Consider the following 115,343-nt stretch of genomic DNA (forward strand, 5'->3'; position numbering starts at 1 on the left):
GTTCATGAGAGATCCTCCGCCGAAAACGAGAAAAGCCCTGCAAGCGTAAACCTGCAGGGCTTCTCGGTCAGGCTGACCATCTCATTAAACCCGCTGAATCCGTCAGCGGGTTTTTCATTTCAACGGCCAGGGGGATCAGAAATCCTCCAGCCGCCACACTTCATACGCCGGTGTCTCGTAGGGGTGGCTCTGTTTCAGCGCCTCCACCACCGCGCGGATCAGCTCATCGGCCACGACAAGCTCCACCTTCCATTCCTCGACCTGCTCGACCTGTCCCGCCTCGCCGATGAACGGCTGGCTGCCGGCCAACGGACGGAACTGGCCAAGGCCCAGCACTTGCCAGGCGCAGTGGTCGTAATCGCCGATTCGCCCACCACCCGCGGCGAATACGGCGCTCTTGACCACATCTACATGGCTGGCCGGGACGAAGAAGCAGAGCTTGTACACGGCCTCAGTTCACCCAAACGCGGGCGTTGCGGAACATGCGCATCCACGGTGCGTCTTCGCTCCAGTCGTCCGAACGCCACGAGTTCTGCACGGCGCGGAACATACGCTCCGGGTGCGGCATCATGATCGTGACGCGGCCGTCGCGGCTGGTCAGGCCAGTGATCCCGCGTGGCGAACCGTTCGGGTTGGCCGGGTAGGTCTCGGTGACCTTGCCATGGTTGTCGACGAACCGCAGCGACACGCAACCGGACAGGTCGGCTTCGAGCAGCGCTTCCTCGCTTTCGAATTCCGCATGGCCTTCGCCGTGGGCGATGGCGATCGGCATGCGCGAACCGGCCATGCCCTGCAGGAAGATCGAGTTCGACTCCTGCACCTGGACCATGGCCACGCGGGCTTCGAACTGCTCGGAACGGTTGCGCACGAAGTGCGGCCAGAATTCACTGCCCGGGATCAGCTCGTGCAGGTTGGAAATCATCTGGCAACCGTTGCACACACCGAGGGTGAAGCTGTCGTTACGCTCGAAGAAGCCCTGGAAGGCATCGCGGGCGCGGCTGTTGAACAGCGCCGACTTGGCCCAGCCTTCACCGGCACCCAGCACGTCGCCGTAGGAGAAACCGCCACAGGCGACCAGGCCCTTGAAGTCGTTCAGGTCGACACGACCGGCCAGGATGTCGCTCATGTGCACGTCGATCGCGTTGAAGCCGGCGCGATCGAATGCCGCCGCCATTTCCACCTGGCCGTTGACGCCCTGCTCGCGCAGCACCGCCACTTGCGGGCGAATGCCTTTCTTGATGTAAGGCGCGGCCACGTCTTCGTTGACGTCGTAGCTGAGCTTGGCGCTCAGGCCAGGGTTGTCTTCTTCCAGCAGCACGTCGAATTCCTGGTCGGCGCACTCGGCGTTGTCCCGCAGACGCTGGATCTGGTAGCTGGTCTCTGCCCACTGACGCTGCAACAGGCGGCGCTGGCCTTCGAAGACCGTATCGCCGTTGAAGGTGATGTTGATGTGGGCGTTGTTGATCGGCTGGCCGATCACCGAGACGCACTCGGCCAGGCCCGCTGCGCTGAACTGGGCGAGGATGTCCGGAGTGGCGTCCTGGCGCACCTGGATCACCGCGCCCAGTTCTTCGTTGAAGAGGATGGCCGGGATCTCGGCGGCGGTTTCGGCGACGCTGTCGAGGGTCAGGCTCAGGCCGCAATGGCCGGCGAAGGCCATTTCCACCACGGTGGTCAGCAGACCGCCGTCGGAACGGTCGTGATAGGCCAGCAGGTGGCCGTCGGCATTGAGGCCCTGGATCACGGCGAAGAACGCCTTCAGGTCTTCGGCGTCATCGACGTCCGGTGCCTGCTTGCCGAGCTTGCCATGCACCTGGGCGAGAATCGAGGCGCCCATGCGGTTCTGGCCACGGCCCAGGTCGATGAGGATCAGGTCGGTGGTGCCCTTGTCCATGCGCAACTGAGGGGTCAGGGTCTTGCGGATGTCGGTCACCGGGGCGAAGCCGGTCACGATCAGCGACAGCGGCGACGTCACGCTCTTATCCACGCCGTCTTCGTTCCAGCGCGTGGCCATGGACATGGAGTCCTTGCCCACCGGGATGGTGATACCCAGTTCGGGGCACAGCTCCATGCCGACGGCCTTGACGGTGTCGTACAAGCGGGCATCTTCACCCGGATGGCCGGCCGCGGACATCCAGTTGGCCGACAGCTTGATGTCGGAGATCTTGCCGATGCGCGACGCCGCCAGGTTGGTCAGGGTCTCGCCGATCGCCATGCGGCCCGACGCCGGGGCATCCAGCAGCGCCAGCGGCGTACGCTCGCCCATGGCCATCGCTTCACCGGTGTAGACGTCGAAGCTGGTGGCGGTCACGGCAACGTCGGCCACCGGCACCTGCCATGGACCGACCATCTGGTCACGGGCCACGAGGCCGGTGATGGTGCGGTCGCCGATGGTGATCAGGAAGCTCTTGCTCGCCACGGCCGGGTGATGCAGGACACGCTCGATGGAATCGGCGATGTCCAGGGTCGAAGGGTCGAAATCGTCGCCCAGCTCGTTTTCGCGCACGGCCGAACGGTGCATGCGCGGCGCCTTGCCCAGCAGGACTTCCAGTGGCATGTCCACCGGGCTGTTGCCGAAGTGGCTGTCGGTGACGGTCAGCTGCGGCTCGGCGGTGGCTTCGCCGACCACGGCGAACGGGCAACGCTCGCGTTCGCAGATGGCCTTGAAGCGCTCGAAGTCGGCCGGGCCCACCGCCAGGACGTAGCGTTCCTGGGACTCGTTGCTCCAGATTTCGTGCGGGGCCATGCCCGGCTCGTCATTCGGGATATTGCGCAGTTCGAAGCGACCGCCGCGGCCGCCGTCGTTGACCAGCTCCGGGAAGGCGTTGGACAGGCCACCGGCGCCGACGTCGTGGATGAAGCTGATGGGGTTGTGCTCGCCCAACTGCCAGCAACGGTCGATGACCTCCTGGCAACGGCGTTCCATTTCCGGGTTTTCCCGCTGGACCGAAGCGAAGTCCAGGTCGGCCGAGCTGGTGCCGGTGGCCATGGAGGACGCAGCGCCGCCGCCCAGGCCGATCAGCATGGCCGGGCCGCCGAGGACGATCAGCTTGGAGCCGACCACGATCTCGCCTTTCTGCACGTGTTCGGCGCGGATGTTGCCCATGCCGCCGGCGAGCATGATCGGCTTGTGGTAGCCGCGCACCTCTTCGCCACGCGGGGTGGTGATGGACTGCTCGAACGTGCGGAAGTAGCCGGTCAGGGCCGGACGGCCGAATTCGTTGTTGAACGCGGCGCCGCCCAGCGGGCCTTCGATCATGATGTCCAGGGCGTTGACGATGCGTTCAGGCTTGCCGTACGGCTTTTCCCAAGGCTGTTCGAAGCCGGGGATCTGCAGGTTCGACACGGTGAAGCCGGTCAGGCCGGCCTTGGGCTTGGCGCCACGGCCGGTGGCGCCTTCGTCGCGGATCTCGCCGCCGGAACCGGTGGACGCGCCCGGGAACGGGGCAATCGCGGTCGGGTGGTTGTGAGTCTCGACTTTCATCAGGATGTGCACCGGCTCCTGGACCGCACCGTACTGGCGGGTCTCGGGATTCGGGAAGAACCGGCCGGCGACATTGCCGACGATCACGGCGGCGTTGTCCTTATAGGCCGACAGTACGCCTTCGTTGTGCATCTGATAGGTGTTCTTGATCATGCCGAACAGGCTTTTGTCCTGGCTCTGGCCGTCGATGTCCCAACTGGCGTTGAAGATCTTGTGGCGGCAGTGCTCGGAGTTGGCCTGGGCGAACATCATCAGTTCGATGTCGTGGGGATTGCGCTTCAAGCCCTGGAAAGCGTTGACCAGGTAGTCGATCTCGTCCTCGGCCAGGGCCAGGCCCAGTTCGGCGTTGGCTTTTTCCAGTGCGGCACGCCCCCCGCCCAGCACGTCGATGGCGGTCAGGGGCTTGGGTTCGGCGTGGCTGAACAGGCCGGCAGCCTGCTCCAGGTCGCCCAGCACCACCTGGGTCATGCGATCGTGCAGGCCGTCGGCGATCAGTTGGGCCTCGGCCTCGCTGAACTCACCGGCGACATAGAAGGCAATGCCACGTTCCAGGCGCTGGATTTTCGACAGGCCGCAGTTGCGGGCGATGTCGCTGGCCTTGCTCGACCAGGGCGAAATGGTGCCGAAACGCGGCAGGACCAGGAACAGACGACCGGTCGGCTCCTGGACGGGAACGCTGGGACCGTACTTCAGAAGGCGCGCGAGCACCTGCTGTTCGTCGCCGGTCAAACCGCCGGTGACTTCGGCGAAGTGAGCGAATTCAGCATACAAGCCACTGACAGCCGGAACCTTCTGGCTCAGTTGCTCAAGGAGTTTGCTGTGGCGAAAGGCAGAAAGGGCAGGAGCGCCGCGCAGGATCAACATCTTCGGGACAGCCTCGGGAAGGGGTGTGCTTTGAGGCCGTGCATTCTAGCCTAAACCGCCGCTGACGGCACCCGAAACGGCATGTCCGATACAGCCCGAATATCGGTCTTTGCCTTTACGGTGCCATCAGCCACGGGTTCCCGGGGTCCCACGGGATATATTTTTCAACGTTCCGATCCCCGGCGCACGCCGGCCGGCCGGTGTTGCGGACATGTTTTGCAATCGCTAGCAGACTGGCCTGTCACTGTCGAGATATGGCGGTAAGGGCCGTTTGCGTATACTGCGCAGATGTTTTCCCCAACGGCTTTGCGTCCGCGATATGCCAGATGGCTGATCGCAACCGGACTCTTCCTGGTGCTCAGTGGCTGTGTTGAGAAACCCAACACACTTGAGCGCGTAAAGGAGGATGGCGTGCTGCGGGTGGTTACCCGAAACAGCCCTGCCACCTACTTCCAGGATCGCAACGGTGAAACCGGCTTCGAATACGAGCTGGTGAAGCGCTTCGCCGACGATTTGGGGGTGGAGCTGAAGATCGAGACCGCCGACAACCTCGATGACCTGTTCAGCCAGATCGGCAAGCCCAATGGCCCGGTCCTGGCCGCCGCCGGCCTGGTCAGCAGCGACCAGCGCAAGAAACAGGTGCGGTTTTCCCATTCCTACCTGGAAGTCACCCCCCAGGTCATCTATCGCAACGGCCAGTCACGCCCCACCGACGCGGCGGCCCTGGCGGGCAAGAAGATCATGGTGCTCAAGGGCAGCACCCACGCCGAACAGCTGGCACAGCTGAAACAGCAGTACCCGGGCATCGAATACGAAGAGTCCGACGCGGTCGAGGTGGTCGACCTGCTGCGCATGGTCGACGAAGGCCAGATCGACCTGACCCTGGTGGACTCCAACGAAGTGGCCATGAACCAGGTGTACTTCCCCAACGTCCGCGTGGCCTTCGACCTGGGCGACGCCCGCAGCCAGAGCTGGGCGGTGGCCCCCGGCGAAGACAACAGCCTGCTCAACGAGATCAACGGCTACCTCGACAAGGTGCAGAAGAACGGCACCCTGCAGCGCCTGAAGGATCGCTATTACGGCCACGTCGATGTCCTGGGCTACATGGGCGCCACCACGTTCGCCCAGCACCTGCAGCAGCGGTTGCCCAAATACGAACAGCACTTCAAGACCTACGCCAAGAAGGAAAAGATCGACTGGCGCCTGCTGGCCGCGATCGGCTACCAGGAATCGCTCTGGCAACCGGCGGTCACCTCCAAGACCGGCGTGCGCGGCCTGATGATGCTGACCCAGAACACCGCCCAGGCCATGGGCGTGTCCAACCGCCTGGATCCGAAGCAGAGCATCATGGGGGGCGCCAAGTACCTGGCCTACATGAAGGAACAGCTGGACGAGAGCATCCAGGAACCGGACCGCACCTGGTTCGCCCTCGCCGCCTATAACGTGGGCAGCGGTCACCTGGACGATGCCCGCAAGCTGGCGGCCAAGGAAGGTTTGAACCCGAACAAATGGCTGGACGTGAAGAAGATCCTCCCACGCCTGTCCCAGAAACAGTGGTACAGCAAGACCCGCTACGGCTACGCCCGGGGCGGCGAGCCAGTGCATTTCGTAGCGAACATCCGTCGCTACTACGACATCCTGACCTGGGTCACGCAGCCGCAGCTGGAAGGCAACCAGGTGGCCGAGGGCAACCTGCACGTACCGGGCGTCGACAAGAGCAAGCCGAACCAGGAAAGCCCGCAGCTTTAGTGAAGTCGCCACAATCTCTGTGGGAGCGAGCTTGCTCGCTCCCACAGAGATTGTGGCTGGCTCAGGACTTGGCGGCAGCCAGGATCAGCGCTTTCATTTCCGATACAGCCGATTTGAACCCGACAAACAACGCATGGGCCACCAGCGCATGGCCGATGTTCAGTTCGTTGATGCCCTTGATGGCCGCCACGGCCTCGACGTTATGGTAGTGCAGGCCATGGCCGGCGTTGACGATCAGGCCCTGGGCCAGGCCGAAGGTGACGCCATCGGCCACCCGCTGCAGTTCATCGGCCACATCGCCGGGGGTTTCGGCATCGGCATAACGACCGGTATGCAATTCGATGGCAGGCGCGCCGACCCGCCTGGACGCTTCGATCTGGCGCTCGTCGGCGTCGATGAACAGCGACACCTCGGCCCCGGTCTTCGACAGCCGCTCCACGGCGGCCTTGATCCGCGCTTGCTGTCCCGCCACATCCAGGCCACCCTCGGTGGTCAACTCCTGGCGCGTCTCCGGAACCAGGCAGATGTGCGCCGGACGGATGCGCTCGGCGAACGCCATCATTTCCTCGGTCACGCCCATTTCGAAGTTCATGCGGGTCTGCAGCACATCCTTGAGCAGCAGCACATCACGTTCCTGGATATGGCGCCGGTCCTCGCGCAAATGCACGGTGATGCCGTCAGCCCCCGCCTCCTCGGCGTCCAGCGCGGCCTTGACCGGATCCGGGTAACGGGTACCGCGGGCCTGGCGCAGGGTAGCAACATGGTCGATGTTCACGCCGAGAAGAATGCGATTGCTGGTGCTCACGAAAAGCGCTCCTGAATGGACAGATATTCGGCCCACAGCATACGGGTTGATCAGGGCTTGCGAAACAGCTCGCGACTGACCAGGGGCCGACCGCCCAGATGAACAGCCAGGGCCTGGCGCATCAGGCGCTTGGCTGCAGCCAAGGCACCCGGCGCGCTCCAGTCAGCCTCCGCCATGGCCAGGAGCTCGGCCCCGTTGAACAACCCGGGCTGCAACAGATGGACCTGCTCCAGGCCTGCGTCCACCTGCAGGCGATACAGGCCGTCGGCAATGATGGGCGCACCATGCAGATCGGTATCCAGGGCGAAACCGTAGCCCAGGTCATCCAGCAGGCGCCACTCGAACGAACGCAGCAAAGGCTCCAGTGGACGACCTTCGGCCAGGGCCAGCAGGGTTGCGGTGTAGTGATCGAACACCGCCGGATGGGGGTCTTCGGGAGGCAGCAGGCGAATCAGCAGCTCATTGAGGTACAGGCCGCTGAACAGCGCTTCGCCATTGAGCCAGGCCGCGACCCCGTTGCTTTCCATGCGGCCGACATTCTTCAGCTCGCCCCGACCGCGAAATTCGACTTCCAGCGGCACGAAAGGCCGCGCCAGCGTCCCGGCCTTGCCCCGCGCCCCACGCAACACCGCCCGCAGCCGCCCTTGCGGCGTGAGGAAGTCCACCAGGGCACTGCTTTCGCGATAGGCGCGGCTGTGGAGGACGTAGGCGGATTGAGCGATGGGTTGGGTTGGGGACATGGAAATCAGAGTTCTCGATAGACAAACAGCGTTTTTCTACAACCCCAAACCAATGTGGGAGCGGGCTTGCTCGCGATAGCGCTCTGTCAGTCAACATCCATGTTGAAGATCAGGCCCTCATCGCGAGCAAGCTCGCTCCCACAATGGCTCTTGGTACATCCAGTCAGCTGATCAGAGGTCGCCGTAACCCAAAGAACGCAGCGCCCGCTCATCGTCGGACCAGCCGCCTTTCACCTTGACCCACAGGTTGAGCATGATCTTGGAGTCGAACAGCAGTTCCATGTCCTTGCGCGCCTCGGTGCCGATGCGCTTGATGCGCTCACCCTTGTCGCCAATGATGATTTTCTTCTGGCCGTCACGTTCGACGAGAATCAGCGCATGGATGTGCAGGGTCTTGCCCTGTTGCTTGAACTCTTCGATTTCCACGGTGATCTGGTAGGGCAGCTCAGCGCCCATCTGGCGCATGATCTTCTCGCGCACCAGCTCCGCGGCGAGGAAACGGCTGCTGCGGTCGGTGATCTGGTCTTCAGGGAAGAAATGATCGTTTTCCGGCAGGTGCTCGGCAATCACCCGCTCCAGCGCATCGAGGTTGTGCCCGTGCTGGGCGGAGATCGGAATGATCTGTGCGTTGGGCAGCTGTTCCTGCAACCAGAACAGGTGCGGCATCAGCTCGGCCTTGTCTTCGATGCGGTCGGTCTTGTTCAGCGCCACGATCAGGGGGCCGGTCACGTACTGGACACGCTCGAGCACCATCTGGTCTTCTTCGGTCCACTTGGTGCGGTCGACCACGAAGATCACCACGTCGACATCTTTCAGCGCCGCCGAGGCGGTCTTGTTCATGTAGCGGTTCAGGGCCTTTTCGCCGCCCTTGTGCATGCCGGGGGTGTCGACGTAGATCGCCTGCACGTCGCCTTCGGTCTTGATGCCCAGCATGTTGTGACGGGTGGTCTGGGGCTTGCGCGAGGTGATCGCCAGCTTCTGGCCCAGGATGTGGTTCAGCAATGTGGACTTGCCCACGTTCGGCCGGCCGACGATGGCGACATAGCCGCAACGGGTAACGGTTGTATCAGTCATTGCCATTCTCCACGCCCAGGGCGATCAGTGCTGCGGCGGCCGCTACCTGCTCGGCAATACGGCGGCTCACGCCCTGGCCCCGGCTTTTTTCATTCAGTAGGACGACTTCGCACTCGACGAAGAAGGTCCGGCAATGCGGCTCGCCCTGGATATCCACGACTTCGTAGCGTGGCAGTTCACAACTGCGCGATTGCAGGAACTCCTGCAAGCGGGTCTTGGGATCCTTGTTGGTGTCCACCAGCGTCAGGCTGTCGATTTCCGAGGTCAGCCAGGCCAGCACACGCTCCCGGGCCTTTTCCATGCCCGAATCCAGGTAGATCGCACCGATCAGGGCTTCCAGGGCGTCGGCCAGGATCGACTCGCGCCGGAAACCACCGCTTTTCAGTTCACCGGAACCCAGACGCAGGTATTCGCCCAGGTCGAAACCGCGGGCCAGTACGGCCAGGGTCTCACCTTTTACCAACCGTGCGCGCAAACGCGATAACTGGCCTTCGCGGGCCAGGGGAAAACGCTCGAACAGCGCCTCGCCGGCCACGAAGTTGAGAATGGCATCGCCGAGGAATTCCAGGCGTTCGTTATTGCGCCCGGCAAAACTGCGGTGAGTGAGCGCCAGGAGCATCAGCTCCTGGTCCTTGAAGGTGTAGCCGAGCTGGCGCTCGAGGCGGCTTAGAGAAACGCTCACGGTTTACCCACGCTGAGTTCGTGGCTGGATTCCACCGCCACGACGGCAAGGCACCGCGGGCTTGGGACAAATAACGCTGTGTTCAAAAATGACGTCCTGACTATCGTTGGCGCCTTGTGCAGGCTCCAGAAATGCATTCGGCGCTGTGTTCAACAGCGCCGTGTGTGTTTACTTGATCAGCCCGACCCGCGAGAAATTCGGCAGGTGACTGAGTTTGGGTTCCGGCCAGCTCATCCAGACCGCGAAGGCCTTGCCGACGATATTCCGGTCGGGAACCATGCCCAGCATGTCCCGGGGAATGTTCGGGTCATCCCAGTAGCGACTGTCGTTGGAGTTGTCGCGGTTGTCGCCCATCATGAAATAGTGCCCGGCCGGCACGGTCCACGAATGGTCCGGCGTGGCACGGTAGCGGCTCATTTCCTTGCGGATCAGGTGTTCGGCCTCGCCGAGCTTTTCCTGATACAGCTCGGCGCTGCCCAGCGTGCCAGGCTCGGAGCCGATCAACTGCTCGGCCACCAGTTCGCCATTGACGTAGAGTCGCTTGTCGGCCGTGTAGCGGATCCTGTCGCCCGGCAGGCCAACCACCCGCTTGATGTAGTTGACGTTCGGGTCGCTCGGAAAGCGAAACACCATGACGTCGCCGCGTTGCGGGTCACCCACCTCGATGACCTTCCTGTCGATCACCGGCAGGCGGATTCCGTAGGAGAACTTGTTCACCAGGATGAAGTCGCCCACGTCCAGGGTCGGCTTCATCGAACCCGATGGGATCTGGAAAGGCTCCACCAGGAACGAGCGCAGCACCAGCACGATGAACAGCACCGGGAAGAACGACTTGCCGTATTCCACCAGCAGGGGTTCCTTGCCGAGCTTTTCGACCATCACACCATCAGGCTGGCTGACGCTGCCCTGATAGGAGGCGATGGCGGCCCGGCGCCGGGGCGCCAGGAACAACAGATCGAGCAACGCCAACAGGCCGCAGACGAATACGGCGATAACCAGCAACAGCGGGAAATTTAGCGACATAGGACCTAACTATCCAACCTGAGCACCGCAAGGAAGGCTTCCTGTGGAATCTCCACATTACCGACCTGCTTCATGCGTTTTTTACCGGCCTTCTGCTTTTCCAACAGCTTGCGCTTACGGCTCACGTCGCCGCCGTAGCATTTGGCCAATACGTTCTTTCTGAGCGCCTTGACGGTTGTACGCGCCACAATCTGCCCGCCAATGGCGGCCTGGATTGCCACGTCGAACATCTGCCGCGGAATCAGATCCTTCATCTTCTCGGTCAACGCACGACCTTTGTAGTGCGCGTTGTCACGGTGCACGATCAATGCCAGGGCATCCACCTTGTCGCCGTTGATCAGCACATCCAGCTTCACCAGATTAGCCGATTGGTAACGATCGAAATGATAGTCCAGAGAAGCATAGCCGCGACTGGTGGATTTCAGGCGATCGAAGAAATCCAGCACCACTTCGTTCATGGGCAGATCGTAGGTCACTTGCACCTGGGTACCGAGGAACAGCATGTCGTGCTGCACGCCACGCTTCTCGATGCACAGGGTAATGACGTTGCCCAGGTGCTCCTGGGGCACAAGGATGTTGGCGCGCACGATCGGTTCGCGCATGTCCTCGATCGACGACAGGTCCGGCAGCTTGGAAGGGTTGTCGACGTAGATGGTTTCGCCGGTCTTGAGCAGCAGCTCGAAGATTACCGTTGGCGCCGTGGTGATCAGGTCCAGGTCGTATTCGCGCTCCAGGCGCTCCTGGATGATTTCCATGTGCAGCATGCCCAGGAACCCGCAGCGGAAGCCGAAGCCCAGGGCGTCGGAGCTTTCCGGGGTGTACTGTAGCGACGAATCGTTGAGGGTCAGCTTCTGCAGGGCTTCGCGGAAGTCCTCGAAGTCATCGGAACTGACCGGGAACAGGCCCGCATAGACCTGGGGCTGGATCCGCTTGAAGCCTGGCAGCACATCGACGTCGGGGGTGGAACTCAAGGTCAGGGTATCGCCTACCGGCGCCCCGTGGATGTCCTTGATGCCGGCGATGATGAAGCCCACTTCACCGGCCTTGAGGTCGGTGGTGGCGGTGTGTTTCGGATTGAAGACGCCGACACTGTCCACCAGGTGGACCTTGCCGGTGGACTTGACCAGGATCTTGTCGCCCTTTTTCACGCGGCCATGGCGCACGCGAACCAGGGAGACCACGCCCAGGTAGTTGTCGAACCAGGAGTCGATGATCAACGCTTGCAGCGGATCCTCGATATTGCCGGTGGGCGCGGGAATGGTGCTCACCAGGCGCTCGAGCACCTCGTCCACCCCCAGGCCGGTCTTGGCGCTGCAGGTGACCGCGTCGGTGGCGTCGATCCCGATGATCTTCTCGATCTCTTCCTTGACGCGCTCCGGTTCGGCCTGGGGCAGGTCGATCTTGTTCAGGACCGGCATGACCTCCAGGCCCTGCTCGATGGCGGTGTAGCAGTTGGCGACCGACTGGGCCTCGACGCCCTGGCCGGCATCGACCACCAGCAACGCACCTTCACAGGCCGCCAGCGAGCGGCTGACTTCGTAGGTGAAGTCGACATGGCCCGGGGTGTCGATGAAGTTCAGCTGGTAGGTAATGCCGTCTTTGGCCTTGTAATAGAGGGTGACGCTGTGGGCCTTGATGGTAATCCCGCGCTCACGCTCCAGGTCCATGGAGTCCAGGACCTGGGCTTCCATTTCGCGTTCGGTCAGGCCGCCGCACATCTGGATGAAACGATCAGCCAGCGTCGACTTGCCATGGTCAATGTGGGCGATGATGGAGAAATTGCGGATATGACTCAAATCACTCACGGATCAACACTCAAAAAGGCTGCAGGCAAGGCCCGCCGAAAAATAGCCGGGAATTGTACCTGATACGGACGCCATTGTGGCGAGGGGATTTATCCCCTCGCCACAAGCCTGCTCGTCACAGGAATCGGGGTCAACCGGCCCGGCGCAGCAGCCAGAGCCCGGCCAGGGCACAGACACCGGCCGGCACCAGCACCGCGAGCAGCGGCGGGAAGCCGAACACCAGGCTCGATGGCCCCAGCAGGTCCTGGGCGATACGGAAGGTGAAGCCCACCAGCACACCGGTAAACACCCGCTGGCCGAGGGTCACCGAACGCAGCGGGCCGAAGATGAACGAGATCGCCATCAGGACCAGGGCAGCGGTGACCAGCGGTTGCAGCACCTTGACCCAAAATGCCAGCCAGTAACGGCCGTTGTTCAGGCCCTGGTCGGCCAGGTAGTGGATATACCCCCACAGGCCGGTGATCGACAGGGAGTCCGGGGCCATGACCACGGTGCTCAGCAATTGCGGGCTCAATGCCACATCCCAGCGTTCCTGAGGAGCCGCGACCACTTCGGTGCGCTTGTCATGGAACACGGTGGTGGTGACGTCGCTCAGCTGCCAGTGATCCTCGACGAAGGTGGCGCGCTTGGCGAAGCTCGACGACAGCATGTGCCGCTGGTCGTCGAAGCGATAACGGGTCACACCGTACAGGACGCCGTTTGGCTGGACCGAGTTGATGTGGATGAACTCGTCGCCCTGGCGATGCCAGAGGCCGTGCTTGGCGCTTTGCGCATCACCGCCGCCCTGGGCCAGGGAGCGATTGGCCTGGGCGGTGTTCTCGGTGGCCGGGGCGATGTATTCGCCGATCAGCACCCCCACCAGCATCAATACCAGCATGGGCTTCATGACCGCCCAGACGATCCGACCGATGGACACGCCAGCGGCACGCATGATCGTCAGCTCGCTGTTGCTGGCCAGGCTGCCCAGGCCGATCAGGCAGCCGATCAGCGCGGCCATCGGCAGCATGTCGTACAGGCGTCGTGGCGCGGTGAGCAGCACGTAGCTGGCCACGTCCATCAAGGTGTAGGTGTCGCTGACGTCGCCCATCTCGTCGACGAACGCGAACAGGGTCGCCAGGCCGAGGATGATCCCCAGCACCGCGAGGATCGCCATGAACACGCTGCTACCGATGTAGCGGTCGAGCTTAACCATGGGCCACCTCCCGCGCGCTGCGGCGACTGGCCAGTTTCAGGCGCAGCGGCTCCCAGTAGAGCAGCCCCAGGCCGATGGCCAGGAAGATCCCATGCACCCACCACAACCCCAGCAGCGGCGGGATCTTGCCTTTTTCCAGGGCGCCGCGGGCGGAAATCAGGATGGTCAGGTAAGCCATATACAAAAGAATCGCCGGCAGCAGCTTGAGGAAACGGCCCTGGCGCGGATTGACCCGAGCCAGCGGGACCGCCATGAGGGTCACGATAAACACCAGCAACGGCAGCGACAGGCGCCATTGCAGCTCGGTGCGGGCGCGGATGTCATTGTTGCCCAGCAGGCTGGAGGTCGGCATCGCGTCACGGTCAGTGACCTCTTCGCTGACCTCCGGCTTGGGTAGCAGCACGCCATAGGTGTCGTACTTGATGGCCCGGTAATCGGCCTGTCCAGGCTTGCCGTCATAGCGGTAGCCGTTCTCCAGGATCAGGTAGCGGTTGCCGTCGGGGTTGATCTGCTGGCGCCCCTTCTCGGCCACCAGCACGGAGATGCCGCGGTCCTTCTTGCTGTCCGAGGACAGGTTCTTTTGCGTGATGAACACCCCGCCCAGGTCCACCCGGTCATCCGAAAGCTGCTCGGTGTAGGTGACACGGGTACCGTCGCGCAAGGCCTGGAAGCGTCCCGGCACCAGGGTATCGAACTCGGTCAGGGCATCCTGCTGGTTGATCAGCAGCTGGAACTGATTGGCCCCCTGGGGCGCCAGGCTCAGGCTCAGCCAGGCCACCAGCAGCGCCACCAGCGCAGCCGGAAACAGGGTGATACGAAACAGTCGCTGCTGGCTCATGCCGGTGGCCGACAACACGGTCATCTCGCTGTCCAGGTACAGGCGACCGTAGGCCAGCAGAATGCCGAGGAAAAGCCCCAACGGCAGGATCAGCTGCAGGAAGCCGGGCAGGCGGAACCCCATGATCAAAAACAGCGAGCCCGGATCCAGGGCACCGGAGGCCGCCTGGGCCAGATATTTGATGAAGCGCCCGCTCATGATGATGACCAGCAGCACGGCGCTGACAGCGCTCAGGGTCAGCAGGACTTCGCGGGACAGGTAACGAAAGACGATCAAACCAGACACTCCAGGGTTGTCAGGCTAGGTTTTGCAGGAAAACGCCTGCGTGGCGATTTTCGTACAAACCCTAAGGCGGCCAAACAAGCAAACGTATCGAGCCGACCCGCCAAGACGAGCCGCCGAAAAAAGAGCCGCATTATCCTGTGATTGAGGGCGCCTGTCACTTCGCACGCTTTAAGCCGGCGACTAAAGCCACAAGTTAGCGCTACGGATGGCTTGTCAGCCTCGGGCGCCGAGGTTCAAACTGCGGCCTTTGTCGCCGGCAGACACCGGCGCTTCCTCTATATAGAAGAAGCACGCTCAGCGCGCCATTGCAGGCGCCTGGCATCTTGACCATTCATTCAGGGATCCGGACATGGAACTGGTTGTAAAAAGCGTCAGCCCAGAAACGTTGAAAACCGCCACGCTGGTGGTCGCCGTCGGTGAAGAGCGCAAGCTCGGCGTCGTCGCCACCCAGCTCGATGCCCTGTGCGGCGGCGCCATCAGTGCCGTGCTCAAGCGCGGTGACCTGGCCGGCAAGGTCGGCCAGAGCCTGTTGCTGCACAACCTGCCCAACCTCAAGGCCGACCGCGTGCTGCTGGTGGGCGTGGGCAAGGACGCCGAGCTGGGCGACCGTCCGTTCCGCAAGATCATCGCCGGCGTGCTGGGGACCCTCAAGGGCCTCGGTGGGGGCGACGCCGCCCTGGCGCTGGACGAGCTGGTACTCAAGGGTCGCGACAGCTACGGCAAGAACCGTCTGCTGGTCGAAACCCTGGTGGACGGCGAATACCAGTTCGACCGCTTCAAGAGCCAGAAAGCCGAACCCCGCGCCCTGAAAAAAGTCACCCTGCTGACCATCAAGGCGGCGCAAGCCGAAGTCCAGCGCGCCGTGACCCACGCCACCGCGATTGCCAACGGCATGGCGCTGACCCGCGACCTGGGCAACCTGCCACCGAACATCTGCCACCCGACCTTCCTCGGCGAACAGGCCAAGGCACTGGGCAAGGCATTCAAAGGCCTGAAGGTCGAAGTCTTCGATGAAAAGAAGATCAAGGACCTGGGCATGGGTTCGTTCTACTCCGTCGGCCAGGGCAGCGCCCAGCCGCCACGCCTGATCGTCATGCAATACAGCGGCGGCAAGAAATCCGAGAAGCCGTACGTGCTGGTCGGCAAGGGCATCACCTTCGACACCGGCGGCATCAGCCTCAAGCCAGGCGCCGGCATGGATGAGATGAAGTACGACATGGGCGGTGCCGCCAGCGTATTCGGCACCCTGCGTGCCGTGCTCGAGCTGCAACTGCCGATCAACGTGGTGGGCATCCTGGCCTGCGCCGAGAACATGCCAAGCGGCACGGCCTCCCGTCCGGGTGACATTGTCACCACCATGAGCGGCCAGACCGTGGAAATCCTCAACACCGACGCCGAAGGCCGCCTGGTGCTGTGCGACGCCCTCACCTACTCCGAGCGCTTCAAGCCGCAAGCGGTGATCGACATCGCAACCCTGACCGGTGCCTGCGTGGTGGCCCTGGGCGCCCATACCTCGGGCCTGCTGGGAAACAACGACGAGCTGATCGGCCAACTGCTCAGCGCCGGCCAGCAAGCCGACGACCGCGCCTGGCAACTGCCGCTGTTCGACGAATACCAGGAGCAACTGGACAGCCCGTTCGCCGACATCGCCAACATCGGCGGGCCGAAAGCCGGGACCATCACTGCCGCGTGCTTCCTGTCGCGCTTCACCAAGAACCTGAACTGGGCGCACCTGGACATCGCCGGCACGGCCTGGACCAGCGGCGGCAAGGACAAGGGAGCCACGGGTCGCCCGGTGCCCCTGCTGACCCAGTATCTGCTGGATCGCGCCAAGGCCTGACACCGATGACCGCCGGCGACGTCACCCCAGGGTGGCGTCACCGGTGGCTCAGGAACCGCAATGACCAAAGTCGATTTCTACATCCTGCCCAGCGCCGATCCGGCGGCACGGCTGGATTTTGCCTGCAAGCTCACCGAAAAGGCCTGGCGCATGGGCCACCGCATCTACCTGCATTGCAGCGATGCCGCCCAGCGCGAAGCGCTGGACGCACGTCTATGGTCCTTCAAGGGCGAGAGCTTCGTGCCCCACAGCCTGGCCGAAAGCGAGCCGCAAGGCCTGATCGTGCTTGGACTGGGGGATGACTGCGGCCAGCACCAGGACCTGCTGGTCAACCTTGACCTGAAAGTACCGGCCTTTGCCCAACGCTTCGCCCGCGTGGCGGAGGTGGTGGTGGAAGACCCGGCCATCCGGCAAGCCGCGCGGGAGAGTTTCCGTTTCTACCGCGAACAGGGCTATCCTCTGCAAGACCACCGTTTACAGCGACTCTGAGCCTACGATGGATACTCCAAAGACACCGCAAAAGCCTCCTCACCTGCTGGACGACCTGGAGTCGATCCGCCAGTTGCTCGGCGACGACAACTTGCAGCCACCGTTGCTGACCGAAACGGTGGAGCATCCGCCGGTCCATGAGGAACAGATCCCCTTGCTGTTCGAGCCGATCAACGGTCAGCCCGAACCCAGCCCGGCTCCCCAGCCCGAGCCTAAAGGCCCTGACGCCCTGCTGCACCTGGACAGGGAATTGCGCGCGGCCGCGCAACTGATCATGCAAGACGTCATCGACGACTTCGCGCCGCACATCGAGACCGAGATCAAGCGTCGACTGGATGCCCGGATGGAGCGGCTGCTGAGCCAGTACGAGTAACAGCCGACGCCTGAGCGATGGCACTTTCTGTGGGAGCGGGCTTGCTCGCGATAGCGCTGGTTCAGCCTGCATGGGTATCGAATGTGCTCCCCGTCGCGAGCAAGCTCGCTCCCACAGGTTCAACTGCGCTCCCCCCATCCGGCTTCTCGCTCGCAGCTTGTGGCTTGCACCAGCCCCTCCCGCTATACTTCCCGGCTTTTCCTGAATAAATGCCAATAGGGTCCCGCCGCGCATGGATAAGACCTACCAGCCGCACGCCATTGAAACTTCCTGGTACAACACCTGGGAGTCCGAGAATTATTTCGCTCCGCAAGGCGCGGGCGATTCCTACACCATCATGATTCCGCCGCCGAACGTCACCGGCAGCCTGCACATGGGCCACGGTTTCAACAACGCGATCATGGACGCCCTGATCCGTTTCCGCCGCATGCAAGGCCGCAACACCCTGTGGCAACCAGGCACAGACCACGCCGGTATCGCCACACAGATGCTGGTGGAGCGCCGCCTCGAAGCCCAGGGCCAGAGTCGTCATGACCTGGGCCGCGAAAAATTCCTCGAAAAAGTCTGGGAATGGAAAGCCGAGTCTGGCGGCAATATCAGCCGTCAGATCCGCCGCCTGGGCTCGTCCGTGGACTGGAGCCGCGAGCGTTTCACCATGGACGACGGCCTCTCGGAAGCAGTCAAGGAAGCCTTCGTGCGCCTGCACGAAGACGGGCTGATCTACCGCGGCAAGCGCCTGGTCAACTGGGACACCAAGCTGCACACCGCCATTTCCGACCTCGAGGTGGAAAACCACGACGAGAAGGGGTTCCTGTGGAACCTGAAATACCCGTTGGCCGACGGCGCTACCACGGCCGAAGGCAAGGACTACCTGATCGTCGCCACCACGCGTCCGGAAACCATGCTGGGCGATGCCGCCGTGGCAGTGAATCCGAACGACGAGCGCTACCAGGCCCTGATCGGCAAGTTCGTCGAGCTGCCCCTGGTGGGCCGGCGCATCCCGATCATCGCCGATGACTACTGCGACCCGGAATTCGGCACCGGCTGCGTGAAGATCACGCCAGCCCACGACTTCAACGACTATGAAGTCGGCAAGCGCCACAACCTGCCGCTGCTGAACATCTTCGACAAGAACGCCAGCGTCCTGCCGGCGGCCCAGGTGTTCAACCTCGACGGCACGCTGAACGAAAGCATCGACGGCAAGATCCCGGCCGAATACGCCGGCCTGGACCGCTTCGAGGCGCGCAAGCAGATCGTTGCCGCATTCGATGCCGCCGGCCTGCTGGTCAGCGTCGACGACCATGCCCTCAAAGTGCCGAAAGGCGACCGCTCCGGCACCATCATCGAGCCATGGCTGACCGACCAGTGGTACGTCTCCACCAAGCCCCTGGCCGAGCCGGCCATCGCCGCCGTGGAAGATGGCCGCATCCAGTTCGTGCCCAAGCAGTACGAGAACATGTACTTCTCGTGGATGCGCGACATCCAGGATTGGTGCATCAGTCGCCAGTTGTGGTGGGGCCATCGCATCCCGGCCTGGTACGACGAGTCGGGCAAGGTCTACGTCGGTCGCGATGAAGCCGAAGTCCGCGCCAAGCACAACCTTGGCCCGGACGTGGCGCTGCAACAGGACAACGACGTCCTCGATACCTGGTTCAGCTCGGGCCTGTGGACGTTCTCCACCCTGGGCTGGCCGCAGCAGACTGAATTCCTCAAGACATTCCACTCCACGGACGTGCTGGTCACCGGCTTCGACATCATTTTCTTCTGGGTCGCCCGGATGATCATGCTGACCATGCACCTGGTGAAGAACGAGGATGGCACCCCGCAAGTGCCGTTCAAGACCGTCTATGTCCATGGCCTGGTGCGCGACGGCCAGGGCCAGAAGATGTCCAAGTCCAAGGGCAACGTCCTGGACCCGCTGGACATCATCGACGGCATCGACCTGGAAACCCTGGTGCAGAAGCGCACCTCGGGCCTGATGCAACCGAAACTGGCGAAGAAGATCGAAAAAGCCACCCGCGAGGAGTTCGCCGAGGGCATCGCCAGCTACGGCACCGACGCCCTGCGCTTCACCTTCTGCTCGCTGGCGTCCACCGGTCGCGACATCAAGTTCGACATGGGCCGCGTCGAGGGCTACCGCAACTTCTGCAACAAGATCTGGAACGCCGCGCGCTACGTGCTGGACAAGGGTGAAGACTGCGGCCAGAACGGCGAAGCCTACGAGCTGACCCTGGCGGATCGCTGGATCATCTCCCAACTGCAGCGCACCGAAGCCGAAGTGACCCGCCAGCTGGACCAGTTCCGCTTCGACCTGGCCGCGCAAGCCTTGTACGAGTTCATCTGGAACCAGTATTGCGACTGGTACCTGGAACTGTCCAAGCCAGTACTGTGGGACGAGAACGCACCGGTCGAACGCCAGCGCGGCACCCGTCGCACCCTGGTGCGCGTACTGGAGGTGGCCCTGCGCCTGGCCCATCCGTTCATGCCGTTCATCACCGAGGAAATCTGGCAGCGCGTCGCACCGCTGGCAGGCATCCAAGGCAAGACGATCATGCTGCAGCCATGGCCGGTGGCCAACGAAACCCGTATCGATCCGGCCGCCGAAGACGACATCGAATGGCTCAAGACCTTCATGCTGGGCCTGCGTAACATTCGTGCCGAAATGAACATCGGTCCGGGCAAGCCGCTGACGCTGTTCCTGAAAAACGCCAACGCCGAAGATCTGCGCCGCCTCGAAGCGAACGAAGCGCTGCTCAGGAAGCTGGCGAAGCTGGAATCGGTAACGGTGCTGGCCGCCGGTGAAGAAGCGCCACTGTCCGCCACCGCCCTGGTCGGCGAGATGGAAGTGCTGGTACCGATGGCCGGCCTGATCGACAAGGCGGCGGAGCTGGCGCGCCTGGACAAGGAAATCCTGCGCCTGAAGGGCGAAGTGCAGCGAGTGGGTGGCAAACTGTCCAACGCAGGCTTCGTCGACAAGGCTCCGGCCGAGGTCATCGAGAAGGAGCGGGCCAAACTGGCCGAGGCTGAACAGGCCTTGGGCAAGCTGGCCGAGCAGCACGCGCGGATTGCCAGTTTGTAAGGGTGATTCGTCCACTGAAGAAGGAGGCCCTGGTGGCCTCCTTTTTTCTGCCTGGCACGTTCTTGCTCAGGCTGAACACTTCCTGTGGGAGCGCGTTTGATCGCGATAGCGGTGGATCAGCCTGCATCAATGCTGGATACAAGCTCACGTCCACATTTGAACGGTACCGTCATCAAGACCAGGCTGGATGTGGGACAATGCCCGTCACTTTATGAGCCATCCCCGAACCGACCCGCCCATGACCGCCCCTCGCACATCCAAACCCGCCCGTCCAAAGCCCAAGACTGCCCCGCAGGCCAAGCCCGTGGCGCCACGAGAGAAGGCCAGCCTGCACCCGCGTAATCGCCACCAGGGCCGCTACGACTTCCCGGCGCTGATCAAGAGCACGCCGGAACTGGCCAGGTTCGTGATCATCAACCCGTATGGCAAGGAAAGCATCGATTTCGCCAGCCCAGAGGCCGTGCGAGTCTTCAACCGGGCGCTGCTCAAGGCCTTCTATGGTATCGCCCACTGGGACATTCCGGCCGACTACCTGTGCCCTCCGGTACCAGGTCGCGCGGACTATGTGCACTTCCTGGCCGATCTGCTGGCCAGCCACAACGACGGTGAGATTCCACGGGGTGCGGCAGTGAAAGTGCTGGACATCGGCACCGGCGCCAACTGCGTGTATCCGCTGATCGGCCATAGCGATTATCGCTGGCATTTCCTGGGCTCGGACATCGACCCGACCGCCCTCGCCTCGGCCAAGGCCATCATCCAGTCCAATGGCTTGAACAAGGCGATCCAGTTGCGCCAGCAAGCCAATCCCAAACAGATCCTCCTGGGGCTGCTGGACGATGCCGAGCGGTTCGACCTGACCATGTGCAACCCGCCCTTCCATGCGTCCCTGGAAGAAGCCACCCGGGGCAGCCAGCGCAAATGGCGCGCCTTGGGCAAGGCCGATCCGAAACGCAAGCTGCCGGTGCTGAATTTCGGCGGCCAGGCCGCGGAACTGTGGTGCGAAGGGGGGGAGGCGCGCTTCGTGACGCAACTGATCGGCGAAAGCGTGCAAGTGGCCTCGCAGGTTTTGTGGTTCAGTACCCTGGTGTCGAAGGCCTCGAACCTGCCGGCGATTCAGTCCGCGCTGAACAAGGCCGGCGCGGTCCACAGCCAGGTGGTGGAGATGTCCCAGGGGCAGAAACAGAGCCGCTTCGTGGCCTGGACCTTCCACACCGAAGCCCAGCAGCAAGCCTGGTGCCAGGCGCACTGGGCCCGCAAGGGCTGAATCGGCCCAGTCTCCGGGAGCGTTGCACGCCGCAGCGCAGATGCATCCCCCGCCACAGGCCACTTTATCCAAGGCAACAAAAAACCGTGCCCGGATCGCTCCGCGGCACGGTTTTTTTTCAAGCTCGATCTTACTTGTTGATGCCGTCGGTCAGCACTTTGGCTGGAACGAACTTGACGACTTTCTTGGCAGCGATTTCGATGGCGGCGCCAGTCGAAGGGTTGCGGCCAGTACGGGCAGGACGCTCGGTGACTTTCAGCTTGCCGATACCTGGCAAGGTGATTTCGCTGCCGTTTTCCAGTTGGTCGGCAACGATTTGGGCCAACTGGTCCAGAGCATTACGCGCGGTGGTTTTCGGCGCGTCGATAGCTTCAGCAACGTCAGCGATCAGTTGGTCTTTAGTAAGAGCCATGTAGTGTTCCTTCCCTATCAAATTCATATGGATTGCAGAGTGCAATGTCAGCCATCGAGCCCGATTTCTCGGATCAGGCGCCCTCGATCATTACCACGACGGGTCGGGGTAATAGATGCCGAAATCCGGGTTTGGTTCGACCTGACAAATGCTGAATGCACGCTTAACGCAGTGCCTTCGCGTAAGACCGGGCAAAACTAGCACAACGCCTCTGAAATATCCGCCTTTAGCTACCCATTTGGTCAGCTTTATTGAGCTAAATCGGTAAAAAAATGCATATGGCGTGTCGGATGGGTCTGAAAGGACCTTCACAGCACGCCAAAACCAATGGTTGCGGTACACTGCGGCTTTTTCGGGGAGCACGCCCTCCCCTCTTTTCAACAGCCGAGAAGCCCATGCCGATCCGTCATTGCATTGTCCACCTGATCGACAAAAAACCCGACGGCACCCCCGCAGTGCTCCACGCCCGAGACTCCGAGCTGGCAGAGTCCACGGCCATCGAGAACATGCTTGCCGACCTCAACGAGAGCTACAACGCCAAGCAAGGCAAGGCCTGGGGGTTCTTCCATGCCGAATCCGGCGCCCATCCTTTCAGCGGCTGGCTGAAGGAGTACCTGGACGGCGGCAAGGATTTCACCGCGTTCAGTCGCGTGGCGGTGGAGCACCTGCAGAAGCTGATGGAGGAGTCCAACCTGTCGGTGGGCGGCCACGTCTTGTTCGCCCATTACCAACAGGGCATGACCGACTACCTGGCAATCGCCCTGCTGCACCACAGCGAAGGCGTTGCGGTCACCGATGAACTGGACGTCACGCCATCCCGTCACCTGGACCTGGGCCAATTGCACCTGGCGGCGCGGATCAACGTGTCGGAGTGGCAGAACAACAAGCAATCCCGGCAGTACATTTCCTTCATCAAGGGCAAGAACGGCAAGAAGGTCTCGGAGTACTTCCGCGACTTCATCGGCTGCCAGGAGGGCGTCGACGGCCCCGGCGAGACCCGCACCCTGCTCAAGGCCTTCAGCGACTTCGTCGAAAGTGAAGACCTGCCTGAAGACGATGCCCGGGAAAAGACCAAGACCCTGGTGGATTACGCCAGCAGCCAGGCCAAGCTCGGCGAACCCATGGGCCTGGAAGAGCTGTCCGAGCTGATCGACGAGGATCGCCCGAAAGCCTTCTACGATCATATCCGCAACAAGGACTACGGCCTGTCACCGGAAATCCCGGCGGATAAACGTACCCTCAACCAGTTCCGGCGCTTCACCGGCCGGGCCGAAGGCTTGTCCATCAGCTTCGAAGCGCACCTGCTGGGCTCCAAGATCGAGTATGACGAAGAAGCCGGCACACTGATCATCAAGGGGTTGCCCACGTCGCTGACCGATCAGTTGAAACGCCGCACCTGAAGTCCAAGCGCTCCCACGCGGTTCAAGGGACCGGCCCATGCCATCGACCCGCGCGGGAGCGAACCTGTTCGCCATGAGGTCGGCTCATTGCGCGCCGATGCGGAACCCGAACCGCGGAAAGTGCACATGTACCACTGCGCGACGTTCATCCTCGCGGCGCAGTATCAGCTCCTCGCTGCCAGCGAACAGCAACTCCCCAACCACCGGATCGACGCCGTAGTCGGTGGCCGCAATCGTGACTCGCTGGCCCAGCTTGAAGCCGTTCGGCTCATCGAACGCCTCGTCCGGCAACGCCGCCGGTGTCGAGTCGCGGGCGATGTCCAGCGCCTCCTGGGCACTCATCTCGCTCGACGCACCATGGCCGAACCCCAGCACCCGCCCTAGCCAGGCCGAGACCGCCGGGTAAGCATCCACCAACGGCGAAGTCACCGGCGTTCCCTTGAGGAACCACAGCGGATGAGCCATGGCGAAGTCGGCGATGGATGGCTCTCCCAGCAGGAAATCCCCCTCTTCTCGCTGCAACTGCTGTTCGAGCCGAGCCATGATCGTCGGCCATTGATGCTTGGCCTGCTCGGCCGCCAGGCGCGTGGCCGTGCCGCCACTGAACAGCCCGGCGCGGTCGGCGATGAAAGCCTTGATCGCCTCGGGCGGTAGCTTGGCGAAACGCACCGCCACCGATTCCGGCTGGAACACCAGGCTTACCGCGTGCTGGAACACCACCGAATCGGCCCACGCCGCAAAGGACGCGGCGATCATTTCCTTGCCTTCGGGAAACAGCGCCGGAGAGGCCTTTTCCTGCTCCAGCCGACGTGCCATCAACGCCGTATCGCAGTAGATATCCGCACCGATCTGCAGCACCGGTGTCTTGCGGTAGCCGCCGGTCAGGGCCGTAAGGTCGGGTTTTGGCATCATCGGTGGGATGCCTACCGAACGCCAGGACAGCCCCTTGAAACCCAGCAACAGACGGGCCTTTTCCGCAAAGGGAGATGTCGGGTAATGATGAAGAATCAGCTCTGACATGAGATTCGCCACTGCAGGGAGGAAGCTGCGCAGCTTAGCGTGCCATGGACGGCAGGCCTACCCTGCTGATGAGGGCCTATCAGTCTGGCTGATGAGACCGCGCTGCACTCGCCACCAGGCATTCCTTGGCGCTTTTGCGCAGCTTCTTGATCAGCCGTTCCTGGCGCAGGGCTTCGCCCTTGTCGCGGCAAGCTTCGGTGTACACCAGCGCCACCGCCGGGCTGGAAAGGAAGAAGCGTGCGCCCTTGCCGCTTTGATGCTTGGCGAAACGCCGCACCGGGTCATCGCTGATGCCGCAGTACAGCGAGCCGTTGGCGGCCCGCACCAAGTAGACGAACCAGGGCTTGGGCGGTTCGCTCGCGGCGTGCACAGGCGGATCGGCAGATAGGTTGGCGTTGGTCACGGCATGTTCAACGGACGAAGGAAACAAGCCGCGATCTTATCAGCGACTGCCCTGGAATGCCCGCAGCCCCTTGAGGGCCTGGGCCCTGACGGCGTTGCGCACCAGCGGCGTCCAGCCCAGCAACACCCCCTTGGTGCCCAGCGCCTGCCGGGACCATCGCCACAGATCGAAGTTGTCATGGTGCTCGCAGATCTTGCCGTCACGGAATACGAAGCGCGCCTGGATATCATTGACCACGGTGTTGCCGGTCTGGCTGAACAGGTAAGTCGCCACCCAATGGGCACCGCCGGAACGCTCATCGCTGCGCACGCTGTCGAAGGTCAGGGAGAAATCCTTGGCGCGGGTGGTGAGCATGCGCCACATATCGCCCGCATCACGCCCGCGCAACTCACCGAAGGCCGGGTCGCTGAATACCACGTCTTCGGTATAGCAGGCGCTCATGGCCTCGGCGTCCAGGCGCTGGAAGGCCTGGTAGAACCGGGTGATCAGGGCGTTGTGGGCATCACTCATGGACAGGCTCCGAAAACGTTTCAGTAGAGCCGGCACAATAATCCGTCGTCGTGCGAAACACTATCGTCATTCGCCATGAAAATGGCTTCAGCGAAGGCCGGTGACTTTCTCGCTGCTGACCCCGACATACAACGCTCGGCCTGCGCCGATGCCGGCGATGATGGCCCCCAGGCCGATCAGGCCGAAAATCCAGCCCAGGGCTTGCCAGCCCCCCGTCCAGTCGTGCACCACGCCCACGGCGAACGGCCCCAGCGATGCCAGCGTATAGCCGAAACCCTGGGCCATGCCGGAAAGATTCGCAGCCACATGGGCGTCCCGCGAACGCAGCACGATCAAGGTCAGCGCCAGGCTGAACGTCGCGCCCTGCCCCAACCCCAGCAGGATCGCCCAGCCCCACAGGCCTTCGATAGGCGCGTAGAGGCAACCGAACAGGCCGCCAAGGGTCATGACCATGACGAGCACGATGGCCAGCCGCTGGTCCTTGCCGCGGGTCGCCAGCCAGGGCGCGGCCAGCGAGCTGATCAGCTGGACGATGACCGAACCGGACAGCACCAGCCCGGCCTGGGTCGGCGTCAGGCCACGGCCGATAAGGATCGACGGCAGCCAGCCGAACACGATATAGGCCAGGGACGATTGCAGCCCCATGTACAAGGTCACCTGCCAGGCCAGCGGATCACGCAGCAAACCGCGAACCCGATACGCCACTTGATGGGCTCCGTGTTTCTGGCCCACTTGGGGCAGCCAGAACAGCGCGGCCAGCAGCGCCGGCAGCATCCAGAAACCCAGCCCCATGGCCCAACTGTGGTTCAACTGCTCGCTCAGCGGCACGGTCGCCCCGGCAGCCATTGCCGCGCCCAGGCACAACGCCATGGTGTAGACACCGGTCATGGCCCCGGCCTGCCTGGCAAAATCGCGCTTGACGATCCCCGGCAACAACACGCCGATCACGCCGATGCTGGCACCGGCCAGGATGCTGCCGGCAAAGAGCCCGACCTGCCCCAGCGAACTGCGCAAGACGATCCCGCCGGCCAGGACCAGCAGGATCCCCAGCACCACGCGTTCGGCACCGAAGCGCCGGGCCAGCACCGGCGCCAGCGGCGCGAACAGGCCAAGGCAAAGTACCGGCAGCGTGGTCAGCAGACCTGCCTGGGCGGCCGACAGGCCAAGGCTCCTGGACACGTCGCTGAGCAGCGGCGCCATGCTCGACAATGCCGGACGCAGGTTCAGCGCCACCAGGATCAATCCGAGCAACAGCAACCAGGGCCGACGCACCCGTGGCTGGACCTGCCGGGCCTGTTCGTCGTCGGCCTCGGCGTCGATCAGCAATTCTTCGAGTTCGGCGGCGCGCCTGGGTGTCGTCGAGGGGGTACGGTCAAACGGATCACGGGACATGGAAAGCTCTGGTTCAGGATTCTGGTTCAAGATTCATTGAGCAATGGATGGCAACGGCCCTGGCCTGTTGCGGATCCTGTTGTTCGACGGCCGAGGAACTTCAGCGCGCAGCACGGATACATGTAGAGGAGGAAAACGGCACTGAGGTTGCAGCGCGAAGGTCAGGTCATCGGCGGCGTACTGGCCCGATCAGTTGAAAAAACAACGGCCACTGCGCTGGCAGTCCATCTGTCGCGGGGCGAATTTCCTGACATGTTAGTCAGCTTCGTCGAGGAGGACAAGCGGCCGGATCCCAAGGCGGTCCTGCCGACCCGCTGCGGCACTGGGCTGCAGCCGCAGAAAAAAACAGACCCGGACAAGTCCGGGTCTATTTCGAAGCCTAAGGCCGGATCAGTGCAGGATCTGGCTCAGGAACAGCTTGGTGCGGTCGTTCTGCGGGTTGTCGAAGAAGTCGTTCGGCGCGGCCTGCTCGACGATCTCGCCCTTGTCCATGAAGATCACGCGGTTGGCCACGGTGCGGGCAAAGCCCATTTCGTGGGTCACGCAGAGCATGGTCATGCCGTCTTCAGCCAAGCCGATCATGGTGTCCAGGACCTCTTTCACCATCTCGGGATCGAGTGCCGAAGTAGGTTCGTCGAACAGCATGATTTTCGGCTTCATGCACAAGGCACGGGCGATGGCCACACGCTGCTGCTGTCCACCGGAAAGCTGGCCCGGGTACTTGTGCGCCTGCTCTGGAATACGCACGCGTTCCAGGTAATGCATGGCGATTTCCTCGGCCTTGCGCTTGGGCATCTTGCGCACCCACATCGGTGCCAGGGTGCAGTTCTGCAGGATGGTCAGGTGCGGGAACAGGTTGAAGTGCTGGAACACCATGCCGACTTCGCGGCGGATCGCTTCGATCTGCTTCAGGTCGTTGGTCAGCTCCACCCCGTCGACCACGATGCGGCCCTGCTGGTGCTCTTCCAGACGGTTGAGGCAGCGGATGGTGGTGGACTTGCCCGAGCCCGATGGGCCGCACAGGACGATACGCTCGCCCTGCTTGACGTTCAGGTTGATGTCTTTCAACACGTGGAACTGGCCGTACCACTTGTTTACACCCTGCATCTGAATAATGCCTTCAGGGCCCACAGGCTGTTTGATCGCTTCGCTCATCACTTAACTCCTAACGCTTGTGGCCTGTGTCGAGCTTGCGTTCCAAATGCATGGAATAGCGCGACATACCAAAACAGAAAATCCAGAACACCAGGGCGGCGAACACATAGCCTTCGGTGGCCATGCCCAGCCATTTCGGGTCGGCGGCAGCTTGTTTCACGCTGTTGAGCAGGTCGAACAGGCCGATGATGATCACCAGGCTCGTGTCCTTGAACAGCGCGATGAAGGTGTTGACGATGCCGGGAATCACCAGCTTCAGGGCTTGCGGCAAGATCACCAGGCCCATGCTGCGCCAGTAGCCCAGGCCCATTGCCGCGGCCGCTTCGTACTGTCCCTTGGGAATCGCTTGCAGGCCGCCACGCACCACTTCGGCGATGTAGGCCGACTGGAACAGGATCACCCCGATCAGGGCCCGCAACAGCTTGTCGAAGTTCATGCCTTCGGGCAGGAACAAGGGCAGCATCACCGAGGACATGAACAGCACCGTGATCAACGGTACGCCACGCCAGAACTCGATGAACGTCACGCAGACCACGCGGATCGCCGGCAGGTTCGAGCGACGACCCAGCGCCAGGACGATCCCCAGCGGCAAGGCGCCGACGATACCGACGGTGGCGATCACCAGGGTCAGCATCAGGCCGCCCCATTGGCTGGTCGCCACGGTATCCAGGCCGAACACGCCGCCGTGCAGCAGGCACCAGGCGGTGATCGGGTACAGCACCAAAAAGCTCAGGCCGTAGATCGCCTTGCGCGGGAAGCGCGAGATGAACAGCGGGGCCACGCCGATCACGGCCAGCCATACGGTGAGGTCCACGCGCCAGCGCAGGTCCGCCGGGTAGTAGCCGTACATGAACTGCCCGAAGCGCTGCTGGATGAAGACCCAGCAGGCGCCTTCCTTGGTGCAGTCGGCGCGAGTGGTGCCGACCCAGTTGGCATCCAGGATCGCCCATTGCACCAGGGGCGGCACGATCAGGTAGATCAGGTAGAACGCGAACAGCGTCAACAGCGTATTGAGCCAGCTGGAGAACATGTTGGCGCGCATCCACGCCACCACGCCGATACTGCTGGCCGGCGGCGGCATGTCAGGTTTGAAAGTATGAGTCGTCATGCGCGTTTCCTCACCGCTCGATCAGCGCAATGCGCTTGTTGTACCAGTTCATCAGCAGGGAAATGCTGATACTGATCGCCAGGTACACGCTCATGGTGATCGCGATCACCTCGATGGCCTGGCCGGTCTGGTTCAACACCGTACCGGCAAACAGCGAAACCATTTCCGGATAACCGATACCGGCCGCCAGGGAAGAGTTCTTCGCCAGGTTCAGGTATTGGCTGGTCAGCGGCGGAATGATCACGCGCAGCGCCTGCGGGATGATGACCTTGCGCAGGGTCGGACCGTTGCGCAGCCCCAGGGAGCGGGCGGCTTCGGTCTGGCCGTGGCTCACCGACTTGATGCCCGAACGCACGATCTCGGCGATGAACGCCGCGGTGTACACGGTCAAGGCCAGGGTCAAGGCCAGCAGTTCGGGGATCAGCACCCAGCCGCCCACGAAGTTGAAGCCCTTGAGTTCCGGCATTTCCCAGTGCACCGGCGCACCGAACAGCAGCGCGCTCAAAGCCGGGATCACCAGGAACAATGCCAGGCCGACCCAGAACTTGTGGAACGGCTCGCCAGTGGCTTCGAAACGCTTGGTGGCCCAGCGAGACATCAGCACAATGGCGACGATGGCCAGCACGATGCTGATCACGAACGGCCAGAACCCTTCGGCCACCAGCGCGGCCGGCATGTTCAGGCCCCGGCTGCTGACGAAGAAGGTATCGCCGAAGTTATGGGCGGCGCGCGGTCCCGGCATGCTCAGGAACACCGCGAAATACCAGAACAGGATCTGCAGCAGCGGCGGGATGTTACGGAAAACCTCCACGTAGACCGTCGCCAGCTTGGCAATGATCCAGTTGGGCGACAGCCGCGCCACGCCGACGATGAAGCCCAGGATGGTCGCCAGGATCACGCCGATGAACGTCACCAGCAAAGTGTTGAGCAACCCGATGACAAAGACGCGGGCATAGCTGTCCGCCTCGGTGTAATCGATCAGGTGTTGGGCGATGCCGAACCCGGCACTGCGCTCCAGAAAGCTGAAACCGGAGGTGATACCCCGGTGCTCGAGGTTGGTCTGCGTGTTATCGAACAGATACCAGCCCAGAGAAACGACCGCCACGATCGTGACGATCTGAAATACCCACGCACGCACTCGTGGATCGCTGAGGCTGAGCCTCTGCTTAGGTGCGCCGATTGAATTTTGCATGAAGTGCCCCGCAAAGAATGGAACAGAACATCACCCGGTGGTTGGCCCACCGGGTGATAGAACCATCAGCGCACTGGTGGTGCGTATTGGATGCCGCCAGCGTTCCACAGAGCGTTCAGGCCGCGGTCGATTTCCAGCGGAGTGCTCTTGCCCAGGTTGCGCTCGAACATTTCGCCGTAGTTACCGACCTGCTTGACGATTTGCACCACCCAGTCTTTCGGCAGTTTCAGATCCTTGCCGTATTCACCATCGGCGCCCAGCATCCGAGCGACGTCAGGGTTCTTGGTGGACTTGGCTTCAGCCTCGACGTTTTTCGAGGTGACGCCGGCTTCTTCCGCGTTGAGCAGGGCGTAGCCAGTCCAACGTACGATGGCCAGCCACTCGTCGTCGCCGTTACGCACGACCGGGCCCAGTGGTTCCTTGGAAATGGTTTCCGGCAGGACCACGTAGTCCTTCGGCGCGGCCAGCTTGCTGCGCTGGGCGAACAGTTGGGACTTGTCGGAGGTCAGCACGTCGCAACGACCGGATTCCAGCGACTTGGCGCTTTCATCGGAGGTGTCGAAGGTGATCGGGGTGTACTTCAGGCCATTGGCGCGGAAGTAGTCGGACACGTTCAGCTCGGTGGTGGTACCGGCCTGGATGCAGATGGTCGCGCCGTCCAGTTCCTTGGCGCTCTTGACGCCCAGCTTGTTGTTGGCCAGGAAGCCGATGCCGTCGTAATAGGTAATGAAGCCCGGGAATTTCAGGCCCATGCCCGCGTCACGGGAGCTGGTCATGGTGGAGTTGCGCGACAGTACGTCGATTTCGCCGGATTGCAGAGCGGTGAAACGCTCCTTGGCGTTCAACTGGCTGAACTTGACCTTGGTGGCGTCGCCGAATACCGCGGCGGCCACGGCACGGCAGAAGTCAGCGTCGATGCCGACGATCTTGCCGGTGGAATCAGGCACCGAGAAACCCGGAAGGCCGTCGCTCACGCCGCATTGTACAAAGCCTTTCTTCTGCACGGCATCCAGGGTTGCACCCGCCTGAGCGAACCCGCTGACACCGAGCACTGCGGCTGCAGTCACGACTGCCAGGGTGGATTTCAGTAATTTCATTCAAACCTCCAGTTTTGCTCTTGTTGTGTCGGAGCTCGAGTCCTATCGCACCCTTTTGGGGCATTGCCGACCCTCGTTGGCTTTTTTTAGGGTCAACCGACGTCTGGACCTTCGCTATGAGTCTATTAATGAGAACGTCCACAGTCGGTGGGCCATACTCACTTCTCACCAATCGGCCGAACGGGCTGTAGCCCTTCACGTTCGCGAAGCCCGTAGCGGCTATTGGCGAACATCCATCACCGGATTTCTGATATCCCAAGCGTCGCGTCGAGCTGATAGTGTTACCGCGCAGCGTAAGAATCATCACTCAGCAACCCCATAGCAAAGCCCGTACCAGACCGCTACGCTTGGCCCTTGCGAGACACGTCAAGACAAAAAGTTGCAAGTTTGCGACATCTAATTAACTGAGGAACCAGGCGCGCACCGTAATCACGCACTGATTGGGCGCACCCGCACAGATTTGGAGCACACCATGACCGACCCCCTGATTCTCGAGCCCAGCCGCACCGCCGACGCGTGCGTTATCTGGCTCCACGGCCTGGGCGCCGATCGTTATGATTTCATGCCGGTCGCCGAGATGCTGCAGCAAAGCCTGCACACGACACGTTTCGTTCTGCCCCAGGCGCCGACCCAGCCAGTAACGATCAACGGCGGCTATGCGATGCCCAGCTGGTACGACATCCGCGCCCTGAGCCCGGCACGTGCCATCGACGAGCAGCAGCTGGAAGCCTCGGCGCAGCGAGTCCTCGACCTGATGGCTAGCCAGCGAGCCGGCGGAATAGACGCCTCGCGGATTTTCCTGGCGGGTTTTTCCCAGGGCGGCGCGGTCGTGTATCACACCGCCTTCGTGAAATGGCAGGGGCCGCTGGGTGGCGTGATCGCGCTCTCGACCTACGCACCGACGTTCAGCGACGACCTGCAACTGTCGGCCAGCCAGCAACGCATCCCGGTCCTGGCACTGCACGGCCAATATGACGAAGTGGTGCTCAATCCCATGGGGCGGACCGCCAAGGAGTATCTGAAGCACCATGGTGTCACCGTGACATGGCAGGAATACCCAATGGGCCACGAAGTGTTACCCGAGGAGATTCGCGACATCGGCACCTGGCTCGCCGAGCGGTTGCGTTAAGAGGCAGATCGCCACATCAGCCCCCGTGACAATCCCACTACGCCGCGCCCGTTTCTTGCATTACACTGGCCGGCGTACATTCCTTAACCAATCGATGAGATGACCGTGCTCAAAGCACTCAAGAAGATGTTCGGTAAAAGCGAGGCCGAGCAACTCGCGCCTGGCGCCAGCGCTCCCGTACACGGCTCGAGCCGTACCGAAGCGCCGCAGCAATCGCGCCGCCCCGCGCCTGTTGCAGAGGCGAAGGAGCCCGCGGCCCAGCCTGTCCCCCCGCAAGCGCCGCACAAGCCACGCAGCGAATCCCCGAAGCCACGCCGGGAACGCGCACCCAAGCCGCCGGCCGTCGCCTGGAAACTCGAGGACTTCGTCGTCGAACCCCAGGAAGGCAAGACCCGCTTCCATGACTTCAAGCTCGCCCCGGAGCTGATGCACGCCATCCAGGACCTGGGTTTTCCGTACTGCACGCCGATCCAGGCCCAGGTGCTGGGTTACACCCTCGCCGGCAAGGACGCCATCGGCCGCGCCCAGACCGGTACCGGCAAGACCGCCGCGTTCCTGATTTCCATCATCACCCAGCTGCTCCAGACCCCGCCGCCCAAAGAACGCTACATGGGCGAACCACGGGCGCTGATCATCGCGCCGACCCGTGAGTTGGTGGTACAGATCGCCAAGGACGCCGCGGACCTGACCAAGTACACCGGCCTGAATGTCATGACATTCGTCGGCGGCATGGACTTCGACAAACAGCTCAAGCACCTCGAAGCCCGCCACTGCGACATCCTGGTCGCGACGCCAGGCCGGCTGCTGGATTTCAACCAGCGTGGCGACGTGCACCTGGACATGGTCGAAGTGATGGTGCTGGACGAAGCCGACCGCATGCTCGACATGGGCTTCATTCCCCAGGTTCGCCAGATCATTCGCCAGACCCCGCCGAAAAGCGAACGCCAGACCCTGCTGTTCTCCGCCACCTTCACCGACGACGTGATGAACCTGGCCAAGCAATGGACCACCGACCCGGCCATCGTCGAGATCGAAGCCGAGAACGTCGCCAGCGAAAACGTCGAACAGCATATCTATGCCGTGGCCGGCGCCGACAAATACAAGCTGCTCTACAACCTGATCAACGACAACGGTTGGGAGCGGGTGATGGTGTTCGCCAACCGCAAGGACGAAGTGCGGCGCATCGAGGAGCGCCTGGTGCGCGATGGCGTCAACGCCGCCCAGCTCTCGGGCGACGTGCCCCAGCACAAGCGCATCAAGACGCTGGAAGGTTTCCGCGAAGGCAAGATCCGTGTGCTGGTGGCCACCGACGTGGCCGGGCGCGGCATCCACATCGACGGCATCAGCCACGTGATCAACTTCACCCTGCCGGAAGTGCCGGACGACTACGTGCACCGGATCGGCCGTACCGGGCGCGCGGGTGCCGAAGGCGTGTCCATCAGCTTCGCCGGTGAGGACGACTCCTATCAGTTGCCGTCCATCGAGGCGCTGCTGGGTCGCAAGATCAGTTGCGAGATGCCACCGACCCACCTGCTGCGCCCGGTTGAGCGCAAGCGTCCGTAACGGCCTGAACCGAACGCAGGAACGCAGTACGGTAACGAAACAGCGCAGCCATCGAGGCTGCGCTTTTTTTTTGTCTCGGGGATATTGCCTGGATAAACTAAAAGTCCATAATGGACAAAATAGTTTAAGATCCCGGAGCCCCGATGCCCAGCACGCCCTATGTGATGACCCAGGCCGAAGCCGTCGAACTGCTCCAGCGCATCGACGTGCCGCACATCCTGCGCAAGCTGTTCCGCGATCTCGCCGCCGGGCAAGCCGTGCAACCGGCCCAGCAACTCGTGGAGTTCCCCCAGGGCGCCGGGGATTTCATCAACTACCTGGGCGTCCTGGCTGAAGACCAGGTCTACGGGATCAAGACCTCGCCCTATATCGTGCGCGAACAGGGCCCGTTGGTGACCGCCTGGACCTTGTTGATGTCGATGCGGACCGGCCAGCCGCTGTTGCTATGTGATGCCGCCGAGCTGACGACCGCCCGCACCGCCGCTACCACGGCCGTCGCTGTCGATGCCCTCGCCCCGCTCCAGTCCCGGCGCCTCGCGGTCATCGGCAGCGGCGCGGTGGCCCGAGCCCACGTGCAGTACGTCAAGGGGCTGCGGGACTGGCAAGGCATCCGCCTCTACTCGCCGGGCCTGAAGCACAAGACAGCGCAGGCCGTGGCCTCGATCACCGGGCTGGACCCTCGCCTGGAAATTGCCGACAGCCTTGAAACGGCGCTGCTCGACGCCGACGTGGTGATGCTCTGCACTTCGTCCGCCAAAGCTGTGTTCGACCCGCAGACCTTGGGCAAACCGGCATTGATCACCTCCATCAGCACCAACGCCCCGCGCGCCCACGAAGTGCCGCCGCAGAGCCTCAACGACATGGACGTGTTCTGCGACTATCGTCAGACCACCCCGGGCTCGGCCGGTGAAATGCTGATCGCTGGCGAACAGCACGGTTGGCAGACGTCGAGCATCGTTGGCGACTTGCCCGGGTTGCTCAGTGGACAGGTCGCCCGCCCGGACTATCAACGCCATGTGTTCTTCCGTTCCATCGGCCTGGGCCTGGAAGATATTGCATTGGCGAATGCGCTTTACCGACTTCACAACTGACATACCACATTCCCTTGGGGGAACGAGCTTGCGCGCGATAGCGGTGGTTCAGTCACCAGTAATGTCGACTGTCAGGCCGCATCGCGAGCAAGCTCGCCCCCACGGTTATTTCTAAACTCCCAGCACCGTGCTCCACTGGAGAGCTTCATGACCTCAGCAGACTTCATCATCATCGGCGGCGGCATTGCCGGGGCTTCCACCGGGTACTGGCTGGCTCCCCACGGGCGGGTCATCGTGCTCGAACGCGAATCCCACCCGGCCTACCATTCCACCGGACGCTCGGCGGCCCTGTACACCGCCGCCTACGGCACACCCCAGGTACGTGCGCTGACCCAGGCCAGCCGTGATTTCTTCGACGCACCGCCGCCCGGTTTCTGCGAACACCCCCTGCTCAGCCCGCGCGGTGAAATGACCGTGGACTTCACCGGCGATCCCGCCGAGCTGAACAATCAATACCTCAGCGCCAAGGCCACGGTGCCGCAGATGCAACTGCTCAGCGCCGAAGAGGCCTGTGTGCGGCTGCCGATACTGCGGCGAGAAAACGTGCATGGCGCCATCTACGATCCCACGGCCGCCGACATCGACACCGATGCCTTGCACCAGGGCTACCTGCGAGGGATCCGCCGCGGCGGCGGTGAAGTGCACACCGACAGCGAAGTGCTGCAAGTGAGCCGCGATGCCCAGGGCCTGTGGCAGGTCAAGACCACCGGCCAGACCTTTACCGCACAGGTCCTGATCAACGCCGCCGGGGCCTGGGCCGACCAGGTGGCACAACTGGCCGGCGCCCGGGCGCTGGGCCTGCAGCCCAAGCGGCGCGCGGCTTTCATCTTCGCCGGCCCCGACGGCGTGGACATCCATGACTGGCCCATGCTGGTGAGCCTCGACGAGTCCTTCTACATGAAGCCCGACGCCGGCATGTTCCTCGGCTCCCCAGCCAATGCCGATCCGGTGGAGCCTCATGACGTCCAGCCCGAAGAACTGGACATCGCCATGGGCATCTACCAGATCGAACAAGCCACGACCCTGACCATTCGCCGCCCGACCCGGACCTGGGCCGGGCTGCGCAGTTTCGTGCGCGATGGGGATCTGCTCTGCGGCTACGATCCACAGGTGCCAGGCCTGTTCTGGGTCGCGGCACAGGGCGGCTATGGCATCCAGACTTCCCCGGCCATGGGCCAGGCCAGTGCGGCGCTGGTTCGCGGCGAACCGCTGCCCGAGGCCCTGGTTCGCTTCGGCCTGAGCAGCGAAATGCTGTCGCCCTCGCGCCTGGGTTGATCGTCCTGCGAGTGACGCATCGCCACGATTGCGGCAAACTCCCAGCGCCCCCGCTTCACGGGGCGCTGACGCTGCCTGGAGCCCTTGTCATGAACGCCCCGCAAACCGATCCGGCACTGGATAACTTCCACATCATCGCCGATGCCATCGCCACGCTGTTCTACCCCCACGCCGAAGTGGTGCTGCACGACCTGCGCACACAGAAAGTCGATTACATCGCCAATAACCTGTCCAAGCGCGTGATTGGCGATGACTCGTCCCTGGAAGACATGCTCAGCGAAGGGGTCAGCGAACGTAACATCGGGCCTTACGAAAAGCTCAACTGGGACGGCCAGAAGATTCGCAGCCTCAGCAGCGTGCTGCGCGATGCGAACGGCCAGCCCTTGGCGGTGCTGTGCATCAACCTGAATATTTCACTGCTGGAAAATGCCAAGGCCGCGCTGGACCTGTTCCTGTCGCCGGGCAAGCTGATCCCGCAGCCGGATTCACTGTTTCGCGATGACTGGCAGGAGCGTATCAACACCTTCCTGCATGCCTGGATGCGTGAACGTCAGCTGAGCCTGAACCTGCTTACCCGCGATCACAAACGCGAGTTGGTGCTGGCCCTGCACGCCGAAGGCGCTTTCAAGGGCAAGAGCGCCTCCAACTATGTGGCCAATGTGCTGAACATGGGGCGGGCGACGGTGTACAAGCATTTGAAGGAGTTGAAGGGGTAGGATTCGTATAGCTTGGCCTGGCGCCTTCGCGGGCAGGCTCGCTCCCACATTCGATCTCATCGTACTGATCGGGTACGACCCAAATCCCCTGTGGGAGCGAGCCTGCTCGCGATAGCGGTCAATCAGTCGCCGTAGATATCCGACTTGAAATACCTGGCCTGGATCTCCTGGTATTTCCCGCTGGCCCGAATCCCATCGATGGCCTTGTTCAAGTCCGCCACCAGTTGGGTATTACCTTTGCGCACCGCGATGCCGGCGCCTTCACCGACGTATTTCGGGTCCTTGAGTTCAGGACCGACAAACGCGTAGCCCTTGCCACGGGGCATCGACAGGAAGTCTTCCAGCGGGATGGTGTCGGCGAAAATCGCATCCAGACGACCTGACGCCAGGTCCATGTAGATTTCTTCGTTGTTGCTGTAGCGCTTGACCGTCACGCCCTTGGGCTCAAGCACTTCAGTGGCGTAGCGATCCGTGGTGGTGGCTCGTTGCACGCCCACGGACTTGCCCTTGAGGCTGGCGTACTGGTCATCGACCACCGCGCCTTCCTTCATGACCAGTCGCGATGAGGTGAAGTAATACTTGTGGGTGAAATCCACCGATTTCTTGCGTTCCTCAGTAATCGTCATGGAAGAAAGGGCCATGTCGATCTTCTTCACCTTCAGCGATGGAATCAGCCCATCGAACTCCCCCTCGACCCACTCGCACTTGACCTGCATCTGGGCGCACAAGGCATTGCCGATGTCGTAGTCGAAACCTTCGATTTTTCCTTCCGAGGTCTTGGATGCAAACGGTGGATAGGCTGCCTCGATACCGATCCTCAAGGTTTTCTCGGCGGCGAGCAGGCTGCTGGAGGCCAACAGGCCCAAGGCCAGGCCGGTGATGAGGGGGAGTTTTTTCATGGTGTTCTCTCGCGGGTTGTTGTTGGTTTGGCAGAGAAAGGTGAGGCGATGACTTACGTATACTTATAAATCCATACTGGACTTTAATGTACACATCGTCAATCGGCAGGCAGGGCAATGGGATGGGTGGCTGATGGCCTCATCGCGAGCAAGCTCGCCCCAACACGGGATCTTTATGCATCAAGGATCCCCTGTGGGAGCGAGCTTGCTCGCGATGACGGACTCATGGCCTGCGGAAAAACTACAGGGGGGACTTACCGCTTCCAGCGATCCGCCGCCGCATGATCACTGTCCCGCCCTTCGACCCAGCGCGGACCATCGATGGTGTTTTCCTTTTTCCAGAACGGAGCGCGGGTCTTGAGGTAGTCCATGACAAAGGCGCAAGCGTCGAATGCTGCCTGGCGATGGGCGCTGGCGGCCGCGACGAAGACAATCGGCTCGCCCGGCTCCAGGGCACCGATGCGGTGCAACACTTCGAGCTTCAACAACGGCCAGCGCTGCTCGGCTTCGGTGGCGATCTTGCCCAGGGCTTTTTCGGTCATCCCCGGGTAATGCTCAAGGAACATCCCGGACACATCGAGGCCGTCATTGAAATCACGCACGTAGCCGACGAAACTCACCACCGCCCCCACACCGACATTGGCGGCGTGCATCGCGTTGACTTCGGTACCCGGGTCGAACGGATCGACCTGCACACGAATCGCCATGGCTCAGCCCCCGGTCACGGTGGGAAAGAATGCAACTTCATCGCCGTCCGCCAGCGGCTCGTCGAGCTGGCACAGTTCTTCGTTGCGAGCGCACATCAGGTTTTGCTCGCTCAACACCTCGAACCCCTGGCGCGCCGCCAGGAAAACGCGAACATCGTCCAGCGTGCCGAACTCACCCTCGACCCGCTCCGAGTCCACGCCCAACGCCTCGCGATAACGCGCAAAGAACCTCACGGTAATCTTCATGGCGCATCCGCCTGGAAGTGGCCGCTCTTGCCGCCGAGTTTCTCCAGCACCCGCACACCTTCGATGGTCATGCCCCGGTCCACGGCCTTGCACATGTCGTAGATAGTCAGCGCGGCGACGCTGGCGGCGGTGAGGGCCTCCATTTCCACCCCGGTCTGCCCGGACAGCTTGCATCGGGCAACGATGCGTACCCGCTCCTGGCCTTCGGCGCTGAGTTCGACTTTCACGCTGGTGAGCATCAACGGATGGCAGAGCGGGATCAGATCGCTGGTCTTCTTGGCCGCCTGGATGGCGGCAATGCGCGCGACGGCGAACACATCGCCCTTGGGGTGGCCGCCACTGACGATCATCTGCAGTGTGTCGGGCAACATGCGCACAAAGGCTTCGGCCGTGGCCTCACGGAATGTCACGGCCTTGTCGGTCACGTCGACCATATTGGCGCGACCTTGGGAATCGAGATGAGTCAGCACAGGGTTACTCCTGATCAGGAGCCTCGATTGTAAACCCGTGAGTCAGATTCCGGCAGGGTTGATTGTCGCACCCACTTGCGTCTTGGATTCGGAAGTCACTGCGACCCCCCTTGTGGGAGCGCGCAAGCTCGCTCCCACAGTTTTTTTGTAAAACCATAAAAAACCGGGCGGCTTGAAGGCCGCCCGGTTGGGTTACAGGTGCGATTCGGCGTATTCGGCCAGGATCGAGCGCGGTACGCCCTGCAGGGTGATGTGGACCCCGTTGGGGAAGTCCTTGAAGCGTTCGGTCAGGTAGGTCAGCCCGGAGCTGGTCGCGGACAGGTAAGGGGTATCGATCTGTGCCAGGTTCCCCAGGCACACCACTTTCGAACCGGCGCCGGCACGGGTGATGATGGTCTTCATCTGGTGCGGGGTGAGGTTCTGGCATTCATCGATCAGGATCAGGCTCTGCTGGAAGCTGCGGCCTCGAATGTAGTTGAGGGATTTGAACTGCAGCGGCACTTTGCTGAGGATGTAGTCGACGCTGCCATGGGTGCTTTCGTCATCCATGTGCAAGGCTTCGAGGTTGTCGGTGATAGCCCCCAGCCAGGGCTCCATTTTTTCCGCCTCGGTGCCGGGCAGGAAGCCGATTTCCTGGTCCAGGCCTTGCACGCTGCGGGTGGCGATGATGCGCCGGTAGCGCTTGCTGACCATGGTCTGCTCGATGGCGGCGGCCAGGGCCAGGATGGTCTTGCCGGAGCCGGCGGCACCGGACAGGTTGACCAGGTGGATATCGGGGTCGAGCAAGGCGAACAGGGCCAGGCTCTGGTAGATGTCACGCGGCTTGAGCCCCCACGCTTCCTGATGCAGCAAAGGCTCCTGGTGCAGGTCCAGAATCAGCAGCTTGTCGTCCTCGATTTCCTTGATCCAGCCGACGAACCCCTGCTCATCGATGATGAACTCGTTGATGTGCACCGCCGGCAGGTTGTCGATCAATTGCACCTGGTGCCAGGTACGACCGTGGTCCTGGCGGGTATCGACCTTGCTCACGCGGTCCCAGAAGGAGCCGGCCATGGTGTGATAGCCGTTGGGCAACAGGGAGACGTCGTCCACCAGCTGGTCAGTGCTGTAGTCCTCTGCCGCGATCCCGCAGGCGCGGGCCTTGAGGCGCATGTTGATGTCTTTGGTCACCAGCACCACGGCCTGGTCCGTATTGCGGGCGTGCAGGTCGATCAACTGGTTGATGATGATGTTGTCGTTCAGGTGCTCGGGCAGTACGAGGTTGGGTTCGGTGCGCTTGCTCATCAGGATCGAGAGCAGGCCCTTGGGGCCGCTTTTGCCACGCTGGATCGGCACACCCAGCTCGACATCCTCGGGAGAAGCATCCCCCAGGGTCTTGTCGATCAGGCGAATCGCCTGCCGGCACTCGGCCGCCACGCTGTGATGGCCGCTCTTGAGCTTGTCCAGCTCTTCGAGCACGGTCATCGGAATGGCAACGTGGTGTTCTTCGAAGTTCAGAAGTGCGTTTGGATCGTGGATCAATACGTTGGTATCGAGTACATAAAGGATTGGCTTGTTGGAGGAAGGGCTACGTCCGTGGTCATCCATACTCGGTCACCTTTGTGGGGGCCATTCGACGCAATACCATGACGGTGCTGCGCCTCGAGGTAGCCACCGAATTCACCCGCGAGGGCTCAGGTGAACTGCACACAAACTGGGTCTTGGAAGACGCCACCTGTGTTGCAGGTTTCGGCGGTCTGACTTCTTGATACTCCAAAAACCATGACAGGAAAAAGCACTTTGACGCTTTTTTGAAGTTTATTTTTCAGAGTGACGAAAAGCCCTTGGCGTACCGTCGCTACCCCGTTAAAGTCGGAAGTCCGGTCGCCACGAATGCGCCCGAAGATTTTCCTTTTCCCCAATGTTTCCGGGCCCTTGCGGGTTCAGCGGAACGCCTCCTGACAATCTTCCCAGCCGATCCCGCTCTGCGCCGTTTGCGTCATGAGCCAGGGCAACGCCGTCTTCACCGCATCCTGCTTGGCATTGAAGTTGATCACCCCATGGCGCCAGAGCAGCATCAGGGTCAATGCGCGCTGGGCGCTTTGCTCGGGCTTGAGCCGGTTGCTGCTGTCCATGGGATCGATGTCCCAGAGCGCCACCTGCAGGCCCTGGTTGCGGAAGAAGGCCTGGGCATCGCCACGACGTTGTCCCTGGGGGGGACGGAACAGCGGCACGTAGTTCTCCGGCAGCCTGCCCTTGACCAGCTCGACACTGCGCCGCACCGAGTCCTGCCAGTCTTTCCAATAGCTGTGGGAGCGGAACTCCCAGCCCTGCACCCCCACGCATTGCCCCGAATACAGTGATTGCAGGTCGTTGACCGAACGATCCGCCAGGCGCGCCTGGATGTCCTTGCCCAACACGAAGAACGTGCCGTTCATGTTCGATTTGCGCAGGTAATCGGTCAGCCAGGGCGTGTTGTCCGGAACAACGTTGGCACCGCTGTCGAAGGTCAGCAGGAACAGCCGGTCGTGCATGCCCTCGCCATTGCGCTCGTAATCGCCGAAACGCTCGACCTCGCTGCTGGACTGGGGAAACAGCGCGGCCTTGCGCAACAGCTCGTCCCTGTATTGGGTATGGAAGATCCGGCTCGGTCCGGCCCACTTGATGTAGAAGGAATTGTCGTCGAGATGGAAGCGACCCGCCTCCTGGCGCAGGGAAGCCATGTCTTCCACCAGATAACAGAAGGAAGCATCCTGGTCACAGCTGCGCTGGGCGAAGTTGTAGCTGCTCAACAAGCGCTGCCACAGCCGTGCCCGGAGGTTATCGATCGCCACCATGTTGATCGAGCGCAGGCCCAGGTACTGCTTGAGGGCGATTTCGTCCATCGCATCGGTGTCGAGCAGGACCCTGGCGAACATCAGGATCTCGGCCCGGGAAGCCACATCGAACAACGTCGCACTGGTGAGTTGCTCCGGCCAGGTGCTGCGATCCAGGGTGGCGATATCGTTGGGCGCGGCCATGGCACCGAGGCTCAACAGCCAGGCCGACAAAAGAAGAGCAATGCGCAAAAGGGATGTCTCCATAACGAAACCCGCGCGGCATCATAGCCGATCCTGTGGCGAGGCCATGCGCATGAATCCCTACCGCTATCCCCCACCACCGATCACCTATTGCCTCGATAGCTGGAGTCCACCCGGACAACCCCCTAGAATCGCGGCAACTTTGAAGGAGACGATTGCATGCTGATGGTGATTTCCCCCGCCAAGACCCTCGATTATGAAACACCGCCGGCCACCGCTCGCTTTACCCAGCCGCAATACCTGGACCACTCCCAGGAGCTGATCGAGCAATTGCGCGAACTCTCGCCGGCCCAGATCAGCGAACTGATGCATGTCTCCGACAAGATCGGCGGCCTGAATGCCGCGCGGTTCGGCAGCTGGACACCGGCATTCACCCCGGACAATGCCAGGCAGGCGCTGCTGGCCTTCAAGGGCGACGTGTACACCGGCCTCGACGCGCAGAGCTTCAGCGAAGCCGATTTCGATCACGCCCAACGACACCTGCGCATGCTGTCCGGCCTGTATGGCCTGTTGCGGCCGCTGGACCTGATGCAGCCCTATCGTCTGGAAATGGGCACCAAACTGGCCAATGCCCGAGGCAAGGACCTGTATGCCTTCTGGGGTACCCGCATCAGCGAATGGCTGAACGAAGCGTTGGCCGACCAGGGCGACGATGTGTTGTTGAACCTGGCGTCCAACGAATACTTTTCGGCGGTCAAGCGCAGCGCCTTGAAAGCGCGCGTCATCGATACCGAGTTCAAGGACCTGAAGAACGGCCAGTACAAGATCATCAGCTTCTACGCCAAGAAAGCCCGAGGCCTGATGAGCCGCTTCGTCATTCAGGAACGCATCAACGACCCGCACTTGCTCAAGCAGTTCGATGTGCAGGGTTATCGCTTCAGTGCGCAACAGTCTTCATCGCAAAAACTGGTCTTCCTGCGCGATCACGCACCGCAATGACGCGTTCCCCTTCGAGCCCCCTAATCGGGGGCCTCGATCAACCGCCTGCATGTCATCTCACTCCCCCGCCCACTTCGTCACTTTCTTGGCGTCAATATAAAAGACAACTCCCGCGCTAACTTTTCTTTCACTCGACAGATGTCAGTTTTTTCCGTAGTGGCACGGAAAATTTTCAACGATAGTGGCACAAAACTATCTAAGCCTTTTAACTCCCCGTAACTAAAGGCCAAAACCGCAAGTGCCATCACTGTGAGAGCAGTGCCATCTAGGCAGATATTTCGAAAAATTTCTGAAATCGCGATGAGCGGATCGGAACTATGTCCAAATGCACGGCTCATACCACCCGTAACGATTCTCGGCACTCGTGTACGAGATAACTTACGCAGGACGTCGGCCAGAGTAACCAAGTTGTCACGACAACTAAGCGAAACGGTCGTCTATTGGGATCCAATATGAAAGGACAGGAGATAACGCACCATCACTATCCCCTACAAAGGCCAAGGCTGCGCCCCTATAACGTGTTCACCCGAGCACACAACCTTCTGATTTTGTGGGCTTTTCGCCAGGAATCAGAAGTGTAAGACCTTTGCACGGACGTCCCCGACAACGAGGACCGGCTGCATAACAGGGCAGGTCATAACAACTAGGCCGCTTTGCGCACAACTTGAGTGCAATTATTTAGACACTCGGAACTTAGTATGCCTGCACACGGCATTGTGGCGCCTGCATTCCACACTTCCGAGTGCACTATGACCGCTGAACACTATTAACTCCGGCCATTTAATGGCGTGAAAACAGAGGTAAATGCGATGCGCATTAGCATATTTGGTTTGGGTTACGTCGGTGCAGTATGTGCCGGTTGCCTGTCTGCACGGGGCCATGATGTGGTTGGCGTTGATGTCGCCAAGGACAAGATCGATATGATCAACGCCGGCAAGTCGCCGATCGTTGAACCGGGTCTTGGAGAGTTGCTGGCACAAGGTATTCAAACGGGCCGTTTGCGCGGTACTACCAACTTCGCCGAAGCCATTCGCGATACCGATCTGTCGATGATCTGCGTCGGTACACCGAGCAAGAAAAACGGCGACCTGGAACTGAACTACATCGAAGCCGTGTGCCGCGAAATCGGTTTTGTCCTGCGCGACAAGACGACCCGCCACACCATCGTGGTTCGCAGTACCGTTCTGCCAGGCACCGTAGCGAACGTAGTGATCCCGATCCTCGAAGACTGCTCCGGCAAAAAGGCTGGCGTCGATTTCGGCGTCGCGGTCAACCCTGAGTTCCTGCGTGAAAGCACCGCCATCAAGGACTACGACCAGCCACCGATGACTGTCATCGGCGAGTTCGACAAGGCCTCCGGCGACGTTCTGCAATCGCTGTACGAAGAGCTCGATGCGCCGATCATCCGCAAGGACATCGCCGTCGCCGAGATGATCAAGTACACCTGCAACGTCTGGCACGCCACCAAGGTGACCTTCGCCAACGAAATCGGCAACATCGCCAAGGCCGTAGGCGTCGATGGCCGTGAAGTGATGGACGTGGTCTGCCAGGACAAGGCCCTGAACCTGTCCCAGTACTACATGCGCCCTGGCTTCGCCTTCGGCGGATCGTGCCTGCCCAAGGACGTTCGCGCCCTGACCTATCGCGCCAGCAGCCTGGACGTGGAAGCGCCGCTGCTCAACTCGCTGATGCGCAGCAACGAATCCCAGGTGCAGAACGCCTTCGACATCGTCTCCGCCCACGACAAACGCAAGGTCGCCCTGCTGGGCCTGAGCTTCAAGGCCGGTACCGACGACCTGCGCGAAAGCCCGTTGGTGGAACTGGCGGAAATGCTGATCGGCAAGGGCTACGACCTGCGCATCTACGACAGCAACGTCGAATACGCCCGCGTCCACGGTGCGAACAAGGATTACATCGAGTCGAAGATCCCTCACGTCTCGTCCTTGCTCAACTCCGATTTCGACTCGGTGATCGACAACTCCGACATCATCATCCTCGGCAACCGCGACGAGAAATTCCGCTCGCTGACCGAGAACGTACCGGAAGGCAAGCAGGTCATCGACCTGGTTGGTTTCATGTCCAAGGCCACATCACCGAATGGCCGGACAGAAGGCATCTGCTGGTAAGTCTGTTTGCCGGCCGGGGCTCGCCCTGGCCGGCCTTTCGCCTGCCTTAACCCATCGGGCCGCCCACAAGGCCCGCCCGAGATAGAGACGGATGCAGATTATGCACAGGCTAAAGCACGGCCTGCTTCAGGCCGCCGGTTGGCTGTTTTACTTGAGTTTATTGATGGGCATCGCCACGGCGCTGCCCACGTCTACGTTCGACTCCGAATCCAAGGACTTCATTTTCCTGATCGGCGCCGTGGGCATCTGGCGTTATTCCATGGGCGCGACGCATTTCGTACGCGGCATGATCTTTCTGTACATCGTCTACCCACACCTGCGCCGCAAGGTACGCAAGCTGGGCAAGGCCGCCGACCCGTCGCATGTGTTCCTGATGGTCACCAGCTTCCGGATCGACGCGCTGACCACGGCCCAGGTGTACGGCTCGGTGATTCGCGAAGCCATCGAGTGCGGGCTGCCCACCACGGTGGTCTGCTCCATCGTGGAAATGTCCGACGAGTTGCTGGTCAAGAGCCTCTGGGCCCGCATGAACCCGCCGGAGCGGGTCAAGCTGGACTTCGTGCGCATCCCCGGCACCGGCAAGCGTGACGGCCTGGCCTACGGTTTCCGCGCCATCTCCCGCCACTTGCCGGACGACCGTGCCGTGGTTGCGGTGATCGATGGCGACACCGTGCTTGGCGAGGGCGTCGTGCGCAAGACCGTGCCGTGGTTCCAGCTGTTCGGCAACGTCGGCGGCCTGACTACCAACGAGTTCTGCGAAGTGCGCGGCGGCTACATCATGAGCGAATGGCACAAGCTGCGTTTCGCCCAGCGCCACATCAACATGTGCTCCATGGCCCTGTCCAAGCGTGTGTTGACCATGACCGGCCGCATGTCGGTGTTCCGCGCCACCGTGGTCACCAACCCGGACTTCATCGCCGACGTGGAAAGCGACTCGCTGCAACACTGGCGCCTGGGTCGCTTCAAGTTCCTGACCGGGGACGACAAGTCGAGCTGGTTCAGCCTGATGCGCCTGGGCTACGACACCTTCTACGTGCCGGACGCGGCGATCAACACCGTGGAGCACCCGCCGGAAAAGAGCTTCATCAAGGCCAGTCGCAAGCTGATGTTCCGCTGGTACGGCAACAACCTTCGGCAGAACTCCCGGGCACTGGGCCTGGGCATGCGGCGCCTGGGCCTGTTCACCTCCGTGGTGCTGCTCGACCAGCGTGTGTCGATGTGGACGTCGCTGCTGGGCCTGACCGTGGCACTGATCGCCAGCTTCAAGTACGGCACCGCCTTCATCCTGGTGTATCTGCTGTGGATCGGCATCACGCGGCTGCTGCTGACCCTGTTGCTGTCGTGCTCCGGACACCGGATCGGCCCGGCCTACCCGATGATTCTCTATTACAACCAGATCGTCGGCGCGCTGGTGAAGATCTACGTGTTCTTCCGCCTCGACCAACAGTCCTGGACACGCCAGCCCACCTCACTGACCCGTGATCTCGCCAGCTTTCAACGTTGGTTCAACACCTGGTCGTCTCGGACCATGACCTTCTCCGCCGGCAGCATCTTTGTCGCCGTGCTGCTGACGATGGTCTGACCGAACTCGCCTGAATTAACTAGGAAATCGCCTCTATGAACACCGCCGTGAATGTCAACGTAGTGCATGAATCCGAAGCCCAGCGCCAACACGCCCGGGTCAAAATCCCGGCCAAGCTGCGCTTCTTCGGTCCCGACCGTACGCCGATGGAAGTCAAGGTCCTGGACCTGTCCGCCGGCGGCCTGTGCTTCAACGCCGGTCAGATGCCGCTCAAGGTCGGCGAGTCGTACAAGGCTCGCCTGCAGTTCGTGATCGACAACCTCGGCCTGGCGATGGACGTGGAGCTGCAGATCCGCTCCCACGACCGCCAGACCGGCCGCACCGGTTGCCAGTTCCAGAACCTGGAACCGCGGGACATCTCGACACTGCGTCACATCATCACTTCGCACCTGGCAGGCGACATCGTCAGCGTGGGCGACGTACTGGCGACGCTGCAGCGCGACAACTTCACCAAGGCACGCAAGCAGAAGGACGAAACCGGCGGCATGAGCGCCCTGGGTCGCCTGCGGGCCGTGACCTTCAGCCTGGGCATCTTCGTTGTCGGCCTGGCGGCGTTCGGTTTCATCTTCAAGTCGGTGTACGGCATGTATTTCGTCAGCCATGCCCAGGCAGGCCTGGTGAACGTACCGGGCATGGCCATCACCATGCCGCGCGACGGCACCGTGCAGAGCCTGGTCAAGGCCGACGGCGTGGCGGCCAAGGGCGCCCCACTGGCGACGTTCAGCACCAGCATGCTCGACGTCCTCAAGGGCCACCTGGACGACAACCAATTGCAACCGGCCAAGGTCGAGGAACTGTTCGGCAAGCAGATGACCGGTACCCTCACCTCCCCTTGCGACTGCATCGTATCCCAGCAACTGGTTGCCGACGGCCAGTACGCAAGCAAGGGCGACGTCATCTTCCAACTGGTCCCGCGCGGCACCGAGGCCAATGTCGAAGCTCGCTTCTCCTATCGCCAGTTCGGCGACGTACGCCCAGGCACCGCGGTCAACTTCCAGGTTGCCGGCGAAGACGTCACCCGCACCGGCAAGATCGTCAGCAGCACCAGCCTGAAGAGCGCGGACCTGTCTTCGGATATCCGCGTGATGATCAAGCCTGACGAGCCGCTGGACAGCTCCCTGGCCGGTCGTCCGGTAGAAGTCCACAGCGACCGTGGCCCAAGCCTGAACTGGCTGATCGACAAAGCCATGGCCGTCGGTCTTTAAGTCGAGGATATGCCCGTGACCATTATAGAAATCCTGAATACCCCACAGAGTCTGTGGGAGCGACGGTTCGGCAATCCGACTCGCTCGCGAAAGGATCAATGCGGTCAGGATGATACGCCGCAAGCTCGTTCCCAAGTGGGGACACTGTGTGCCTTGGCACTGGCCGTGAGCCTGGCCGGTTGCGCGGGCCTGCCCGACCAGCGCCTGGCCAACGAAGCCCTCAAGCGCGGCGACACGGCGTTGGCGCAGCAGAACTATCAGCAACTGGCAGACCTGGGCTACAGCGAAGCCCAGGTGGGCCTGGCCGATATCCAGGTGGACAGCCGCGACCCCGAGCAGATGAAAAAGGCCGAGGCGACCTACCGCGCTGCCGCCGATATCTCGCCACGGGCCCAGGCTCGCCTGGGTCGCCTGCTGGTGGCCAAGCCCGGTTCCACCGAGGCTGAAAAGCACGAGGCCGAGGGCCTGTTGAAGAAAGCCTTCGCCAACGGTGAGGGCAACACCCTGATCCCGCTGGCGATGCTGTACCTGCAATACCCCCACAGCTTCCCGAACGTCAACGCCCAGCAGCAGATCGACCAGTGGCGCAACGCCGGTTATCCGGAGGCAGGCCTGGCGCAGATTCTGCTCTATCGCACCCAGGGCACCTACGACCAGCACCTGGCTGAAGTGGAGAAGGTGTGCAAGGCCGCGTTGGCGACCACCGACATCTGCTACGTCGAACTGGCCACGGTCTACCAGAAACGCGGCCAGCCGGAACAGCAGGCCGAGTTGCTCAAGCAGATGCAGGCCGGCCACAGTCGTGGCGTGGTTTCTGCCCAGCGCGTGGACAGCGTCGCGCGCGTGCTGGCCGATCCCAGCCTCGGCAAGACCGACGAGAAGACAGCCCAGTCGCTGCTCGAAGGCATCGCCCCCGGCTACCCCGCCGCCTGGGTCAGCCTGGCGCAGTTGCTCTACGATTTCCCCGAGCTGGGCGACGTCGACAAGATGATGCAGTACCTGGAAAACGGCCGTGCCGCCGACCAGCCTCGGGCCGAGTTGCTGTTGGGCAAACTCTACTACGAAGGCAAGTGGGTACCGGCCGACGCCAAGGTCGCCGAGGCACATTTCCAGAAAGCCGTCGGCCGCGAAGTGGCCGCCGATTACTACCTCGGCCAGATCTATCGCCGTGGTTACCTGGGCCAGGTCTACTCGCAAAAAGCCCTGGACCACTTGCTCAAGGCTGCCCGTAACGGCCAGAACAGCGCTGACTATGCCATTGCCCAGCTGTTCTCCCAGGGCAAGGGCACCAAGCCCAACCCGGTCAACGCCTATGTGTTCAGCCAGTTGGCCAAGGCCCAGAACACCCCGCAAGCCACCGAGCTTGCCCAGACCCTCGAAGCCCAATTACCGCCGCAACAGCTTGCCCAAGCGCAACGCCTGCTACAACAAGAGCAGGCCATTCGTGGTGCCATGAGCCCCGATACGCTGGAACTGCAAGCCCTAAAAGAAGATAACGGCGAGGAACCTCTATGAAGCCTTTGAAGCTCAATCCTTTTGTGCAGGCCGGAATTGGCCTGACCTGCGCCCTGCTGTGGTCCTGCCCGACCCTGGCGGCCCTGACCGACACCAAGAACTTCGGCCTGGAAGTGAAGATCACCGGCCAGTCCGAAGACGACCGTGACCTCGGCACCCAGAGCGGTGGCGACGTCAACGGTGTCGGCCTGGACCTGCGTCCCTGGGTCTACGGCGAAAGCGAAAGCGGTGCCTGGAGCGCCTACGCCATGGCCCAGGCCGTGACGTCTTCCGACATCATCGAGACTGACACCTTGCAACAGTCCGATGGCAGCACCCAGGAAACCGACAGCGGCGATCGCGAAGCCAAGAAGAGCTACCTGGCCATGCGCGAATTCTGGATTGGCTATCGCGGCCTGACCCCGTACCCGGGCGAGCAGTTGAAGTTCGGCCGCCAGCGCCTGCGCAACGATGACGGCCAGTGGCGCGACACCAACATCGAGGCCTTGAACTGGACCTTCGACACCACCTTGTTGCGGGCCAACCTCGGCGTGGCCGAACGTTTCAGCGAATACCGCACCGACCTCAAGGAGCTGTCGCCCAAGGACAAGGATCGCCTGCACGTCTACGGCGACGTGGGCTACCAGTGGATGCCAGGCCAGTGGGCCGGTATCCGCGCCCATCACACCCATGACAACGGCAGCCTCGACTACCCGACCCCGGGCGAACCCACCGATGTCCTGGACAAGACCGAGAACGGTGACCTGTCCTGGCTCGGCCTGGAAGCCAACAGCGATGCCTATAACTGGCGCAACACCAATACCGTCAACTATTGGGCGAGCATCACCGGCATGACCGGCGACCGCGACACCGTCAACCCGCTCAACGCCGACGGCACCCGTCCGGCGCAAGCCAAGCGCAGCGACGACGTGGATGGCTGGGCCACCGACCTGGGTATTCGCCTGCGCCTGGATCCGCAATGGCAAGTCGGTGCCGCCTATGCCCGCGCCAGCGAGGACTATGAACAGAATGGCCTGCAGAGCAACCGCTCGAACTTCACCGGCACTCGTTCGCGGGTCCATCGTTTCGGCGAGGCGTTCCGTGGCGAGATGAGCAACACCCAGAGCGCCTCGCTGTTCGGCTCCTGGCAGCTGCGCGACGAATACGACGCCAGCCTGGTGTACCACAAGTTCTGGCGCGTGGACGGCAACAAGCCGGTGGGCAGCAACGGCATCAACGCCGTACAGAACAACACCGACGACGTGACCGGCGCCATCCTGTCCACCTCCACCCTGCCGCTGCGTGACGGCGACAAGGACCTGGGCCAGGAAGTCGATCTGGTGGTCACCAAGTACTTCAAGCAAGGGCTGCTGCCGGCCGCGCTGAGCCAGTCCATCGATGAGCCGTCGGCGCTGGTGCGCTTTCGTGGCGGCGTGTTCAAGCCAGGCGACGCCTACGGCAAAGAGGTCGATTCGTACATGCATCGCGCCTTTGTCGACGTGATCTGGCGCTTCTGATGCGAACGGCCATGGGAGTGCCCGATATGAACCGCTACCAAAGGAACAGCCAGGCGATGAAAGGTTCGATCAGCCTGTTGGTCGCAGCCATGCTGCTGGCCGGCTCGCCGGCGTTCGCCAACGTTGAACCGGTGGTCAAGCCGGGCAACGTGGCCAAGGAACTGCAAGCGGCCAAGACCTACACCGTCAGCAGTGCGCCGACCGCCCCGCTGGAACTGGCCAAGCCGACCTTGCCCGACCTCAAGGGCTTCACCGCCGAAGCGGCCGTGGCCAAGATCGTGCGCAGCAAGCCCGGCAAGGTCAGCGTGCGCCGGATGATGCAGGAAAACGCCCTGAAGGACTTCATCGGCGGTGACAACAAGATGGCCGAGTGGGTCGTGCGCCAGCACGGTATTCCCCAGGCCATCTTCATCGACGATGGCTACATGAACCTCAAGGACGTGGCCAGGAAGGCGCCCAAATACATCATCGAGACCTCGCCAGGCGTCTTCCTGGCGAGGATCCCGATCGTGGTCGGCCAGAAAGGCATCCTGGAAATCGACAAGCAGACCCAGGAGCTGCGCCTGTCCCAGGAAGGCGGCTCGTTCCTGGTGAACGATGGCCAGATGTTCATCCACGACACCAAGGTCACCGGCTGGCGCGAAAAGGAAAACGGCCCCGCCACTTTCCGTTCGGCCAACGAATTCCGTCCGTTCCTGCTGGCCTGGGGCGGTACCGAGACCTACATCGTCAACTCGAAGATGGCCAGCTTCGGCTACGCCAACAGTAAGTCGTACGGGGTGAGTATCTCCCAGTACACGCCGAACATGGCCAAGGTCCTCAAGCGCCCGGAACCGACCGGCTGGATCATCGGTTCCGAGTTCTCGGACATGTGGTACGGCTTCTACTGCTACGAGACCCGCGACTTCGTCATCAAGGGCAACACCTACAAGGACAACATCGTCTACGGTATCGACCCCCACGACCGGTCCCATCGGTTGATCATTGCCGACAACACCGTCTACGGGACGAAGAAGAAGCACGGGATCATCATTTCCCGTGAGGTCAACGACAGCTTCATCTTCAACAACCGCAGCTACGACAACAAACTCTCGGGCCTGGTGATCGACCGTAACAGCGTCAACAACATCATCGCCTACAACGAGATCTACAAGAACCACACCGACGGCATCACGCTTTATGAGAGTGGTGACAACCTGTTGTGGGACAACAAAGTGATCAGCAACCAGCGCCACGGCATCCGCATTCGTAACAGCGTGAACATTCGTCTCTACGAAAACGTGTCCATGGCCAACGGCCTGACCGGTATCTACGGTCACATCAAGGACCTGTCCGATACCGACCGTGACATCAAGCTCGACCCGTTCGACGCCCAGGTTTCCCTGATCGTGGTCGGCGGCGAACTGGCCGCCAATGGCAGTGGCCCGCTGTCCATCGACTCGCCGCTGAGCGTCGAGCTGTACCGCGTGTCCATGCTCGCGCCGACCAAATCCAGCGGCATCAGCTTCACGGGAATCCTGGGCGAGCGCCAGGACGAAATTCTCGACCTGCTGGTGCGCCAGCAGAAAGCCGTGCTGATCGACCCCGTCGAACGCCAGACCGAAATGCGGGATTGAGGATGACCTTTATGAACCCACAGATGATCAAACTCCTGGGCCTGTCCGCCCTGACCGCCGGCATTCTTGCCGCCACCAGCGGCGCGCGCGCCGACGAAATCAAGGCGCCGACCTTTACTGCCGAACCTTGCTGCAGCCTGTGCCCTGCGGCACACGACGAAAAGAACTACACCACGCGCTACCAGCAGAACTTCACCACGCTGGTACAGGCCCAGGGCGACTGGCTGTTCCGTACCCGGGAAGACCTGCGTACCGAGTTCGACACTACCCCGGCCGGCTACAAGCGCATGCAGATGCTGCACGATGCCTTCAAGAAGAAAGGCGTCGAACTGGTGATCGTCTATCAGCCCACCCGGGGCCTGGTGAACCGCAACAAGCTCAACCCACAGGAAAAGGCCAGCTTCGACTATGAAAAGGCCCTGACCAACTACAAGGCCATGCTCGGTCGCTTCGCGCAGATGGGCTACGTGGTACCGGACCTGTCTCCGCTGACCAACGAAAACCTCCCCGAGACCCTGCCGGCCCACGATTTCTACTTCCGTGGCGACCAGCACTGGACACCCTACGGCGCCCAGCGCACGGCGAAGATCGTCGCCGAGAAGGTCAAGCAGATCCCGGCCTTCGCCGACATTCCCAAGCGTGAGTTCGAGACCAAGAAGTCCGGCCGCATGGGCAAGACCGGCACCCTGCACAACATGGCCGGCCAGCTGTGCGGCACCAGCTATGCGATCCAGTACATGGACCAGTTCACCACCGAGCCCAAGGGCGAAGCTGGCGACGGCGACCTGTTCGGCGATTCCGGCAACCCGCAGATCACCCTCGTGGGTACCAGTCACAGCGGCAAGAACTACAACTTCGCCGGCTTCCTGGAAGAAGCCATCGGCGCCGACATTCTCAACGTCGCCTTCCCCGGCGGTGGTTTCGAGGGCGCGATGATCCAGTACCTGGGCAGCGAGGAATTCCAGAAGAGCCCACCCAAGATCCTGATCTGGGAATTCTCGCCGCTGTATCGCCTGGACCAGGAAACCATCTACCGCCAGATGATGGCGTTGCTGGACAACAACGGTTGCGAAGGCAAGCCGGCGCTGATGAGCAGCAAGACCGCCCTGAAGCCGGGCAAGAACGAATTGATGGTCAATAGCAAGAACATGGATCTGCGTAACGGCAGCCACCAGGTCGACATCCGTTTCGCCGACACCTCGGTGAAAACGTTGCAAGCCACCCTCTGGTACATGAATGGGCGCCACGAGGACATCAAGATCGAGAAACCGAACACCTCCGAAACCGACGGGCGTTTCGCCTTCCAGTTGCGCACCGATGAGGACTGGGCCTCGCAGAACCTGCTGGCCGTTGAAGTCCAGGGCCCCGAAGCCGGTGCGGCACCACAGCAAATCGAAGCGAAAGTCTGCAAACGCAATGTCTCTCCGCAAGCCGAACAAACGGCTCAAATCGGACAATGAGGTCTCGCTTTATGACCAGAAACATGCGACCCCGAACGTTGAAAGCGCTGCTGGCGCCGTCCCTGCTGACCCTGGCGATGTTCGCCGGGGCCACCCAGGCCGCGGCTCCGCTGCGTCCGCCACAGGGCTACTTCGCACCGATCGAGAAGGTCAAGGTCGGCGACCCGGCCCAGGGCTGCGATGCAACGCCAACGCCCTATACCGGCGCGCTGCAGTTCCGCAGCAAGTACGAAGGCTCCGACAAGGCCCGCGCGACCTTGAACGTGCAATCGGAAAAAGCCTTCCGTGACAGCACCGCCGACATCACCCGGATCGAACGGGGTATCAGCAAGCAGGTGATGCAGTTCATGCGCGACGGTCGCCCCGAGCAACTGGAATGCACCTTGAACTGGCTGACCGAATGGGCCAAGGCCGATGCGTTGATGTCCACCGACTTCAACCACACCGGCAAGTCCATGCGCAAATGGGCCTTGGGCAGCATGGCCTCGGCCTATGTGCGCCTGAAGTTCTCCGAGTCGCGCCCACTGGCCAACCACCAGGAACAGGCGCAACTGATCGAAGGCTGGTTCAGCAAGATGGCCGACCAGGTGGTCAGCGACTGGGACAACCTGCCCCTGGACAAGACCAACAACCACTCCTACTGGGCAGCCTGGTCGGTGATGGCCACGGCCGTGGCGACCAACCGTCGCGACCTGTTCGACTGGGCCGTCAAGGAATACAAGGTCGGCGTCAACCAGGTGGACGCCGACGGTTTCCTGCCCAACGAACTCAAGCGCAAGCAGCGGGCGCTGTCGTACCACAACTATGCCCTGCCGCCCCTGGCGATGATCGCCAGTTTTGCCCAGGTCAACGGCGTGGACCTGCGCCAGGAAAACAATGCCGCCCTCAAGCGTCTGGGCGAGCGGGTACTGGCCGGTGTGGAAGACCCGGACATCTTCGAAGAGAAGAACGGCGAAGAACAGGACATGAAGGATCTCAAGATCGATTCGAAATTCGCCTGGCTCGAACCGTTCTGCTCCCTCTACACATGCTCGCAGGATGTGCTGGAACGCAAGCATGAAATGCAGCCGTTCAAGACCTTCCGCCTCGGCGGGGACTTGACCAAGGTGTACGACCCATCGCGGGATAAAGGTGAGAAAGGAAGCTAAGCCCACCCTCCCTGCCTGGCGGGGAATTCTGTAGGAGCGAGCTTGCTCGCGATGACGGTATGTCAGTCGCCACCAAAGTGAATGTCAGATCGCAATCGCGAGCAAGCTCGCTCCCACAGGGAATGTGGTTTGTTTCGAATGTAATCAACCCCCCGGTTTTCATGGGGGGGTTTGGGGGGGCTCTGGCCCTTGACTGTTGATTCAACATGGAGAGATCGGGATGGTATTTTCATCCAACGTGTTCCTGTTCCTGTTCCTGCCGATCTTTCTCGGCTTGTACTACCTGAGCGGGCAACGCTATCGCAACCTGCTGCTGCTGATCGCCAGCTATGTGTTCTATGCCTGGTGGCGGGTGGATTTCCTGGCGCTGTTCGCCGGCGTCACCCTGTGGAACTACTGGATCGGCCTTAAAGTCGGCGCCGCGGGCGTGCGCACCAAACCGGCCCAGCGCTGGCTGCTGCTTGGCGTGGGCGTGGACCTGGCCATCCTCGGCTATTTCAAATACGCCAACTTCGGCGTGGACAGCCTCAACGCCATCATCACCAGCTTCGGTCTCAATCCGTTCATCCTGACCCACGTGCTGTTGCCGATCGGGATCTCGTTCTACATCTTCGAGTCCATCAGCTACATCATCGACGTCTATCGCGGCGATACCCCGGCGACCCGCAACCTGATCGACTTCGCGGCGTTCGTGGCGATCTTCCCCCACCTGATCGCCGGCCCCGTGCTGCGTTTCCGTGACCTGGCCGATCAGTTCAACAACCGCACCCACACCCTGGACAAGTTCTCCGAAGGCTGCACGCGCTTCATGCAGGGCTTCATCAAGAAAGTGTTCATCGCCGACACCCTGGCGGTGGTGGCCGACCATTGCTTCGCCCTGCAGAACCCCACCACGGGTGACGCCTGGCTCGGCGCCCTGGCCTACACCGCGCAGCTGTACTTCGACTTCTCCGGCTACAGCGACATGGCCATCGGCCTGGGCCTGATGATGGGTTTCCGCTTCATGGAAAACTTCAAGCAACCCTACATCAGCCAGTCCATCACCGAGTTCTGGCGGCGCTGGCACATCAGCCTGTCCACCTGGCTGCGTGACTACCTCTACATCACCCTGGGCGGTAACCGCAAAGGCACGCTGATGACCTATCGCAACCTGTTCCTGACCATGCTGCTCGGCGGTCTGTGGCACGGTGCGAACATCACCTACGTGATCTGGGGCGCCTGGCACGGTATCTGGCTGGCCATCGAGAAGGCCGTGGGCATCAACACCACGCCGCGCACCATCAACCCGATCCGCTGGGCACTGACCTTCCTGCTGGTGGTCATGGGCTGGGTGATCTTCCGTGCCGAGAACCTGCACGTGGCCGGTCGCATGTACGGCGCCATGTTCAGCTTCGGCGACTGGTCGCTGTCGGAACTGACCCGCGCCAACCTCACCGGCCTGCAGATCGCCACGCTGGTGGTGGCCTACGTCACCCTCGCCTTCTTCGGCCTGCGGGACTTCTACACCAACCGTCCTCCAGTCAAGACCAAGCCCGAGGTCAACACCGAGGCCGATGGTCCGGCCACCGCGCAACCGGGCCTGATCAAGGCCGTTCCGGGCGACAACCCGTCGAACATCCATGAACCGGGCTACACCGTGGGTGTCGAAGCCCAGGTGCAACCAGCCTACTGGGTCGCCGACTGGCCACGCTATGTGATGCGCGCCCTGGTGCTGCTGCTGTTCATCGCCTCGATTCTCAAACTCTCGGCGCAAAGCTTCTCGCCGTTCCTTTACTTCCAGTTCTGAGGGATCTGAACATGACCCGCTCATTACGCATCTTTTACATCGCACTGTTTCTGCTGACCCTGGTGGTGCTGGGCCTGTGGTCGATGCGCAGTTTCTTCGGCTTCAGCACCAACCCCGATGCCACGGTGCTCAACGGGCGCTGGGCCAAGGCCGTGGAAACCCACTACGACGACGAGTTTCCCATCAAGCGCCTGGGCACCAACATCTGGGCGGCGCTGGACTACAAGCTGTTCAACGAAGGCCGCAAGGGCGTGGTCCTGGGCCGTGACCAGTGGCTGTACAGCGATGAAGAGTTCAACCCGATCGTCAACGAAGAGCTGAACCTGCAAGGCAACTACGCGTTGATCGAGGGCGTGCGCCAGAAGCTCAAGGAGCAAGGCATCACCCTGGTGATGGCGATCGTGCCGGCCAAGGCGCGGCTGTACCCCGAGCACCTGGGTGAAGTGAAGCCATCCAGCATCCACGCCAACCTCTACCAGGATTTCCATGCTCGCGTGGCGGCGGACAAGATCATCGCCCCCGACCTGCTCGGCCCGTTGCAACAGGCCAAGCAAAGCGGCCAGCAAGTGTTCCTGCGCACCGACACCCACTGGACGCCGGAAGGTGCCCAGGTGGCCGCCGAGAACCTGGCCAAGGCCATTGCCGAGCGCGCTCCGCTCAACGGTGAACCGCAGCGCTTCGTCACCGAGCCTGTGGAAAAGATCACCCACAAGGGCGACCTGCGTCAGTTCCTGCCCTTGGATCCGCTGTTCGAAGAACTGATGCCGGCCCAGGAGCCGCTGGTCAAGCGCAATACCCGCGAAGCCGAGGACCAGCCGGCCGAAGGCGACGCCCTGTTCGCCGACGCCCAGGTACCCGTGGCCCTGATCGGCACCAGCTACAGCGCCAACCCCAACTGGAACTTCGTCGGTGCGCTCAAGCAGGCCCTGCACAGCGACGTCGTGAACTACGCCGAAGACGGCCATGGCCCGATTCTGCCAATGCTCAGCTACCTCAAAAGCGACGCCTTCAAGAACAGCCCGCCCCAGGTGCTGATCTGGGAGTTCCCTGAACGTTATCTGCCCGTGAACAACGAAATCGGCGACGCCGACCCACAGTGGGTCGCAGAGCTCAAACAAGCCGGTGCGCGCCAACAGAACGTAGCCGCCAACACCCCATCCGAGACGCCCGACCGGGCGCAAAACTGAAAGAGAGGTCCACCATGACTTTCACCACAACTCATCGCCGTCTCGCTGCTCGCTCCTTCAAGGCCGTTGCCCTCGCTGCCAGCCTGAGCGCCCTGTCCTTTTCCGCCTTCGCCGGTGACTCGGCCCTGTACGGCCCGGTCGCGCCAAAAGGCTCAAGCTTCGTGCGCCTCTACAACGCCAGCAACGCCGAAGTCAGCGCCACCGTCGGCAGCACCAACCTGAGCGATGTCGCCCCCCTGGCCAGCAGCGATTTCAGCTTCATGCCCGGCGGCGACTACAGCGCCAAGGTCGGCAGCCAGACCGTACCGGTGAAACTGGCTCCCGATCACTATTACACCCTGGTCAACAACGCCAGCGGCCAACCACAACTGATCGAAGAACCACCGTTCAAGAACAAGCAGAAGTCCCTGGTTCGCGTGCAGAACCTGAGCGACAAGGCACTGACCCTCAAGACCGCCGACGGCAAGACCGAAGTGGTTCCGAACGTGGCGGCCAAAGGCCGCGGCGAGCGTGAAATCAATCCGGTCAAAGTCAGCCTGGCGCTGTTCGAGGGCGACAAGAAAGTCGGCGATCTGAAACCCGTAGCCCTGGAGCGCGGTGAAGCCGCGGTGCTGTACGTCACCGGCTCGGGCAGCAGCCTGTCGCCAGTGTGGGTCAAGCGCCCCGTGTCGACCCGCTGATGAGTTTTCCTGACTGACGCTGTGCCCTGTGGGAGCGAGCGTGCTCGCGATAGCTATCTGACATTCAACATGGATGTCGATCGATACACCGCCATCGCGAGCAAGCTCGCTCCCACACTGAGCACAGCTGTCATTCGGGCAAGGAACAACAACAAGAGAGTGAAACGACAGAACGCAGTAGCTCTATAACCATTTCGCTTCAAGGAGTAACACACATGATTCCGGTGATCTTGTCAGGTGGTAGCGGCTCACGTCTTTGGCCGCTTTCGCGCAAGCAATTCCCAAAACAATTCCTGGCCCTGACCGGGGAAAACACCCTGTTCCAGCAGACCCTCGAACGCCTGGTGTTCGAAGGCATGGACACGCCGATCGTGGTCTGCAACAAAGACCACCGGTTCATCGTCAACGAGCAGTTGGCCAACCGCAAACTGGAAGCCCAGCGCATCCTGATGGAACCGTTCGGGCGCAATACCGCACCGGCCGTGGCCCTGACGGCGATGATGCTGGTCAATGAAGGTCGCGACGAGTTGATGCTGGTGCTGCCGGCCGACCACGTGATCGAAGACCAGAAAGCCCTGCAACGCGCCCTGGCCCTGGCCACCGTGGCCGCCGAGCGCGGCGAGATGGTGCTGTTCGGCATCCCGCCGACCAAGCCGGAGACCGGCTACGGCTACATCAAGTCGACCAACGATGCGCTGCTGCCCGAGGGTGTGAGCCGCGTTTCGCACTTCGTCGAGAAACCCGACGCCAAGCGCGCCACCGAATTCCTCGAAGCCGGTGGCTATTTCTGGAACAGCGGCATGTTCCTGTTCCGCGCCAGCCGCTTCCTCGAAGAATTGAAGAAGCACGATCCGGACATCTATGACACCTGCCTGCTGACCCTGGAGCGCAGCGAACAGACAGCGGACACCATCACCTTCGACGAAGCCACCTTCGCTTGCTGCCCGGACAACTCCATCGACTACGCGGTGATGGAAAAGACCCAGCGGGCCTGCGTGGTGCCACTGGCGGCGGGCTGGAGCGATGTCGGCTGCTGGGCGTCGCTGTGGGAAGTCAACGAAAAAGACGCCAACGGCAACGTCACCAAGGGCGACGTAGTGATCCAGGACAGCCGCAACTGCATGATCCACGGCAACGGCAAGCTGGTGTCGGTGATCGGCCTGGAGAACATCGTGGTGGTGGAAACCAAGGACGCCATGATGATCGCCCACAAGGACAAGGTCCAAGGCGTGAAACAGCTGGTCAACACCCTCAACGCCCAGGGCCGCAGCGAAACCCAGAACCACTGCGAGGTCTACCGTCCGTGGGGCTCCTACGACTCGGTGGACATGGGCGGTCGTTTCCAGGTCAAGCACATCTCGGTCAAGCCGGGCGCATGCCTGTCGCTGCAGATGCACCACCACCGCGCCGAACACTGGATCGTGGTCAGCGGCACCGCCGAGGTCACCTGCGACGAGAACGTGTTCCTGCTGTGTGAAAACCAGTCGACCTACATCCCGATCGCATCCGTCCATCGTCTGCGCAACCCGGGCAAGATCCCGCTGGAAATCATCGAGGTGCAGTCCGGCAGCTACCTGGGCGAAGACGACATCGAGCGCTTCGAAGACATCTACGGTCGCTCCACCCCGATCGAACGCGGCGTGTCGGTGAAGACCATCGCGCAGTAACGTTCGGCCCCAAACGAAGCCCCCATCCAGCCCACTGCGCCCCCTATCCGCAGTGGGTTGGATGGGGGTTTTCTTATTTGGGCCGGGCTGCCAGGTCACTCGCCGCCATTGCCGGCCCAGTTCCATTTGCCGGTCATTCAAGCAGCCTTTCTCACCCTGGCCCCCTGAGCTTTGGCATGCCATCTCGTGACGTTCACTGACCCTGGAATCTTGATTTCCAAGCTGCCTCCAAACGCATTGTCGATCTGTTTGAGCAACTGGGAAGCATCCATTACTCTCGCCTGGACCGCCTTGATGCCCGAGAGCCCCAACAGCAACGCTTTCAGGTCCTCCAGGCGTCCCTTTACCATGGGCACCTTCTTCAAATCCGCAGCATGTGCCGGGTCCAGCACGTCCGGAGAAGCAAAGAAGTTGATGTCTTGCCAACCGGCTCCCAACGCCTCCTGCATCTGCTCGGAATCTTCAAGATCGTATTCGGCGAAGTGAGTCGCTGTCCGAAGGAAAGCCCGGTCATTGACCTCGTCGTCCACCGCCAGGAGAAAGAACGAAAAACCCATGTTCCCGGCCCTGGTCCAATCCTTTTCATTGGTATTGCCGCTCGAATCTCCTATCGTTTTCAACTTCGCCTTGACCAGCGCAAAATTCGACGAAATTTCGGCGAAGGAGGGAGACCCGGTTGCAGAGTAGGTGTAGTGCCTGAGCTTGAATTTTTTGTCTTTGGTGCTGGTCAATACCGCCTCCGGCGCCCTTTTGTCCTTGAATTGCAGTTGCCCCCCGGTTATTTCCTCCATCATCCGGAAAGGGAGCTCCCGATCCAAGGCGCTGTAACTGGCCTGGTAATACTCGAAAATACCCACTGCGGTTTCCAGTGCAGTCTTGGACTCGGCGTTCTCCCCCTGAACGTCAAAAAACGTCAGCGGATTGTTACGGACCATCCGATAAAGATTCAAACCGTCCACCTCCCCAGCCGGATCCGGATTGACCCAACGCTGCAGCCACGGCGCGTAATACCTGAACCCATAGTAATAAAGCCCCGTGGCATCGCGCTCCTTGCCTGAGTAGCGAACCGTCTTGTAGCTGACTTCGGCCTCGTCATCGCCGGCCAGATAGGCGGTCTCGCCGAACGGGTAGAAATGCTCCCGGCTGATGATCCGGGCGTCGTGGTCGAGCTCCAGGGCGATCGACCCCAAGTGATCGGAACAACTGTAGCGATAGCGGTCGTTCTCTGCGAAAGGCGGCGTGCTCTCCCAATGCAGTATCCGAACGCCGTCGAGTCCGCCTCGGGCAACGATGACCTGCAATGACTCGCCGTTGCCGCTGTCGGCGCGCAGTTCCAGCCCCGGCAGGTAACGCACCTCGGCGACCAGCGTGCGACTCGCGATTTGCAGGGTACGAAGCTTGCGCACCCGTTGACCATCTCCTGCGTAGACATACCGCTCGCTATCATCGAGACCCGACGCCCGGGCTATGGGGGTGACCGAACCCAACTGGTTACGCAGGTCCCAGGCCAGGGAACGTCCCGGCTCCCGTTCCAGCCAATTGCCTTGCGCATCGAATGCCGCGTCGATCTCCTCCTCCGTCGGCGGCACACCATTACGGTATGGCAGGCCACGATTGCTGTGGCGGGCCACCTTCATCCGCTGTCCGTGATTCTGCGTACCGACATGGGTCAGTTCCACCAAATTGCCGCCTTCATCGTAGCGGTAGGTCTGCCGGTAATTGCTGACTGCCGCCGGATCGCTGTGCCCCATGGACTCGGGCCCCTGGCTTGGGGCGCCCGCTTCCCATCCCGTGGCCTGGCTCAACTGATAGAGCGTGTCGTAGACGAAACGGCTGACGGGCTCGATCCGCTGGTTGGCGAAATAACGCACCGGCTGGGCCTTGTCTTCGATGCTCAGGACGTTGCCCATGGGATCGTAGGCATACTCCAGGTCCTGCAAGACCCGGTCGCCGTGTCGAACGCTGCGCGTCACCAAGCGACCATCCTCGGGACTATAGGCGAGCCGGGTCCGCACAGCGTTGCCGGCGGTTTGCTCTTCGACCTGCCCTTCGGCGCTGTAACGGATATCCCTCACCAGGGATTGCCACTGGCTCTGGCCCCGTAGCAACAGCTGGCTGCCAGCTATCCTTCCATCCACGGCCAGCGTCTGCCGCTGCCGATTGCCCCTGGCATCGACCTGCTCCAGCACATCGCCCTGCGGACCCAGGCACCACGTCGTCAGGAACCCATCGCCAGGTTCAAGCAACGGCTCACGATCGGCTTCCCGCTCCGGCCAATCGGGAATGACCGCGTCGAGGGTAAAACGGCGCTCCTGGGCAAGGCGTTGACCGCCGAGGGAAAACGACGTCGACAGCACGGTTCCCGCCGGATCGTCATGACGAACCAGTTGGCCGTGCTGGTTGTGATCGCCATCGCCCTGGCCCGGATCACCATATTTCATGCGCTCGACGCACCGAAGCGGTTGGCCGGCCCCCTGCTCGAACACTGCCACAAGGCGCAGCGAGTGATCGTAGGCGATTTCCCGTTGGGTGCCCCGGCCATCCCAACTGCGCAGGTTTTCGCTGGCGAGCCCAGGCAGATCGACCTGTCGGCCCGCGTCGACGCTGGTCGTGAGCAGCAGGGTCGAGGACAGCGAATAAACCGCCGAAAGGTTGGCGGGGGTCGCTTCATCCTCCTGTCGCAGGGCCCCCAAGCGTGGGTCCCATTGCTCGACCAGGCGCCCCGCCGTATCGATGCGGCTGCGGTTGATGCGTCGGTGCGCCGGCCCTCGCTCGAGGGTGCGACAGTAATCGACCGAACGGACCGGCAAGCGTCGCGGATCAACGGCAATCAACGTCGGGGTCCCCTGATCCATGCTCATCGTTCGGTCTCCTGGCCAAAGCCGCCTGCGCCTTCGCCATCTAACAAGGGGGCGTACAGCGCTGCCTACTGTCAGATATAACAGTGACGACCAGTGGATCGGCAGGGCAGAGAATATCCATGCCCCGAGCCCTCCGGTAGGATGTGGCTACGCTATCGGAGGCTTCGAACATGCTTATTGGCGTCTTGCTGGTCATTACCTGGCTGATCCTGCTGCTGCGCTACCCGGCCAAGGCACTGCCGGTGTCCCTGGCGGCGTTTGTCGGCCTGGGGCTGGTGGCCGCCTGGGTGATCTGGCAGGAAAACCGCGAGACCCGGCAACTGGCACGCCTGGAGCTGCGCCTTGCCTACGCTCCGGAACACTGCCCCGCCGACCGCCCGCTGCTGCTGAAACTCAAGAACGGCAACGACGTACCATTGGTCGAGCTGGGCTGGCGGGTCGCGGCCTATGCACCCGGCGACACCATCAACCTGGCCGACACCCCGTACAATGCACCGCGCTACCACGGGCCCGGCCAGTTGCAGCCCGGTGCCGACTGGCAGGATTGCCTGCCCCTGCCCCCGCTGCGTCCCGGCTATCGCCCGCAGACGCTGGAGTTTCGTGCCGAGCGATTGCATGGCAGCTTCTCCGATTGAGCCACTTTCCTCTTTTTCTGCACAAGGAACGCGCCATGCCCGTTGCGTTGATTACCGGATGTTCAAGCGGCATCGGCCGCGCCCTCGCCGATGCCTTCAAGGCTGCCGGATACCAGGTCTGGGCCAGCGCCCGCAAGGCTGAGGACGTCGCAGCGCTCAGCGCCGCCGGCTTCACCGCCGTCCAGCTGGACGTGAACGACGGCCAGGCGCTGGAGCAATTGAGCGAACGGATCAACCAGCAGCACGGCGGCCTCGATGTGCTGGTCAACAATGCCGGCTACGGCGCCATGGGCCCGTTGCTGGACGGCGGCGTGCCCGCCTTGCAGCGCCAGTTCGAAACGAATGTGTTCGCCATCGTCGGCGTGACCCGCGCGCTGTTCCCGGTGCTGCGCCGGGCCAGGGGCCTGGTGGTGAACATCGGCAGTGTTTCCGGTGTGCTGGTCACACCGTTCGCTGGCGCCTATTGCGCCTCCAAGGCCGCGGTGCACGCCTTGAGCGACGCGCTGCGCATGGAACTGGCGCCGTTCGGTATCCGCGTCATGGAAGTCCAACCCGGCGCCATCGCTTCGAGTTTCGCCAGGAATGCCGGCCATGAAGCAGAACAGTTGATCAACGAGCAATCACCCTGGTGGCCCCTGCGCGACGGTATCCGCGCCCGGGCCAAGGCGTCCCAGGACAAGCCGACCCCGGCCGGCGAATTCGCCGCCGGGCTGCTCAAGGCCGTGCAACAACCCAGGCCTGCCCGCTTGCTGCGCCTGGGCAATGGCAGCCGGACCCTGCCGCTGATGGCTGGCTTACTGCCCAAGGGGTTGCTGGAGAAGGTGTTGATGAAGCGGTTTGGGCTGGGTAGAACATTGTAGATGCGAAAGCGACAACAGGCGCTTTGTAGCAAGGGGATCGGGCCGAACACAAAACCCGTGCCCACTGGAAATCCAATGTGGGAGCGAGCTTGCTCGCGATGGCGGCCTCACCTTCAACATCGTCGCAAGCCAACACTCCGCTTGCGCGGGCAAGCCCGTTCCCACAGGGCTTAGCGGTGAAGAATGGGCTCACCCTGCGGCTCGACCACCACCGTACACGTCATCCCCGCCGCCAGCAGCACGCCATCAGGCACTTCATCAAGATGAATCCGCACCGGCACCCGCTGGGCCAGGCGCACCCAGTTGAAGGTCGGGTTGACGTCGGCCACCAGTTCCCGGCTTGCCGGGTTGTCGCGGTCGTAGATGCCACGGGAAATGCTTTCCACGTGCCCCTTGAGCAGCTCCCCGCTCATCAACTGCAATTGGGCCGGATCGCCGATGCGGACCTTGGGCAGCTTGGTTTCTTCGAAGAAGCCATAGACCCAGAACGAGTTCATGTCCACCACCGCCATCTTCGCCTCGCCGATACGGGCATAGTCGCCACGGTGCACGTTGAGGTTGGTGACATAGCCGTCCACCGCGGCACGCACCTCGGTGCGCGACAGGTTCAGCTCGGCCGCCTCCAGTTGCGCCTGGGCGTGCTGGTAGTCGGCCAGGGCCGAGTCGGCGATATTGCTGGCGTCATCGCGGTTTTCCCGGGAGATCACCAGGCTGTCCAGGTCCGCGCGACGATGAGCGTTGACCTTGCGCATTTCCCAGGTGGCCTTGCGCGACGCCACCAGGGAACGAGCCTGCTTGACTGCGATGCGATAGTGCTCGGGATCGATACGCATCAACAGGTCACCTTTGCTCACCCGCTGGTTGTCGCGCACGGGCACATCGACCACTTCGCCGCTGACATCGGCGGCGACGTTGATGATGTCGGCCCGCACCCGTCCATCGCGGGTCCAGGGCGTGTCCATGTAGTGCACCCATAGCGTACGGCCGACCCACAGCGCCAAGGCCAGTACCAACAGCGTCGCCAGCAGGCTGAAGAATTTTTTCATCGCATCGATCTCAACGGTAGACCGTCAGCGCCAGCGCGCCGAACAGGCAGGTAAACAGACTCAGGCGCAGCAGCGCCGGGTGCCAGAAGAAGCGGTACAGATCCATGCCCGAGAGGAAGCGATCCAGGGCCCAGGCCAGTGCGGCGGCGATGAAGAACATCAGGGTCATGGTGGGCATGTAGACGCCATGGAAGGCGATTTCACGAGGCATGGTCAGGGTCCTGGGACAGCGGGGCGGCATGCGACATGGCATAGCCGGCCAATGGCGATTGCGGGTCCAGCAAGGAAGTGCGGATGAAATGCAGGTAACTCTTCACCCGGCGCAGGGCCGATGTGTCGAAGTGCGGCGCGAACGGTTCATCGGTGGCCTGGACGCGACCGATCGCCTGGTCCACTGCCACCAGGGCACGCTCCAGATTGTTCTGGCACGGCTGGCGGAACAGCCTCACCAGGGCTCGTCCCATCACGCGGATCGCCTGGCGCCACGGCTGGGTTTCGGCGTAGGCCGGATGCACCGGCAGGATCGCCTGTTCCTTGCGTAATTCGATGATCGCGTGCCCGACCTCCAGCACCACCAACATCCAGCGCAGCAAGTCCCGCTGCACCTGGGGCTGCCCCGCTGCCAGCCCATAGGCCTGATGCAGCAGATCTCGGGTACGACTTTCGAAGCCCGATGCCAGCCCCTTGAGCCGGCCGCTGATGGCGAACACAACTTGCTCGCGCAGGTCCTGTTCGAGCCGGCGCCACAGCCAGCGACTGTTGGGCGGCAGAATGATCGCCCCGGCAGCGGCACACACCAGCATGCCGAGAATCATCGCGATGTAGTCGTTGATGAAGGTGTAGGGGTTGTACACCGTCAGGTTGTCGGGCACCGAGCCCGTGCAGAAAAAGATCAGCAACCCGAGCCCGACCCCGGCGTATTGCGGTCGCGAACCGAGAAACGAACCCAGCATGAGCACCGGTGCCAGCACCATGCAGAGCAAAGGGAAACCGTCGATCAACGGGAAGATGAAGAACATCTCGACGAAACCCACCAGTGCCCCGAGCAAAGTGCCACAGGCCATCTGGAATGCCATGCGCTTGGGGTTCGGCGTCGCCGCCGACAAGCCCACCGTGGCCGCGGCGATCATGGTCATGGTCGCCCCGCTCGGCCAGGCCGTGGCGACCCAATAGCTGCCCAGCACCAGCAGAATGAACGCGGCGCGAAACCCTGATGCCAGGGCCGCGAGCCAGTTGGTCCGCGGCACATACGGCTCGTCCCAGCGCTCGCGTTCGTGGTGGTGATCCACCAGTGAAGCGTGGGTCAGGGCATAGCCATGCAAATCGTCGACAAATCGGTAGAGCAACTCGTAGGCCGTGTGGAAATCCAGCAACTGCGCCTCACTCGGCCCCGTTTCCTGGAACAGTGCCCGCAAGCGACGCACCTGTGCCGGCAGCTGGGCCTTGTACTCGGCCAAGGCCACCACCAGCCGCGCGGCGTCAGCGTCGGTCAGGGCCCGGGCGCTGAAGCTGTCCAGCAGTTCGGCCAGGTTGTTCAGGCCTGGCTTGATGGCACTCACCACATGGTCGGCCGCACTGTCGCGCAGTCGTTCAAGCAACTGGTGCAAGGCATTGAAGCGCGTGGTGATGCCCATGAACTCGCTGTTCAGCCGGCTGAGCCGACCGTTGCGCCGACGCATGTGCGGATCCTCGAACACGGTCACGCTGCGCAGGCTCTCCAGGCCCACGGCCTCGGCGATGAAACGCACGTTGCCGGCCTCGAATGCCTCCTGCCTGCTGCGTCCACGCAGACCGTCGGTGACGAACAGGGCAAACACTGCGAAGCGCTGGTACAAGGCGTTGCGCATGGCGGCGCTGGCGGTTTGCGGCAGGATCGCGGCGCTGACCAGGGTGGAACAGAGGATACCCAGGGAAATTTCCAGCACCCGCCAGACCGCCGCCATGAACGCCCCTTCCGGATGGGCCAGGGCAGGCAGGCCGATCATCGCCGCGGTATAGCCGGCCAGCACGAAACCGTAGGCCCTGAAGTTGCGCGAACGTGTCGCCCCCGCCGTACAGAAACCGACCCAGATCGTCAGGCAGCCCAAAAACCATTCGGTGTTCTGGGCAAACAAGGCGATCAGCGCCACCATCACCGCCGAACCGGCCAGGGTCCCGAGGAAGCGGTAGAAACTCTTGGCGAACACCTGGCCGCTCTGGGGCTGCATGACGATGAACACCGTGATCATGGCCGTGCGCGGTTGCGGCAGTTCCAGGCGCATCGCCAGCCACAGAGTCAGGAACGCGGCGAACAGCACCTTGAATATGTAGACCCAGGTCACCCCGTCGCTGCGGGCCCAATCGAAAAAACCGCGGCGCCATTCGAGGCGATGCAGCCAGCGCCATGAGGCGCGCAAGGAAGTCATCGAGGCAGGCTCACCGGTCCAATGCGCCAAGAATGGCCGGAGCCGGGGTCGGGCGTGTCGCCGCGGCGGCCGGCGTATCGTTGCCTGCTTCCAGCCCGCCCCCCAATGCCGTCACGAGGTCGGCATGGGCGCTCAGGCGCGCCGCCTCCACCTGCTGCTGGATCTGCTGTTGCCTGAATAGCAGGCTCTGGGCGTTGAGCACGCTGAGGTAGTCGGTGAGCCCGCGCTGGAACGCCACCAGGGCGATGTCGTAGGTACGCTGCGCGGCCGCCACCGATTCGGCCGCGAACGCCTGTTGCCTGTCCATGGACTCGCGACGGATCAACTGGTCGGAAAGGCCCTTCAGCGCGTTCACCAGCGTCTGGTTATAGTGCGCCACGGCGATGTCATAACCGGCTGCGGCCTCTCCCAATTGTGCGCGCAGGCGCCCACCGTCGAAAATCGGCAACGACAGGGCCGGCCCGACGCTGTAGGTGAGTTTCTTGCCCGTCAGGAACTCCAGCGCCCCGCCGCCAGTGGCCATGTAGCCAAGGCTGCCCACCAGATCGACGTTGGGATAGAACCCGGCACGGGCCACATCGATACCCCTGGCCTGGGCCGCCACCTGCCAGCGCCCGGCAACCACATCGGGACGCTGGCCGAGCAGTTCGGCGGGCAGCGCCGACGGCAGCTTCAAGGGTGCACCAAGGGCCAGGGTCGGCCGTTGCAATCGCGCGCCCTCTCCCGGCCCCTTGCCCGCCAGCGCCGCCAATTGATTGCGACTCAGGGCAATGGCTTCATCGAGGGCGTCTAGCTGGCGATGGGTTTCCGGCAGGGGCGCCTGGGCCTGGCTGACTTCGAAGTGAGTGCCGATGCCGCCGTCCAGGCGTTTTCGGGCCAGCTCGAGGATCTGCTCCTGCTGGTGCAGCGTCGCGGCGACGATATCGCGCTGAGCGTAATGCAGCGACAACTGGATATAGGCGTGCACGACATTGTTCTGCAATTCCAGCTGCGCCTGCCGTGCCTGCGCCACGCTCATGTGGGCCAGGTCGACGGCCTGTTCGCTGGCATTGCGCTCCCGGCCCCACAGGTCCAGGGCGTAGCTCAAGCCCAAGCCGGCATTGTTGTCCCAGGTGGTGGTATTGGCCAGCTCGCCAGGGCCGTAGAACTGGTCGGTGGGCCAGTCGTGCCGCTTGAGATTCGCCTGGCCATTGATCTGCAGGGACTCGGCGGCCTCGGCGACCCCGGCCAGGGCCCTGGCCTGACGCACCCGGGCCACCGCCATCGCCAGGCTCGGGCTGCCTTGCAGCGCGAGGTCGACCCAACGATCCAGTTGCCGATCGCCGTAGGCTTTCCACCACTGTCGGGTCGGCCAATGGGCGTCCCGGGCGGCTTCGCGGATCACGGCATCGGTGGCCAGCCCATTGGCCGGCAAGGCCTCGCCCTGGGGGGCAATCCCTCCCGTCCCGATGCAACCGCCAATGACTGACGCCAAAACCCAAACACTGAGAGTCTTCAGCTCTCTGCTGATGCAACGCGGCACTTGCACAAAATTCCTGAGGGGGCCGGCATGACGACGAGAATGGCGGCCTGTTGACGCAGACTTGTGGGAGCGAGCTTGCTCGCGAAGGCGTCCGGACATTCAATTCAAATGTCGAATGAGACGACCTTATCGCGAGCAAGCTCGCTCCCACAGGTATCCACAAGGTCCCGCTCCTGCTTTGGCGGCAATTCTAGGCAGGGCGTCGAGCGGCGATAAGCCGACCTTTCTGTGATTCTTTGTTACCGTTAACGCGATAATCCATTAGTCGGGGTCCCTTCGCGCTGTAACTTCATGTCACAATTTGCCACCTCCCAAGAGAACCGTTCATGGACACCTTGCAAAACATGCGTGCGTTCTGCTGTGTTGCCGAAGCCGGCAGTTTCACCGCCGCCGCCGGGCAACTCGACACCACCACAGCCAACGTCTCGCGTGCGGTTTCCAACCTGGAAGCCCATCTGCAAACCCGCCTGCTCAACCGCACCACTCGCCGTATCGCCCTGACCGAGGCCGGCAAGCGCTACCTGCTGCGCTGCGAGCAGATCCTGGCCTACGTCGAGGAAGCCGAAGCCGAGGCCAGCGATGCCCACGCCCGCCCGGCGGGGCAGCTGAAAGTCCATACCATGACCGGTATCGGCCAGCATTTCGTGATCGACGCCATCGCCCGTTATCGCAAGACACACCCGGACGTGACCTTCGACCTGACCCTGGCCAACCGCGTACCGGATATCCTCGACGAGGGCTACGACGTCTCTATCGTGCTGGCCAGCGAACTGCCGGATTCAGGCTTCGTCTCCCAGCGCCTGGGGATCACCTACAGCATCGTCTGCGCCTCGCCCGCCTATGTGAAGGCCAGCGGCTGCCCGCAAAAACCCAGCGACCTGCTCAACCACGCCTGCCTGCGCCTGGTCAGTCCGGTCATTCCGCTGGAGAAGTGGGTGTTCGATGGCCCTGAAGGCCAGGAGATGGTCACCATCAATCAGTCACCGTTCCTGGTGAACTCCGCCGACGCCATGAAAACCGCCATCACCAGCGGCATGGGCGTGGGGGTATTGCCGGTATATGCCGCCATCGAAGGCCTGCGCAACGGCACGCTGGTGCGGGTCATGCCCAACTATCGCTCCCAGGAACTGAACCTGTACGCCATCTATCCTTCGCGCCAATACCTGGATGCGAAGATCAAGACCTGGGTCGAGTATTTGCGAGGCTCGCTGCCGGAAATCCTGGCGGCGCATCAAGCCGAGCTGACCGCCTACGAACTGAGCGGCAGCCTGGCGGGGGCACGGGGGCCCCATTGAGCTCCCCCGCCCGTTCGGCTCAGCGCTTGCCCATCGAACGACGGGTACCGGGAGGCGCGGCTCCGGGGGTCTTGGTATGACCGTCCTTCACGCCGTTCTTGTACCACGGCAATTGGCCGGCCCCTTTGGCCGCGGCCAGTTCACCGGGCTTGAACGGGAATTTGAAGGCCGGGATGGCCGCCTTGGCGTCGGCGGTAGCGGTAACGTCGCCGGCAGGCGAGTCCAGCTGGTGGTCGCTCGGGCGCTCGTCCGCGGACGAGGGTGTCGGGGAAGTCATGTAAGGCTCCGGGAAAATGCATGCGAGTCGGCCCCGCTCACAGGGCGCGAGGCGGCAGTATACCTGCCCGTTGGCGAACGCACCGGGCCGTTTCAATAGGCATGGATACGTGTCTGACAGGAATCCGGGACGAAACTGACACGCCCGTCAGCTAGCCGTCACCTTCCTGACCGTCTCGCAACGCTATATAAGAAACATAAAAATCCCTTCGTCCGAACCGGCTTCCCACATTCATGCACATCCAGAAAAAAACCGTCCTGCTTGTCGCACTGCTGGCCGCCCTGGCGGCACTTGTCCTCTGGTTTGTCATGAAGCCCGTCACCGCCAGGCCCGGTGCTCCCGCCGCCGTTCCAGTGCGGGTGATCAGCGTGGAGCGAAAGGATGTCCCACGCTTCGCCAGCGGCATCGGCACGGTGCTGTCGCTGCACAGCGTGGTGATCCGTCCCCAGGTGGACGGCATCCTGACCCGGTTGCTGGTCAAGGAAGGGCAACGGGTCAACAAGGGGGACCTGCTGGCGACCATCGACGACCGCTTCATCCGTGCCAGCCTCGACCAGGCTCGGGCCCAGCTCGGCGAAAGCCAGGCACAGCTGGCGGTGGCCCAGGTCAATCTCAAGCGCTACAAGGCATTGAGTGTCGACGACGGCGTATCGAAACAGACCTACGACCAGCAACAGGCCCTGGTCAACCAGCTCAAGGCCACCGCCCGGGGCAACCAGGCGGCCATCGACTCGGCGCAAGTACAACTGTCCTATACCCAGATCCGCTCTCCGGTGACCGGTCGTGTCGGCATTCGCAACGTGGATGAAGGCAACTTCCTGCGCACCAGCGACACCGAAGGCCTGTTCACCGTGACCCAGATCGACCCGATCGCGGTGGAATTCTCCCTGCCCCAGCAGATGCTGCCCACCCTGCAAAGGTTGATCGCCGCCCCCGAGCCCGCCCTGGTCAAGGCCTATATTGGCACCGATGGCGGTCAGGGAGAGCTGTTGGGCGAGGGCCGGCTGAGCCTCATCGACAACCAGATCGACGCCAATACCGGCACCCTGCGGGCCAAGGCCGAATTCAGCAACGCCGGGCAACGCCTGTGGCCCGGGCAACTGGTCACGCTGAAAATCCAGACCGCCCTGGACAAGGACGCCCTGGTGGTGCCGCCCACCGTGGTCCAGCGTGGGCTGGAGCAGCATTTCGTGTACCGGATCAAGGGCGACAAGGTCGAGAGTGTACCGGTAGTGATGGTCTACCAGGACAGCGACATGCACATCATCAAGGGGGTCGACGCCGGCGACCAACTGGTGAGCGACGGGCAATCGCGGCTCAAGCCGGGGGCCAGCATCCAGGTGCTCAGTGATCCACCGGCCCTCGCCAAGGCATCGGAGCCGCAGCCATGAAGGGTCGCGGTTCTATTTCGGCGTGGTGCATCGATCATCCAGTGGCCACGGTGCTGCTCACGTTTGCCCTGGTGCTGCTGGGGTGCATCGCCTTTCCTCGCCTGCCCGTGGCTCCGTTGCCGGAAGCGGAGTTCCCGACGATCCAGGTCAGCGCCCAATTGCCCGGCGCCAGTCCCGAAACCATGGCGTCGTCGGTGGCGACGCCGCTGGAAGTGCAATTCAGCGCCATTCCCGGCATCACCCAGATGACCTCCAGCAGCGCCCTGGGTTCGACCAACCTGACCCTGCAATTCAGCCTCGACAAGAGCATCGACACCGCCGCCCAGGAAGTGCAGGCGGCCATCAATACCGCTGCCGGCAAATTGCCCAGCGACATGCCGAACCTGCCCACCTGGCGCAAGGTCAACCCGGCCGACAGCCCCGTGCTGATCCTCAGTATCAGTTCCAGCCTGATGCCCGGCACCGAACTGAGCGACTACGTCGAAACGCTGCTCGCCCGGCAGATCAGCCAGATCGACGGCGTGGGCCAGATCTACATTACCGGCCAGCAACGTCCCGCCATCCGGGTCCAGGCTTCCGCCGACCGTCTCGCCGCCATCGGCCTGACACTGGCCGACCTGCGCGTGTCGCTCCAGCAAGCCAGCCTCAACCTGGCCAAGGGCGCGCTGTATGGCCAGTCGAGCATCTCCACCCTCTCCACCAACGACCAGTTGTTCCAGCCCGAGGAATATGGCGACCTGATCGTCTCCTACAGGAACGGCGCACCGGTGCACCTGAAGGACATCGCCCAGGTCGTCAGCGGTTCGGAGAACGCCTACGTCCAGGCCTGGTCCGACCAGGACCCCGGCGTCAACCTGGTGATCTTCCGCCAGCCGGGCGCAAACATCGTCGAGACGGTCGACCGCATCCAGGCGGCCCTGCCCACCCTGGAAGCCATGCTGCCCGCCTCGGTGCAGGTCAAGGTGATGATCGACCGGACCCAGACCATCCGCGCCTCGCTGCACGAAGTGGAAATCACCCTGCTGATCGCGGTGCTGCTGGTGGTGGCGGTGATGGCGCTGTTCCTGCGCCAGCTTTCGGCGACCCTGATTGTATCGGCGGTGCTGGGGGTGTCGCTGATCGCCAGTTTCGCCCTGATGTACGTCATGGGCTTCAGCCTGAACAACCTGACCCTGGTGGCCATCGTCATCTCGGTGGGGTTCGTGGTGGACGATGCCATCGTGGTGGTGGAGAACATCCACCGGCACCTGGAGGCCGGTGATGGCATGCGCGAGGCGGCGATCAAGGGAGCCGGGGAAATCGGCGTCACGGTGGTCTCCATCAGTTTCTCGCTGGTGGCCGCGTTCATACCGCTGCTGTTCATGGGCGGCGTGGTCGGGCGCCTGTTCAAGGAGTTCGCCCTGACCGCCACCTCGACCATCCTGATTTCGGTGGTGGTCTCCCTCACGCTGGCGCCCACCCTGGCTGCCCTGTTCATGCGCGCTCCGGTGCATGCGGCGCACCGCCACCCGGGGTTCGGCGAACGCCTGCTGGGCTGGTACGAACGGGGCCTGCGCCGGGCACTGGCCCACCAGACGCTGATGATCGGTGTATTCGGCCTGACCCTGGCGCTGGCCGTGGTGGGTTACGTATTCATCCCCAAGGGCTTCTTCCCGGTGCAGGATACAGGCCTGGTGCTGGGCACCAGCGAAGCAGCGGCCGACGTGTCCTTCCCGGACATGGTGGCCAAGCACAAGGCCCTGGCCGAAATCGTCGCCGCCGACCCCGCGGTGCAGACCTTCTCCCATTCCGTCGGCGTTTCGGGCAACAACCAGACCATCGCCAATGGCCGCTTCTGGATCGCCCTCAAGCCACGGGGGGAGCGCGACGTATCGGCCAGCGGCTTCATCGACCGGATCAGGCCCCAATTGCTCAAGGTTCCTGGCGTGGTGCTCTACCTGCGTGCCGGGCAGGACATCAACCTCAGCTCCGGGCCCAGCCGCGCCCAGTACCAGTACGTGCTCAAGAGCAACGACGGGCCGACGCTCACGGCCTGGACGCAGAAACTCACCGACCGGTTGCGCGGCAACCCGGCGTTTCGCGACATCTCCAACGACCTGCAACTGGGCGGCAGCATCACCCATATCAACATCGACCGCAGCGCGGCGGCGCGCTTCGGCCTGACCGCCAGCGATGTCGACCAGGCCCTGTACGACGCCTTCGGCCAGCGGCAGATTAACGAATTCCAGACCGAGACCAACCAGTACAACGTCATCCTTGAGCTGGACACCCGGCAACGTGGCAAGGCCGAGAGCCTGGCGTACTTCTACCTGCGCTCGCCCCTGAGCGGAGAAATGGTGCCGCTCTCGGCCCTGGCGCGCTTCGATGCTCCCACCAACGGTCCGCTGTCCATCGCCCACGACGGCATGTTCCCGGCGGCCAACCTCTCGTTCAACCTGGCGCCCGGCGTGGCATTGGGGGACGCGGTGCGCATCCTCGAACAGACCAAGAACGAGATCGGCATGCCCGCCGCCATCACCGGCAGCTTCCAGGGTGCGGCCCAGGCCTTCCAGAGCTCCCTGGCGAGCCAGCCGTGGCTGATCCTTGCCGCGCTGGTGGCGGTGTATATCATCCTTGGCGTGCTCTACGAGAGTTTCGTGCATCCACTGACCATCATTTCCACCCTGCCCTCGGCCGGCCTCGGCGCGTTGATCATGCTCTGGCTGCTGGGCCAGGATTTTTCCATCATGGCGCTGATCGGGCTGGTGCTGCTGATCGGGATCGTCAAGAAGAACGGCATCCTGATGATCGATTTCGCCCTCGATGCCCAGCGCAACGGCGGGCTTGCCCCCCAGGAGGCGATTTTCCAGGCCTGCCTGACCCGGTTCCGCCCAATCATCATGACCACCCTGGCCGCCCTGCTGGGTGCCTTGCCGTTGATGCTCGGTTATGGCGCTGGTGCCGAGTTGCGGCAGCCCCTGGGCATCGCGGTGGTCGGCGGCCTGCTGGTCAGCCAGGCGCTGACGCTGTTCACCACACCGGTCATATACTTGTGGCTCGAGCGACTGTTCCATCGGCGCCCACTTCCACCCGGGCCCGCTTCGACAGCGGCGCTGGCGACTACAGACTGAGGCAAGGCCATGCGCGTTCTGATCATCGAAGACGAAGAGAAAACCGCGGACTACCTGCACCGCGGCCTGACCGAACAGGGCTACACCGTGGACGTGGCAGCGAACGGCGTCGAGGGGCTGCACCTGGCCCTGGAGAGCGAATACGCCGTGATCGTGCTCGATGTCATGCTGCCGGGCCTGGACGGCTTCGGCGTGCTGCGGGCCTTGCGCGCCCGCAAGCAGACACCGGTAATCATGCTCACCGCCCGGGAACGGGTCGAGGATCGCATCAAGGGCCTGCGCGACGGGGCCGACGATTACCTGGGCAAGCCGTTTTCGTTCCTGGAACTGGTGGCCCGCCTGCAGGCCCTGACCCGCCGCAGCGGGGGTCATGAACCGGTGCAGGTGAGCATCGCCGACTTGTGGATCGACCTGATCAGCCGCAAGGCCACTCGCGCCGGCCAACGCCTGGACCTGACCGCCAAGGAGTTCTCCCTGCTCAGCGTGCTGGCACGCCGCCAGGGGGAGATTCTCTCCAAGACCGCCATCGCCGAAATGGTGTGGGACATCAACTTCGACAGCGACGCCAACGTGGTGGAGGTGGCGATCAAGCGCCTGCGGGCCAAGCTGGACGGGCCGTTCGAACAGAAACTGCTGCACACCATTCGCGGAATGGGTTACGTCCTGGAGAATCGCGGTGAGTAACAGCATCGCGTTGCGACTCAGCGGCCTCTTCACACTGGTGGCCGCCGTGGTGTTCCTGCTGATCGGCGGCGCGCTTTACCAACAGGTCGAAAAAGGCCTGGGGCTGTTGCCCGAAGCCGAACTCGACGCCCGCTACAGCGTGCTGGAATCCACGGTGGGTCGCTACGGCACGCCCGAGCACTGGGTGAAGATCAACAACAAATTGCGATTGCTGGCCGAAGAAGACAAGCGCATCCACTTCTGGATCGTCAGCGGCGATCCCCGCTTCGAGTACGGCAACCCCGACGCGCAGATCCGGGCCATCACCCAAGGGCCACTGGGCAAGCACGACCTGCAGTTGCCCGGCCGGGACTACCCAATGAAGGTGCTGGTGAGCCAGTTCCCGGCCAAGGACCAGCGACCGCCGCTACGCTTCATGATCGGCATCGACACCGAAACATTCTCCCAGACCCAGCACCGCCTGTTGGTGGCGCTGGTGAGCCTGGCATGCATCGGCGTGCTGCTGGCCTCGTTGCTGGGCTACTGGGTCGCGCGCATCGGCCTCAAGCCGCTGATCAAGCTGTCCGAGGAAGCCCGGCGCCTGGCCCCGCCACGCCTCTGCGGGCGCTTGCACCTGTCGCCGCTACCACCGGAACTCGGTCAGTTCGTCAGTTCCTTCAACGCTACCCTCGACCGGGTCGAACAGGCGTACTCGCGCCTGGAGTCGTTCAACGCCGATGTCGCCCATGAACTGCGTTCGCCCCTGACCAACCTGATCGGCCAGACCCAGGTGGCCTTGACCCGCGGGCGTTCGGCCGAGCACTACTTCGAAGTGTTGCAATCGAATCTGGAGGAACTGGAACGGCTGCGCTCGATCATCAACGACATGCTGTTCCTCGCCAGCGCCGACCAGGGCAGCAAGGCGACCAAACTGACCCATGCGTCCCTGGCCGGCGAGGTCGCCACCACCCTCGACTACCTCGACTTCATCCTCGAGGACGCCCAGGTCCAGGTCCGGGTCAGCGGCGATGCCCAGGCCAACATCGAGATCGCCCATCTGCGCCGGGCACTGATCAACCTGCTGAGCAACGCCGTGCAGCACACCGCCCCGGGGCAGGTGATCGACGTGCACATCGAAGCCCTTGGCGACCAGGTCACCCTGGCCGTCACCAACCCCGGCGAACCGATCGCCGGCGAACACTTGCCGCGCCTGTTCGAACGCTTCTACCGGGTCGATGCCTCCCGCAGCAACAGCGGAGCCAATCATGGACTGGGGCTGGCCATCGTCAGGGCGATTGCACTGATGCACGGCGGGGAAGTCTTCGTGCACAGCGACCAGGGCGCCAACACCTTCGGCATCCGCTTGCCGGCCTGACATTCTCCCAAAGGCTCCCACGGCATCCAGCGCAGGCCTTTGCAGCCATTGAATGCTGGGCGAAAGCCAACTCGATCAAAATCGCAAACCAGGCTCAGGCCAATCCCGGGGCTATTGCACGAACACCGATTGCCCGCTTCCACCGATCCAAGCACAATCAGCAAAAGGCCAGCATCTGGTTCATTGCCCGTTATGCAACCCATTGGGAAGGATCCCTGCCACATGACAATGCAGACATTGGAACCATGAGTGCAAGCAGTGCGACACCCGGCACCACCCAACCCTCCAAACGTTCGGAACGCGCACTCGTACTGGCCAGTTCACTGGTCGTCATCGCCATCCTGAGCATCGTCACGTTCCTGCTGATTCGCGAACATGCCAGCGCCCAGCAGGCTGCCACCCGTGCAGCGACCAACATCGTGCAGTTGATCGATGCCGATGTGCTGCGCAACGTCGAGCTCTATGACTTGTCGCTGCAGGGCTTGATCGCCACGGCAAAACGCGATGACCTGAAGGAGGTTTCGCCAACGGTCCGCCACCTGGCCCTGTTCGACCGCGCCACCGCAGCGCCGTACAAGGGCGATATCCTGCTGCTGGACAAGCATGGCGATGTCATCGCCGATTCCGCCTCCATCGAACCACGCAAAGGCAACTACGCCGACCGGGAATATTTCCAGTCCCATCGGCAGAACCCGGACCTGGGCATGATGATCAGCCGCCCGTTCCGTTCCAGGAGTGCCGCCCACGACTGGCGTATCAGCTTCAGCTATCGAATCAACGACGAGCGTGGTGAGTTCATCGGCGTGGCCGAGGCGGCGATGCGCCTGAACTACTTCAGCCAGTTGTTCAAGAGCCTGAACATTGGCCATGGCGGGACGGTCAACCTGGTCAGTCGAGACGGATTCCTGTTGGCACAGGAACCGCCCCTGGCCGAGGACATGATCGGCAAGGACTTCAGTAACAGACCGAATTTCATGCGCATCCTGCGCGAGGGCGACGGCAGTTTCACCAGCGTATCCAGTGTCGATCAGACGCAACGCCTGTACACCTTTTCCCAGGTAGGGAACTTGCCATTGATCGTCGTGGTGGCGCTGTCCTCCCAGGAGGTATTCGCCTCATGGCAACGTACGGCGCTGTTGGTCAGCGGCGCCACCGGCGCGCTGTGCATCGGCTTGCTCTGGCTGACGTGGCTCCTGCGGCGTGAATTGAGGCGCCGCCACAGTGCCGAGCGTGAACTGGCCCAGCAGGCCTCCACCGACGCCCTGACGGGCCTCGCCAATCGACGCACCCTGGATGAAACGCTGCAACAGGAGTGGCTGCGGGCCCAACGTTCGGGCCAACCGTTGTCGGTCCTGATGATCGATGCGGATCATTTCAAGGCGTTCAACGACCGCCACGGCCACCAGGGTGGCGACGAAGCCCTGCAGGCCCTGGCGCAGCTGATCGGCGAGCACGTACGACGGCCCGCCGACCTGGCGGCACGCTACGGTGGCGAGGAATTTTCGGTGGTATTGCCGGAGACCACCACCGCCGGGGCATTTGCCATGGCGCAGCACATTCGCGAAGCCGTAGAGCAGAAGCCACCCAGGATCCCGGGCGACGGCCCCATGACGGTCAGCATCGGCATCGCCACCTGGGCCCAGGGCCCTTATGGCGAACTTGAAGAGTTGCTCTTCGCCGCCGACAAGGCGCTGTACCAGGCCAAGGCCAGCGGGCGCAATCGTGTGGTGTGCGCGATGTAACACCGCGGCCCCCAAAGGCGATGGATACGGTCCCTGTAGCGAGGGAAAAATCCCTCGCCACAGGGCTCATCCGATCCTCAGGAAACATCCATAAAAAAAGGCCACCCGAAGGCAGCCTTTAAAAAACTAGAGAGGTTTTTTGCTTACACGGCCGCTACAGGACGCATGTAAGAGATTGGTGCGGTGCTGGCATCTTCGAACGTCACGACTTCCCAAGCATCTTTCTGCTCAATCAACTTGCGCAGCAGCTGGTTGTTCAGTGCGTGGCCGGACTTGAAGCCCTTGAACTCACCAATCAGGCTATTGCCCAGCAGGTAGAGGTCGCCGATTGCATCGAGGATCTTGTGCTTGACGAATTCGTCTTCATAACGAAGGCCGTCTTCGTTCAACACGCCATCGGAATCGACCACGATCGCGTTTTCAACACTGCCGCCGAGTGCGAGGTTGTGCTTGCGCAGGTACTCGATGTCACTCATGAAACCAAAGGTACGGGCGCGGCTGACTTCTTTTACGAACGAAGTGCTGGAAAAATCCACGCTTGCACTCTGGGTGCGGTCACGGAAAACCGGGTGATCGAAATCGATCTCGAAGCTCACCTTGAAGCCATCGAAAGGGACGAAAGTGGCGCGCTTGTCGCCGTCTTCCACTGTCACTTCCCGCAGGATGCGGATGAACTTCTTGGCTGCGTCCTGCTCTTCCAGGCCAGCCGATTGAATCAGGAATACGAAGGGTCCGGCACTGCCATCCATGATCGGGACTTCGGACGCGGAGAGCTCGACGTAGGCGTTATCGATGCCCAGGCCAGCCATGGCCGAGAGCAAATGCTCCACCGTGTCCACTTTGGTGTCACCGTTGACCAATGTGGTCGACATGGTGGTTTCACCAACATTTTCCGCGCGAGCAGGAATCTGCACCACAGGGTCGAGGTCGGCACGACAAAACACGATGCCGGTATCGACAGGCGCGGGCTTGAGGGTCAGGTAGACCTTCTCGCCGGAGTGCAGGCCGACACCTGTGGCACGGATAATATTCTTCAGGGTGCGTTGTTTAATCATGGCATGGGCCGCTTCAGCGCAAATTGCGAACTGGTATCAACAAAGGCTGGCGATGATAGCAGACCAGACCTTTGCTGAACACCAATCACCCGTATCCCCCTGATACATTTCATCAATCGGCCTGACGACGCAGGAAAGCCGGGATGTCCAGGTAATCCAGATCGTCTTGCGGATTCATCTTCGCGGCAGTCGCAGCACCGGCCTGGGCCTGGTTGCGCATGACGGTCGGACGGTCCAGGTCGCGGTAGTTCACCGCAGGCTGTTCCTGACGAACGGGGGCTTGCTGCTGAGGCTGTGCGGCCATGGCGGTTTGAACGGTGTTGTCGATCACCTTCATCGGCTTCTCGATCTTCGCGCCCAGACCGGTGGCAACCACGGTCACGTGCAACTCGTCACGCATGTCCGGATCGATCACGGTACCGACCTTGACCATCGCGTGGTCGGAGGCGAACGCCTCGATGATGCTACCTACGTCGGAGTACTCGCCCAGGGACAGGTCGGGACCGGCGGTGATGTTCACCAGGATGCCGCGAGCACCTTGCAGGTTCACGTCTTCGAGCAACGGGTTGCGGATGGCCGCTTCGGTGGCCTCGCGAGCACGGTTCGGACCGCTGGCGCAGCCAGTGCCCATCATCGCCATGCCCATTTCGGACATCACGGTGCGTACGTCGGCGAAGTCGACGTTGATCATGCCCGGACGCTTGATGATGTCGGAGATACCGCGAACGGCACCGGCCAGTACGTCGTCGGCCTTGGCGAAAGCCGACAGCAGGCTGGCGTCCTTGCCCAGGATGGTCAGCAGCTTCTCGTTGGGAATGGTGATCAACGAGTCGACGCTCTCGCTCAGCGCGCGGATGCCCTCATCGGCAATCTGCATGCGCTTGCGGCCTTCGAACGGGAACGGACGGGTCACCACCGCAACGGTGAGGATGCCCATTTCCTTGGCCACTTCGGCGATGATCGGCGCCGCACCGGTACCGGTACCACCACCCATGCCAGTGGTGATGAACACCATGTTGGTGCCGGCCAGGACTTCAGCGATGCGCTCGCGGTCTTCCAGGGCAGCCTGACGGCCAACCTCGGGATTCGCGCCGGCACCCAGGCCCTTGGTCACGCCGGTACCCAGTTGCAGGATGGTCCGCGCGCCAATGTTCTTCAGCGCTTGAGCATCGGTGTTGGCGCAGATGAATTCGACGCCTTCGATGTTGCTCTTGACCATGTGATTGACAGCGTTGCCGCCGCCACCGCCGACACCGATTACTTTGATAACCGGGCTAGCGGGGATGTTGTCTACGAGTTCGAACATTTTCCCTCTCCTTACATTCTCTAGTTTTTTTCGCCTACTGCGTTTTTACTGCCTTCCGGCGCCAAGCCTGAGACTCGCCGCCTGAAGTGTTGAACCTGGTTCAGAAATTGCCTTTGACCCAAGCCTGGAGCCGCTCGAAAAGCGGCGCCTTGGGCTCGTCGCTGCTGTAGCTGTCGCGGCTGCCGATCCCCGAGAACGAGATCCCGTCGGACTGTTTCTGCAAGCCGTACATCAACAGGCCCACGCCCGTGGAATAGATCGGGTTGCGAACCACGTCGTCCAGGCCCTTGATGCCATGGGGCACGCCCAGGCGTACCGGCATGTGGAAGATCTCCTCGGCCAGCTCGACCGCGCCTTCCATCTTCGACGTACCACCGGTCAGCACGATGCCGGCCGGGATCAGGTCTTCGTAGCCGCTGCGACGCAGCTCGGCCTGGATCAGCGTGAACAGCTCGTCGTAACGCGGCTCGACCACTTCGGCCAGGGCCTGGCGCGACAGCTCGCGCGGCGGACGGTCGCCAACGCTGGGCACCTTGATGGTTTCACCGGCGCCAGCCAGTTTCGCCAGGGCGCAGGCGTAGCGGATCTTGATTTCCTCGGCGTACTGGGTCGGGGTGCGCAACGCCATGGCGATGTCGTTGGTCACCTGGTCGCCGGCAATCGGGATCACGGCCGTGTGGCGGATGGCGCCTTCGGTGAAGATCGCGATGTCGGTGGTGCCGCCGCCGATGTCCACCAGGCACACGCCCAGTTCTTTCTCGTCGTCGGTCAGCACCGAATAGGCCGAGGCCAGTTGCTCGAGGATGATGTCGTCGATCTCCAGGCCACAGCGACGCACGCATTTCTCGATGTTCTGCGCGGCGTTAACAGCGCAGGTGACCACGTGGACCTTGGCTTCCAGGCGCACGCCGGACATGCCCAGGGGCTCGCGCACGCCTTCCTGGTTATCGATCACGTAGTCCTGCGGCAGGGTGTGCAGCACACGCTGGTCAGCCGGGATCGCCACGGCCTGGGCCGCGTCCAGTACGCGCTCGAGGTCGGCGGAGCTGACTTCGCGATCACGGATCGCCACGATACCGTGGGAGTTCAGGCTGCGGATGTGATTGCCCGCCACGCCGACGAACGCCGAGTGGATCCGGCAACCGGCCATCAGTTGCGCCTCTTCGATGGCGCGCTGGATCGACTGCACGGTGGACTCGATGTTCACCACCACGCCTTTCTTCAAGCCGCGGGACGGATGGGTGCCGATCCCGACGATGACCAGCGTGCCGTCGTCCGCGACCTCACCTACCAGCGCAACCACCTTGGAAGTGCCGATATCCAGCCCGACGATCATTTTTCCGCTTTGCACGTTTGCCATGGGTCCTGCCTCTTCTTAATTCTTCGCGACGGCGGGTTCGGCCGTCGTGGGCGCCACAGGTTCCCGCCAGCCGACGGCCAGGCCGTTGGCATAGCGCAGATCGATGCGCGCGATGTTCGTAATCTGTTCTTTGAGCGTCTTGTCATAGATGGCGATGAAGCGGCGCATCTTTTCCACCAGGTTGCCGCGACCGAGCAACAGCTCGATGCCCGGTCCCGAGCTGCCCGCGCCAGTGGTCAGGAACCAGCTGCCGCGCTCGCGCAATTCCAGGCGCGCGATGGAGAAGCCCAGCGGCCGCAACATCTGACTCAACACCTGGTATTGCTGCATCACCTGCTGCTGGGCCCGCTGAGGGCCGAACAGCTGTGGCAAATGTTCGTAGTTGGCCAGTTCCCGTGGCGTAAACGCCTGACCCTGGTTGTTCAGCAACGACTCGTCGCCCCAACGGGCCACCGGCAGCTGTTCCTCCAGGCGGATCGACACCTGGTCGGGCCACACCCGGCGGACCTCGGCGTGGGCGATCCAGGGCATCTGCTCCAGCTCCGTGCGCATGCCCGCCAGGTCGATGGTGAAGAAGCTCGACGCCACGAACGGGGCGATCCGCTGCTGCACCGCTTGCTGGCTGATGTAGCTCAGGTCGCCCTGGACGTTGATCCGCGCGATCGGCCGGTCGGCATAGGGCAGCAGCCGTTGCGCCCCTTCATACGTACCGAACCCCAACGCCACCAGCAGTACCGGCCAGAACAGGCTCTTCAGGAAACCAAAATTGGCTTTCGGCAGGCGCGCCGACATCGGCTCCTTGGCCACCATTCGGCTGGCACCCCGCGGCACCGGCTTGCGGCCGGGTGCGGAGGGCTGATGACGAAGCGATGCGCCTTGCATGCTTAACCTCTTGCCTCTTGCGTGCCGACACTGGCCGCCAGGATCGACAGCACCAGTTGCTGGAAATCCAGACCGGCGGCACGGGCCGCCATCGGTACCAGGCTGTGATCGGTCATGCCCGGAGCGGTATTGACCTCCAGGAACCAGAACTGCCCCTCGGCGTCCTGCATCACGTCCGCCCGGCCCCAACCGGCGATACCCAGCGCCTCACAAGCCTTGGCCGTGAGGTCCATCAGTTCTTTTTCCTTGGCGGCGTCCAGCCCGCAGGGAATGCGGTACTGGGTATCGTTGGCGATGTACTTGGCGTCGTAGTCGTAGAACGTGTGCGGCGTGCCCAGGGCAATCGGGGGCAACACCTGGTCACGCAGGGTGGCGATGGTGAACTCGGGACCGGTGATCCACTGCTCGACCAACACTTGCGAATCGTAGGAACTGGCGTCTTTCCATGCCGCGGTCAATTCAGGCAGCGAATTCACTTTCGCCATGCCGATACTTGAACCTTCATGGGCCGGTTTGACGATCAAAGGGAAGCCCAGTTCCGTGGCCGCCGAAATACAGTCGGCCTCGGATGCCAGCACGGCATGCCGCGGCGTCGGAATGCCGAGGCTGTGCCAGACCTGCTTGGTGCGCAGCTTGTCCATCGCCAGCGCGGAAGCCAGGATGCCGCTGCCGGTGTAGGGGATGCCCAGGCATTCGAGCAGGCCCTGCATGCTGCCGTCTTCGCCGCCGCGCCCGTGGAGAATGATGAATGCGCGGTCGATCTTTTCGCTCAGCAGGCGCTGCAGCAAGTCATCGCCCACGTCGATGCCGAACGCATCGACACCGGCGCTTTGCAGGGCTTCGAGCACGGCCCTGCCGGATTTGAGGGACACCTCGCGCTCGGCGCTCTTGCCACCGAACAGCACGGCGACACGGCCGAAAGCTTTCGGGTCGAGGGTCGAGACCAGGTTGGCGTAGGCAGCAGTCATTTCAATTTCCCCTCGCTGGATGCCACGACAGCCCCGGCGAATAACGGACTTTTCAACAGTTTCGGAGCGAGCCCGCCGATGTCGCCGGCGCCCTGGCACAGCAGGATGTCACCGGCGCGCAGCAGCGGCTTGACCAGCGGCGCCAGGTCCACGCCGCGCTCGATGTAGATCGGGTCCAATTGGCCGCGTTGGCGAATGCTGTGGCACAACTGGCGGCTGTCGGCACCGGGAATCGGCTCTTCGCCGGCCGGATAGACTTCCATCAACAGCAGCACGTTGGCATCGGCCAGCACCTGGACGAAATCGTCGTACAGGTCGCGGGTACGGCTGTAGCGGTGCGGCTGGTAGACCATCACCAGGCGCCGCTCCGGCCAGCCACCGCGCACGGCCTTGATCACCGCCGCGACTTCGGTCGGATGATGGCCGTAGTCGTCCACCAGCATCACGTTGCCGCCATCCACCGGCAGTTCGCCGTAGACCTGGAAGCGCCGGCCCACGCCCTGGAACCCGGAGAGCCCCTGGACAATGGCTTCGTCGCTGACACCTTCGTCGGTGGCGATGCAGATGGTTGCCAGTGCATTGAGCACGTTGTGGTTACCCGGCATGTTCACCGACACATCCAACGGCTCGCGCTCGGGACGCAGCACGGTGAAGAAGGTCTGCATGCCCTGCTGGCGTACATTGATGGCCCGCACATCGGCGTCTTCGCCGAACCCGTAGGTCACGGTCGGGCGCTTGATCAGGGGCAGGATCTCGCGTACGACCGGGTCGTCCAGGCACACCACCGCCAACCCGTAGAACGGCAGGTTGTGCAGGAACTCGACGAAGGTCTTCTTCAGTTTGTTGAAGTCGCCATCGTAGGTTGCCATGTGGTCGGCATCGATGTTGGTCACCACCGCCACCAGCGGTTGCAGGTGCAGGAAGCTCGCATCGCTCTCGTCGGCTTCGGCGATCAGGTAGCGACTGGTGCCCAGCTGGGCATTGGTGCCCGCGGCGTTCAGACGGCCACCGATGACGAAGGTCGGGTCCAGGCCTCCGGCGGCGAACACCGAGGCGATCAGGCTGGTGGTGGTGGTCTTGCCATGGGTGCCGGCCACGGCGATGCCGTGGCGGTAGCGCATCAGCTCGGCCAGCATTTCGGCGCGTGGCACCACGGGAATACGGCGTTCCAGGGCAGTGGCCACTTCAGGGTTGGAAGTGTTCACGGCACTGGACACCACGAGCACGTCGGCATTGGCGGCGTTCTCGGCGCGGTGGTCGATGAAGATCTGCGCACCGAAGGACTCCAGTCGCTCGGTGACCGGCGAAGCCTTCAAGTCGGAGCCTGAAACTTCGTAGCCCAGGTTCAACAGCACTTCGGCGATGCCGCACATGCCCACTCCGCCGATCCCGACGAAGTGGATGCGGCGGATACGGCGCATTTCCGGTTGTGGCATGGCTTTGCGATTCTCAACCATGGGCCACCTCCAGGCAGGTATCGACCACTTGGGTCGTAGCATCGGGTTTGGCCAGGCGGCGCGCGGCGCGGGCCATGTCTTCGAGTCGTTGCGGCTGCATCAATACCTCTGTCAGGCGCGCGGCGAGATCCGCGGCGCCAGTCGTTCTTTGCGGCATCAGGAAGGCAGCGCCTTCACGGGCCAAATAATCGGCATTACGGGTCTGGTGATCGTCGATGGCGTGGGGCAGAGGCACCAGCATCGAGGGCAGACCGGCGGCAGCCAGTTCACTGATGGTCAGCGCGCCTGCGCGACAGATCACCAGGTCGGCCCAGCCATAGGCCTGGGCCATGTCTTTGATGAAAGGCTGCACTTGCGCCTCGACGCCTGCGGCGCGGTAGCGCTCGGCGGTCACTTCATCGTGGTTCCTGCCGGCCTGATGAAACACTTCCGGCCGCAGTTCGGGGGCGACCTGCGACAAGGCTTCGGGCAGCAGCTTGTTCAACGGTTCCGCTCCCAGGCTTCCGCCCAGGACCAGCAAACGCGCCTTGCGTCCGGCCAGGGCCGGGCGCGGTGTATCGAGAAACAGCTCGGTACGCACCGGATTGCCGGTGGTGCGCCGGCTGCCCGACAGGGTAAAGGTGTCGGGAAAGGCTTCACAGACCCGGGCGGCCAACGGCACGAGTAACCGATTGGCGGTACCGGCCACGGCGTTCTGCTCGTGAACGATCACCGGTACGCCGGCCAGTTTCGCCGCGACACCACCGGGACCGGTCACATAACCGCCAAACCCCACCACGCATACCGGCCGCAGCCGCCGAATGATCGCCCGCGCCTGCCAGATCGACCTGAGCAGCATCAGTGGCGCCTTGAGCAACGACAACCGGCCCTTGCCTCGCAGCCCGCTGGCGTCGATCCGGTGCAGCTCCAGGCCGGCGCCGGGCACCAGCTCGTTCTCGATGCCCCGCGGCGTGCCCAGCCAGTGCACGGTGTAGCCACGGGCCTGGAACTCACGGGCACAGGCCAGCGCCGGGAACACGTGCCCGCCGGTACCGCCCGCCATGATCAGCACGTTAGCGCCCATGAGTCGGCTCCTCGGCGAAGTCGCTTTCATGGAATTCCATTTCTTCGCTGCCCAGGTGAGTCCGGCTTTCCCATTCAATGCGTAGCAGCAGGCCCAGGCAGGCGCAGCAGATCACCAGGGAACTGCCGCCATAGCTGAGAAATGGCAGGGTCAGGCCCTTGGTCGGCAACAGGCCGACGTTCACCCCGATATTGATCAAAAATTGACCGATCCACAGGAACGACAGGCCGTACGCCACGTACGCGGCGAAAAACTGTTTGGCTTTCTCGGCCCACAGGCCGATGTACATGCCCCGCACGCAGACGAAGACGAACAGCGCGACGGTGCACAGCGAACCCACCACGCCCAGCTCCTCGGCCAGGACCGAGAACACGAAGTCGGTGTGGGCTTCCGGCAGGTAGAATTGCTTCTGCACGCTGTTGCCCAGCCCAACACCCAGCCACTCCCCGCGCCCGAAGGCGATCAGGGCCTGGGTCAGCTGGTAGCCGGAACCGAACTGGTCGGCCCACGGGTCGGTGAAGGTGATCAGGCGCGCCATCCGGTAGGGCTGCGCCTGTACCAGTACGGTCACGGCCGCGACCGCCAGCGCCACCATCAGGATGAAACGGAACAGTCCGACGCCCCCCAGGAACAGCATGGCCGCCGCAGCGCCCATCATCACCACCGTGGCACCGAAGTCCGGCTCCATCAGCAACAGGCCCGCCATGGGCAGCAGGACGATGAATGGCTTGAAGAAGCCCATCCAGCTCTCGCGCACTTCCTTCTGGCGCCGCACCAGGTAGCCGGCCAGGAAGAGCACCACGAAGACCTTGGCGATTTCCGAAGGCTGCACGTTGAAGAAGCTGAAGCCGATCCAGCGCATCGAACCGTTGACCTCGCGACCGATCCCCGGCACCAGCACCAGCACCAGCAGGCCAAAGGCACCGAGCAGCATCATCCAGCCCAGGCGTTGCCAGGTGGCGATCGGCACCATCATGGTGACGATGCACGCGCCCAGGCCGATCACCAGATAGATCAAGTGACGGATCATGTGGTAAAGCGTGTTGCCCGATTGCACCGCGGCCACTTCCGAGGACGCCGAAGTGATCATCACCAGGCCCAGGCCCAGCAGCGCCAGGCAGCCGGCAAGCATCGGGAAGTCCAGGTCGATGCCACGGCCGGTGATCAACGGCGACGGGTACGGCTTGATGATATTCATGAGGCTCATGCCAAGTCCTCCGCCGCCCGGGCAAACAGCTGCCCACGCTCTTCGTAGTTCTTGAACATGTCGAAACTGGCGCAGGCCGGCGACAACAGCACCGCGTCGCCCGGCTGGGCAAGGGCGCGACATTGCCGCACGGCCTCGTCCAGGGAGTCGACGCGAACCAGCGGCACGGCATCGCCGATGGCCTGGGCAATCAATTCGCGGTCACGCCCCATCAGCACCACGGCGCGGCAGTTGGCCGCCACCGGATCGCGCAGGTCCTTGAAGTCGGCGCCCTTACCGTCGCCGCCGGCGATCAGCACGAGCTTGCCCTGGATGTCCGCGCCCAGGCCTTCGATGGCGGCCAGCGCAGCGCCGACGTTGGTGGCCTTGGAATCGTTGTACCAGGCCACGCCATCGAGGTCGCGCACCCACTGGCAACGGTGCTCGAGCCCGGCGAAGGTCCGCAGGGCCGAGAGCATGGCATCGAACGGCAGGCCGACCGCATGTCCAAGGGCCAACGCCGCCAGGGCATTGGCCTGGTTATGGGCGCCACGGATCTTGAGCTCGCGCACCGGCATCAGGTTCTGGAATTCGAAGGCCAGGTATTTCTCGCCATTCTCTTCGCGCAACCCGAACCCTTTGAAGTCCGGTACCCCCAGGCCAAAGGACCAGCACGGCATGCCCTCGCCCAACAACGGGCGGGTCAGGGCATCCTGGCGGTTGAACACCACTTGCCGGGCGCCCCGGAAGATCCGGTGCTTGGCCAGGTGATAGGCCGGCAGGCCGCTGTAGCGGTCCATGTGGTCTTCGCTGATATTGAGCACGGTGGCCACTTCGGCGCCCAGGTGGTCGGTGGTTTCGAGCTGGAAGCTCGACAGCTCCATCACATAAAGCTCGACGTCATCGCTGAGCAGGTCCAGGGCCGGAGTGCCCAGGTTGCCACCGACGGCGACCCGCTTGCCGGCGGCCGCGGCCATCTCGCCCACCAGGGTGGTGACGGTGCTCTTGGCGTTGGAACCGCTGATGGCAACGATCGGCGCCTTGGCGTTGCGGGCGAACAGCTCGATGTCACCGGACAATTTCACGCCACGGGCAGCGGCCGCCTGCAGGGCCGGCGTCGCCAGGGCCAGGCCGGGACTCACGTAGAGCTCATCGGCGCGGCACAGGAACTCGACGTCCAGCTCGCCACAACGCACGTCCACCTGCGGATAGTCGCGACGCAACGTCGCAAGCTCAGGTGGATTCTCCCGCGTATCGGCCACGGCAAACGACACGCCCCGGTTCGCCAGGAAGCGAACCAGGGACATGCCGCTCTTGCCGAGGCCGACAACGATGCGGAAGTGGTCAGAAGCGATCAGGGACACTCGTTCTACCTCAGTTTCAGGGTGGCAAGGCCGATCAGCACCAGGATCACGGTGATGATCCAGAAACGGACGATCACGCGTGGCTCGGGCCAGCCCTTGAGTTCAAAGTGGTGGTGGATCGGTGCCATGCGGAATACGCGGCGGCCGGTCAATTTAAAGGAAGCAACCTGAATGACGACTGACAGGGTCTCCATCACGAACACGCCGCCCATGATGAACAGGACGATTTCCTGGCGAACGATGACGGCGATGGTGCCCAGGGCCGCGCCCAGCGCCAGGGCGCCGACGTCGCCCATGAAGACTTGCGCCGGGTAGGTGTTGAACCACAAGAAGCCCAGGCCGGCACCGATCAGGGCGCCACAGAACACGATCAACTCACCCGCCCCCGGTACGTAGGGAATCAGCAGGTATTCGGCGAATTTCACGTTACCCGACAGGTAGCAGAAGATTCCCAGCGCGCCGCCGACCATGACCGTGGGCATGATCGCCAGGCCGTCGAGGCCGTCGGTGAGGTTGACCGCGTTGCTGGAACCGACGATCACCAGGTAGGTCAGCACGATGAAGCCGGCGCCCAGCGGGATGCTGTAGTCCTTGAGCATCGGCAGGATCAGGGTGGTTTCCACCGGCGAGGCGGCGGTCATATAAAGGAAGATCGCCGCGCACAGGCCGAACACCGACTGCCAGAAATACTTCCAGCGGCTTGGCAGCCCACGAGAGTTCTTCTCGATGACCTTGCGGTAGTCGTCGACCCAACCGATGGCGCCGAACAACAGGGTCACCAACAGCACGACCCAGACGTAGCGGTTCGCCAGGTCGGCCCAGAGCAAGGTGCTGATGCCGATGGACGACAGGATCAGCGCACCGCCCATGGTGGGAGTACCGGACTTGGACAGGTGCGACTGCGGGCCGTCGTTACGCACCGACTGGCCGATCTGCAGGTTCTGCAGGGTGCGGATCATCCACGGGCCCAGGAACAGCGACAACGACAACGCGGTCAGCACGCCCAGGATCCCGCGCAGGGTCAGGTACTGGAAGACCGCGAAGCCTTTGTGGAACTGTTGCAGGTACTCCGCTAGCAGCAGCAGCATCAATGTTTCTCCATACGGGTGCCGCACAGCGCCGCGACGATGTTTTCCATCGCGGCGCTACGAGAGCCCTTGATCAATAAAGTGGTGTTCGGGTCTTGTTCGGCACCCAGGGCCTCGATCAGCTCGGCCTGAGTGGTGAAATGCCGCGCGTGCTCGCCAAAGGCGGCGACCGCATGGGCCATCATCGGGCCGACCGCATACAGCGCGTCGACCTTGCCACGGGCATAGGCCCCGACATCGTGATGGCCTTGCTGCGCCCACTCGCCCAGCTCGCCGATATCCCCCAGCACCAGCACGGTGCGACCGGAGAACCCGGCCAGGATATCCACCGCTGCGCACATGGACGTCGGGTTGGCGTTATAGGTGTCGTCGATCACGCGCATGCCGTTGCTGGCCAATTGCGCGACCGAGCGCCCCTTGACCGGTTGCACCGCGTTCAACCCGGCGACGATGCCCGGCAGCGAAATGCCCAGGGCATGGGCAGCCGCCGCCGCGGCCAGGGCGTTGGCAACGTTATGGGTGCCAAGTAGGTTCAACTGGACCCGCTCGGCGCCGTCGGGACCGTGCAGGTTGAAGGCCGGGCAGCCGCGGGCATCGCGATCGAGGTCGCTGGCATGGAAGTTCGCGGCGAGATTGCTCAGGGCGAAGGTCAGCACCTTGCGCTCACCGGCCCGGGCCTTCCAGATTTCGAAAGCCTTGTCATCGAGATTCAACACGGCGACGCCATTGGCATCCAGCCCCTCGATGATCTCGCCCTTGGCCTCGACGATTTTCTCCGGACCGCCGAACTCGCCGACGTGGGCGGTACCGGCATTGTTGAGCACCGCCACGTGAGGCCTGGTCATGGCCACGGTGTAGGCAATCTCGCCGAGCCGCGAGGCCCCGAGCTCGATGACGGCGGCACTGTGTTCCGGCGCCAGCTCCAGCAGGGTGAGGGGCACGCCGAGGTCGTTGTTCAGGTTGCCACGGGTCGCCAGCACTGGCCCACGGGTGCGCAGGATGCTGGCAAGCATTTCCTTGACCGTGGTCTTGCCGCTGGAACCGGTGATGGCCGCGACCGGCTTGTCGAACGCCGCACGGTTCAATGCGCCCAGTTGGCCCAGGGCCTGGCGGGTGTCATCCACCCGCAATTGCGGCAACGTGCTGTTGCTCACTTCCCGCTCGACCAACGCGGCGACCGCGCCTTTGGCGGCGACCTCGTTCAGGTAGTCATGGCCGTCGAAACGCGGCCCGGCCAGGGCCACGAAGAGCTGCCCGGCGACAATGGCCCGGCTGTCGATGCTCACGCCGTCGAAGGTAGCGTCCGCGGCGACGAGGCGCCCGTTCAAGGCATGGGTCAGTTCACTGAGTTTCAAGGCCTTAAGCATGGGCCACCTCCCACGCGGTCAAGGCATGATCGGCTTCCACCAGATCGGAGAAAGCGTGGCGTTCGCCATTGATTTCCTGATAGTCCTCGTGGCCCTTGCCAGCCAGGACAATGACGTCGTCCGCCGAAGCGCCAGCGATCAATTGCGCAATCGCCTGAGCACGGCCGGCCACGAACGTGACGTTATCCACAGCGGTGAATCCGGCGCGGATGTCGTCGAAAATCCGCATCGGGTCTTCGGTCCGTGGGTTGTCGTCGGTGACCAGCACGCCATCGGCCAGCCGCTCGACCACTTCGGCCATCAGCGGACGCTTGCCGCGGTCGCGATCGCCACCACAGCCGAACAGGCACAGCAACCTGCCCCGGGCGTGAGGCCGCAGGGCCGTCAGGACTTTCTCCAGGGCATCGGGGGTATGGGCGTAATCGACCACCACCAGCGGTTGCGTACCGCCACCCAAGCGCTGCATGCGACCGGCCGGGCCTTCGAGTTTCGGCAGGACCTTGAGGATTTCATCCAGCGGGTAGTCCAGGCCAAGCAAGGCGCCCACCGCGGCCAGCACGTTGCTCAGGTTGAAACGCCCCAGCAAGGTGCTGCGCAGGTGATGTTCGCCCTGGGGCGTGACCAGCGTGGCGCGCACGCCTTCGTCGGTGAATTGCGCCTGGCGTATATAAAGGTAGGCGCTGGCATCTTCCAGGCTGTAGGTGATCAACCGGGACTCGCGGTGCTCGGCGGCCAATTGCCGGCCGAACGCGTCGTCGATATTGATGACCCGGCATTTCAGGTCGTTCCAGGCAAACAGCCGTGCCTTGGCTTCGCCATAGGCCTGCATCGTGCCGTGGTAATCCAGATGGTCGCGGGACAGGTTGGTCAACACCGCGACGTCGAATGCCAGGGCGGTCACGCGGCCCTGGTCCAGGCCGTGGGAGGAAACTTCCATGGCCACGGCCTTGGCCCCAGCCTTCTTCAGGTCGGCCAGGGTCGCCTGCAAGGCGATCGGGTTCGGCGTGGTATGCAGGCCGCTTTCCAGCGCTGCGTGGAAACCATTGCCCAGTGTCCCGACAATGCCGCAATGCTGGCCCAGCAGGTCCAGCGCCTGGGCCACCAGTTGGGTAACGCTGGTCTTGCCGTTGGTGCCGGTCACGCCAATCAGGTTCAGGTGACGGCTCGGCTCGCCATAGAAGCGACCGGCGATATCCGACAGCTGCGCCGCCAGCCCCTTCACCGGGATCAGCGGGACATCGGTGATCGGCAGCACGGTGGCGCCTTCCACTTCATAGGCCACGGCGGCAGCCCCGCGCTTCAAGGCATCGGCGATATGGGCACGGCCATCGGAACGCGCGCCCGGCACGGCCAGGAACAGATCCCCGGCACGGACGTTGCGGCTGTCCAGGGCCAGTTCGCGAATCAGCAGATCGTGACCGGCGTGGGCGAATATCTTGTTCAGGCTCAGGGACATCAGCCACGCCCTCCATCGGCTTTCAAGGGGACGACCGGCGCGGTACTCGCCTGCTGGGTCGGCGGCAGGTTATCCGGAGTAATGTTCATCAGGCGCAGGGTGCCGGACATGACCTTGCTGAAGACCGGCGCTGAAACCAGGCCACCGAAGTAACCGGCCTTGCTCGGCTCGTCGATGACCACCACGATGGCGTAGCGAGGGTCGCTCATCGGGCCGAAGCCGGCGAACAGCGAACGGTAGGAGTTCTCGGCATAGCCCTTGGTCCCCACGGAGGTCTTGCGGGCCGTACCCGACTTGCCCGCGACGTGATAGGCCGGCACCTGGGCGCGATACACCCCGCGCGGCGCCTCGATCACCTGCTGCAGCATGCCCTGCATGGTCTTGGCGACATTCTCCGGGATCACCTGGGTGGTTTGCGGCGGCTTGTCGGATTTGATCAGGGTCAGGGGTGCGATACGGCCATTGTTGGCCAACGCCGAAAATGCGTGGACCAACTGGATCGCCGTCACGGAGACACCGTAGCCATAGGACAGCGTGGCCGTTTCGGCCTTGCGCCATTCCCGATAGTTCGGCAGGTTGCCGACACGTTCACCCGGGAACCCCAGGCCGGTGTCCTGGCCGAGGCCGATCTTCTGGGCCAGGCGGTAGATCGTTTCGCCGCCGATGTCGAAGGCGATCTTGCTCATGCCGACGTTACTGGAATTGATCAGGATACCGGTCAGGTCGAGCACCGGGCCTTCGGTCTTGGACACGTCGCGAATGGTGTACTTGCCGATCTGCAAGGTCCCCGGATACACCTCGACGGTGTCGCTCGGTTTCCAGCGTCCGGTCTCCAGGGCGGCGGCCATGGAGACCGCCTTCATGGTGGAACCAGGCTCGAACACGTCGATCATCGCGCGGTTACGCATCATCGCCGGCTGCAGGTTGCGACGGTTGTTGGGGTTGTAGGTCGGCTGGTTGACCATGGCGAGGATCTCGCCGGTCTTCACGTCCATGATCACCAGGCTGCCGGCCTTGGCACCGTTCTCGACGATGGCATTGCGCAGCTCGCGGTTGGCCAGGTATTGCAGGCGCAGATCAATGGACAACGCCAAGGGCTTTCCGGCCTTGGCGTTTTTGGTGACCTGGACATCCTTGATCAGCCTGCCGCGCCGATCCTTGATGACTTGCCGCTTGCCGGCCACCCCGGCAAGCCATTCATCGTAGGCCAGTTCGACCCCTTCCCTGCCGCGGTCATCGATGTCGGTGAATCCGACCATGTGGGCCGTGACTTCCCCGGCGGGATAGAAACGCCGGAACTCTTCGATGCCATAGACACCCGGCACCTTCAGGTCGAGCACGCTCTGGCCCTGTTCCGGGGTCAGGCCGCGAACCAGATAGATGAACTCCTTGTTGGCCTGTGCTTCGAGACGCTCGGCCAAAGCCTTGGGATCCTGCCCGAGAGCGGCCGCCAGGGCGGGCCACTTGTCCTTGGCCAGCTGCATTTCCTTGGCATTGGCCCACAAGGTGGTCACCGGCGTACTCACGGCCAGGGGTTCGCCATTGCGGTCGGTGATCAGGCCGCGGTGAGCCGGAATAGGAATATGACGCACACTGCGGGCGTCACCTTGCCCCTTGAGGAAATCACGGTCGACGACCTGCAGGTCGATGATGCGCCACGAAATGGCAGCCACCATGATCCCGAGCAACCCCAGGACCAGACGGAACCGCCACGGGAACAGCGCCCCTTCGAGCTTCATCATGGCGCCACCATCTGCACTTCGGCAGCGCCCGGGATGCGCATTTTCAGTTGTTCGGTGGCCAGCACTTCGATACGGCTATGGGCCGTCCAGGTACTTTGCTCCAGGATCAACCGCCCCCATTCGGCCTGCGCCTTGTCGCGCACGCTCAGTTCGTTGTAAAGCGTATTGAGCAGCTGACGGTTCCAGTGGGCACTGTAGGACACGGCAATGGCCGACACGAGCACGCCGATAAACAGCAGCAGCATGAAAAAGCTGCCGCCTGGCAGGGGCTTGGCGAAGAGCCGGCTCACCGCAACTTCTCCGCGACACGCATGACGGCACTACGGGCGCGTGGATTGGCCTTGAGCTCAGCCTCGGAGGCGAACCGGGCCTTGCCGTGGATCTTGATCCTGGGCACGAAGGCTTCGAAACGCACCGGCAGGTTGCGCGGCAGGTTATCGGCTTCGCCCTTGGTCAGCTTGCGCATGAACAGCTTGACGATACGGTCTTCCAGGGAATGGAAGCTGATCACCACCAGCCGACCACCGATCTCCAGCGCATCGAGGGCCGCTTCGAGGCCGGCTTCGAGATCGCCCAATTCATTATTGACGTGGATGCGCAGCCCCTGGAAAGCACGGGTCGCCGGATTCTTGCCCTTTTCCCACGCCGGATTGGCGACCTTCAGCACTTCGGCCAGGTCACCAGTGCGTTCGAAAGGCTTGATCTCGCGCCGTTCCACCACGGCACGCGCCATGCGCCCGGAAAAACGCTCTTCGCCATATTCCTTGAAGACGCGGGCGATTTCTTCCATTGGGGCGGTATTGACGAACTCGGCCGCACTGATGCCACGGGAAGGATCCATGCGCATGTCCAGCGGGCCATCGTTGAGGAAACTGAAACCGCGCTCCGGGTCGTCCAGTTGCGGCGAAGACACGCCCAGGTCGAGCAGGACGCCGCTGACCTTGCCGGCCAGGCCCCGCTCGGCGACTTCCGAACCCAGCTCGGCAAAGCTGCGCTGCACAACGACAAAGCGGCCGTCTTCGGCCGCCAGCGCTTGCCCGGTGGCAATCGCTTGAGGATCCTTGTCGAACCCCAGCAGCCGGCCGTCCGGACCGAGCTGGCTGAGAATCAGCCGACTGTGCCCACCGCGCCCGAACGTGCCGTCCAGATAGCAGCCATCAGGACGTACGGCGAGAGCGTCGACGGCCTCGTCCAGCAGTACGGTGATGTGTTTGAAGCCGCTATCAATAGTCACAGGATCAGATCACGCAGTTCATCGGGCATGGCACCCGGTTGTTGAATAGCAGCGAGGTCGGCGGCGGAAACCGCATTCCAGGCATCTTCGTCCCACAATTGGAACTTGTTCAGTTGGCCCACCAGCATCGCGCGCTTGTCCAGCTTGGCGTATTCGCGCAGGCGCGGCGGGACCAGGAAACGACCACTGCCGTCGAGCTCGAGATCGACGGCATTACCGATCAGCAAACGTTGCAGACGGCGGTTTTCTTCACGCAGCGAAGGCAGTGCGCGCAGTTTGGTTTCGATGACGTCCCATTCATCGAGGGGGTAGACGCACAGGCAGGGGTCAACAGCATCGATCGTGACGATCAATTGCCCGGAACTACGCGAAACGAGCTCGTCACGGTACCGGCTCGGCATGGCGAGACGGCCCTTTGCATCGAGACTGATGGCGTTAGCTCCGCGAAACACGTCAGCGTTTCTCCCAGATTCAGCGTTTTACCGCCCAAAAAACCCACTTCATGCCACTTTCCTCCACTCGCGCACACTATAGGAACGCGCCCACTGCACCGTCAAGGCGCGGATTGAAGGAAAAGCCTTATAGATCGGAGATTTAGGAGCGGATCTGGAGGGCTAACAGGAATCTGACGTAGGATTTTTCACCATAATTCGAGCGAACACAGGAAACTGCGCTCACAAGTTAAAGTGATTTATTAAGAGTAAGATTTTTTTGGTATTAGCAACTGCTGCTGCCGATGATTTCAGCAGGGAGGGAAAAGGTGGAGAGTCGATCTGTAAGCCGGGTTCTGTCTTGAACAGTCATTCGTCTACGATGGCCATCACTGGACATCTTTAGCAACCTACCCGGTCCCAGCGCGGGCCACGCCTTGGGACCCTATTTGGTCTTGCTCCAAGTGGGGTTTACCTAGCCACGAACTGTTGCCAGCCGTGCGGTGCGCTCTTACCGCACCTTTTCACCCTTACCGGCGCCGAAGCGCTTAGGCGGTTATTTTCTGTGGCACTTTCCGTAGGCTCGCGCCTCCCAGGCATTACCTGGCACTTCGCCCTATGGAGCCCGGACTTTCCTCCCCCCCCTAATTCTCATAGAGGGCAGCGACTGTCCGATCGACTCTCCGCCGCGAAGGTTAACGGCAGAGCGTGCGAAGAACAAGCGCTAAAAGCCTTTGGCCAGGTTGCCTGTCCGGTTTTACCGGGCCTTCTGTTTATCCAGCGCTACCTGATACAGCACGTTCTTGCGCTCGCCGGTAATCTGCGCGGCAAGCGCGGCGGCGCGCTTGAGCGGCATTTCCTCGAGCAACAGGTCCAGGATGCGCATCGCCTCGCCGCTGACACCCTCCTCATTTTCCGGCGCCGTCCAGCCTGCCACCAGCACCACGCATTCGCCACGCTGCTGGTTGCTATCGTTTTCGACGAAAGCCCGCAACTGCGCCAACGGTAGCCCCTTGAGGGTTTCGAAGGTCTTGGTCAGCTCGCGGGCCAGTAGCGCCGGGCGCTCGGGACCGAATACCGACTCCATGTCCTGCAGGCATTCCAGGATCCGATGCGGTGCTTCGTAGAAAATCAGGGTACGAGGCTCTTCCTTTATAGACTCCAGGCGCGCCCGCCGCCCCACCGCCTTGGCCGGCAGGAAACCTTCGAAGATGAAACGGTCCGACGGCAGGCCGGCCGCCGACAACGCTGCGATCAGCGCGCAGGCTCCCGGCACCGGTACGACATTGATACCGGCGGCCCGGGCCTGGCGCACCAGATGATAGCCGGGGTCGGAAATCAGCGGCGTACCGGCATCGGAAATCAGCGCAACGTTATCGCCCGCCAACAGGCGCGCGATGAAGCGACTGCCTTCATCGCGCTCATTGTGCTCATGGCAGGCCGCCAACGGCGTGCCTATGCCGAAATGCTGCAGCAGACGCTGGGAATGGCGCGTGTCTTCGGCCGCGATCAGGGCAACATCCTGCAGAATCTTCAGCGCCCGGGCGCTGATATCGTCCAGGTTGCCGATGGGCGTCGCCACCACATAAAGCGAGCCGGCGGCGGAATTCAAAGCACCTGGAACAGTCAAAGCGCATACCTCATGATCGGTAAAACCGCCATTGTAGCGTGTGCCGGCCGTCTCGGCTGTTCACTTCAGCCATTGTGGCCAGGGAGCGCGCGCCCTGGCCACAGGTCAATACCTGACTTTTGTGGCGCGCCGCACCCTTTGAAATACCTAAATCGATCGATTCACGCCACCGACATCGCACCCCGGCCAGCGCTTGGGTACAATTCGACGCTAATTTGATCTCGTATCAGGAACATTTACATGATCGCTTGCCTGCGGCTGTTTTCCGCTCTCTGCCTCGCTGCCCTTCTGGCGGCCTGCGCCAGCTCGCCCTCGTCCAGCCTTGGCGAGCTTCCACGGACCCCGGATGCCAGTATCGAGCAACTGCTCGAACAGGCCGCCCAAAGCAAAACTCCGGAAAAAGCCGCCCTGCTGCGCCTGAGCGCGGCGGACCTGGCCTACCGTCAAGGCAATGCCGGCCAGTCCGCGCAGATCCTGCAACAGGTGCCGCTGGAACAGCTCAAGCCTGGCCAGCAGATCTTCGCCAGCACCCTGTCGGCGGAACTGGCCATGACACGCAATCAGCCCAAGGCGGCGCTGGCTGCCCTGAGCCATCCGAGCCAGCAGCACCTGGGCGAAATGCCGGTTGAACAACAGATCCGTACCGGCACCGTGCATGCCCGTGCCCTGGAGGCCGATGGCCAGACCCTGGCGGCCGCCCGGGAACGGATCTTCATCGCGCCACTGCTCGAGAACGAGGCCGCGGCGAAAAACCACGAAGCCATCTGGTCGCTGATCGCCTCGCTGCCCACCGATCAACTGCAACCGAGCACCACCGATGACCTCGGAGGCTGGCTGAGCCTGGCCCGTGCGGTGAAAACCGCCGGCACCCTGGAGCAGCAGCAGGCCGCCATCGATAGCTGGCGCGAGCAGAACCCCAAGCATCCCGCCGCGATCCAGTTGCCGACACCCCTGGTCAAGCTCAAGGAGCTGGCCAGCCAGCCACTGAGCAAAATCGCATTGCTGCTGCCCCAGAATGGCCAGCTGGCTACGGTTGCCAAGGCCCTGCGCGAAGGCTTCATGGCCGCCCACTACCAGGCCCAACAGGCCGGGCAGAATCCACCCAGCATCCAGTTCTACGACAGCACCAACCTGACCTCCATGGACGAGTTCTATCGCAAGGCCCAGGCGGACGGCGTGCAATTGGTGGTAGGCCCCCTGGAAAAACCGCTGGTCAAGCAGATCAGCACGCGGCCGCAATTGCCGATCACCACCCTGGCGCTGAACTACAGCGAAGGCGAGCAAGGCCCACCCCAGCTATTCCAGTTCGGCCTGGCTCCGGAGGACGAAGCTCGCGAAGTCGCTCGTCGCGCCCGCGCCGACGGCCTGCATCGCGCAGCCGCGATGGTGCCGAAAGGCGAATGGGGTGATCGGGTACTGAAGGCCTTCAGCCAGGACTGGCAAGCCAACGGCGGCACCATCGTCGCTATCGAACGCGTCGACCAGCCAGTACAACTGGCCCAGCAGATCGCCGACATGTTCCAGCTGCGCCAGAGCGAAGCCCGCGCCAAGAGCCTGCAGAGCACCGTGGGCACCACGGTTGCGGCCCAGCCGTCCCGTCGCCAGGACATCGAATTCATTTTCCTGGCCTCGACTCCGCAACAGGCCCAGCAGATCAAGCCGACCCTGAACTTCCAATACGCTGGCGACGTGCCGGTCTACGCAACGTCCCAGGTGTTCAGTGCCAGCGGCGACCAGAACCAGTACAACGACATGAACGGTATCCGTTTCTGCGAAACCCCGTGGCTGCTCGATGCCAACGACCCGCTGCGCAAGCAGGTCACCGCACAATGGCCCCAGGCCGGCGGCAGCCTGGGCCGGTTGTACGCGATGGGCGCGGATGCCTACCGCCTGGCGCCACGCCTGGGTCAGCTCAAGACCCTGCCGGACAGCCGTATCGAAGGCCTGTCGGGTAGCCTGGCGGTGTCGCAATCCCAGCGGATCCAGCGGCAACTGCCCTGGGCCGAGTTCGTCAACGGTCAAGTGCAGCGCCTGCCGGACACTCAGCGCTGATGCCCGAGCGATCACGCCAGCAAAGCGGTCGGAATGCCGAGGGCCTCGCCCTCGCGCATCTCCAGCAACACGGTCTGCGCCTGGTGGCGCAGAACTGGTTGTGTAAACGCGGCGAGCTTGATCTGGTCATGCTTGATGGCGATACAGTAGTATTTGTCGAAGTCCGCTACAGAAAAAACACCCAATGGGGTGGCGCCCTCGACAGCATCGACGCGCGCAAGCGCCAGAAGCTGATATTCGCCGCGCAGTATTTTCTGCAATGCGAATCTCAATGGGCCGATCACCCCTGTCGTTTCGACGTGGTTGCCATCGACAGCAACGCCGATCAGTTGAACTGGCTACAGAACGCCTTCGACAGTTGAACGCCAACGTCATGACGAACCGGGCCGGACACCTTCATTCAATTTTTGCTCTTTGCTTTGCGCGCCGCACACGCCTGTGCCGATAAGTCGCGCTACTTAAGGTCACACAGATGGACATGCAATCGCGAATCCGCCAGCTTTTTCAGGCCAGTATCGACACCAAGCAGCAGGCGATGGACGTACTTGCACCGCACATCGAGCAAGCCAGCCAGGTGATGGTCAACGCCCTGCTCAACGAGGGCAAGATGTTGTCGTGCGGCAACGGCGGCTCGGCCGGCGACGCCCAGCACTTCTCGTCGGAGCTGCTCAATCGCTTCGAGCGCGAGCGCCCGAGCCTGCCGGCCATCGCCCTGACCACCGACAGCTCGACGATCACCTCCATCGCCAACGACTACAGCTACAACGAAGTCTTCTCCAAACAGATCCGCGCCCTGGGCCAGCCTGGCGATGTATTGCTGGCGATCTCCACCAGCGGTAACTCGGCCAACATTATTCAGGCGATCCAGGCCGCACATGATCGCGAAATGATTGTCGTAGCATTGACCGGACGCGATGGCGGCGGCATGGCATCACTGCTCTTGCCCGAGGACGTCGAGATTCGCGTACCGGCCAATGTCACCGCACGTATCCAGGAAGTCCACCTGCTGGCGATCCACTGTCTCTGCGACTTGATCGACAGCCAACTGTTCGGGAGTGAAGAATGACCCCTAATCGCCTTGGCCTTCTGGCCCTGACCCTGTGCCTCGGCATCAGCGGCTGCACATCGGTGGTGAACGCCAGCCGGGAGAAGCCGATTGAAGACGACCGCGGCACCCGCACCTTCGGCAGCAAGATCGACGACTCTCTGATCGAAACCAAGGCCGGCGTGAACATCGCCAAGGCCGACCCGGACCTGGACAACAACTCGCATATCGTCGTCACCAGCTTCAACGGTGTCGTGCTGCTGGCCGGCCAGACCCCGAGGGAGGACCTCAAGGCCAAGGCCGAGCAAGCCGCCAGCGCTGTGCAACGGGTCAAGACCGTCCATAACGAGTTGCAGGTCCTGCCACCCTCCTCGCTGCTGGCGCGCCAGAACGACGCCTGGCTGACCACCAAGATCAAGACCCAGATGCTCACCGATGCCAGTATTCCAGGCTCGCGCATCAAGGTCGTGACCGAGAACGGTATTGTTTATCTGCTGGGTCTGCTGACCAAGCAAGAGGCCGCCCAGGCGACCAATCTGGTGCAGGGAGTTTCCGGGGTGCAGAAGATCGTTAAGTTGTTTGAGTATATTGACTGAGGGCAGTTGCGGTTCTTGATGCTGCGCTTGGCTTGGCTTGGCTTGGCTGGAAAACGGTGCTTCTTCAGATGGGGAAGTGCCGTTTTTTTTGGGGGGGTTGGTTTGTGTGTATATCCGTTTCTGCGGTAACGGCTGCTTAGGGTTCCGCCCTGACGGCGGGTCACTTTTGGAAAAGCGCCAAAAGTAACCAAAAGCGCTTTGCCCCACCACTGGGCACAGACCTTTTGGTTACTTTTGGGGCGTCTGCCAAAAGTGACCCGCCGTAAGGGCGGAACCGTAAGCAGCCGTTACCGCAGAAACGGATCTACACACAAAACCCTACTTCACCACCTTAAGACTAGGCCGCCCACTAGGCCGCGGCGGCTCGTCATCCGGCGGCAAGTCATCATCCGCCTCATACTCATCCTCGCCATCCAATGGCGCTTCCAACTCGAACACCATGCCCTGGCCATTCTCCCGGGCGTAAATCCCGAGGATCGAAGCAATAGGCACATACAGCGTGTGCGGCACACCACCAAAGCGCCCTTCGAAACTTACGGCGTCGTTGTCCATGTGCAGATGGCGCACGGCGGCCGGCGAAACGTTGAGGACAATCTGCCCATCACTGGCAAAACCCTGCGGCACCTGCACCGAAGGATACTCGGCGTTGACCAGCATATGCGGGGTGCAATCGTTGTCCACAATCCACTCATAGAGCGCGCGGACCAGATAAGGTCGACTGGAGTTCATAGCGGCTCCCTAAGCCTCAGCGCATGTCGCGCTCGACACCAGACAGGCTTGCCTGGAACGTCTCACGCGCGAATTGGCGCTCCATATAATCAAGCAGCGGCTTGGCGGGCCGCGGCAGTTCGATACCCAGAATCGGCAAACGCCAGAGTATGGGCAATAGGCAGCAATCCACCAGACTTTGTTCCTCACTGAGGAAAAACGGTTTGTCGATGAACAGCGGCGATACGCCTGTCAGGCTTTCGCGCAACTCCTTGCGCGCGACCACCCGATCCGACTCCTTGGTTCGCGGATCCAGGATCAGGTCCACCAATCCGCACCAGTCGCGCTGGATACGATGAATCAGCAGACGGCTGTTCGCACGAGCGACAGGGTACACCGGCAGCAAGGGTGGATGCGGATAACGCTCATCCAGATATTCCATCACCACGGTCGACTCCCATAACGCCAGGTCACGATCGACCAGCGTAGGCAGGCTACCGTAAGGGTTCACCTCGATCAGCTTTGGCGGTTGACGACCCGCCTCGACATAAATGATCTCGGCGCTGACACCTTTCTCTGCCAGTACGATACGTACCCGGTGGGAATAGTGGTCGGCGGGGTCGGAGTAACAGGCCAACCGATTGGTCACGCCCATGGCGATCCTCCTCGCTTGTTGAAATTCTTGAAAAACGGAAAAACGAGCGCGCCCAGAGGGCGTCTCCCGTAACACCTGGCCAACCAGGCTCGTTACACCTTCAGAGACGCCCTTGGGCGCGCACGATTAACAGCAACGGCTTACAGCTTTATCAATGTACGTCTTTCCAGTATTCACGCTTGAGCAGATAGGCGAATACGAAGAAGAACGCCAGGTACAGCAACACGTAGGTACCAATGCGCTGGTGCTCCAGCTTCACCGGGTTCGCCGAGTAAGCCAGGAAGGTTACCAGATTCTTGACCTTCTCATCGAACTGCTCGGGAGTGAGGCTGCCGGTATTGGGCAGGATCGTCAACTGGTCACAAGCCTCATGGGTCAAGGCAGTGCCGGTCAGCGGGTCGAATTGCTTCTTGCCGTCCTCGACGATCTGGACCTGCTTGCAGCCCACGACCTGGCGACCCTGCAGGCCAACCAGGACGTTCGGCATGCCCACGTTCGGGAAGACCTTGTTGTTCACGCCCCATGGACGCGCCGGATCTTCATAGAACGAACGCAGGTAGCCATAGAGCCAGTCGGTCCCACGCACGCGAGCGACCAGGGTCAGGTCGGGCGGCGCGGCGCCGAACCAGGTCTTGGCGTCTGCCGGCTGCATGCCGATGTTCATGTGGTCGCCCAACTTGGCGCCGGTGAACACCAGCTTCTCCAGCATCAACTCATGAGGGATGCCCAGGTCGTTGGCCACGCGCTCGTAACGCTGGAACTTGGCACTGTGGCAGCCCATGCAGTAGTTGGCGAAAGTACGGGCACCGTCCTGCATGGCGGCCTTATCGGAAACGTCGATGTCGACTTTTTCCAGTTCTGGTCCGCCGTGTTCGGCCGCGAAGGACAGGACAGGCATGGCAGCGAGAATCAATACAGCGAATAGTTTTTTCATCAGCCAGTCACCCTTTCCGGAACCGGTTTGGTCTTCTCGAGCCTGGTATAGAAAGGCATCAGAATGAAGTAGGCGAAGTACAGGAAGGTGCAGACCTGCGACAGCAACGTACGACCCGGCGTTGGCGCCAATACGCCCAGCACGCCCAGGATCACGAACGAGATGCAGAACACCACGAGCCAGATCCGGCTCAGCCAGCCTTTGTATCGCATCGACTTGACCGGACTGCGGTCCAGCCACGGCAGCACGAACAGCACCGCGATGGCCGCACCCATGGCAATGACCCCCAGCAGCTTGTCCGGAACCGCCCGCAAAATCGCGTAGAACGGTGTGAAGTACCAGACGGGAGCGATGTGCTCAGGCGTCTTGAAGGCGTTCGCCTGCTCGAAGTTCGGTTTCTCCAGGAAGTAACCGCCCATTTCCGGGAAGAAGAACACGATGGAGCAGAAGATGAACAGGAACACCACCACGCCGACGATATCCTTCACGGTGTAGTACGGGTGGAAGGCAATGCCATCCAGCGGTACGCCGTTTTCGTCCTTGAGTTTCTTGATATCCACGCCGTCAGGGTTGTTCGAACCGACTTCATGCAGCGCCAGGATGTGCAGCACCACCAGGCCGAGGATCACGATCGGCAGGGCCACCACATGCAGGGCGAAGAAGCGGTTCAAGGTGATACCCGAGATCAGGTAGTCGCCACGGATCCACTGGGTCAGGTCGTCGCCGATGACAGGAATCGCACCGAACAGCGAGATGATCACCTGGGCACCCCAGTAAGACATCTGGCCCCACGGCAGCAGGTAGCCCATGAAGGCCTCGGCCATCAGCGCCAGGTAGATCAGCATGCCGAAGACCCACACCAGCTCACGAGGCTTCTGGTACGAACCGTAGAGCAGGCCGCGGAACATGTGCAGGTAGACCACGATGAAGAATGCCGAGGCCCCGGTGGAGTGCAGCAGACGCAGGATCGAGCCGTACTCGACGTCGCGCATGATGTACTCGACGGAGGCAAACGCCTCTTCCGCCGACGGGGTGTAGCTCATGGTCAGCCAGACACCGGTAACGATCTGGTTGACCAGAACGAGCAGTGCCAGGGAGCCAAAGAAGTAGAAGAAGTTGAAGTTCTTCGGGGCGTAGTACTTGCTGAGATGGTCTTCCCACATTTTGGTCGCGGGAAAGCGCGCATCGAACCAATCCATTAATTTGCTCATCACGCTTTCTCCGTATCGACGCCAACGACAATGATGTCATCGGTCTCATAGGAATGCGGGGGAACTGGCAGGTTCAGAGGTGCGGGTTGCGACTTGTAGACGCGACCGGCCAGGTCGTAATGGGAGCCGTGGCAAGGGCAGAAATAGCCGCCGACCCAATCCTTGCCCAGGTCGGCAGGGGCCACTTCGGGACGGAACGTTGGCGAGCAACCCAGGTGCGTACAGATACCGATCAGCAGCAGGACTTCCGGCTTGATCGAACGCGTTTCAGGGTTGACGTATTCCGGTTGGACCGAGTTCTTGGAGGATGGGTCGGACAACTGACCCTCGATCTTTTTCAGATTCCCCAGGATTTCCTCCGTACGGCGGACGATGAACACCGGCTGGCCGCGCCACTCAGCAATCATCTGCTGGCCTGGCTCGATCTTGCTGACATTCACTTTCACCGGTGCGCCGGCAGCTTTCGCCTTGGCGCTGGGAAACCATGACCCCACGAACGGGACCGCAGCCCCCACCGCTCCTGCAGCACCCACCACGGATGTGGCTGCTACCAGGAAGCGACGCCGGCCTGCATTCACGCCGTCATTGCTCATTCAGTCCTCTCCCATCAGCTTTGTGGCCTGTTGAATCAGGCGTCTACTAAGTAAAAATCTGAACTTATAAAAATTTTGCCGAATGGTAATGAAAACCCCCAATTCTGACAAGGTAATTACCGAGCGGTCATACCGCCAAGCCTTGTAGTATAGGGGCTCTACGGATGTGGCAAGTTGTCACAGCAAATTATTTTGCCCATAAAAAAACGCCCAGCTCCGTATGGAACTGGGCGTTTTTTTGAACGCGAAGACGAATTAACGCTTCGAGTACTGAGGACGCTTACGCGCTTTACGCAGACCGACTTTCTTACGTTCAACTTCGCGAGCATCGCGAGTAACGAAGCCGGCTTTGCGCAGTGGGCTGCGCAGAGTTTCGTCGTAGTCCATCAGGGCACGAGTGATGCCGTGACGGATGGCGCCAGCCTGACCACTTACACCACCACCGATGACAGTGACGTAGATATCGAATTTCTCGATGGTCTCGGTCAGTTCCAGCGGCTGGCGAACGACCATGCGAGCAGTCTCGCGGCCGAAGAAGTTATCCAGGGAGCGGTTGTTGATGGAGATGTTGCCAGTGCCCGGACGCAGGAAAACGCGTGCGGTTGCAGTCTTGCGACGGCCAGTGCCGTAATTTTGAGTCGCCGACATAATGAACTATTCCGTTAAAACTTCAGTTCTTGGGGCTGCTGAGCAGTATGAGGGTGAGCAGCGCCCGCATAAACCTTCAGCTTACGATACATGTCGCGACCCAGCGGGTTCTTAGGCAGCATGCCTTTAACCGCGGTCTCGATCACGCGCTCAGGGGCTTTGGCGATCAGCTTTTCAAAGTTGATCGACTTGATGCCACCAGGAAAACCGGAGTGGGAGTAGTACATCTTGTCAGAGGTCTTGGCACCCGTCACACGTACCTGCTCGGCGTTGATCACAACGATGTAGTCACCGGTGTCGACGTGAGGAGTGTACTCAGGCTTGTGCTTGCCACGCAGACGGCTCGCGATTTCGGTGGCCAGACGACCCAGGGTCTGACCAGCAGCGTCGACGACGAACCAGTCGCGCTTTACTGTTTCCGGTTTAGCAGTAAAAGTTTTCATTCTTTATAGCCTCAGGGGCCGCCCTGTAAATTAGACGGCGGATCTTACTGAATAGTGCGTACTTTGACAAGTCAAAGGCAGCCGGATACAGACGCTTTCGGGGGCTCGGGTCGGCGCGTCCGTTCAACGGCAAGATTCTTCGGCGGCGGGGCATCACTTCCACTGCAGAAAGAGGTGCGCAATTATGCAGATTGCGAAAAATAATTCAACCTGCTTTTATGCTTGCTTTGCCCGAGGAGCCCCCGATGGACTATCGCCAGCTAGGCCGTACCGATCTGAACGTAAGCGCCCTGTGTCTCGGAACCATGACCTGGGGTGAACAGAACAGCGAAGCCGAGGCCTTTGCCCAGATCGAACGCGCCAAGGGTGCCGGCATCAATTTCATCGACACCGCCGAGATGTATCCGGTCCCGCCGAAAGCCGACACCTACGCCACCACCGAACGCTACATCGGCAACTACTTCAAGAGCCGCGGCGACCGCGCCGACTGGATCCTGGCGAGCAAGATCGCCGGTCCCGGCAACACCATCGACTACATCCGCGACAAGAACCTCAAGCACAACCGCCAGCACATCGTCCAGGCGCTGGACGCCAGCCTCAAGCGCCTGCAGACCGACTGGATCGACCTCTACCAACTGCACTGGCCTGAGCGCAGCACCAATTTCTTCGGGCAACTGGGCTACCAGCACAAGGCCGATGAAAACTTCACGCCACTGGAAGAAACCCTCGAGGCCCTGGACGAACAGGTGCGGGCCGGCAAGATCCGGCATATCGGCCTGTCCAACGAAACACCCTGGGGCACCATGAAATTCCTTGCCCTGGCCGAAGCCCGTGGCTGGCCGCGCGCGGTGTCGATCCAGAATCCGTACAACCTGCTCAACCGCAGCTTCGAAGTCGGCCTTGCAGAAATTGCCATTCGTGAACAGTGCGGCCTGCTGGCCTACTCACCCTTGGCGTTTGGCTTCCTGTCGGGCAAATATGAGAACGGCGCACGGCCGGCCAAGGGTCGTTTGACCCTCTACAGCCGTTTCACACGCTATTTCAACCCTCAATCGGAAGCCGCGTGCAGCCGGTACGTGGCGCTGGCCCACGAGCATGGCCTGGACCCGGCTCAGATGGCGCTGGCGTTCGTCACCCAACAGCCGTTCGTGACCAGCAACATCATTGGCGCCACCACCCTGGAGCAACTGGACAGCAACATCGAAAGCCTCGACCTGAAGCTGTCGGACGAGGTGCTGGCGGGGATCGAGGCGATCCACAAGGATCAGCCGAACCCGGCGCCTTGATTGATTCATAGGCCCCATCGCGAGCAAGCTCGCTCCCACAGGCGATTTGTGTATGATCACATTGTGATCAGCACAGAACCCTTGTGGGAGCGAGCTTGCTCGCGATAGCGAACCCAGGCTCACCACCGCATCAAAGCGACCGCGCAATGATCTCCTTCATGATTTCATTGGTCCCTGCATAGATCCGCTGCACCCGGGCATCGGCCCACGCACGGGCAATCGGGTATTCCCACATGAAGCCGTAGCCGCCATGCAACTGCACGCACTCGTCGAGCACCTTGCATTGCAGATCGGTGCCCCAGTACTTGGCCATCGCCGCGGTCGGCACGTCGAGCTTGCCTTGCAGGTGCAATTCCAGGCAGCGATCGACGAAAACCCGGCCGATCTGGATTTCGGTGGCCATTTCCGCGAGCTTGAAACGGGTGTTCTGGAAGTCTGCAATGGATTTACCGAACGCCTTGCGCTCGCGGGTGTAGTCCAGCGTCCACTGCAGCGCGGCTTCGGCCGAGGCCAGGCCGCCGATGGCGACAGTGAGGCGCTCCTGGGGCAGCTCCTGCATCAAGTAGGCGAAACCCATTCCAGCCTGCCCGAGCAGGTTTTCCTTCGGCACGCGGACATCCTGGAAAAACAGTTCCGATGTGTCCTGGGCCTTCATTCCGACCTTTTCCAGGCGCTTGCCTTTTTCGAAGCCAGGCGTGCCCGACTCCACCAGAAACAGGCTGGTGCCCTTGGCGCCGGCCTTCGGGTCAGTCTTGGCGACCACGATCACCAGGTCGGCCAGGAAGCCATTGGTGATGAAGGTTTTCGAGCCGTTGAGGACATACTCATCCCCGTCCAGCACGGCCGTGGTCTTCACCCCTTGCAGGTCGGAACCGGCGCCCGGCTCGGTCATGGCGATGGCCGTGACCATCTCGCCGGAGATCAGTTTCGGCAGGTACTTGTGCTTCAACGCTTCGCTGCCGTAATGCAGGATGTAAGGCGCGACTATGTCCGAGTGCAGTGAGAAACCGATGCCCGTCAGGCCCAGGCGGCCGATTTCCTCGATCACCACCGCGCTGTAGAGAAAGTCCGCCTCCAGCCCGCCATAAGCCTGGGGGAGATGGGAACACAACATGCCCGCCTCCCCCGCCTTGTTCCAGAGCTGGCGGTCGATATGACCCTGTTTTTCCCACTGGCTGTGGTAGGGCACGGCTTCTTTTTCAAGGAAGGTTCGTACGCTGTCACGGAACAATTCGTGCTCGGGACTGAACAGGGTTCTTGGGATCATGACGCACCTTTCGTTATTGTTGGATGTGGTTATCCCACAGAGCCTAAGCCTGCGGGGAGTGACAAGACACTGGACACATCCGACAAAAAATAAGACGATCCAGCCGTCTGGTGACCACTATCCCCTATAAAAATAAAGATGAATTATGTCCAAGCACGTCTCCACGCCCTTGCGGCGCGTCAGCATCCTGGCTATCGACCGGGTCTTCGCCTTCACTCTCATGCAAGCCAAGGATTTTTTCCATCTGGCCAGCCTGCGCTATGGCAAACAACTGGGCCAAGGCCTGACCCCGGCATTTGAAATCCGCCTGGTCAGCCCCGACGGCAAGCCGGTGAACAGCTTCAGCGATGTGATCATCCCGGTGGACGGAGGCCTGGAAAACACCGATGTGATCATCCTGCCCGCGTTCTGGGATGATTTTGACAGCCTTTGCCAGCGCTACCCTCAGATCCTGCCCTGGCTGCGGGAGCAACATGCCCGCGGCGCGGTGCTGTGCGGCGAAGCCACCGGGGTTTTCTGGCTGGCCGAAGCCGGATTGCTCGACGGCAAGGAAGCCACCACCTACTGGCGCTTCTTCAACGCGTTCAAGGAACGTTTTCCCCAGGTGCACCTGAACCAGGACAAGCACCTGACCGATGCCGACAATCTGTTCTGCGCCGGCGGCACGACGTCGGCCTGCGACCTGTACATCTATCTCATCGAACGCTTCTGCGGCGCCAACGTGGCCCAGGCCGTGGCACGGGACATCCTGTATGAAGTGCAGCGCAACTATTCGCCGGGCCGCATCGGCTTCGGTGGCCAGAAGCTGCATCAGGATGTGATCATCCTGCAGATCCAGCAATGGCTCGAAGAACACTTCGCCGACAAGTTCCGCTTCGAGGACGTCGCCCGGGAACATGGCATGAGCATTCGCAACTTCATGCGTCGCTTCCAGACCGCCACCGGGGACAAACCGCTGCATTACCTGCAGCGGCTGCGAATAGAGACCGCCAAGGGCCTGCTGTCCGGTAGCCGCAAGAGCATCAAGACCATCAGCTATGAAGTGGGCTACGACGATGCGAGCTTTTTCGCGCGGCTGTTCCGACAACACACCGACCTGTCGCCGAATCAGTATCGCCAGCAGTTCCAGCAGGCGGCGTAGGCCGAGGGCTTGGCAACGATTCCCTGTGGGAGCGAGCTTGCTCGCGATGGCGATGGTTCGGCAGCACTGATGTTGACTGACAAGACGCCAGCGCGAGCAAGCTCGCTGCCACAGGGTTATCCGTGAACTGCTGATCTGGCGCGCACAAAAAAGGCCTGCGATCGCAGGCCTTTCTTGTTTTCCGAATCACCCTACGGCTTGTGCGCCCGCGACAGGAACTCGTGGGATTGCATTTCCAGCAGGCGACTCAGGGTCCGCTGGAATTCGAAGGTCAGGCGACCGCCGGTGTAGAGGTCCTTGAGTTCGACTTCGGCCGAGATGATCAACTTGACGTTGCGATCGTAGAATTCGTCCACCATGTTGATGAAGCGGCGAGCGATGTCGTCGGTGGTGACGCTCATCTGTTCGACGCCACTGAGCAGCACGGCATGGAAGATCTTGCCCAGTTCGATGTAGTCGTTCTGGCTACGAGGGCCGTCGCACAGCTCGCGGAAGTCGAACCAGGCCACGTCGTCACAGGTGCGAATGGCACGGATCTCGCGATTCTCGATGATCAGCACGTCGTTTTCGACCGCCTGGGTGCATTCCGGTGTCAGGGCACGGAAGCTCTTGCGCAGGCTTTCTTCGGCAGCGGCGTCCAGGGGGTAATGGAACAGTTCCGCCTGCTCGAGATGACGCAGGCGATAGTCGACGCCGCTGTCGACGTTGACGATTTCCGTGTGTTCCTTGATCAGCGCAATGGCCGGCAGGAAGCGCGCTCGCTGCAGGCCGTCCTTGTAGAGGCCGTCCGGCACGATGTTGGAGGTGGCGACCAGGGTCACGCCATTCTTGAACAACTCCTCCATCAAGGTGCCGAGGATCATGGCATCGGTGATATCGGAGACAAAGAATTCGTCGAAGCAGATCACCCGTGTTTCGCTGGCAAAACGCTTGGCGATGATGGTCAGGGGGTTCTTCTCGCCGCCCAGGGTCTTCATTTCTTCGTGCACCCGCTTCATGAAGCGGTGGAAGTGCGTCCGGGTCTTTTCCTTGAACGGCAGCGCTTCGAAGAATGTGTCCACCAGGTAGGTCTTGCCACGGCCCACGCCACCCCAGAAGTACAGGCCCTTGACCGGTGCCTGCTCCTTCTTGCCGAACAGTTTGCCCAACAAGCCCGGCTTGTTGTTCGACGCGGCGATCAAGTCATCGTACAGGCGCTGCAAGTGCCGCACTGCCGTTTCCTGGGCTGCGTCGTGGAAGAACTCCGGGCGTTTCAGATCAGCTTGATATCGTTCTAGGGGTGTCATATTCGTTAGCAAGGCAACAAAAACGGGCAGCCACTGTAGCGACGGCCCCGAGGAATGGCAATCGGCCCTTATTCGGGCCGATGGTCGGGTGGTGCTTCGAATCAGTCCTGCGCGGGTGTCAGCGCAACGTGCAGCGCCTCGATGGCGGCATCCCGGGCGGCTTCGTCCGCGAACGCCGGGCTGTCTGCCACGCATTCACCTTCGAGCCAGACACTGAAGGCCAATGCCTCGCTGCGCACGTCCAAGGGTTGGCCGGATTGCAGTTGCTTGGTGGCCTGGCCGGCCGTCTTGCCATCGGCAAAATGACGAGACAACAGCAATTGCTCGCCATCGGCCGCCAGCAACCGGAAGCGGAAGCTGCCGTCGTCTTCGCGGAAGCTGACGAAGCGCGCAGCCTTGGCGGCTTTCTTCTTCGTGCTGGCGGCCACCTGGACCTGGCTGACGAACGAACGCAGGCCGACGGCTTCGCGCAGTTCGTTGAGGAACGGCGTCGCCACGGCCCGGGCTTTCTTCGCGCCCAGTTGCAGGAGGTCTTCCAGGTCCGCCGGACGCTCGATCAACTGGTGATAACGCTCGCGGGACTCCCCCAACTGTTCGTCCAGCAGCAGGAACAGACGGTTCTTGGCCTCGCCCCAACCCAGGCCCTGCAACAGCTCGCTACGGAACTCGGCGGCCTGCTCCGGGGTGGCGAACGCCTGGAACAACGTGAACAAGTGCGAGGTGTCCGGATCCTTCGCTTCGCCCGGGGCGCGGGAGTCGGTGACGATCCGCGAGATCGCCTCTTTCATGTCCTTGGCGCTGCTGAACAGAGGGATGGTGTTGTCGTAGCTCTTGGACATCTTGCGACCGTCCAGGCCCGGCAGCGTGGCGACGCTCTCCTCGATCAGTGCCTCGGGCAGGGTGAAGAACTCCTTGCCCTGGCCGAACAGGTGATTGAAGCGCTGGCCGATGTCCCGGGCCATTTCAACGTGCTGGATCTGGTCACGACCGACCGGCACCTTGTGAGCATTGAACATCAGAATGTCGGCGGCCATCAGCACCGGATAGCTGTACAGGCCCATGGTGATGCCGGCGTCCGGGTCTTCACCGGCCTCGACGTTCTTGTCCACCGAGGCCTTGTACGCATGGGCGCGGTTGAGCAGGCCCTTGGCGGCGACGCAGGTCAGCAACCAGGTCAGTTCCGGGATCTCGGGAATATCGGACTGGCGATAAAAGGTCACGCGGTTCACATCCAGGCCGCCGGCCAGCCAGGTCGCGGCGATCTCCAGGCGCGAGCGCTGGATGCGCAGCGGATCATCGCACTTGATCAGGGCATGGTAATCCGCCAGGAAGTAGAACGAATCGGCATTGCTGTCGCGGCTGGCAAGGATCGCCGGGCGGATGGCGCCAGCGTAGTTGCCCAGGTGCGGGGTGCCGGTGGTGGTGATGCCGGTCAGGATGCGGGTACGAGTGGTCATGGGTTATCGCTTGTCAGGCTGCTGTCAGTTCGAGAGGCGCGGCAGGAGAAGATCCTTGAGATCGGTCAGCTTGCCATGAAAAAAGTGTCCGCATTCTGCCACTTTCAGCAGCTCATGGGGGCGTTGGAGCGCATCGGACCATTCGTAGACCAGGCGGGGCTCGACCACTTCGTCGTCTTCCGGCTGGATCACGGTCAACGCACCGCCGGTCGGCAGGGGCGACTGTTCATCCAGGCGCATCACCGCCGGGGCCACCATGAACAGGTGCTTGAGCGACTGGCCCTGGGCTTCGAGCCGTCCGCCAAGGCTGGCAGCGACGAAGCCGCCGAAGGAAAAACCGAACAGGGTCAGGGGCAAGTCAGGGTGTTTTTCCCGCAGCCACGCCGCCGCAGCCTGGGCATCGTCCACTTCGC

99 protein-coding genes and 1 other RNA gene (1 of these 100 running past the window's edge) are annotated in these 115,343 nt (G+C 62.2%); 39 read left to right on the top strand and 61 right to left on the bottom strand.

What is annotated here, in order from left to right; translation table 11 throughout:
• Nucleotides 1-135 precede the first annotated feature (135 nt).
• Nucleotides 136-447, bottom strand: coding sequence for a YqfO family protein (gene cutA / locus BLP99_RS19055; RefSeq protein WP_072397203.1), 312 nt, complete (start codon nucleotides 445-447; stop codon nucleotides 136-138).
• A 4-nt stretch (nucleotides 448-451) separates the two neighbouring features.
• A complete protein-coding gene (gene purL / locus BLP99_RS19060; RefSeq protein WP_072459370.1) occupies nucleotides 452-4,348 on the bottom strand; it encodes a phosphoribosylformylglycinamidine synthase in 3,897 nt (1,298 codons plus the stop codon).
• A gap of 288 nt (nucleotides 4,349-4,636) precedes the next feature.
• On the opposite strand from purL, the gene mltF reads away from it, so the two are divergent.
• Nucleotides 4,637-6,097, top strand: a complete 1,461-nt coding sequence (gene mltF / locus BLP99_RS19065; protein ID WP_072397199.1) for a membrane-bound lytic murein transglycosylase MltF — start codon at nucleotides 4,637-4,639, stop codon at nucleotides 6,095-6,097.
• Between the two features lie 61 nt (nucleotides 6,098-6,158).
• Here the strand turns inward: mltF and pdxJ are convergent, their stop codons facing one another.
• The 8 genes from pdxJ to lptF form a co-directional block, all read right to left on the bottom strand.
• Nucleotides 6,159-6,902: a pyridoxine 5'-phosphate synthase gene (gene pdxJ / locus BLP99_RS19070; RefSeq protein ID WP_072397187.1), complete on the bottom strand. Its 744-nt coding sequence runs from the start codon at nucleotides 6,900-6,902 to the stop codon at nucleotides 6,159-6,161.
• 50 nt (nucleotides 6,903-6,952) lie between these two features.
• Nucleotides 6,953-7,642 (bottom strand): DNA repair protein RecO, encoded by a 690-nt coding sequence (gene recO / locus BLP99_RS19075; protein ID WP_072397176.1) that lies wholly within the window; start codon nucleotides 7,640-7,642, stop codon nucleotides 6,953-6,955.
• 171 nt (nucleotides 7,643-7,813) lie between these two features.
• Nucleotides 7,814-8,716 (bottom strand): GTPase Era, encoded by a 903-nt coding sequence (gene era / locus BLP99_RS19080; protein ID WP_092181426.1) that lies wholly within the window; start codon nucleotides 8,714-8,716, stop codon nucleotides 7,814-7,816.
• Entirely contained in the window at nucleotides 8,709-9,398 is a 690-nt protein-coding gene (gene rnc / locus BLP99_RS19085; protein ID WP_072397174.1) for a ribonuclease III, read from the bottom strand. The genes era and rnc overlap by 8 nt, the downstream gene beginning before the upstream one ends.
• A 168-nt stretch (nucleotides 9,399-9,566) precedes the next feature.
• Nucleotides 9,567-10,421, bottom strand: a complete 855-nt coding sequence (gene lepB, locus BLP99_RS19090; protein WP_092181428.1) for a signal peptidase I — start codon at nucleotides 10,419-10,421, stop codon at nucleotides 9,567-9,569.
• Between the two features lie 5 nt (nucleotides 10,422-10,426).
• Nucleotides 10,427-12,226 carry a translation elongation factor 4 gene (gene lepA / locus BLP99_RS19095; protein ID WP_072397170.1) on the bottom strand — a complete coding sequence of 600 codons (1,800 nt, stop codon included), beginning with the start codon at nucleotides 12,224-12,226 and terminating at the stop codon, nucleotides 10,427-10,429.
• A 130-nt stretch (nucleotides 12,227-12,356) separates the two neighbouring features.
• Complete coding sequence (lptG, locus tag BLP99_RS19100; RefSeq protein ID WP_072397168.1) at nucleotides 12,357-13,418, bottom strand: LPS export ABC transporter permease LptG; 1,062 nt, start codon at nucleotides 13,416-13,418, stop codon at nucleotides 12,357-12,359.
• Nucleotides 13,411-14,532, bottom strand: a complete 1,122-nt coding sequence (lptF, locus tag BLP99_RS19105; RefSeq protein WP_072397166.1) for an LPS export ABC transporter permease LptF — start codon at nucleotides 14,530-14,532, stop codon at nucleotides 13,411-13,413. Before lptF ends, lptG begins: the two co-directional genes overlap by 8 nt.
• 358 nt (nucleotides 14,533-14,890) lie before the next feature.
• On the opposite strand from lptF, the gene BLP99_RS19110 reads away from it, so the two are divergent.
• The 5 genes from BLP99_RS19110 (at nucleotide 14,891) to rlmF (ending at nucleotide 21,586) form a co-directional block, all read left to right on the top strand.
• Nucleotides 14,891-16,381 (top strand): leucyl aminopeptidase, encoded by a 1,491-nt coding sequence (locus BLP99_RS19110; protein WP_072397164.1) that lies wholly within the window; start codon nucleotides 14,891-14,893, stop codon nucleotides 16,379-16,381.
• Nucleotides 16,382-16,441: 60 nt separating this feature from the next.
• Complete coding sequence (locus BLP99_RS19115) at nucleotides 16,442-16,870, top strand: DNA polymerase III subunit chi (protein ID WP_072397162.1); 429 nt, start codon at nucleotides 16,442-16,444, stop codon at nucleotides 16,868-16,870.
• A gap of 7 nt (nucleotides 16,871-16,877) precedes the next feature.
• Nucleotides 16,878-17,243 carry a DNA polymerase III subunit chi gene (locus tag BLP99_RS19120; protein ID WP_072431577.1) on the top strand — a complete coding sequence of 122 codons (366 nt, stop codon included), beginning with the start codon at nucleotides 16,878-16,880 and terminating at the stop codon, nucleotides 17,241-17,243.
• 232 nt (nucleotides 17,244-17,475) lie between these two features.
• Complete coding sequence (locus tag BLP99_RS19125) at nucleotides 17,476-20,322, top strand: valine--tRNA ligase (protein ID WP_072431576.1); 2,847 nt, start codon at nucleotides 17,476-17,478, stop codon at nucleotides 20,320-20,322.
• 238 nt (nucleotides 20,323-20,560) lie between these two features.
• Entirely contained in the window at nucleotides 20,561-21,586 is a 1,026-nt protein-coding gene (rlmF, locus tag BLP99_RS19130; protein ID WP_092181430.1) for a 23S rRNA (adenine(1618)-N(6))-methyltransferase RlmF, read from the top strand.
• Nucleotides 21,587-21,716: 130 nt separating this feature from the next.
• Here the strand turns inward: rlmF and BLP99_RS19135 are convergent, their stop codons facing one another.
• Complete coding sequence (locus BLP99_RS19135; protein ID WP_072397156.1) at nucleotides 21,717-21,998, bottom strand: HU family DNA-binding protein; 282 nt, start codon at nucleotides 21,996-21,998, stop codon at nucleotides 21,717-21,719.
• A gap of 395 nt (nucleotides 21,999-22,393) precedes the next feature.
• Here BLP99_RS19135 and yejK point away from each other — a divergent pair, with 395 nt between their 5' ends.
• The gene (yejK, locus tag BLP99_RS19140; protein WP_072397154.1) at nucleotides 22,394-23,398 is read left to right on the top strand and encodes a nucleoid-associated protein YejK; all 1,005 of its coding nucleotides are present in this window, start codon (nucleotides 22,394-22,396) and stop codon (nucleotides 23,396-23,398) included.
• 84 nt (nucleotides 23,399-23,482) lie between these two features.
• Here yejK and BLP99_RS19145 read toward each other — a convergent pair whose 3' ends face one another.
• The 8 genes from BLP99_RS19145 to BLP99_RS19180 all read right to left on the bottom strand — a co-directional run bounded on the left by BLP99_RS19145 (nucleotide 23,483) and on the right by BLP99_RS19180 (nucleotide 31,275).
• Nucleotides 23,483-24,418, bottom strand: a complete 936-nt coding sequence (locus BLP99_RS19145) for a glutathione S-transferase family protein (protein ID WP_072397152.1) — start codon at nucleotides 24,416-24,418, stop codon at nucleotides 23,483-23,485.
• A gap of 79 nt (nucleotides 24,419-24,497) precedes the next feature.
• On the bottom strand, nucleotides 24,498-24,821 hold the full coding sequence (locus tag BLP99_RS19150; protein ID WP_072397150.1) for a GIY-YIG nuclease family protein: 324 nt from the start codon (nucleotides 24,819-24,821) through the stop codon (nucleotides 24,498-24,500).
• A 39-nt stretch (nucleotides 24,822-24,860) separates the two neighbouring features.
• On the bottom strand, nucleotides 24,861-25,331 hold the full coding sequence (locus tag BLP99_RS19155; protein WP_072397148.1) for a nuclear transport factor 2 family protein: 471 nt from the start codon (nucleotides 25,329-25,331) through the stop codon (nucleotides 24,861-24,863).
• An 87-nt stretch (nucleotides 25,332-25,418) separates the two neighbouring features.
• Entirely contained in the window at nucleotides 25,419-26,723 is a 1,305-nt protein-coding gene (locus BLP99_RS19160) for a CynX/NimT family MFS transporter (protein ID WP_072397146.1), read from the bottom strand.
• A gap of 390 nt (nucleotides 26,724-27,113) precedes the next feature.
• Nucleotides 27,114-27,878, bottom strand: coding sequence for an amino acid ABC transporter ATP-binding protein (locus tag BLP99_RS19165; protein WP_072397144.1), 765 nt, complete (start codon nucleotides 27,876-27,878; stop codon nucleotides 27,114-27,116).
• 10 nt (nucleotides 27,879-27,888) lie between these two features.
• Nucleotides 27,889-28,986 carry an amino acid ABC transporter permease gene (locus BLP99_RS19170; protein WP_072397142.1) on the bottom strand — a complete coding sequence of 366 codons (1,098 nt, stop codon included), beginning with the start codon at nucleotides 28,984-28,986 and terminating at the stop codon, nucleotides 27,889-27,891.
• Nucleotides 28,987-28,996: 10 nt separating this feature from the next.
• Nucleotides 28,997-30,178: an amino acid ABC transporter permease gene (locus tag BLP99_RS19175; RefSeq protein WP_076406317.1), complete on the bottom strand. Its 1,182-nt coding sequence runs from the start codon at nucleotides 30,176-30,178 to the stop codon at nucleotides 28,997-28,999.
• 65 nt (nucleotides 30,179-30,243) lie between these two features.
• A complete protein-coding gene (locus tag BLP99_RS19180; RefSeq protein WP_072397138.1) occupies nucleotides 30,244-31,275 on the bottom strand; it encodes an amino acid ABC transporter substrate-binding protein in 1,032 nt (343 codons plus the stop codon).
• A 472-nt stretch (nucleotides 31,276-31,747) separates the two neighbouring features.
• Here BLP99_RS19180 and BLP99_RS19185 point away from each other — a divergent pair, with 472 nt between their 5' ends.
• From BLP99_RS19185 to BLP99_RS19205, 5 genes are all read left to right on the top strand, one after another.
• Nucleotides 31,748-32,404 carry an alpha/beta hydrolase gene (locus tag BLP99_RS19185; RefSeq protein ID WP_072397136.1) on the top strand — a complete coding sequence of 219 codons (657 nt, stop codon included), beginning with the start codon at nucleotides 31,748-31,750 and terminating at the stop codon, nucleotides 32,402-32,404.
• A gap of 99 nt (nucleotides 32,405-32,503) precedes the next feature.
• A complete protein-coding gene (rhlB, locus tag BLP99_RS19190; protein WP_092181433.1) occupies nucleotides 32,504-33,967 on the top strand; it encodes an ATP-dependent RNA helicase RhlB in 1,464 nt (487 codons plus the stop codon).
• A 143-nt stretch (nucleotides 33,968-34,110) separates the two neighbouring features.
• Entirely contained in the window at nucleotides 34,111-35,058 is a 948-nt protein-coding gene (locus tag BLP99_RS19195; protein ID WP_072397105.1) for an ornithine cyclodeaminase family protein, read from the top strand.
• 147 nt (nucleotides 35,059-35,205) lie between these two features.
• Nucleotides 35,206-36,333 carry an NAD(P)/FAD-dependent oxidoreductase gene (locus BLP99_RS19200; protein WP_092181436.1) on the top strand — a complete coding sequence of 376 codons (1,128 nt, stop codon included), beginning with the start codon at nucleotides 35,206-35,208 and terminating at the stop codon, nucleotides 36,331-36,333.
• Nucleotides 36,334-36,422: 89 nt separating this feature from the next.
• On the top strand, nucleotides 36,423-37,049 hold the full coding sequence (locus BLP99_RS19205; RefSeq protein ID WP_072397101.1) for a helix-turn-helix transcriptional regulator: 627 nt from the start codon (nucleotides 36,423-36,425) through the stop codon (nucleotides 37,047-37,049).
• A gap of 122 nt (nucleotides 37,050-37,171) precedes the next feature.
• On the opposite strand, the gene BLP99_RS19210 is transcribed toward BLP99_RS19205, so the two are convergent.
• The 6 genes from BLP99_RS19210 to BLP99_RS19235 form a co-directional block, all read right to left on the bottom strand.
• Complete coding sequence (locus BLP99_RS19210) at nucleotides 37,172-37,948, bottom strand: ABC transporter substrate-binding protein (protein WP_072431575.1); 777 nt, start codon at nucleotides 37,946-37,948, stop codon at nucleotides 37,172-37,174.
• A gap of 254 nt (nucleotides 37,949-38,202) precedes the next feature.
• Nucleotides 38,203-38,655: a molybdopterin synthase catalytic subunit MoaE gene (moaE, locus tag BLP99_RS19215; RefSeq protein WP_072397087.1), complete on the bottom strand. Its 453-nt coding sequence runs from the start codon at nucleotides 38,653-38,655 to the stop codon at nucleotides 38,203-38,205.
• A 3-nt stretch (nucleotides 38,656-38,658) separates the two neighbouring features.
• Nucleotides 38,659-38,901 (bottom strand): MoaD/ThiS family protein, encoded by a 243-nt coding sequence (locus tag BLP99_RS19220; protein ID WP_072397085.1) that lies wholly within the window; start codon nucleotides 38,899-38,901, stop codon nucleotides 38,659-38,661.
• Nucleotides 38,898-39,371, bottom strand: a complete 474-nt coding sequence (gene moaC / locus BLP99_RS19225; protein ID WP_072397083.1) for a cyclic pyranopterin monophosphate synthase MoaC — start codon at nucleotides 39,369-39,371, stop codon at nucleotides 38,898-38,900. The genes BLP99_RS19220 and moaC overlap by 4 nt, the downstream gene beginning before the upstream one ends.
• Nucleotides 39,372-39,563: 192 nt before the next feature.
• Nucleotides 39,564-40,958, bottom strand: a complete 1,395-nt coding sequence (locus tag BLP99_RS19230; RefSeq protein ID WP_072397081.1) for a PhoH family protein — start codon at nucleotides 40,956-40,958, stop codon at nucleotides 39,564-39,566.
• Between the two features lie 335 nt (nucleotides 40,959-41,293).
• Entirely contained in the window at nucleotides 41,294-42,418 is a 1,125-nt protein-coding gene (locus BLP99_RS19235) for a polysaccharide deacetylase family protein (RefSeq protein WP_072397213.1), read from the bottom strand.
• A 171-nt stretch (nucleotides 42,419-42,589) separates the two neighbouring features.
• Between BLP99_RS19235 and yaaA the strand changes: the two genes are divergently transcribed.
• Entirely contained in the window at nucleotides 42,590-43,369 is a 780-nt protein-coding gene (yaaA, locus tag BLP99_RS19240) for a peroxide stress protein YaaA (protein ID WP_072397079.1), read from the top strand.
• Nucleotides 43,370-43,446: 77 nt separating this feature from the next.
• Here yaaA and BLP99_RS26265 read toward each other — a convergent pair whose 3' ends face one another.
• Nucleotides 43,447-43,707 (bottom strand): hypothetical protein, encoded by a 261-nt coding sequence (locus BLP99_RS26265; RefSeq protein WP_143007964.1) that lies wholly within the window; start codon nucleotides 43,705-43,707, stop codon nucleotides 43,447-43,449.
• Between the two features lie 471 nt (nucleotides 43,708-44,178).
• Between BLP99_RS26265 and BLP99_RS19245 the strand changes: the two genes are divergently transcribed.
• From BLP99_RS19245 to BLP99_RS19300, 12 genes are all read left to right on the top strand, one after another.
• The gene (locus BLP99_RS19245) at nucleotides 44,179-45,495 is read left to right on the top strand and encodes a nucleotide sugar dehydrogenase (protein ID WP_072397077.1); all 1,317 of its coding nucleotides are present in this window, start codon (nucleotides 44,179-44,181) and stop codon (nucleotides 45,493-45,495) included.
• A 100-nt stretch (nucleotides 45,496-45,595) separates the two neighbouring features.
• The gene (gene alg8 / locus BLP99_RS19250; protein ID WP_371128610.1) at nucleotides 45,596-47,077 is read left to right on the top strand and encodes a mannuronan synthase; all 1,482 of its coding nucleotides are present in this window, start codon (nucleotides 45,596-45,598) and stop codon (nucleotides 47,075-47,077) included.
• A 35-nt stretch (nucleotides 47,078-47,112) separates the two neighbouring features.
• The gene (locus BLP99_RS19255) at nucleotides 47,113-48,282 is read left to right on the top strand and encodes an alginate biosynthesis protein Alg44 (RefSeq protein WP_072397072.1); all 1,170 of its coding nucleotides are present in this window, start codon (nucleotides 47,113-47,115) and stop codon (nucleotides 48,280-48,282) included.
• Between the two features lie 9 nt (nucleotides 48,283-48,291).
• Complete coding sequence (gene algK / locus BLP99_RS19260) at nucleotides 48,292-49,797, top strand: alginate biosynthesis TPR repeat lipoprotein AlgK (RefSeq protein WP_072397070.1); 1,506 nt, start codon at nucleotides 48,292-48,294, stop codon at nucleotides 49,795-49,797.
• A gap of 5 nt (nucleotides 49,798-49,802) precedes the next feature.
• Nucleotides 49,803-51,293 carry an alginate export family protein gene (locus tag BLP99_RS19265; protein WP_072397211.1) on the top strand — a complete coding sequence of 497 codons (1,491 nt, stop codon included), beginning with the start codon at nucleotides 49,803-49,805 and terminating at the stop codon, nucleotides 51,291-51,293.
• Between the two features lie 26 nt (nucleotides 51,294-51,319).
• A complete protein-coding gene (gene algG, locus BLP99_RS19270; protein WP_072397068.1) occupies nucleotides 51,320-52,909 on the top strand; it encodes a mannuronan 5-epimerase AlgG in 1,590 nt (529 codons plus the stop codon).
• An 11-nt stretch (nucleotides 52,910-52,920) separates the two neighbouring features.
• Entirely contained in the window at nucleotides 52,921-54,369 is a 1,449-nt protein-coding gene (locus tag BLP99_RS19275; RefSeq protein ID WP_072397066.1) for an alginate O-acetyltransferase, read from the top strand.
• Between the two features lie 23 nt (nucleotides 54,370-54,392).
• Nucleotides 54,393-55,517, top strand: coding sequence for a mannuronate-specific alginate lyase (locus BLP99_RS19280; protein WP_072397209.1), 1,125 nt, complete (start codon nucleotides 54,393-54,395; stop codon nucleotides 55,515-55,517).
• A 220-nt stretch (nucleotides 55,518-55,737) separates the two neighbouring features.
• On the top strand, nucleotides 55,738-57,303 hold the full coding sequence (locus tag BLP99_RS19285) for an MBOAT family O-acyltransferase (protein WP_072397064.1): 1,566 nt from the start codon (nucleotides 55,738-55,740) through the stop codon (nucleotides 57,301-57,303).
• A gap of 11 nt (nucleotides 57,304-57,314) precedes the next feature.
• A complete protein-coding gene (locus BLP99_RS19290; RefSeq protein ID WP_092181439.1) occupies nucleotides 57,315-58,490 on the top strand; it encodes an alginate O-acetyltransferase in 1,176 nt (391 codons plus the stop codon).
• 14 nt (nucleotides 58,491-58,504) lie between these two features.
• Complete coding sequence (locus BLP99_RS19295; RefSeq protein WP_072397060.1) at nucleotides 58,505-59,170, top strand: alginate O-acetyltransferase AlgF; 666 nt, start codon at nucleotides 58,505-58,507, stop codon at nucleotides 59,168-59,170.
• 215 nt (nucleotides 59,171-59,385) lie between these two features.
• Nucleotides 59,386-60,837 carry a mannose-1-phosphate guanylyltransferase/mannose-6-phosphate isomerase gene (locus BLP99_RS19300; RefSeq protein WP_072397050.1) on the top strand — a complete coding sequence of 484 codons (1,452 nt, stop codon included), beginning with the start codon at nucleotides 59,386-59,388 and terminating at the stop codon, nucleotides 60,835-60,837.
• Nucleotides 60,838-60,974: 137 nt separating this feature from the next.
• Here the strand turns inward: BLP99_RS19300 and BLP99_RS19305 are convergent, their stop codons facing one another.
• Nucleotides 60,975-63,698 (bottom strand): RHS repeat domain-containing protein, encoded by a 2,724-nt coding sequence (locus BLP99_RS19305; protein WP_092181442.1) that lies wholly within the window; start codon nucleotides 63,696-63,698, stop codon nucleotides 60,975-60,977.
• 170 nt (nucleotides 63,699-63,868) lie between these two features.
• Between BLP99_RS19305 and BLP99_RS19310 the strand changes: the two genes are divergently transcribed.
• Complete coding sequence (locus tag BLP99_RS19310; RefSeq protein WP_072397046.1) at nucleotides 63,869-64,333, top strand: multidrug transporter; 465 nt, start codon at nucleotides 63,869-63,871, stop codon at nucleotides 64,331-64,333.
• Nucleotides 64,334-64,368: 35 nt separating this feature from the next.
• A complete protein-coding gene (locus tag BLP99_RS19315; protein ID WP_072397044.1) occupies nucleotides 64,369-65,193 on the top strand; it encodes an SDR family oxidoreductase in 825 nt (274 codons plus the stop codon).
• A gap of 170 nt (nucleotides 65,194-65,363) precedes the next feature.
• Here BLP99_RS19315 and BLP99_RS19320 read toward each other — a convergent pair whose 3' ends face one another.
• Genes BLP99_RS19320 through BLP99_RS19335 form a run of 4 tightly spaced genes read right to left on the bottom strand, consistent with a single transcriptional unit; the run spans nucleotide 65,364 to nucleotide 70,166 of the window.
• Nucleotides 65,364-66,239: an efflux RND transporter periplasmic adaptor subunit gene (locus BLP99_RS19320; protein ID WP_072397042.1), complete on the bottom strand. Its 876-nt coding sequence runs from the start codon at nucleotides 66,237-66,239 to the stop codon at nucleotides 65,364-65,366.
• Between the two features lie 10 nt (nucleotides 66,240-66,249).
• Entirely contained in the window at nucleotides 66,250-66,450 is a 201-nt protein-coding gene (locus BLP99_RS19325; RefSeq protein WP_072397040.1) for a DUF1656 domain-containing protein, read from the bottom strand.
• A complete protein-coding gene (locus tag BLP99_RS19330) occupies nucleotides 66,440-68,644 on the bottom strand; it encodes an FUSC family protein (RefSeq protein WP_072397038.1) in 2,205 nt (734 codons plus the stop codon). The genes BLP99_RS19325 and BLP99_RS19330 overlap by 11 nt, the downstream gene beginning before the upstream one ends.
• 10 nt (nucleotides 68,645-68,654) lie before the next feature.
• A complete protein-coding gene (locus tag BLP99_RS19335; protein WP_072397036.1) occupies nucleotides 68,655-70,166 on the bottom strand; it encodes an efflux transporter outer membrane subunit in 1,512 nt (503 codons plus the stop codon).
• A 326-nt stretch (nucleotides 70,167-70,492) separates the two neighbouring features.
• Here BLP99_RS19335 and BLP99_RS19340 point away from each other — a divergent pair, with 326 nt between their 5' ends.
• Entirely contained in the window at nucleotides 70,493-71,461 is a 969-nt protein-coding gene (locus BLP99_RS19340; protein WP_072397034.1) for a LysR family transcriptional regulator, read from the top strand.
• A 19-nt stretch (nucleotides 71,462-71,480) separates the two neighbouring features.
• On the opposite strand, the gene BLP99_RS19345 is transcribed toward BLP99_RS19340, so the two are convergent.
• Nucleotides 71,481-71,738 carry a hypothetical protein gene (locus tag BLP99_RS19345; protein WP_072397032.1) on the bottom strand — a complete coding sequence of 86 codons (258 nt, stop codon included), beginning with the start codon at nucleotides 71,736-71,738 and terminating at the stop codon, nucleotides 71,481-71,483.
• 233 nt (nucleotides 71,739-71,971) lie between these two features.
• On the opposite strand from BLP99_RS19345, the gene BLP99_RS19350 reads away from it, so the two are divergent.
• From BLP99_RS19350 to BLP99_RS19370, 5 genes are all read left to right on the top strand, one after another.
• Nucleotides 71,972-73,129: an efflux RND transporter periplasmic adaptor subunit gene (locus tag BLP99_RS19350; protein ID WP_092181445.1), complete on the top strand. Its 1,158-nt coding sequence runs from the start codon at nucleotides 71,972-71,974 to the stop codon at nucleotides 73,127-73,129.
• Entirely contained in the window at nucleotides 73,126-76,239 is a 3,114-nt protein-coding gene (locus tag BLP99_RS19355; protein WP_092181448.1) for a multidrug efflux RND transporter permease subunit, read from the top strand. The genes BLP99_RS19350 and BLP99_RS19355 overlap by 4 nt, the downstream gene beginning before the upstream one ends.
• Nucleotides 76,240-76,248: 9 nt before the next feature.
• Nucleotides 76,249-76,923 (top strand): heavy metal response regulator transcription factor, encoded by a 675-nt coding sequence (locus tag BLP99_RS19360; RefSeq protein WP_072397026.1) that lies wholly within the window; start codon nucleotides 76,249-76,251, stop codon nucleotides 76,921-76,923.
• Entirely contained in the window at nucleotides 76,910-78,277 is a 1,368-nt protein-coding gene (locus BLP99_RS19365) for a heavy metal sensor histidine kinase (RefSeq protein ID WP_072397024.1), read from the top strand. The genes BLP99_RS19360 and BLP99_RS19365 overlap by 14 nt, the downstream gene beginning before the upstream one ends.
• A 245-nt stretch (nucleotides 78,278-78,522) precedes the next feature.
• Nucleotides 78,523-80,019, top strand: a complete 1,497-nt coding sequence (locus BLP99_RS19370; RefSeq protein WP_072397022.1) for a sensor domain-containing diguanylate cyclase — start codon at nucleotides 78,523-78,525, stop codon at nucleotides 80,017-80,019.
• A 143-nt stretch (nucleotides 80,020-80,162) separates the two neighbouring features.
• Here BLP99_RS19370 and lpxC read toward each other — a convergent pair whose 3' ends face one another.
• From lpxC to rsmI, 18 genes are all read right to left on the bottom strand, one after another.
• Nucleotides 80,163-81,074 carry a UDP-3-O-acyl-N-acetylglucosamine deacetylase gene (lpxC, locus tag BLP99_RS19375; protein WP_010452622.1) on the bottom strand — a complete coding sequence of 304 codons (912 nt, stop codon included), beginning with the start codon at nucleotides 81,072-81,074 and terminating at the stop codon, nucleotides 80,163-80,165.
• A gap of 112 nt (nucleotides 81,075-81,186) precedes the next feature.
• Nucleotides 81,187-82,380: a cell division protein FtsZ gene (gene ftsZ / locus BLP99_RS19380; RefSeq protein ID WP_072397020.1), complete on the bottom strand. Its 1,194-nt coding sequence runs from the start codon at nucleotides 82,378-82,380 to the stop codon at nucleotides 81,187-81,189.
• A 100-nt stretch (nucleotides 82,381-82,480) separates the two neighbouring features.
• Complete coding sequence (gene ftsA / locus BLP99_RS19385; protein WP_053149737.1) at nucleotides 82,481-83,740, bottom strand: cell division protein FtsA; 1,260 nt, start codon at nucleotides 83,738-83,740, stop codon at nucleotides 82,481-82,483.
• A 15-nt stretch (nucleotides 83,741-83,755) separates the two neighbouring features.
• The gene (locus BLP99_RS19390) at nucleotides 83,756-84,622 is read right to left on the bottom strand and encodes a cell division protein FtsQ/DivIB (protein ID WP_042729561.1); all 867 of its coding nucleotides are present in this window, start codon (nucleotides 84,620-84,622) and stop codon (nucleotides 83,756-83,758) included.
• Between the two features lie 2 nt (nucleotides 84,623-84,624).
• Complete coding sequence (locus BLP99_RS19395) at nucleotides 84,625-85,590, bottom strand: D-alanine--D-alanine ligase (protein WP_072397018.1); 966 nt, start codon at nucleotides 85,588-85,590, stop codon at nucleotides 84,625-84,627.
• Nucleotides 85,587-87,047 carry a UDP-N-acetylmuramate--L-alanine ligase gene (gene murC, locus BLP99_RS19400; RefSeq protein ID WP_076406305.1) on the bottom strand — a complete coding sequence of 487 codons (1,461 nt, stop codon included), beginning with the start codon at nucleotides 87,045-87,047 and terminating at the stop codon, nucleotides 85,587-85,589. The genes BLP99_RS19395 and murC overlap by 4 nt, the downstream gene beginning before the upstream one ends.
• Nucleotides 87,040-88,110, bottom strand: coding sequence for an undecaprenyldiphospho-muramoylpentapeptide beta-N-acetylglucosaminyltransferase (gene murG / locus BLP99_RS19405; protein WP_072397014.1), 1,071 nt, complete (start codon nucleotides 88,108-88,110; stop codon nucleotides 87,040-87,042). Before murG ends, murC begins: the two co-directional genes overlap by 8 nt.
• Nucleotides 88,100-89,317, bottom strand: coding sequence for a putative lipid II flippase FtsW (gene ftsW / locus BLP99_RS19410; protein WP_072397012.1), 1,218 nt, complete (start codon nucleotides 89,315-89,317; stop codon nucleotides 88,100-88,102). The genes murG and ftsW overlap by 11 nt, the downstream gene beginning before the upstream one ends.
• Nucleotides 89,314-90,660 carry a UDP-N-acetylmuramoyl-L-alanine--D-glutamate ligase gene (gene murD / locus BLP99_RS19415; RefSeq protein WP_072397010.1) on the bottom strand — a complete coding sequence of 449 codons (1,347 nt, stop codon included), beginning with the start codon at nucleotides 90,658-90,660 and terminating at the stop codon, nucleotides 89,314-89,316. The genes ftsW and murD overlap by 4 nt, the downstream gene beginning before the upstream one ends.
• Nucleotides 90,661-90,665: 5 nt before the next feature.
• Entirely contained in the window at nucleotides 90,666-91,748 is a 1,083-nt protein-coding gene (mraY, locus tag BLP99_RS19420) for a phospho-N-acetylmuramoyl-pentapeptide-transferase (RefSeq protein ID WP_072397008.1), read from the bottom strand.
• Nucleotides 91,748-93,115, bottom strand: coding sequence for a UDP-N-acetylmuramoyl-tripeptide--D-alanyl-D-alanine ligase (locus tag BLP99_RS19425; RefSeq protein WP_076406303.1), 1,368 nt, complete (start codon nucleotides 93,113-93,115; stop codon nucleotides 91,748-91,750). Before BLP99_RS19425 ends, mraY begins: the two co-directional genes overlap by 1 nt.
• Nucleotides 93,108-94,571, bottom strand: a complete 1,464-nt coding sequence (locus BLP99_RS19430) for a UDP-N-acetylmuramoyl-L-alanyl-D-glutamate--2,6-diaminopimelate ligase (RefSeq protein WP_072397004.1) — start codon at nucleotides 94,569-94,571, stop codon at nucleotides 93,108-93,110. The genes BLP99_RS19425 and BLP99_RS19430 overlap by 8 nt, the downstream gene beginning before the upstream one ends.
• A complete protein-coding gene (locus BLP99_RS19435; protein ID WP_172834658.1) occupies nucleotides 94,571-96,310 on the bottom strand; it encodes a peptidoglycan D,D-transpeptidase FtsI family protein in 1,740 nt (579 codons plus the stop codon). The genes BLP99_RS19430 and BLP99_RS19435 overlap by 1 nt, the downstream gene beginning before the upstream one ends.
• Entirely contained in the window at nucleotides 96,310-96,603 is a 294-nt protein-coding gene (gene ftsL / locus BLP99_RS19440) for a cell division protein FtsL (protein ID WP_053146444.1), read from the bottom strand. The genes BLP99_RS19435 and ftsL overlap by 1 nt, the downstream gene beginning before the upstream one ends.
• The gene (rsmH, locus tag BLP99_RS19445) at nucleotides 96,600-97,547 is read right to left on the bottom strand and encodes a 16S rRNA (cytosine(1402)-N(4))-methyltransferase RsmH (protein WP_072431566.1); all 948 of its coding nucleotides are present in this window, start codon (nucleotides 97,545-97,547) and stop codon (nucleotides 96,600-96,602) included. The genes ftsL and rsmH overlap by 4 nt, the downstream gene beginning before the upstream one ends.
• Nucleotides 97,544-97,999 carry a division/cell wall cluster transcriptional repressor MraZ gene (mraZ, locus tag BLP99_RS19450; protein WP_072396977.1) on the bottom strand — a complete coding sequence of 152 codons (456 nt, stop codon included), beginning with the start codon at nucleotides 97,997-97,999 and terminating at the stop codon, nucleotides 97,544-97,546. Before mraZ ends, rsmH begins: the two co-directional genes overlap by 4 nt.
• Nucleotides 98,000-98,307: 308 nt before the next feature.
• An RNA gene (gene rnpB / locus BLP99_RS19455) (RNase P RNA component class A) lies at nucleotides 98,308-98,661 on the bottom strand.
• 74 nt (nucleotides 98,662-98,735) lie between these two features.
• A complete protein-coding gene (gene rsmI / locus BLP99_RS19460; RefSeq protein WP_072396965.1) occupies nucleotides 98,736-99,608 on the bottom strand; it encodes a 16S rRNA (cytidine(1402)-2'-O)-methyltransferase in 873 nt (290 codons plus the stop codon).
• Nucleotides 99,609-99,848: 240 nt separating this feature from the next.
• Between rsmI and BLP99_RS19465 the strand changes: the two genes are divergently transcribed.
• From BLP99_RS19465 to BLP99_RS19480, 4 genes are all read left to right on the top strand, one after another.
• Nucleotides 99,849-101,660 carry a penicillin-binding protein activator gene (locus tag BLP99_RS19465; RefSeq protein WP_072396963.1) on the top strand — a complete coding sequence of 604 codons (1,812 nt, stop codon included), beginning with the start codon at nucleotides 99,849-99,851 and terminating at the stop codon, nucleotides 101,658-101,660.
• The gene (locus BLP99_RS19470; protein ID WP_072396940.1) at nucleotides 101,660-102,022 is read left to right on the top strand and encodes a YraN family protein; all 363 of its coding nucleotides are present in this window, start codon (nucleotides 101,660-101,662) and stop codon (nucleotides 102,020-102,022) included. Before BLP99_RS19465 ends, BLP99_RS19470 begins: the two co-directional genes overlap by 1 nt.
• A 110-nt stretch (nucleotides 102,023-102,132) precedes the next feature.
• Nucleotides 102,133-102,726 (top strand): phosphoheptose isomerase, encoded by a 594-nt coding sequence (locus tag BLP99_RS19475; protein WP_007928463.1) that lies wholly within the window; start codon nucleotides 102,133-102,135, stop codon nucleotides 102,724-102,726.
• Complete coding sequence (locus BLP99_RS19480) at nucleotides 102,723-103,301, top strand: BON domain-containing protein (RefSeq protein ID WP_072396938.1); 579 nt, start codon at nucleotides 102,723-102,725, stop codon at nucleotides 103,299-103,301. The genes BLP99_RS19475 and BLP99_RS19480 overlap by 4 nt, the downstream gene beginning before the upstream one ends.
• A gap of 318 nt (nucleotides 103,302-103,619) precedes the next feature.
• Here the strand turns inward: BLP99_RS19480 and BLP99_RS19485 are convergent, their stop codons facing one another.
• The 7 genes from BLP99_RS19485 to rplM all read right to left on the bottom strand — a co-directional run bounded on the left by BLP99_RS19485 (nucleotide 103,620) and on the right by rplM (nucleotide 108,493).
• On the bottom strand, nucleotides 103,620-104,030 hold the full coding sequence (locus BLP99_RS19485; protein WP_072396936.1) for a ClpXP protease specificity-enhancing factor: 411 nt from the start codon (nucleotides 104,028-104,030) through the stop codon (nucleotides 103,620-103,622).
• Between the two features lie 16 nt (nucleotides 104,031-104,046).
• On the bottom strand, nucleotides 104,047-104,664 hold the full coding sequence (locus BLP99_RS19490) for a glutathione S-transferase N-terminal domain-containing protein (protein WP_072396934.1): 618 nt from the start codon (nucleotides 104,662-104,664) through the stop codon (nucleotides 104,047-104,049).
• 151 nt (nucleotides 104,665-104,815) lie between these two features.
• A complete protein-coding gene (locus BLP99_RS19495) occupies nucleotides 104,816-105,598 on the bottom strand; it encodes a cytochrome c1 (RefSeq protein WP_072396932.1) in 783 nt (260 codons plus the stop codon).
• Nucleotides 105,598-106,809, bottom strand: a complete 1,212-nt coding sequence (locus tag BLP99_RS19500) for a cytochrome b (RefSeq protein ID WP_053146468.1) — start codon at nucleotides 106,807-106,809, stop codon at nucleotides 105,598-105,600. The genes BLP99_RS19495 and BLP99_RS19500 overlap by 1 nt, the downstream gene beginning before the upstream one ends.
• Nucleotides 106,809-107,402 carry a ubiquinol-cytochrome c reductase iron-sulfur subunit gene (petA, locus tag BLP99_RS19505; RefSeq protein WP_039591565.1) on the bottom strand — a complete coding sequence of 198 codons (594 nt, stop codon included), beginning with the start codon at nucleotides 107,400-107,402 and terminating at the stop codon, nucleotides 106,809-106,811. The genes BLP99_RS19500 and petA overlap by 1 nt, the downstream gene beginning before the upstream one ends.
• 255 nt (nucleotides 107,403-107,657) lie before the next feature.
• Entirely contained in the window at nucleotides 107,658-108,050 is a 393-nt protein-coding gene (gene rpsI, locus BLP99_RS19510) for a 30S ribosomal protein S9 (RefSeq protein ID WP_072396930.1), read from the bottom strand.
• 14 nt (nucleotides 108,051-108,064) lie between these two features.
• Complete coding sequence (rplM, locus tag BLP99_RS19515) at nucleotides 108,065-108,493, bottom strand: 50S ribosomal protein L13 (protein WP_053146474.1); 429 nt, start codon at nucleotides 108,491-108,493, stop codon at nucleotides 108,065-108,067.
• Nucleotides 108,494-108,738: 245 nt separating this feature from the next.
• Here rplM and BLP99_RS19520 point away from each other — a divergent pair, with 245 nt between their 5' ends.
• Complete coding sequence (locus BLP99_RS19520) at nucleotides 108,739-109,779, top strand: NADP(H)-dependent aldo-keto reductase (protein ID WP_092181451.1); 1,041 nt, start codon at nucleotides 108,739-108,741, stop codon at nucleotides 109,777-109,779.
• Nucleotides 109,780-109,909: 130 nt separating this feature from the next.
• Here the strand turns inward: BLP99_RS19520 and BLP99_RS19525 are convergent, their stop codons facing one another.
• On the bottom strand, nucleotides 109,910-111,046 hold the full coding sequence (locus tag BLP99_RS19525) for an acyl-CoA dehydrogenase family protein (RefSeq protein WP_072396925.1): 1,137 nt from the start codon (nucleotides 111,044-111,046) through the stop codon (nucleotides 109,910-109,912).
• A 244-nt stretch (nucleotides 111,047-111,290) separates the two neighbouring features.
• Between BLP99_RS19525 and BLP99_RS19530 the strand changes: the two genes are divergently transcribed.
• Complete coding sequence (locus BLP99_RS19530) at nucleotides 111,291-112,187, top strand: GlxA family transcriptional regulator (protein WP_172834656.1); 897 nt, start codon at nucleotides 111,291-111,293, stop codon at nucleotides 112,185-112,187.
• Between the two features lie 191 nt (nucleotides 112,188-112,378).
• Here the strand turns inward: BLP99_RS19530 and zapE are convergent, their stop codons facing one another.
• From zapE to BLP99_RS19545, 3 genes are all read right to left on the bottom strand, one after another.
• Nucleotides 112,379-113,473 (bottom strand): cell division protein ZapE, encoded by a 1,095-nt coding sequence (zapE, locus tag BLP99_RS19535; RefSeq protein ID WP_072396921.1) that lies wholly within the window; start codon nucleotides 113,471-113,473, stop codon nucleotides 112,379-112,381.
• Nucleotides 113,474-113,574: 101 nt separating this feature from the next.
• Nucleotides 113,575-114,930: a tryptophan--tRNA ligase gene (locus BLP99_RS19540; RefSeq protein ID WP_072396910.1), complete on the bottom strand. Its 1,356-nt coding sequence runs from the start codon at nucleotides 114,928-114,930 to the stop codon at nucleotides 113,575-113,577.
• A 24-nt stretch (nucleotides 114,931-114,954) separates the two neighbouring features.
• Nucleotides 114,955-115,343: the 3' portion of an alpha/beta hydrolase gene (locus BLP99_RS19545; protein ID WP_072396908.1), read on the bottom strand. Its footprint extends 241 nt past the window's final position; the window shows 389 of its 630 coding nt (coding positions 242-630); its start codon lies off the right edge, out of view — the gene reads right to left on this strand; its stop codon occupies nucleotides 114,955-114,957.

The sequence above is a fragment of the Pseudomonas sp. NFACC32-1 genome (assembly GCF_900101215.1).
GTDB lineage: Bacteria > Pseudomonadota > Gammaproteobacteria > Pseudomonadales > Pseudomonadaceae > Aquipseudomonas.

What these genes read in the sequence shown, in the direction of transcription:
- BLP99_RS19340 (WP_072397034.1), top strand. Translation starts at nt 70,493, where the DNA reads ATGGACACCTTGCAAAACATGCGTGCGTTCTGCTGTGTTGCCGAAGCC.
- BLP99_RS19220 (WP_072397085.1), bottom strand. Translation starts at nt 38,901, where the DNA reads ATGAAGATTACCGTGAGGTTCTTTGCGCGTTATCGCGAGGCGTTGGGC.
- BLP99_RS19255 (WP_072397072.1), top strand. Translation starts at nt 47,113, where the DNA reads ATGAACACCGCCGTGAATGTCAACGTAGTGCATGAATCCGAAGCCCAG.
- rpsI (WP_072396930.1), bottom strand. Translation starts at nt 108,050, where the DNA reads ATGTCGGCGACTCAAAATTACGGCACTGGCCGTCGCAAGACTGCAACC.
- algK (WP_072397070.1), top strand. Translation starts at nt 48,292, where the DNA reads ATGCCCGTGACCATTATAGAAATCCTGAATACCCCACAGAGTCTGTGG.
- BLP99_RS19180 (WP_072397138.1), bottom strand. Translation starts at nt 31,275, where the DNA reads ATGAAATTACTGAAATCCACCCTGGCAGTCGTGACTGCAGCCGCAGTG.
- BLP99_RS19540 (WP_072396910.1), bottom strand. Translation starts at nt 114,930, where the DNA reads ATGACCACTCGTACCCGCATCCTGACCGGCATCACCACCACCGGCACC.
- BLP99_RS19480 (WP_072396938.1), top strand. Translation starts at nt 102,723, where the DNA reads ATGACCCCTAATCGCCTTGGCCTTCTGGCCCTGACCCTGTGCCTCGGC.
- BLP99_RS19475 (WP_007928463.1), top strand. Translation starts at nt 102,133, where the DNA reads ATGGACATGCAATCGCGAATCCGCCAGCTTTTTCAGGCCAGTATCGAC.
- rlmF (WP_092181430.1), top strand. Translation starts at nt 20,561, where the DNA reads ATGACCGCCCCTCGCACATCCAAACCCGCCCGTCCAAAGCCCAAGACT.
- lpxC (WP_010452622.1), bottom strand. Translation starts at nt 81,074, where the DNA reads ATGATTAAACAACGCACCCTGAAGAATATTATCCGTGCCACAGGTGTC.
- petA (WP_039591565.1), bottom strand. Translation starts at nt 107,402, where the DNA reads ATGAGCAATGACGGCGTGAATGCAGGCCGGCGTCGCTTCCTGGTAGCA.
- BLP99_RS19205 (WP_072397101.1), top strand. Translation starts at nt 36,423, where the DNA reads ATGAACGCCCCGCAAACCGATCCGGCACTGGATAACTTCCACATCATC.
- BLP99_RS19170 (WP_072397142.1), bottom strand. Translation starts at nt 28,986, where the DNA reads ATGACGACTCATACTTTCAAACCTGACATGCCGCCGCCGGCCAGCAGT.
- BLP99_RS26265 (WP_143007964.1), bottom strand. Translation starts at nt 43,707, where the DNA reads ATGAGCCGTGCATTTGGACATAGTTCCGATCCGCTCATCGCGATTTCA.
- BLP99_RS19315 (WP_072397044.1), top strand. Translation starts at nt 64,369, where the DNA reads ATGCCCGTTGCGTTGATTACCGGATGTTCAAGCGGCATCGGCCGCGCC.
- BLP99_RS19330 (WP_072397038.1), bottom strand. Translation starts at nt 68,644, where the DNA reads ATGACTTCCTTGCGCGCCTCATGGCGCTGGCTGCATCGCCTCGAATGG.
- BLP99_RS19395 (WP_072397018.1), bottom strand. Translation starts at nt 85,590, where the DNA reads ATGACTGCTGCCTACGCCAACCTGGTCTCGACCCTCGACCCGAAAGCT.
- BLP99_RS19435 (WP_172834658.1), bottom strand. Translation starts at nt 96,310, where the DNA reads ATGAAGCTCGAAGGGGCGCTGTTCCCGTGGCGGTTCCGTCTGGTCCTG.
- alg8 (WP_371128610.1), top strand. Translation starts at nt 45,596, where the DNA reads ATGCACAGGCTAAAGCACGGCCTGCTTCAGGCCGCCGGTTGGCTGTTT.
- BLP99_RS19210 (WP_072431575.1), bottom strand. Translation starts at nt 37,948, where the DNA reads ATGAAAAAACTCCCCCTCATCACCGGCCTGGCCTTGGGCCTGTTGGCC.
- BLP99_RS19355 (WP_092181448.1), top strand. Translation starts at nt 73,126, where the DNA reads ATGAAGGGTCGCGGTTCTATTTCGGCGTGGTGCATCGATCATCCAGTG.
- BLP99_RS19195 (WP_072397105.1), top strand. Translation starts at nt 34,111, where the DNA reads ATGCCCAGCACGCCCTATGTGATGACCCAGGCCGAAGCCGTCGAACTG.
- rhlB (WP_092181433.1), top strand. Translation starts at nt 32,504, where the DNA reads ATGACCGTGCTCAAAGCACTCAAGAAGATGTTCGGTAAAAGCGAGGCC.
- BLP99_RS19520 (WP_092181451.1), top strand. Translation starts at nt 108,739, where the DNA reads ATGGACTATCGCCAGCTAGGCCGTACCGATCTGAACGTAAGCGCCCTG.
- BLP99_RS19325 (WP_072397040.1), bottom strand. Translation starts at nt 66,450, where the DNA reads ATGCCTCGTGAAATCGCCTTCCATGGCGTCTACATGCCCACCATGACC.
- BLP99_RS19165 (WP_072397144.1), bottom strand. Translation starts at nt 27,878, where the DNA reads ATGAGCGAAGCGATCAAACAGCCTGTGGGCCCTGAAGGCATTATTCAG.
- BLP99_RS19290 (WP_092181439.1), top strand. Translation starts at nt 57,315, where the DNA reads ATGACCCGCTCATTACGCATCTTTTACATCGCACTGTTTCTGCTGACC.
- yejK (WP_072397154.1), top strand. Translation starts at nt 22,394, where the DNA reads ATGCCGATCCGTCATTGCATTGTCCACCTGATCGACAAAAAACCCGAC.
- BLP99_RS19160 (WP_072397146.1), bottom strand. Translation starts at nt 26,723, where the DNA reads ATGTCCCGTGATCCGTTTGACCGTACCCCCTCGACGACACCCAGGCGC.
- BLP99_RS19495 (WP_072396932.1), bottom strand. Translation starts at nt 105,598, where the DNA reads ATGAAAAAACTATTCGCTGTATTGATTCTCGCTGCCATGCCTGTCCTG.
- BLP99_RS19300 (WP_072397050.1), top strand. Translation starts at nt 59,386, where the DNA reads ATGATTCCGGTGATCTTGTCAGGTGGTAGCGGCTCACGTCTTTGGCCG.
- ftsA (WP_053149737.1), bottom strand. Translation starts at nt 83,740, where the DNA reads ATGGCAAACGTGCAAAGCGGAAAAATGATCGTCGGGCTGGATATCGGC.
- recO (WP_072397176.1), bottom strand. Translation starts at nt 7,642, where the DNA reads ATGTCCCCAACCCAACCCATCGCTCAATCCGCCTACGTCCTCCACAGC.
- BLP99_RS19110 (WP_072397164.1), top strand. Translation starts at nt 14,891, where the DNA reads ATGGAACTGGTTGTAAAAAGCGTCAGCCCAGAAACGTTGAAAACCGCC.
- BLP99_RS19470 (WP_072396940.1), top strand. Translation starts at nt 101,660, where the DNA reads ATGCCCGAGCGATCACGCCAGCAAAGCGGTCGGAATGCCGAGGGCCTC.
- BLP99_RS19430 (WP_072397004.1), bottom strand. Translation starts at nt 94,571, where the DNA reads ATGTCCCTGAGCCTGAACAAGATATTCGCCCACGCCGGTCACGATCTG.
- BLP99_RS19305 (WP_092181442.1), bottom strand. Translation starts at nt 63,698, where the DNA reads ATGAGCATGGATCAGGGGACCCCGACGTTGATTGCCGTTGATCCGCGA.
- purL (WP_072459370.1), bottom strand. Translation starts at nt 4,348, where the DNA reads ATGTTGATCCTGCGCGGCGCTCCTGCCCTTTCTGCCTTTCGCCACAGC.
- moaE (WP_072397087.1), bottom strand. Translation starts at nt 38,655, where the DNA reads ATGGCGATTCGTGTGCAGGTCGATCCGTTCGACCCGGGTACCGAAGTC.
- rplM (WP_053146474.1), bottom strand. Translation starts at nt 108,493, where the DNA reads ATGAAAACTTTTACTGCTAAACCGGAAACAGTAAAGCGCGACTGGTTC.
- BLP99_RS19490 (WP_072396934.1), bottom strand. Translation starts at nt 104,664, where the DNA reads ATGGGCGTGACCAATCGGTTGGCCTGTTACTCCGACCCCGCCGACCAC.
- BLP99_RS19175 (WP_076406317.1), bottom strand. Translation starts at nt 30,178, where the DNA reads ATGCAAAATTCAATCGGCGCACCTAAGCAGAGGCTCAGCCTCAGCGAT.
- murC (WP_076406305.1), bottom strand. Translation starts at nt 87,047, where the DNA reads ATGGTTGAGAATCGCAAAGCCATGCCACAACCGGAAATGCGCCGTATC.
- murG (WP_072397014.1), bottom strand. Translation starts at nt 88,110, where the DNA reads ATGGGCGCTAACGTGCTGATCATGGCGGGCGGTACCGGCGGGCACGTG.
- mltF (WP_072397199.1), top strand. Translation starts at nt 4,637, where the DNA reads ATGTTTTCCCCAACGGCTTTGCGTCCGCGATATGCCAGATGGCTGATC.
- BLP99_RS19310 (WP_072397046.1), top strand. Translation starts at nt 63,869, where the DNA reads ATGCTTATTGGCGTCTTGCTGGTCATTACCTGGCTGATCCTGCTGCTG.
- BLP99_RS19120 (WP_072431577.1), top strand. Translation starts at nt 16,878, where the DNA reads ATGGATACTCCAAAGACACCGCAAAAGCCTCCTCACCTGCTGGACGAC.
- BLP99_RS19390 (WP_042729561.1), bottom strand. Translation starts at nt 84,622, where the DNA reads ATGCAAGGCGCATCGCTTCGTCATCAGCCCTCCGCACCCGGCCGCAAG.
- BLP99_RS19525 (WP_072396925.1), bottom strand. Translation starts at nt 111,046, where the DNA reads ATGATCCCAAGAACCCTGTTCAGTCCCGAGCACGAATTGTTCCGTGAC.
- ftsW (WP_072397012.1), bottom strand. Translation starts at nt 89,317, where the DNA reads ATGAGCCTCATGAATATCATCAAGCCGTACCCGTCGCCGTTGATCACC.
- BLP99_RS19115 (WP_072397162.1), top strand. Translation starts at nt 16,442, where the DNA reads ATGACCAAAGTCGATTTCTACATCCTGCCCAGCGCCGATCCGGCGGCA.
- BLP99_RS19155 (WP_072397148.1), bottom strand. Translation starts at nt 25,331, where the DNA reads ATGAGTGATGCCCACAACGCCCTGATCACCCGGTTCTACCAGGCCTTC.
- BLP99_RS19345 (WP_072397032.1), bottom strand. Translation starts at nt 71,738, where the DNA reads ATGACTTCCCCGACACCCTCGTCCGCGGACGAGCGCCCGAGCGACCAC.
- BLP99_RS19125 (WP_072431576.1), top strand. Translation starts at nt 17,476, where the DNA reads ATGGATAAGACCTACCAGCCGCACGCCATTGAAACTTCCTGGTACAAC.
- BLP99_RS19295 (WP_072397060.1), top strand. Translation starts at nt 58,505, where the DNA reads ATGACTTTCACCACAACTCATCGCCGTCTCGCTGCTCGCTCCTTCAAG.
- BLP99_RS19185 (WP_072397136.1), top strand. Translation starts at nt 31,748, where the DNA reads ATGACCGACCCCCTGATTCTCGAGCCCAGCCGCACCGCCGACGCGTGC.
- BLP99_RS19245 (WP_072397077.1), top strand. Translation starts at nt 44,179, where the DNA reads ATGCGCATTAGCATATTTGGTTTGGGTTACGTCGGTGCAGTATGTGCC.
- era (WP_092181426.1), bottom strand. Translation starts at nt 8,716, where the DNA reads ATGACTGATACAACCGTTACCCGTTGCGGCTATGTCGCCATCGTCGGC.
- BLP99_RS19350 (WP_092181445.1), top strand. Translation starts at nt 71,972, where the DNA reads ATGCACATCCAGAAAAAAACCGTCCTGCTTGTCGCACTGCTGGCCGCC.
- BLP99_RS19500 (WP_053146468.1), bottom strand. Translation starts at nt 106,809, where the DNA reads ATGAGCAAATTAATGGATTGGTTCGATGCGCGCTTTCCCGCGACCAAA.
- BLP99_RS19135 (WP_072397156.1), bottom strand. Translation starts at nt 21,998, where the DNA reads ATGGCTCTTACTAAAGACCAACTGATCGCTGACGTTGCTGAAGCTATC.
- mraY (WP_072397008.1), bottom strand. Translation starts at nt 91,748, where the DNA reads ATGCTGCTGCTGCTAGCGGAGTACCTGCAACAGTTCCACAAAGGCTTC.
- BLP99_RS19200 (WP_092181436.1), top strand. Translation starts at nt 35,206, where the DNA reads ATGACCTCAGCAGACTTCATCATCATCGGCGGCGGCATTGCCGGGGCT.
- lepB (WP_092181428.1), bottom strand. Translation starts at nt 10,421, where the DNA reads ATGTCGCTAAATTTCCCGCTGTTGCTGGTTATCGCCGTATTCGTCTGC.
- BLP99_RS19275 (WP_072397066.1), top strand. Translation starts at nt 52,921, where the DNA reads ATGAACCCACAGATGATCAAACTCCTGGGCCTGTCCGCCCTGACCGCC.
- BLP99_RS19465 (WP_072396963.1), top strand. Translation starts at nt 99,849, where the DNA reads ATGATCGCTTGCCTGCGGCTGTTTTCCGCTCTCTGCCTCGCTGCCCTT.
- BLP99_RS19285 (WP_072397064.1), top strand. Translation starts at nt 55,738, where the DNA reads ATGGTATTTTCATCCAACGTGTTCCTGTTCCTGTTCCTGCCGATCTTT.
- BLP99_RS19360 (WP_072397026.1), top strand. Translation starts at nt 76,249, where the DNA reads ATGCGCGTTCTGATCATCGAAGACGAAGAGAAAACCGCGGACTACCTG.
- BLP99_RS19230 (WP_072397081.1), bottom strand. Translation starts at nt 40,958, where the DNA reads ATGGATGACCACGGACGTAGCCCTTCCTCCAACAAGCCAATCCTTTAT.
- zapE (WP_072396921.1), bottom strand. Translation starts at nt 113,473, where the DNA reads ATGACACCCCTAGAACGATATCAAGCTGATCTGAAACGCCCGGAGTTC.
- BLP99_RS19320 (WP_072397042.1), bottom strand. Translation starts at nt 66,239, where the DNA reads ATGAAAAAATTCTTCAGCCTGCTGGCGACGCTGTTGGTACTGGCCTTG.
- BLP99_RS19485 (WP_072396936.1), bottom strand. Translation starts at nt 104,030, where the DNA reads ATGAACTCCAGTCGACCTTATCTGGTCCGCGCGCTCTATGAGTGGATT.
- algG (WP_072397068.1), top strand. Translation starts at nt 51,320, where the DNA reads ATGAACCGCTACCAAAGGAACAGCCAGGCGATGAAAGGTTCGATCAGC.
- ftsZ (WP_072397020.1), bottom strand. Translation starts at nt 82,380, where the DNA reads ATGTTCGAACTCGTAGACAACATCCCCGCTAGCCCGGTTATCAAAGTA.
- BLP99_RS19145 (WP_072397152.1), bottom strand. Translation starts at nt 24,418, where the DNA reads ATGTCAGAGCTGATTCTTCATCATTACCCGACATCTCCCTTTGCGGAA.
- BLP99_RS19280 (WP_072397209.1), top strand. Translation starts at nt 54,393, where the DNA reads ATGCGACCCCGAACGTTGAAAGCGCTGCTGGCGCCGTCCCTGCTGACC.
- BLP99_RS19425 (WP_076406303.1), bottom strand. Translation starts at nt 93,115, where the DNA reads ATGCTTAAGGCCTTGAAACTCAGTGAACTGACCCATGCCTTGAACGGG.
- BLP99_RS19370 (WP_072397022.1), top strand. Translation starts at nt 78,523, where the DNA reads ATGAGTGCAAGCAGTGCGACACCCGGCACCACCCAACCCTCCAAACGT.
- yaaA (WP_072397079.1), top strand. Translation starts at nt 42,590, where the DNA reads ATGCTGATGGTGATTTCCCCCGCCAAGACCCTCGATTATGAAACACCG.
- lptG (WP_072397168.1), bottom strand. Translation starts at nt 13,418, where the DNA reads ATGGTTAAGCTCGACCGCTACATCGGTAGCAGCGTGTTCATGGCGATC.